We start from the raw sequence: 114426 nt of genomic DNA, 5'->3' as shown, positions 1-114426 counted from the left end.
GGGATACCATCGATCAACTTAATCAGGCGGCGCGCGTCTTCGTCACTGTCATTCACGCCGTGCAGCATCACATATTCAAAAGTAATGCGCTCGGAATTGGACACTTTGGGATAGCTGCGCAATGCCTCCAGCAGAACATCAATGTTCCAGCGTTTGTTGATCGGCACCAGTTTGTCACGCACCTCATCCGTGGTTGCGTGAAAACTGATCGCCAACTGGCACCCGATCTCTTGCGCGGTACGCGCGATCTCCGGCACGACGCCCGACGTGCTGAGCGTGATCCGGCGGCGGCTGAGTTGAATGCCTTCTGGATCCATGGCGATCTTCATCGCGTCGCGCACGTTCTCAAAATTGTAAAGCGGCTCACCCATGCCCATCAGGACGATATTGCTCAGCAATCGCGTTTCGTCTTTTGGCGCGCCGATTTCCGGCCATTCGTCCAGGTCGTCCCGCGCCATCATGACCTGACCGATGATCTCAGCAGCCGTGAGATTGCGCACCAGTTTCTGCGTGCCGGTGTGGCAGAACGAACAGGTCAACGTACATCCCACCTGACTGGACACACAAAGTGTGCCGCGGCCCTCTTCGGGAATGTAGACGACCTCTACCTCATGCCCGCCGGCGATGCGCACAAGGTACTTGCGAGTACCGTCGTCGCTCACCTGTTTCGAAACGACCTCCGGCACTTCAATCACGAAGCGTTCGCTGAGGTCTGTGCGAAGGCCCTTGGCCAGATTGGTCATGACATCAAAATCACGCACGCCCCATTGGTAAATCCATTGCCAGATCTGACCGACACGCATCTTTGCCTGCTTTTCAGGAACGCCCGCGTCAATCAGCGCCGCACGCATGGCATCACGCGTCAGCCCAACAAGGTTGAGCGGCCCCTCCGGCAATTTGCGCGGGATGGTGTGAACGTCTTGCGTAATCGGCGCAGAGGCAGACATGGCTGATCCTATCGTGGCGAAGAGGTGCCTCTATACAGAGCTTTGCGCCAGGATCAAAAGGAAAAGCCTGCCTCGACCTGTGACTATCCGGCGCAGCGTTTCTGGGCTTCTTCCAATGCAGCCGTAAATCCGCGCAGAGAAAATGTATCCTTCGTAGTCGTACCCCGGCTGGACAGACCCGTTACAGTGGCATCAGCACCTCGTTTCATCGCATCAACAATCTTGCTGTCCTCTGCGGTATTCTCTGGCCAGGCCCATTCTCCATCGGTGAACAATGCATAGTTGCTTCCACTGATGTCCAGATTCACCTTCGATCCGCTGGCAAACGGGTAGCCCCCCGTGAATGTCACTTGCGCGTTCGCACCAGAGCCCGGACGGTAAAACACCATCAGCAATATTTGACCACGGGTCGCCGCAACCACCCGCCCATCGCGCGTATTGACGGTCTTTGTCGGGACCGAAACACTCCAACATTCTTTGGGATTTGTGTCTTCGTAGACACTCCAATCGGTCTTTTCAGCCACCAGATTGGTACTCTGATCCTGCGCCTGTGCTGCCATGCCGATCAGCGCCAATGCTGAGACAAAACCAACAAAACCCTTATTAATTCGCATGTTTACAGCCTCCAGCCGTCCTTAACCTCAATGTCCCTGTGATCTGCCCGGCACGCCTTTTTCGACGCGCTCTCTTGCATGACCGGTCATTCTTCTCGACAAGTGGCACAGTAACGCAAAACCCGCGAGCCCCGAAAGGGCGATTAGCAGGTTTTTGCCAAATTCTTGAGGTTAAAAATGACACAAGCCGCCCCAATGGTCGAAATCTGGCGTGGGGACTTCCTCGAAAGCGCCCATTCCGGCCATGCTGTGGTCTGCAATGCGGCAGGAGAGATCGTGCATTCCTGGGGCAATCCGGAGGCAATTGTGTTCCCGCGCAGCTCCTCCAAGATGATCCAGGCGTTGCCGCTCATCACTTCAGGGGCCGCAGATCAAGCCGGGCTGACAACCAAACATCTGGCGCTTGCATGTGCGTCGCACAATGGTGCTGCAATCCACACGGATCGGGTCGGCACCTGGCTGGACACGCTTGGACTGGACGATGATGCATTGCGTTGCGGCCCCCAGCTTCCCGATGATTCCGATGCGCGCAACCAGCTCATCCGCGCGTATCAGGCCCCCTGCCAGATTCACAACAACTGCTCCGGCAAACACACAGGATTCCTGACCCTTGCCAAGCACATTGGCGCAACCGGGGATTACAATGACCCCGATCATGCGGTGCAAAAAGCCTGTCTGGAAGCATTTGAGGAAACCACCGGGGAAACCTCGCCGGGTTTTGGTATTGACGGATGTTCTGCGCCAAATCACGCTGCAACTTTGCGTGGTATTGCCCGCGCCATGGCGCATTTCGCTGCGGCGCCCGCCGGAAGTGCCGCTGCCCGATTGCACGAAGCCATGCGGCTGCATCCTGATCTTGTGGCCGGCGAAGGACGCGCTTGTACTGAATTGATGCGGGCCATGAACGGTCAGGTCGCCATCAAAACAGGGGCGGAGGCATTTTTTACCGCCATTTTGCCTGAACAGAAACTCGGCGTCGCCCTCAAGATCGTTGACGGTGCCACGCGCGCCTCTGAATGTGCAATCGCTGCCATACTGGTGAAATTGGGCGTGTTAGAGCCTGATCATCCAGCCACGCTCAAGCGCTTGGACGCGCCGATTACAAACCGTCGGGATATCCAAACCGGCTGGATCAGGGCCACCGCCGGCCTCATCTGATCACATCTGGTGAATTTCCGCGACCTCGATTGAACCTGTGCCATCCACGACCATTGGGCACCCTTTCGCCAAATCTGCCGCCGCATCAATGTCATCCGCCGTGACAACCGTATAACCGGAGATGGGATTTGCCCCGCCGCCATCCGTTACGCTATCGTTGGTTACCGTCTTGGACATGCCGACAGGATTTCCAGGATCAACAACCGCAGCACCCATGGTTTCAAACCACGCTTGCCAGGCGGCCATGGTCTTGGCGATTTCCTCTTCCCCTTCCGGCGTATGACCTCCGTGGTAGGCAAAAATGAAGTTTGGCATCTGCTGTCCTCCCATCCAGATAGGGTAACCATAGCACATTACTGGCCGGGCCGCGCCTGATCAGTCATTCACGAATTCGGCAGCGGTGTACCCCTGAAGAAAAAGCAGCGCTGTCAGATCGCCGTGGTTGATCCGCACATCGCATTGGGCGGCAACGGCGGGTTTGGCATGGAGCGCGACGCCGGTTCCCGCACGGCCCAGCATGCCCAGGTCATTTGCACCATCGCCCACCGCGATAACATCCCGTTCGGCCAGCCCCAATCGCCGCGTGATTTCTGACAAAGCGTCGATTTTTGCCTGTTTGCCCAGAATGGGTTCCCCGACTTCTCCGGTCAGAATGTCATTTCTGGCGATCAGTGAATTTGCCCGGTTCTCATCAAAACCCAGTTTTTGTGCAACGACGCTGGTAAAATCCGTGAAGCCACCCGACACCAGCGCCGCGTGAGCGCCATCCGCTTTCATGGTGCACAGGAGCACCCGCCCACCGGGCATGTAGGTGATCCGCTCCTCAAGCACCTTGGTAATTGTGGACACAGGCAACCCTTTCAACAGGCCCACGCGGGCACGCAAGGCGTCTTCAAAGTCCAGCTCGCCGTTCATGGCACGCGCCGTGATCTCCTTGACCTTAATGCCCACGCCTGCCTCATCGGCCAGTTCATCAATGCACTCCTGCTCGATCATGGTGCTGTCCATGTCCGCCAAAAGCATCTTCTTGCGGCGTCCTTCCATAGGCTGCACCACAAGATCAACGCCCTGTTGCTGAAGCTCAGCCCATATATCCCAGCGATTTCCCGGAATTTGCGCGATTGCGAATTCAGCTGCCTCGTCCGGGGCCAACCAGATGGCGTCCCCGCCGCCCCAGGCATTGCGCAGCGCGTCGACCAACGAGGGCTCAAGATTCCGGACCGCTGGCGCGACCAGCAAGGTGACAATGTACATGGGCAGTGTTTCCGATCGGCGATGCAGGTGTCGCAAAAAAGCGAATTTGCGGCGTTCTAGCGCCGTTTTTCCCGTTGCACCAGACCACAGACCGCCATAGACCCGTCCGTGGGACACCCTTCCCCAACGAAGGGCGCATATCTGGAAGGATAGCATCAATGGCTAACCAAAAACCGTCCGCGCGGCCGGCTAATCCGCATTTTTCTTCTGGCCCCTGTGCCAAACCCCCCACCCATAATCTGGCAAAACTGGCCTCCGCGCCTCTGGGACGCTCGCATCGCGCAGCCCCTGGCAAGGCAAAACTGCTGGAAGCGATCGAGACGACGCGCGACATCCTCGGCGTGCCCGACGATTACCGCATCGGGATCGTACCAGCCTCCGACACCGGCGCATTCGAAATGGCAATGTGGTCGCTGCTCGGGGAACGCCCGGCAGAGATGGTCGCCTGGGAAAGCTTTGGAGCGGGTTGGGTCACGGATGTGGCCAAGCAGCTGAAAATCGACCACACCGTGCACACCGCCAACTACGGCGAGATCGTCGATATGGCCGCGCTGAACTACGACAATGACGTCTGTTTCACTTGGAACGGCACAACCTCCGGCGTGCGCCTGCCGTCGGGCGATGTCATCCCATCGGATCGCAAGGGGCTAACTCTTTGCGATGCGACCTCTGCCGCATTTGCTGTCGATTTGCCTTGGGGCAAGCTCGATGTCACGACCTTCTCCTGGCAGAAGGTGCTGGGCGGCGAGGCGGCGCACGGCATGCTGATCCTGTCACCCCGCGCAGTGGAGCGGCTGGAAAATTACACGCCACCCTGGCCGATGCCAAAGATTTTTCGCCTGACAAAAGGCGACAAGCTGATCGAGGGCATCTTCAAAGGCGAGACGATCAACACGCCCTCAATGCTCTGTGTCGAAGACTACCTGCAATCGCTGGAATGGGCCAAATCCGTGGGCGGCTTGCCCGGCTTGATCGCACGGGCAGATGCCAATACAGCCGCCATAACGGCCTTTGTAGAGCAACATAACTGGATCAACTTCCTCGCAACCGATCCGGCGACACGGTCGAATACATCGGTCTGCCTGAAATTCGCCAGTGACGATGTGACCGATGGTGCCGCTTTTGCCAAAGCAGTGGCCAAGCGGCTGGCGGACGAAGGCGTTGCACTCGACATCGGCGCTTACCGCGATGCCCCGGCGGGCCTGCGCATCTGGTGCGGCGGCACGGTGGAGACCTCGGATATAGAGGCGATGCTGCCCTGGGTCGCATGGGCCTTCGAGGCCGAAATCGAAGCACAATTGGCGTCGGCATAACCTGCCGGCCTACCCCATCCTGACATACTAAAGTTTCAAGAAATGGAGCCCCAAATGGCCCCCAAAGTACTCATCTCCGACAAACTCTCGGAAGCCGCCGTGCAGATTTTCCGTGACCGCGGCATCGACGTGGATTTTCAGCCCGATGTTGGCAAGGACAAGGAAAAGCTCGCCGCCATCATTGGCAGCTATGACGGTCTCGCGATCCGATCCGCCACCAAGGTGACGGAGAAGATCATCGCAGCGGCGAGCAACCTCAAAGTCATCGGGCGCGCTGGAATCGGCACCGACAACATCGACAAGGAAGCAGCCTCTAAAAAGGGCATTATTGTCATGAACACGCCCTTCGGCAATATGATCACGACCGCCGAACACGCGATTGCAATGATGTTTGCAGTGGCCCGTCAGATACCCGAAGCCTCCGCCTCGACCCATGATGGTAAATGGGAAAAATCCAAATTCATGGGGGTTGAACTGACCGGCAAGACTTTGGGTGTCATCGGTGCTGGTAATATCGGAGGTATTGTCTGCGACCGGGCGCGAGCGCTCAAAATGAAGGTGCTGGCCTACGATCCCTTCCTCGGTGAGGAAAAAGCCAAGAAAATGGGCGTGGAGAAAGTTGATCTGGACGATCTTTTGGGCCGTGCGGACTTCATCACCTTACACGTGCCCTTCACCGACCAGACCGCTAATATCCTCAGCGCTGAGGCGATCGCCAAAACCAAGAAGGGAGTGCGGATCATCAACTGTGCACGCGGCGGGCTGGTTGACGAAGAGGCTTTGGCCGAGGCGCTGAAATCCGGCCATGTCGCGGGCGCAGCTTTCGATGTTTTCGCCAAGGAACCGGCCAATGAAAACGCGCTGTTCCATCTGCCCAATGTAGTTTGCACCCCGCATCTGGGCGCTGCCACGACCGAAGCGCAGGAAAATGTCGCGCTTCAGGTCGCCGAACAGATGTCTAACTATCTCTTGACCGGCGCTGTAGAAAATGCGCTCAACATGCCGTCTGTCACGGCTGAGGAAGCCCGCGTGATGGGGCCTTGGGTGAAATTGGCAGGCTATCTGGGGAGTTTCACAGGCCAGATGACCGACGAACCCATCAGGGCAATCAATATTCTGTATGACGGCGTTGTGGCGGACATGAACCTCGATGCACTCAATTGCGGCGTTATTGCGGGGATCATGAAAAAGGCCAACCCGGATGTGAATATGGTATCCGCACCCTTTATCGCCAAGGAACGCGGCATCCAGATATCAACAACCAATCAGGATAAGTCGGGCACATTCGACGGCTATATGAAGGTGACCGTCGTGACGGCCAAACGGGAACGCTCGATCGCGGGCACCGTCTTTTCCGATGGCAAACCGCGTTTCATCCAGATCAAGGGCATCAATATTGATGCGGAGGTCGGCGCGCATATGCTCTACACCACCAACAAGGACATGCCCGGGATCATCGGGACGCTGGGGCAAACACTGGGAGATGGTGGTGTGAACATCGCCAATTTTACATTGGGGCGCGCCGAGGCCGGCGGAGAGGCGATCGCCCTTCTTTACGTGGATGAAGCCGTGCCGGCGGAATCGCGTGCAAAGCTTGCCGAAACCGGGCTTTTCACGCAAATCAAACCACTTGCCTTTGATGTAGCCTAAAGCACTGTGCCGCAGGAATTGCGCCTGCGGCACGTCACCATCCACCTTTTGGAAAGCCAATTGAAATGACTGGACCAATTTACGCGATCGGGGACGTGCATGGCCAACTCGAAGAGTTGCACCGTGTGTTGGCTTTGATCGAGGCGGACGGCGGCGCGGACGCTCAAGTGGTCTTTGTGGGTGACTATGTGGATCGTGGGCCCGATAGCCGGGGTGTCGTGCAATTCCTGATGGATGCGCAGGTCGCAGGCCGGAACTGGATCATGCTCAAGGGCAATCACGACCGGTATCTGACGCGCTTTCTGGATCAGTCGATTGTTCACGATCCCGCCACCCGAGCCGATTTGTCGTGGTTCAACCCGCGCTTGGGCGGAGACAAGACGATGGCCTCGTACGGCGTACTTGCGGAGGAGGAAACACCTCTTGGCGAGATACATGCCGCGGCCATACAGGCGGTTCCGCAATCTCACCGGGACTTTCTGAATGAGCGCCCATTGATGCACATCACCGATGACCTGGTCTTTGTGCACGCGGGTATTCGACCCAAGGTGCCTTTGGAGGACCAGATTGAAGATGACCTGATCTGGATCAGGCAACCCTTTCTGGATTATCGCAAGGCCCATGATCGCCTTGTCGTGCATGGGCATACGGCGCTGGATCATCCCGAACACGCCGGAAACCGGGTCAATCTGGATGGCGGTGCCGGTTATTTTCGCCCGCTGCACGCCGCTGTCTTTGAAGGCACAGAATGTTGGTTGCTGTCAGCAAACGGGCGCATTCCGTTGCGGCCATAGAGCGGCGATAATCATCGCCCATCCCAACGCGCCCTGACTATAGTGGCTCAGATTGGCGTCCGATGTAAAAGTCAAAAGGTGCAGAAGATGCGTGGGACTAGGTGCGGTTTTGACGATCCATTGCACCGGAAGCCCGTCAAACAGAATCAGGTAGTAAAAATAGTAGATTTGCGGGGAAAGCCAGACAAAGAGCCAGAACGCAACAAGCGCCAACGCGCAGCGCCAAACCCAAGCGCGATGCCGTGCCAGCCGTCCTGCGCACCAGATCATCGCAACGGACAGAAACGCCGATACCGCAGCCAGCCCGATCTGCCCGGCCGTAGAGAGGGTGAAAAAGCTGTCCTGCCCGTACAGCGCCTCTACCCCGTCCAATCCAGAACAACCTTCCCGGATTGCCCCGATTTCATGGCCGCAAATCCGGCCTCGAAATCATCGACCCCAAACCGATGTGTGATCACGCGGCTGACGTCCAACCCGTTCTGCAACATGGCGATCATCTTGTACCAGGTCTCGAAGATCTCACGCCCGTAGACACCCTTGATCGTGATCGCCTTAAAGACGATGCGGCTCCAGTCCACGGGACTTTTGCCCGGCGGAATACCCAGCATCGCGATCCGCCCGCCCATGGTCATGGCATCCACCATTTGATCCAGCGCCCGCTGGTTTCCGGACATTTCCAGGCCCACGTCAAAGCCCTGTTTCATCTTGAGGTGCGAAATTGTCTCGGCCAGATCGGCTTCTGCGACATTGACCGGCACAACGTCAGTGACACGCGCGGCAAGGTCCAGACGGTCGGGGTTTATGTCCGTGATGACAACGTGTCGCGCACCCACGTGACGCGCCACCGCCGCCGCCATGATCCCGATGGGACCCGCGCCCGTGATCAAAACATCCTCGCCCACCAGATCGAAGCTGAGTGCTGTGTGCACCGCATTGCCCAGGGGATCAAGAATAGCCCCGATATCGTCGGAAATCTCATCCGGCAGCGGCACCACATTGAAGGCGGGCAGCTTGAGGTATTGCGCAAAGGCGCCCTGTTCATTGACACCGATACCGCGGGTGGCGGGATCGAGATGGAACTTGCCTGCGCGGCTCTGACGCGAGGTTTTCCCGATCAGATGCCCCTCGCCGGAGCATCGCTGACCAATCTCCAGATCACTCACGTTCCGGCCGACATCAACGATCTCGCCCGCAAACTCATGACCTGTGATCATGGGGACAGGCACGGTCGCTGACGCCCAGTCGTCCCAGTTCCAGATGTGAATGTCGGTGCCACAGATACCCGTCTTGTTGATCTTGATCAGCACGTCATCCGGACCGATTTCCGGGACGGGTGCATGGGTCATCCAAAGCCCCTCGCGCGGGTGCAGTTTGGACAGCGCTTTCATTTCGTTGGTCATCAGATTACTCCACAGGCTTTGCCCGCAACCTCAAAGGCACGCAAGGCGCGGTCCAGATCGTCACGGCTAAGTGCTGCATTCATTTGCGTGCGGATACGTGCCTGCCCCCGCGGCACAACGGGAAAGAAAAACCCTGACACAAACACCCCTTCTTCGAATAATCTGGCCGCCATGTCCTGCGCCAGTTGCGCCTCACCCAACATGACCGGAATGATCGGATGCTCACCGGGCAAGAGCGAAAACCCCAGCTTTTCCAGCCCCTCACGCCAATAGCGCGCATTCTCAAAGAGCCGCGTCCGTAAATCATCGCCCTGTTCCACAAGGTCCAGTGCTTTCAGCCCCGCAGCCACAATGGATGGCGGCAAGGAGTTGGAAAAAAGATAAGGCCGCGCGCGCTGGCGCAACAGATCAATGATGGGTTGCGGCCCGGCAATATAACCACCAATCGCCCCGCCCAGCGCTTTGCCGAGCGTGCCTGTCAGGATATCGACATCGACACCCGCGTGGGCTGGTGTCCCTTCACCTTTGGGGCCCATGAACCCGGTCGCATGGCAATCATCGACCATCACCATGGCATCATATTTCGCAGCGAGCTCGTTGATTTCTGGCAGCTTTGCCAGATAGCCGTCCATGCTAAAAACACCATCTGTCGCGATGAGAATGAACCGAGCACCATCTTCACGCGCCTGCCGCAGCTGACCTTCCAGATCATCCATATCGGAATTGGCATAACGGTATCTTTTGGCTTTACAGAGCCTGATACCATCAATGATTGATGCATGGTTGAGCGCATCCGAGACAACAGCATCCTCAGGGCCAAGGAGAGGCTCGAAGAGCCCGCCATTTGCATCGAAACACGCGGCAAAAAGAATGGACTCGTCCTTGCCGAGGAACCGGGCCAGTTTCTGTTCCAGTTCCCGGTGAATATCCTGCGTGCCACAAATGAACCGCACGGAGGCCATGCCAAATCCGCGTGGGTCCATCGCGCTCCTGGCGGCCTCGATCAGGTCAAGATGATCCGCCAATCCGAGGTAATTGTTGGCGCATAGATTAATGACCTCGCGCGGGCCGACGGAGATTTGCGCGCCTTGCGGAGAGGTAATCATGCGCTCGCGTTTCAACATCCCGTCGGCCTCGATCTGAGCGAGCGTTGCGGTGATGTGGTCGAGGTATTCCTGCGTCATGATAGCGACTCCCTTTCTCCGTTCCGTCTAACATAGTGGACAGAAATCCGAAATAGGGGATGTTCACAATAGCGGAAAAATTCCGTGATCCCGGAAATCAGGCGTCCTGAACCACCAAAAACGCGCGAACATCGCCCCCGTTGGCGGCAATTCGGTGAGGCACATCTGCTGCATATCGCGCGGTGTCGCCGGCCTGCAAAACGCTGTTCGCCTCCCCGCTCGTTACCGTCACCGACCCTTCTATCACCGTCAGATGTTCCCTTGCCCCACGGGTGTGCGGTTGGCTGTCGAGCGACCCCCCATTCGCAATGGTGATCTCGTAGACCTCATGTTTGCCGGCCTCTTCGGGGGGCGAGAGAATGCGAATACGACAACCAGACCCGAGATTATCAATGGTGGGCACGTCGGCTGCGCGCAGTGTTTCGATTTGCGGCGCAGAAGGCGCGCCATCCAGCAGACCGGCAAAATCGACCTGCAAAGCGCGCGTCAGATTCCAAAGCGTTGCAATCGTCGGGCTGCTTTCGCCGCGTTCAATCTGGCTGACCATAGATCGTGACACACCGGAAAGCCTGGCAACAGCGTCCAGAGACAACCCCTGCTCACGCCGCGCGTCTTTCAGGCGGGCGGGCAGCTGGTTCAGGATGGCATTATCGGATTCCGTCATGTCGGAGGTGTCGCCGATATCAAGGATTCTGTCAATTGAGCGATGCCCCCTGACGAAACGTCGCTGCTGACAATCACGCCAAGCCGTCCCATAGTCGCAAACAACGGAAAGGACATTCTCATGACCCAAGACATCGTAATTCTGGACGGCGCACGCACAGCAATCGGCACCTTTGGTGGCGCGCTGGCAGGAACCACGCCCATTGATTTGGGGGCCGTTGCGGGCAAGGCGGCGCTGGACAGAGCGGGCGTGGAGGGCGCGCAGATCGGGCATGTCGCCTTTGGTCACGTGATCAATACCGGACCGCGGGACATGTACCTTAGCCGAGTTGCGGCCATGCAGGCGAGTGTTCCGGACACGGTTCCTGCGATGAATGTCAATCGGCTCTGTGGCTCGGGCGTTCAGGCGATTGTGTCGGTGGTGCAGTCGCTGATGCTAGGGGACGCAGACTTCGGGCTCGCGGGGGGTGCCGAAAACATGTCCCGGTCGCCTTTCATCGTGCCGGACCAGCGTTGGGGGGCCAAGATGGGGGACATCCGCACGCTGGACATGATGCTGGGCGCCTTGAACTGCCCGTTTGGCACGGGGCACATGGGTGTGACGGCGGAAAACGTTGCCAAGGAAAATGACATCACCCGGCAAGAACAGGATGCATTTGCGCTGGAAAGCCAGAAACGTGCTGCAGCGGCCATCGACGCGGGGCACTTCGCAAGCCAGATCACACCGGTCGACGTGCGCGTCAGACGGGACACTGTGGCCTTTGAGCGCGACGAGCATCCCAAAGCGACCACAGCCGAGGCTTTGGCAGGGCTGCGCGCGGTATTTCAGAAAGACGGCAGCGTGACGGCCGGAAATGCCAGCGGGATCAATGATGGTGCTGCGGCGCTTGTCCTCGCGACGGCGGAGGCAGCAGAAAAGGCGGGCCTGAAACCAAAGGCGCGCGTATTGGGATATGCGCATGCCGGGGTGCGCCCGGAGGTTATGGGCATTGGTCCGGTGCCTGCAGTCCAGAACCTATTGGCCCGAACGGGGCTCAGCGCCGAAGATTTTGACGTGATCGAAAGCAATGAAGCCTTTGCCGCGCAAGCCCTCGCCGTCAGCAAATCGCTGGGATTTGACCCGGCCAAAGTGAACCCCAACGGCGGGGCCATCGCGCTGGGGCACCCGGTTGGCGCAACAGGTGCGATCATCACCGTCAAAGCGCTCTATGAGCTTGAGCGCATTCAGGGGTCAAAAGCGCTGATCACCATGTGCATCGGCGGCGGTCAGGGTATTGCTCTCGCGATTGAACGCATCTGATCAGAAAATCTGATCCATCAGGATTATGCTCGTGGTCACGCCCGCGCCGATGGACACGCCCAGAACAACGGCGAGAAAAATACGCTCGCCAAGACCCCGCCCGCGCGGGGCTTCATCCAGATTGCTTTGGCGGACAAGGGCAGCCTCGACCATCCCCGGCATCCGTGGTCCGAAACGGGCCACAACGCGCGCGGTTTTTGCCAGATCGGACAGCACCGCCTTGGGACCGATGGATTTGGAAATATAGTCACTGACGATGGGTTTGGCCACTTGCCAGATGTTGATCTGAGGGTTGAGCGACCGTGCGACGCCCTCGACAACCACCATCGTGCGCTGCAACAGAATAAGCTCAGTGCGGGTTTCCATGCCGAAGCGTTCTGTCACCTCGAAAAGGTAATTCAGCAAGCGCCCCATGGAAATATGCGTGGCATCCATGCCAAAGATCGGCTCACCCACAGCGCGCAAGGCCCGCGCAAATTCATCCACATCCTTGTCGGCGGGCACATAACCGGCCTCAAAATGCACTTCGGCCACGCGTTTGTAATCCTTGCGGATAAATCCAAACAGGATCTCCGCGTAGACGCGGCGCGTATATTCATCAATGTGCCCCATGATCCCGAAATCATAGGCGATCACGTTGCCATTCGGCGCGACCTTGAGGTTGCCCTGATGCATGTCCGCGTGGAAATACCCATCCCGCAGCGCATGATTGAGAAAAAGCTGCAAGACCCGTTCGCTGAGCAGCACGCGGTCGTGCCCGGCGGTATCAATTGCGTCATTGTCGCCCATCGGTGCGCCGTCCGCCCATTCCAGCGTCATCACGCGACGGGCGGAATATTCCCATTTGACCAGCGGCAGTTGGAAGCCTTCATCGTCCTTCGTGTTGGCGGCAAATTCCGAGGCCGCTGATGATTCCAGACGCAGATCAAGTTCGCCGCGTACCACACCGTCGAAATGCTCGATCACTTCCATCGGGCGCAACCGACGGGATCCGGGAGAGAAAATCTCAACCATGCTGGCGGCAAGGTAAAAAGCGTCGATGTCCTTGCGGAAGGCTTTTTCGATGTTCGGACGCAGGACCTTGACGGCGACCTCTTCACCCGTTGTCGCCAATGTTGCCTTGTGAACCTGCGCAATCGACGCGGCAGCAACGGGCTCACTGAAAGCAGAGAACATCTGATCCACCGGCAGGCCCAATTCCCGTTGTACCTCTGCCTTGGCTTCTTCGACCGAAAAGGGTGGCAGTTTGTCCTGCAGCACACGCAACTGAATAGCCAGTTCATCTCCAACAACATCCGGACGCGTCGAGAGGATTTGGCCAAACTTGATATACGCAGGCCCCAGTGCCGTCAGCGCGCGTGTGGCCGGCGGCATATTCGGATCGCCCTTATAGCCCAGCCATTTGAACGGCAGGCCCAGCGCACGGGCGACAAAACGCAAGGCAGGCGGCGCTTCAAAAGCGTCCAGTACAACCTGCATGGCGCCAGTGCGTTCCAGCGTCGCGCCAGTACGGATCAGCCGCCAGATGTTGTGAGGGCCGCGCACGTCAGAGTTTCCAGCCTGAATGAAGGCAGGCCACACCCATGGTCATATTGCGATACTTGGCGTTCTCGAACCCGGCATCACGCACCATCTGCAGAAATGTTTCCTGATCAGGGAAGTTGCGGATCGATTCCACCAGATATTGGTAGCTGTCACGGTCGTTTGCGATCATTTGACCCATGCGCGGGATCACGTTGAAACTATAAAGGTCATAGGCCTTCTGCATCATCGGATTGGGCAACTGACTGAACTCCAGCACCATCAGACGCCCGCCCGGACGCAGGACGCGAAACGCCTCTTTCAGGGCATCCTGCGGGCGCGTTACATTCCGAATGCCAAAACTGATGGTGTAGACGTCAAATGTATTGTCGTCGAAGGGCAAGGCCATCGCATCGCCGACCACCCAATCGAGACTGTCCTGCATCTGCTCGGCTTCGGCGCGCTGACGACCAGCGACAAGCATCGGTTCTGTCAGGTCCAGCACCGTTGCATGACCTGATCCCGCGCGTTTAAGGAAGCGGAAGGAAATATCGCCAGTACCCCCCGCCACATCCAGCAGCTTTTGCCCGACACGCGGCGCCAGCCAATCCATCATTGCGTCTTTCCACAGCCGGTGAATGCCGCCCGACATCACGTCATTCATGATGTCGTATTTGCTGGCCACGGAACTGAAGACGCCCTGAACGCGTTCGGCTTTTTCGCCTTCGGGAACGGTTTCAAACCCGAAATGGGTGGTTTTGTCGCTGTGATCAGTCATCGGCTCTTGTGGTCCTTGCGGTTCGGACTTTGTTATAGGGTTCTGGGTGCCATGCACAATGCGGCCCTTTGGCCACAGGGGTGAATATGCCGGAGCTACCAGAAGTCGAGACCGTAAAACGCGGCCTCACACCCGCCATGGAAGGGATCATCATTGCGAAAGCGGAGGTGAACCGGCCTGATCTGCGTTGGCCTTTTCCCCCGGACATGGCCGTCCGGTTGACCGGTCAGCGTGTTGAGCGGCTGCGCAGGCGGTCGAAATACATTCTCGCGGATCTCGGTTCCGGAGAAACGCTGCTGATCCATCTGGGGATGTCCGGGCGGATGCTGGTTTCGGGTGATCCCCTGGGGCAATTCGCCCACAATCATCCCGCGCCGCAAAAACACGACCATGTGGTGCTGCACATGGGGAATGGTGCGCGCATCACCTTCAATGATCCGCGCCGGTTCGGCGCAATGGACCTTCTGGAGACCGCAACAGCAGATGCGCACAAGCTTTTGGCCGTCCTTGGGCCCGAGCCCTTGGGCAATGATTTTCACGAGGCGCATCTGATCTCCGCCTTCAAAAACAAGCTGAGTCCCGTCAAATCGGCACTTCTCGACCAGCATATCATTGCCGGGTTGGGCAACATCTACGTTTGTGAAGCGCTTTTCCGGGCCAAAATCAAACCGACACAAAAAGCCGGAAAACTATCTAAACCTAAGGTTGCAAGTCTCGTTCCCATCATCCGAGACGTTCTGTCAGAGGCCATCGAGGCGGGGGGATCTTCCTTGCGGGATTTCCGCCAAGCTGATGGAGAACTTGGATATTTCCAGCATAACTTTGATGTATATGGCCGCGAAGGAGAACCCTGTCGCACCCCCAATTGCCCTGGCGTCATCAAGCGAATCGTTCAGTCCGGACGCTCATCTTTCTATTGCGCGCAATGTCAAAGATAGCTTGAACCCAGCAAACTGCGTGTTACAGACTCGAATTTCCTGACAACAACCGAGAGCTTCCTTAATGGCCTATGAAACGATCATCGTTGAAGTAGAGAACCATGTGGCCCAGATCACGCTGAACCGGCCAGATGCCCTGAATGCCCTGAATGACGAATTGATGAAGGAACTCGCGAATGCGCTGAGTGCGGCACAGGACAACGAAAAAATACGCTGCATCATCATCACAGGGTCGGAAAAAGCTTTCGCCGCAGGCGCGGATATCGCGATGATGAAGGACAAGAGCTTTGTCGAAGCCTTCTCGGGTGATTTGTTCACGCCGGAAACCGACCAGATCATGCGGGTGCGTAAACCGATCATCGCGGCTGTGTCCGGCTATGCCTTGGGTGGCGGGTGCGAACTGGCGATGATGTGCGATTTCATTATCTGCTCAGAAACCGCGAAATTCGGCCAGCCCGAGATCAATCTGGGCGTTGTTGCCGGGATCGGTGGCACGCAACGTCTCACGCGCATCATAGGCAAGTCCAAGGCCATGGACATGAACCTCACGGGCCGGTTCATGGACGCCGAAGAAGCTGAACGATCCGGTCTGGCATCTCGCGTGGTACCCTGCAAGAAACTGCTCGAAGAAGCCCACGGTGCCGCGCAAAAAATTGCAGAGAAATCCATGGTGTCGGTGATGGTGGTGAAAGAAGCCGTCAACCGTGCCTATGAGGTGCCCCTGCGTGAAGGGCTTTTGTTTGAACGCCGCATGTTCCATTCGCTCTTTGCCACCGAGGACCAATCCGAGGGCATGTCGGCCTTTCTGGAAAAACGCGAAGCACAGTTCCGCGACAAGTAGAGCGGCAAGCTGTGGTCGGATTCCGACTGCGCTGCACCCAGATGCCCGCATTCAACATTGATTTATGAAATTATCCCACATATTCATTCACCCTTAGGTTGATTGGATGGGGAAGCTGGTGGGCGGACAGATCGACAAAGAAAGCCTGACCTGGCGGGTGACACCTGACCTTCTGGGCATTCTGGATAAGACGGGTGTGTTTACGCATACCAACCCGGCGTGGTTCAAGACTCTGGGGCGGCTGCCGGAAGATATCGAAAGCAGGTTGTTTTTCGACTTCATTCACCCGGATGACATCCCCAAAGCCGAACAGGCATTTGTCGACATCCAAAACGGCATGCCCATCCTTCAATTCGAGAACAGATACCGACACAAGGATGGCAGCTATCGCTGGCTCTCCTGGAACGCAGTGCCTGAAGACGATTTGTTTTTCTGTAATGCCCGAGACATCACAACCAGCAAGGAGAACGAGGCGAGGCTCAAAACCAAGGACGACGAAGCACGTTTGCGCGAGCAGTTCATCGCCGTTCTGGGCCATGATCTGCGCACGCCCCTTGCCGCCGTCAGCGGCGCGATCTGGAGTGCGCTGCGACAGGAACAGACAGACAAATCCCGTAAGCTTCTGATGACCACGGAGGCATCGCTGAACCGAATGAGTGAGCTGATCTCGAACGTCATGGATTTTGCGCGGGCGCGACTGGGTGGAGATATCGGAATTGAGGTCAAGGAAATCGCAAGCCTTACACCGGTGCTGGAGCAAGTGGTGCAGGAAATACGGCTGTCTCATCCCGGCGTGATCCTTATAGAAGATTATCATTTTTCGGATCAGCTTGAATGCGATACCGACAGGATCGGCCAACTGTTCTCCAACCTTTTATCCAATGCCGTTTTTCACGGCGACCAGTATGAACCCATTCGCATCCGGGCATATGATGATGGTCAGGATTTTGTGCTGACCGTCACGAATTTCGGAAAGCAGATACCTGCACCGGCTCAGGAGAAGATGTTCGAACCGTTCTCCCGGGCGGAAGTACAAAAATCGCAAAACGGGCTGGGATTGGGGTTGTTCATCGCCAAACAGATTGCCCTGGAACACGGCGGAACACTGACTGCCAGTTCGGATGAAATCGAAACCACCTTCAGCCTCACTCTGCCTCGGCGCATGCACTGAGCTTCAGCAGGCGCAATGCGCATGCAAATTCCGGTTTGCATTTGCTGCGGTCTTCTTTATAGACCGCCCGATACATGCGCGTGCAGCCCGCTCAGGCTAGAATCACCTCAGGACGATATTGTCCGGTCAGGGTTTGGCGTCGCGCCTTTGAAATTGAGACAACAAACCCGAGAAGGTCATTCACGCATGGCAAATTCGCCCCAAGCTAAAAAGCGCGCACGTCAGAACGAAGCGCGTTTCCAAGTCAACAAAGCACGTCGTTCACGCATCCGCACCTACCTGCGCAAAGTCGAAGAGGCGATTGCGTCCGGCGACAAGGACGCCGCATCCGCTGCATTGAAAGCTGCGCAGCCGGAACTGATGCGCGGTGTGACAAAAGGTGTCTTCCACAAAAACACGGCAGCGCGTAAAGTTTCCCGCCTGTCTGCACGGGTTAAAGCTCTGGGTTGAGCCACCTTGTGATTCTACTCGAAAAAGGCGCCGCGAAATCGGCGCTTTTTTGCATTATTGAGACTCCTCTCCCCCCGGCCAGAGATTCTTTTTTGAAAATTCAGAGTCAAGAATGAAGTTCAGTTGCCGTGCCGCTCACGAACTTGCTACCAGTGTAGTGCGATTCATTTCGCCATGGGGGGACAGGCTCTGAAAGTTCAAGCCGCACTGCTGCGGTCATAAGAACATCAGGGACTGAGTGTTGCATAACATGCAATGCGTTCAGTCTGCGAACGTTGCCAATACAGCGTTTTGCCCTGTCAAAAAAAGTGCGGACGGTGTCGTCTGATTTGATGCGGAGCCTTGAGCGATCAGGGCGCTTGTCGGTCGGGCTTTGCCTAATCGTAGTCGAGCGGCAGTTAGCCATCTGTCTCCTTTTCGAAGGGACAGAGAAGCCACTTGTCGTCTGAAGATAAGAGGCGGCGCGGCCATCCAAAAATGGAGTTGCGTCTGAAATTGGAACGCTAGAGGGAAAACAGGTCAAACATGACTAAGGACAAATGGGGGCAGCTGAGGCAGCGGCTGCTGAAGACGGTAGGTCAAAACAACTATACTAACTGGATCGAACCAATTGAGTTTCGCGCAGCAGACGATGGGATCGCAACTTTTGATGTGCCCACGAACTTTCTCGGAAACTACGTCAATCAGAACTTCGCAGATTTGATTCTGCACGAATTGAAAACCGAAGACCCGACAGTGAAACGGTTGAAATTTGCGGTACCGGCGGTTGTCATGGCCGGTGAAGAGCCCGCAGAACCCGCACCCGTTGCCGCCCCCAAGGCAGCTCCAAAGCCTGCGTCTCGAAGCGCGCTTGCCACGGCGCCGCTCGACAAGCGTTTCACCTTTGACACCTTTGTGGTTGGCAAGCCGAACGAGCTGGCGCATGCGGCAGCGCGCCGTGTTGCCGAAGGCGGGCCAGTGACTTTCAATCCGCTGTTCCTCTATGGCGGTGTCGGCCTTGGCAAAACCCATTTGATGCACGCCATTGCCCATGAATTGCGTCAGCGTCGGCCTGATCTCAATGTTCTCTACCTCTCTGCCGAGCAGTTCATGTATCGGTTTGTCCAGGCTCTGCGTGATCGCAAGATGATGGATTTCAAGGAAATTTTCCGCTCGGTCGATGTTCTGATGGTCGATGACGTCCAGTTCATCGCCGGTAAGGACAGCACACAGGAGGAGTTTTTCCACACCTTCAACGCGCTCGTCGATCAGAACAAGCAGATCATCATCTCCGCCGACCGCGCACCGGGTGAAATCAAAGACCTCGAAGATCGGGTGAAATCACGCCTGCAATGCGGCCTTGTCGTCGACCTGCATCCAACCGACTATGAGCTGCGCCTCGGCATTCTGCAAAGCAAGGTGGAACAGCAGCGGATCAACTATCCCGGGCTGGAGCTTGAGGCAGGTGTTCTGGAGTTTCTCGCCCACCGCATCTCGACAAATGTGCGGGTACTGGAGGGCGCTTTGACCCGGCTCTTTGCCTTCGCCTCGCTTGTCGGCCGCGAGATCAACATGGAGCTGACGCAGGATTGTTTGTCAGACGTGTTGCGGGCCTCGGAGCGCAAGATCACGGTCGAAGAAATCCAGCGCAAGGTGTCGGACCATTACAACATCCGTCTGTCGGACATGATCGGACCCAAACGGTTGCGCTCCTACGCACGTCCGCGTCAGGTGGCAATGTATCTGTGCAAGAAGATGACGAGCCGATCACTGCCTGAAATCGGGCGTCGTTTCGGCGGACGCGATCACACCACGGTTATGCATGGTGTCAAACGCATCGAGGAACTGAAAACCCAGGACGGTCAGATCGCCGAAGATCTCGAACTGTTGCGCCGCGCGCTGGAAGAATAGTCACACTACCGACCTGTGGCCTCTCAATGGGGCCACAGGTCTTGACGCCTTGCCCGTATCCTAAGACAAACCAATAAAAGTCTTGTGAAGTCGGTGGAACCGGGTAATTTGCCTTTCCCGACTGGTGGGAAGGATAAAAACATCATGAAGATCAGCATCGAACGCGCAGCCCTGCTCAAAGCGGTGTCACAGGCCCAATCCGTTGTTGAGCGGCGCAACACAATTCCAATTCTCGCCAATGTGCTGATCGAGGCCGAAGGCAGCGATGTTTCCTTCCGGGCAACCGATCTCGACATTGAAGTTGTGGACAAGGCACCGGCTCAGGTGGAACGCGCAGGGGCCACTACCGTTGCGGCCACGACGCTGCACGAGATCGTCCGCAAGCTGCCAGATGGGGCCTTGGTCACGCTGACCGCCGATGGTGCAACCGGCCGATTGACGGTCGAGGCCGGTCGCTCGAACTTCTCGCTTGCGACACTGCCGAAAGAAGACTTCCCGGTCATGGCTTCGTCGGAATATGCGTCGAATTTCTCCGCCGCGGCCCCGGTGCTGCGCCGGTTGTTTGACAAATCGAAGTTCGCCATCTCTACCGAAGAGACACGCTATTACCTGAATGGTGTCTACATGCACGTCTCCGACGCGGAAGGCGGCCAGGTTCTGCGCTGCGTGGCGACGGATGGGCACCGGTTGGCGCGGATTGATGCGGATTTGCCCGAAGGTGCTGCGGATATGCCGGGTGTGATCGTGCCCCGTAAAACGGTTGGGGAGCTGCGCAAGCTGCTCGAAGATGATGAGATGAAAATCGCGGTTTCCGTATCCGAAACCAAGGTGCGTTTCGCCACGCCGGACATTACCCTGACGTCCAAAGTGATTGACGGCACTTTCCCCGACTACACGCGCGTCATCCCGCAAGGAAACACCCGTAAACTGGAAGTGGATGCCAGCGATTTTGCGCAGGCTGTGGACCGCGTCGCAACGGTGAGTTCCGAACGGTCCCGCGCGGTGAAACTGCAACTGGACGAAGACCGCCTCGTGCTCTCGGTCAACGCGCCGGACAGCGGTGCGGCGGAGGAAGAACTGGCCGTCGCATATGGGGATGAGCGGCTGGAAATTGGGTTTAACGCCAAATACTTGCTGGAAATCGCCAGCCAGGTGGATCGTGAAAACGCGGTTTTCATGTTCAACTCCTCAGGCGATCCGACGTTGATGCGCGAAGGCAATGATCAATCGGCTGTCTATGTGGTCATGCCGATGCGCGTGTGACCTGCCCCGCCGCGTAAAACTCTTATTCGCAAGGTGATGTCGTGACACTGGCGCTGACATCTCTCACCCTGTCGCATTTTCGATCCCACAAAATTGGGCGAATGACATTGGATGCGCGTCCTGTGGCTCTTTTTGGATCGAATGGCGCGGGAAAGACCAATGTACTTGAAGCGGTGTCGCTTTTCTCTCCCGGGCGCGGTCTGCGGCGGTCCAGCGCAGAAGACATGACGCGGCGACCCGAGGCATTGGGGTGGAAAGTTACCGGACTGCTACACTCCCTGCACCAGATGCATGAGATCGACATCTGGTCGGAGGAAGGGGCCGCACGCCAGATCAAGATTGACAGCAAAGCGGCCCCCCAAACGGCGCTTGGTCGCATTGCACGGGTTTTGTGGCTGATCCCGGCGATGGACAGGCTGTGGATTGAAGGCGCAGAAGGACGCAGGCGATTTCTCGACCGCATGACGCTGAGCTTTGAGCCTACCCACGCAGAGGCGTCGCTCACCTATGAACGCGCCATGCGGGAGCGTAACCGCCTGCTGAAGGACATGGTCCGCGATCCGGCCTGGTACGGCGCTTTGGAGAACCAGATGGCGCAGGCGGGAACCGCGATCAACACCAACCGTCTGAACGCGCTTGCGCAGCTCGCAGAGGCACAGAAAGGGGCCGCAACAGCGTTTCCGGCGGCGGATCTGACCCTCATTCATTCTGATGGGGATTTACCTGACACAGAGGATGATCTGCGGGCCGCACTTGCCGACAATCGGAACCGTGATCTGGCGGCTGGGCGCAGTCTCATCGGCCCGCATCGCGCTGATCTGACAGGCGTTTACAGCGCCAAGGATGTGCCCGCGAAAGACTGCTCCACAGGTGAGCAAAAAGCACTTCTGGTCTCCTTGATCCTGGCCAATGCCCGCGCCCTGACACGTGATTTCGGCGCGCCGCCCTTGCTGCTGCTGGACGAGGTTGCGGCCCATCTGGACGCAGACCGTCGCGCAGCACTTTATGATGAAATCGTTGCTCTCGGCGCGCAGGCCTGGATGACCGGCACAGGACCAGAGCTTTTCGACACACTGGATTCCCGCGCGCAATATGTCGAGGTTCGCGAACAGAATGGCATTTCGGAGATCGTTCAAAAGTCATGACCATCACATTGGCCGATCTCCTGTTATATTCCGGCGCGCTGGTCATCCTGTTTCTGACCCCCGGCCCGGTCTGGCTCGCCTTGATGGCACGGGCTTTGTCTGGCGGGTTTCAGGCCGCCTGGCCACTCGCACTGGGGGTCGCACTCGGCGATATCCTGTGGCCTCTGGTCGCGATCCTGGGCATCTCCTGGATTCTGTCGATCTTCGATGTGTTCATGACCATTCTGCGCTGGGTCGCCTGTGGCGTTTTCATAGGCATGGGCGCGCTGCTCATCAAACATGCACGGCAGGAAATCAGCACGGACAGTAGGCTCACCCGCCCGGGGCTCTGGCCCGGATTTATCGCAGGTATTGTCGCAATTCTGGGAAACCCCAAGGCCGTTTTGTTTTACATGGGTGTCCTGCCGGGCTTCTTTGACCTTCGCAACGTTTCTGCAATCGATATCTCTGCAATCATTGGCGTGTCGGTGGCGATACCAATGATCGGCAATCTCGTTCTGGCCGCTTGCGTCGGTCAGGTTCGCTCCATTGTGACCGCCCCCAGGACACTTGCCCGCATCAATATCACGTCGGGCTTGCTGCTGATTTTGGTCGGTGTGCTTATCCCCCTCATCTGACACAAAATATTGTGCCAATTGCGTGACATCCCGCGCCAAAAATCGTATAAAATCGCAAAAATACGAAGGTGTAGCGGCATGTCCGACAACGAGCAATCGCCAGAAGAATATGGCGCCAATTCCATCAAGGTTCTCAAAGGCTTAGAAGCAGTTCGAAAACGTCCGGGCATGTATATCGGGGACACGGATGATGGCTCCGGGCTGCACCATATGGTTTATGAGGTTGTCGACAACGGTATTGACGAGGCATTGGCCGGTCATGCGGACGCCGTCACCGTCACAATTCATGAGGATTCCTCTGTTTCAGTGAGCGACAACGGGCGTGGCATTCCAGTGGGCATCCATGAGGAAGAAGGTGTTTCTGCGGCCGAAGTGATCATGACGCAGCTGCATGCAGGGGGTAAGTTCGACAGCAATTCCTACAAGGTCTCCGGCGGTCTGCACGGTGTCGGCGTATCCGTTGTGAACGCGCTCAGCGATTGGCTTGAACTGCGCATCTGGCGCGAGGGCAAAGAGCACGTCGCACGGTTTGAAGGCGGTTTTACCACCAATCATCTTGAAGTCGTGGGGCCGACCGACCGAACGGGCACCGAAGTTCGTTTCATGGCTTCGACAGGGACATTCTCCAATGTCGAATACTCCTTTGAGACATTGGAAAAGCGGTTGCGGGAGCTGGCGTTCCTGAATTCCGGCGTCCGGATCATTCTGGTGGACGAGCGCCCGGCGGAACATCTGCGTTCGGAACTCTTTTACGATGGCGGCGTCAAGGAGTTCGTAAAATACCTCGATCGGCACAAATCTTCGGTCATGCCAGAACCGATTTTCATTACCGGTGAGCGGGATGACATCGGCGTCGAAGTGGCGATGTGGTGGAATGACAGCTACCACGAAAACGTCCTGCCCTTTACCAACAACATCCCTCAGCGCGACGGCGGCACACATATGGCCGGTTTCCGGGGCGCTTTGACCCGCACGATCAACAACTATGCGCAATCTTCCGGGATCGCCAAGAAGGAGAAGGTGTCGTTCACCGGAGACGACGCGCGCGAAGGGCTGACTTGCGTGCTGTCCGTAAAGGTCCCGGACCCAAAGTTTTCCAGCCAGACCAAAGACAAGCTTGTCTCCAGCGAAGTGCGCCCGGCCGTCGAAGGGTTGGTGAACGAGAAATTGGCCGAATGGTTTGAAGAAAACCCCAACGAGGCCCGAATTGTCGTGTCCAAGATCATTGAAGCTGCGCAGGCGCGGGAAGCCGCGCGCAAAGCCCGTGAATTGACGCGTCGGAAAACCGCCATGGATGTGAATTTTCTCGCGGGCAAGCTCAAGGACTGCTCAGAAAAAGACCCTGCCAAAACGGAAGTTTTCCTCGTGGAAGGCGACTCAGCCGGCGGGTCCGCGCAAACCGGTCGGGACCGTCAAACACAGGCGATCCTGCCGCTGAAGGGTAAAATCCTGAATGTGGAGAGAGCCAGGTTTGACCGGATGCTCGGCAGTCAGGAAATTGGCAATCTGGTCATGGCCCTTGGCACCGGCATTGGCCGCGATGAATTCAATATCGAGAAACTGCGCTACCACAAGATCGTCATCATGACGGACGCCGACGTGGACGGCGCGCACATTCGCACGCTGCTTCTGACATTTTTCTACAGGCAAATGCCGGAGTTGATCGAACAGGGGCATCTCTTTATTGCACAGCCACCGCTCTACAAGGTGTCTCGCGGGAAGTCTGAGGTTTACCTCAAGGATCAGGCCGCGATGGAGGAATATCTGATCAACCAGGGGATCGAAGGGGCCATGCTGAAGCAGGGCAATGGTGAGGAAATCACCGGGCAGGATTTGATGCGCGTCGTCGATCTGGCCCGACAGATGCGCCGTGTGTTGGACGCCTTTCCCACCCACTATCCACGTCACATATTGGAACAGGCTGCGATTGCCGGTGCTTTCGCGCCGGGCGTGGTTGATGCAGACCTGCAAGGAACCGCTGACAAGGTCGCAAACCGCCTGAACCTGATTGCCGCCGAATACGAACGTGGCTGGCAGGGGCGGATTACGCAGGATCATGGCATTCGGCTGGCGCGTATCCTGCGAGGTGTCGAAGAAGTGCGAACGCTGGATGGCCGTATCCTGCGGGGCGGTGAAGCCAAGCGCACTGGCACCTTCACACAGAGCCTGCAGGAGGTGTACAATCTGCCTGCAACCCTGATCCGCAAAGACCGTATGCAGTCTATTCTCGGGCCAATGGACCTGTTGGATGCGATCCTGCAAGAGGGTGAGAAAGGGCTGTCGTTGCAGCGCTACAAGGGCCTGGGTGAGATGAATCCAGATCAGCTATGGGAAACGACGCTGGACCCGGATGCACGCACACTTTTACAGGTGAAGGTGGATGACATGGCGGAAGCCGACGACCTCTTTACCAAGCTGATGGGCGATGTGGTCGAGCCTCGCCGGGAATTCATTCAGAAAAACGCCCTGAGTGTCGAGAATCTGGATTTCTAGATTATTCCTTTGAAATCAAGTTGATGAAACGCAAAGGAATAGATCTTAGTCGACCGCCGCGCGCCATGCTTCTGCGTAGCGCCGCATATTTTTGCTGTGTTTCAGCGTCTTCACACGTTTAACATCAAGAGCCCTCGTGGATTCTGAAAACAGCATAGCGGCGCCAATTGCCGTTCCGGTCTTTGCAGCGGCAGCATAGGTGTTTTGCCCCGTCGCTGCCGCAAGCATTTCCAGGAATAGTTGGTTTTCAGCAAATGGCCCTTCCACGAAATTGTCGCCACGGCCCCCAGAAATTTCCAAACATGTGGCCGTCATCATCGCCAGATACAATGCCAAGGCGGCCGCGCGGGTTGGCTCCCCAACAGCCGGTTCCACACCGACCCAGCGGGATTGCATGCCCTGATACGGGCCCGTGTCCGCTACAATTGCAGGCAACAGCATGATCTGATTTTCCAACACCTTGGTCAAAGCCGCGTCGGTCACCCCGGCAGGCTTGTCTCCTTGTCCGATGTCAAACTCTCGCCCACCCATGAACCTTACCGAGGGCACAGCGTGCCCAAACGCGTTGACATTTAACAATGCGTCCCGCTTGGGGTCCGGGCGGACATCAGTGCCCCCGATGCTCATGACGATCACCCAGGTCCCTGTTGAAACAACATTGAAGGGCGGGTGGTGCCGAAGAACATAGGGCAACAATGAAGCGTTGGAATCGTGAATTCCGCAAGCCACCGGAACCCCCGGCCTCAGGCCTGCAAATTGCGCGATATCCGGCAACACCGTGCCCAAAACATCACCGGGTTTTCGGACGGGCGCGAGTTTTTCCCGAATGCCAAGCCTGTCCACCAGTACAGACAAACGGCCCGACCGGGGTTTCCATAAATCCGTGTGACACCCCATGGAGGTCACATCGCTGGCGACAACGCCCGTCAGCCGGTGCCCCCAATATTGCGGGTAGGTCAGGATGCTGGCTGTTCGATCATGCAAACCAGCATCACGGGAAAACTGCCAATGCAATTGCGCGCCTACGTTCAATCCACCGGCAAGCCTGGGCGATCCGGTTTCTGCAAAAGCAGGGCGCAGAGCATCATATTCGGCGGCGCTCTCTTCGGGACCGTCGTGTTCGTAGTCGAGAATGGGAGTTGCCAACGACCCGTCTTCGGCGAGCAGTGCCGCACTGGCACCATGCGTCGTTACCGAAACCGCGTCGATCCCATGATCATCCTGCAACGTGGACAACGCCGACAGAATGAAACGCCAATGGCCTTCGGTATCAAAATGTGGATAGGGCGGGCCGGGTTTGACGATATTGGGCCGGGTGAGAACGGCCAGCTCCTCACGTTCCTCAAGATCGACAAGCGCCACTTTTACATTGGTTTTTCCAACATCAATGACCGCAATGTTGCGCGGCCCGGTCATGGCAAATGAAACAATCGCACGAGTGGCTGCGCAACCGGTTCATTATCCTCAGCAACCTCCATGATGTCGGACATATGCGCCCACCAGCGCTGCATGACCGGGTGGTTTGGCAATTCATCCATTGTGTGGTTCTGGCGCCGCGTCAGGACGCCAATCAGCAGATCGCTTTCCGGGTCGAGCCAGATATCGTAGTCGCTGATACCCGCGTCATGCAGCAGGTCGACCAACTCTGACCAGATCTCATCATGACGCCGCTTGTACTCTGCCTGCTTGCCAGGGTGCAGCCGCATGCGAAACACGTATCTTTCGCTCATGTTTTCCGCCTCTGCGACCATAGTCGCCACAATCTTGGTAAAGCGATGACCCCGATCAGCAACAGGCCAATGAAGATCGACATCACAATACCGGGCACATTCAAAAGGCCCAGTCCAAAGGTCACCAACCCCATCACGCAGGCCGCGATAACGACGCCGGGAATACTGCCCGATCCCCCCAGAATATTAACCCCGCCCAGAACCACCATTGTGACCACCTCAAGTTCCATTCCCGTGGCAATGGAGGGACGCGTGGACCCGAGCCGCGACGTCAGACAGACAGCGGCCACGCCTGACATCAGTCCGGTCAGCAGAAACAGAATGAACTTGATACGCTGTACCCTGATCCCGGAAAACATCGCTGCCGTGGGGTTGTTGCCAATGGCAAAAATCGCGCGCCCGAAATTCGTCTTGTGCAAGACAACGCCATATAAAAGCGCCAGAAGCGCAAAGAGCACCAATTCGAAACTGATGACCCAGAAAACGTATCCCTGCCCAAAATAGGCAAAAGAAGGTGGATATCCACGAAAGGCACCGTCACCCAGAATAATGTAGCTGATGCCGCGGAAAAGGCTCATGGTTCCGATTGTGACAACAATTGAGGGCAAGCCCAAAACCGTGACAAACACGGCATTGAAGGCCCCGCACAACAGCCCCACCAGCAAGCCGATCAGGACCAGTTCTGGTGTGCCGGCACCCCATTGCATCGCCAGTCCCATTGCAGTCGATGCAAGCGCAATGATCGAGGCAACCGATAAATCAATCTCGCCCGAGATGATCAGAAGCGCCATCGCAAAGGCAATCATGGCTTTTTCAGTGAAATTGAATGTGGCGTCCGACAGGTTCCAGGCATTCAGGAAATACGGCGACGCAAAAGAATTCAGCACAAAGATACCAACCGCGACCAGCAGCAGCAGCGTTTCCCAACTGCGCAGTAATTGAGCGCCGCGCCCGGTCAGCCGGTCGGGAATATGACGGTCTGCAAGGCTCATGTGGTGGTTTCCGCTTCGCGCAGGATGATGCGGCCCTTGGACCGGCTTGACTGGGCGTTCAAGACCACGGCGACCAGAATGGCACTACCGGAGATTGCCAACTGCCAGAACGGAGAAATGTTCACCACCGGCAGGGCGTTTTTGACGATACCCAAAAACACGGCGCCCAGAACCGCACCACCTACCGAGCCAATGCCGCCAGCGATGGAAATACCGCCGATGACACAGGCCGCCACGACTTCGAGCTCAAACCCCCCGGCGATATCCACGTAAGCCACCGCATAACGGGCGACCCAAAGGTATCCGGTCAGCCCTGCGAGCGCGCCCGAGATGACAAAAGCGGCGCATTGCGTCCGGCCCACATTGATACCTGCATAAACGGCTGCATGGGGGTTGCCGCCAACAGCAGAAAACGATCGCCCCAACGGCGTGCGGGACATCATCAAACCAATGATTGCGATACAAAAAAGGGCAATCCACGAAAGAACGGGCAACCCCAGAAAGACAGCACGCGGGAAACCGGTAAAGGCGGGGCTCATCTCATGGGCATTCACCCATTTGCCATCTGACAGCAGGAAAATGATACCTCGGAATATCGTCATCGTGCCTAGCGTGACCACGATGGGCGGTATTTCCAATTTCCACACCAGCACGCCATTGATCAAGCCCATGACTGCGCCAAGCGTGATCGCAATGGCAAGAATAAACGGCACGGGAAGTCCCGGAAAGGCTGTGTTCAACATGGCAACCGCCATACCTGTCAGCGCAAGATTAGCGGCCACCGACAAATCGATACAGCGGGTGAGAATGACGACCATCTGGCCTAAGGCCAGGATGATCAGCGGCGCCGTATCATTAAAGACATCACTCAGATTGGCAGGTGTGACAAACCCGGAAAAACGGCTGGCAATCAGGACCAGCATCAGCCCGATGGCCAATGATAAAACGCTCTCGCGCGATCTGATCCATCGTCCCGTCATGCGGCGGTTTCCACAATCCCGGAAGCATGGCGCACGAGTTCTTCCGGGGACAGATCGTCTCCCGAAAGTTCCGCCACGATGCGGCCCTCACGCATCACGATCACCCGGTCCGACATCCCGATAATCTCGGGAATTTCTGAGCTTACCATGATGATCGACAGGCCCTGGGCTGCCAGTTCGGACATGAATTCATGAACCGCTGCCTTGGATCCGATGTCGATCCCCTTGGTGGGTTCATCCAGAATGATCACCTGGGGCCGTGTTGCCAACCACTTGGCAATGACCACCTTCTGCTGATTCCCGCCTGACAGATTCCCAACCTCCTGATCCAATGAGGCGGCCCGCAGGTCCAGCCGTTGGGTGTATTCGCGCGCCAGTTCGAATTCTTTGGCCATATGCAAGAATCCGTTCCGGGAGGTGTTGCCCAGCGATGGCAACGTCACGTTTTGAAAGATCGGCAGACCGATGATGGCCCCTTGTTTGCCGCGGTCCTCGGGGACATAGACAATACCATTGGCGATGGCATCCGCCGGGGATCGGATGGATTTTTCGGCGCCATTGATCCTTGTCGTGCCATGGGATGGCCTGGTGATGCCAAAGAGGGATTGCATAAATTCCGACCGCCCCGCGCCAACCAGCCCGTAGAACCCAAGGATTTCGCCTTTACGCAGCTTAAACCCGATATCTGCAAATTCAGTTGGATGTGCATAGCCTGCGACTTCGAGCACGTCTTCCATGGGGTGCGGATCGCGTTTCGGGTAAATCTGATCCACGGCGCGTCCGACCATGAGCTGAACCAATTCCGCTTCCGTCACCTCCGAAATACGGCCCTCGCCCACAAGTTCGCCGTCGCGAAATGCGGTGTAGTTGTCCGCAATGTGGAAAATCTCATCAAATTTATGGCTGATGAACAAGATCGCTTTGCCCTGAGCTTTCAGTTGTTCGATCAGTACAAAAAGTTCGCGTATTTCCTTCTGGCTCAGGGCAGCCGTCGGTTCGTCCATGATCACGACCCGCGCGTCGATGGAGAGCGCGCGCGCAATGGCCACAAGATGTTTGCTCGCAATCCCGAGATCTCTGAGACGTGTAGACGGGTCGATCTGAGCACCGATTTCAGCCAAAAGCTCTGAAGCACGGCGATGGGTCTCGGCGCGGTCAATCAATCCCCATGAGGTGCGCGGTGCATGTCCCAGGAATATATTCTCCGCGACCGACAGCTCATCGAACAGAACTGTTTCCTGATGAATGGCCGTGATGCCGGCCCGGGTTGCATCGTGCGCCGTGGCAAATCTGGTGAGCTTGCCGCCAACCCGTATCACCCCGTCATCCGGTTTATAAATGCCGGTCAGAACCTTGACGGTCGTTGATTTCCCGGCACCGTTTTCACCAACAAGCGCCGTCACTTCACCCGGATAGAGGTTCAGCGTCACGTCAGATAATGCGCGAACACCGGGAAAGGTCTTTGTGATACCGTCCAGCGATACAACAGCGGCCCTGCTCATGAGAGTGCCCTTCAAGGATGCAAGAGTGGAAAGGGACATCGGCGCTTTGAATGGCACCGATGTCGCCAAGATCGCGCCGGATCAGAAGATAGATTTGAAGGCGTCGATGTTGCTCGCGTCATAGACGAAGGGGTCAGCCATGGCGCCTTCATTATTATCGTCGAGTTTCAGGCTGCCCATCCGGCCCATTGGGATTTCAGCACCCGGGGCGGCTTCGGCGCCATTCTTGCTGATTTCATACGCCAGCATCGCGGCGGAATACCCCAGATCGATCGGATTCCAGATGGCGAAAGACTGCGACGCACCACTTTCGATGGCACCCGCCATTTCGGATGGCAGACCAAGGCCGGTCACATTCACCTGACCCACTTTTCCCGCATCAACAACCGCCTGTGCCGCGGCCACGATCCCTACAGATGTGGGTGCAATGATCGCATCAAGGTCGGGATATGTCTGCATCAGCCCGGTTGCCTCGCGATACGATTTATCTGCAAGGTCATCCCCATAGACAGTAGATACGACATTGATGTTGGGATAATCGCCCATCACCTTGGTCATCTCGTCGATCCAGATGTTCTGGTTGGTCGAGGTTGTCGTCGCTGACAGAACAGCAACGTCACCGCCTTCGGGAAGGTGGTCTGCTGCAAGCTTGATGATCATGTTCCCGATCAAAGGATTGGACGACGGGTTCAGATGCAGCTGGCGACCCTCTGGTGCCACACCTGAATCCCAGCTGATCACAGTGATGCCGCGCTGCATCGCTTTCTTCAACGCCGGGACCAAAGCGTCAGCATCATTGGCGGACACGGCAATCGCATCGACATTCTGCGCGATCAGAGCGTTGATCACCTCGATCTGACCTTCAGCGGTTGTATCTGTCGGCCCGGTATAGATGATCTCGACATCTCCCAGCTCCGATGCCGCTTCCTCCGCGCCCTTGGCCGCCGCTTCGAAAAACCCGATCCCAAGCGCCTTGACGACCAGCGCAATTCTGACGTCTTCGGCTTGTGCCGCACCAGCCGCAAACGTGGCCACGGCTGCAACCGTCGTCAGTACTCTTTTCATGACACTCATATTGGTTCCTCCCTTGAGCGTTTCTTGATCGGTGGCCTAAGACGCCACCCCTTCTTTCTGAATTGCATTGGTGGTCGCGACGACCAGCTTGATATCTGCGGCATCCAGCATCGCGGCCGTGCGATCCGTAATACCGTCATCGGTGATGATCGTATCGATCTTTTCCAGGGGGCAAAGCACAAGGCTCGAACGGTTTTCGAACTTGGTGCTATCGACCAGCACGATCAGCTCATCTGCCTGACCAATCAGTTTTTGTTCCGCCTGGATCAACAGCGGATCCGCTTCCATAAGACCAAGTGGGCCGATGCCCTGCGCGCCCATGAACATCCGGCGCGCGCAGAAATTTCGGGTCACGTCATTGTCAAACGGCGACAGGATGATGTTTTGCTCGCGGTAGATAATGCCACCAGACAACAAGACGGTATTCTTGCTGTTTTTCAGGAGATGTTCTGCAATGGGAAACGAGTTGGTGAAAACCTGCAACCGCCGGGTCGCAAGCGGATGCACCATCTGGAATGTGGTCGTGCCGCCGTTGACGATAATTGCATCCCCATCCTCACAGATATCCACTGCGGCAGCGGCAATCGCCTGCTTTTGCGCGATGTTCATGGTTTCGTTGACCGAAAACGGCCGCCCGGCCAACCCCACAAAAGGCGCGGAGTTCAACGCCTCTGCCCCACCTCTGACGCGGCGAAGTTTTTTCTGCGCATCCAGCGTATTAATGTCACGCCTTACGGTCGCCTCTGACGCGCCGGTCAACGCACAAAGGTCCGGAACGGTCAGCACGGAACGGTCCTGAACCGCCGAGAGAATGACGCGATGTCGATCATTTTCGTGCATGGAATCCTCCGAACCTCATCACATCCTGCGTCGTGAGGGCATTTTTTGTCAATCATTTATTTTCACTAGCGCTCAATTTGATATACAGTATGACTGATATTGATTGTTTGTGATTGACATTTTGACACAGGCGCGCCAGCCTGTCGGGCAATGGATATCACCCGATGGAGAGTTTGATGCTCAGGACCACGCCCGCTGACAGCCTTGAAAACAAATGGGATGATGTTCGCGCTCAGCAGATGTCCGAAGCCGAGAAACTGCTCTATCGCTCCAACCTATTGGGTTCCGACAAAAGAATTACGAACTTCGGGGGCGGCAATACATCTGCCAAGGTCACCGAAACGGATCCACTTACCGGAGCTCTTGTGGATGTGCTTTGGGTCAAAGGCTCAGGCGGAGATGTCGGGTCGATCAAGATGGACGGGTTTTCCACGCTTTACATGGACAAGCTGAGTGCTCTGAAAGAGCTTTATCGCGGTGTGGACTACGAAGACGAAATGGTCGGCTATCTGCCGCATTGCACCTTCAATCTGAATCCAAGAGCCGCCAGCATAGATACGCCTTTGCATGCTTACGTTCCTGCAAAACATGTCGATCACATGCACCCCGATGCGATCATCGCAATTGCCGCCGCGAAGGATAGCAAGGCTTTGACCCGGAAGATATTCGGCGATCGCATTGGTTGGCTGCCCTGGAAAAAACCGGGTTTTGAGTTGGGGCTCTGGTTATCCGATTTCTGCGACCGCAATCCCGATGCGCAGGGTGTCGTGCTGGAAAGCCACGGCCTTTTTACCTGGGCCGATGATGCAAAAGACTGCTACGAACTCACCCTGAAAACCATCCAAACAGCCATGGATTGGTTTGCCGAAAATTCAGCTGGCTTGGCGGCTTTTGGTGGCGCGCTTCACACGGCGTTACCTGCCGAGGAGCGCGATCAGGTCGCCGCGCGCCTGATGCCCGTTATCCGAGGCATGATCTCCGGCCAGCAGCATATGGTCGGGCATTTTGAAGATACTGAAACAGTGCTGGAATTTGTAAACGCCAAAGACATGACCGCGCTGGCGGCGCTCGGCACGTCGTGTCCCGATCACTTCCTGCGGACCAAAATCCGTCCACTTGTTGTGGATTTCGACCCGTCAAATCCGAATCTGGAAAAGACGGTCAAAGGGCTCGAAGAGGCCGTAGCCGCTTACCGTCTGGACTACACCGCCTATTATGACCGGTGCAAACACAGCGACAGCCCGGCAATTCGGGATCCGAACCCGGTTGTCTATTTGGTCCCTGGTATTGGGATGATCACCTTCGCCAAGGACAAGGCCACGGCGCGTATCTCTGGCGAATTCTACATCAACGCCATCAATGTGATGCGGGGTGCGTCAACCGTATCGACCTATCAGGGTTTGCCGGAACAGGAAGCTTTCGACATAGAATATTGGGTGCTGGAAGAAGCCAAATTGCAGCGGATGCCGAAGCCAAAATCAATGGCAGGTCGTGTGGCACTTGTGACCGGTGGCGCAGGCGGGATCGGCGCTGCAACGGCGGAGAGATACCTGAAAGAAGGTGCCTGTGTCATGCTGGCGGATATCGACGAGGACGCATTGGCGGATACGGCTGAGCGCCTCGCCTCGCAATATTCGGCTGATGCCGTGCGCGCCGTGGCCATGAATGTGACCTACGAAGGCGCAGTTGCAGAGGCGTTTGCCCAAACAGCCCGGGAATTCGGCGGTTTGGATATACTGGTTTCAAATGCCGGAATTGCCAGTTCAGCTCCCATTGAGGAAACTTCGCTTGATCTGTGGAACAAGAACATGTCGATTCTCTCGACAGGGTATTTTCTGGTCAGTCGGGCAGCGTTCAAGATGATGAGCGCTCAAGGTCTGGGCGGCGCGCTGGTCTTTGTCGCATCGAAGAATGGTCTGGCGGCGTCGCCCAACGCATCGGCCTATTGCACCGCCAAAGCATCCGAAATTCATTTGGCGAGATGCCTAGCTCTTGAGGGTGCGCCAAAGGGTATTCGGGTCAACGTGGTCAATCCTGACGCCGTTTTGCAAGGGTCCAAGATCTGGTCGGGTGACTGGTTGAAAGAGCGTGCAGCGACTTATGGCAAGGACAAGGAAGGGCTTGAGGCCCACTATCGCGAGCGATCATTGCTAAAGCGATCCGTCTTTCCTCAGGATATTGCAGAAGCGGCCTATTTTCTGGCCTCTGATCTGTCTTCAAAGTCGACCGGCAACATCATCAACGTGGACGCCGGGAACGTTCAGGCTTTTACCCGTTGAGGAGCTGCAAATGATCCATCAGGACACCATCGAACAAAGCAACGACGCTTTGATACCCGAACTTCACGCCGACTACGACGGCTTGGGGGAACATCTGGACCGCCGCGGGATAGATATCGCCAGCATCAAGGAAAAGGTGGCAAACTATGGTGTGGCCATTCCCAGTTGGGGTGTCGGGTCAGGCGGGACGCGATTTGCCCGTTTTCCGGGCCCCGGGGAGCCACGTGACATATTCGACAAGCTTGATGATTGCGGGGTAATCCATCAGCTGGCGGGTGCGACCCCTTCGGTGTCTTTGCACATCCCATGGGATGAGAAACCGGCGTCGGATCTCAATTCGAAGGCTGAGGAAGTCAGATTGGTATTCGATGCCATGAATTCCAACACGTTCCAGGACCAGGAAGGCCAGGCGCACAGCTACAAATTTGGCTCACTGTCACACACCAACAAGGAAACCCGCACGCAGGCGATCGAGCATAACCTCGCTTGCATCGAACTTGGCCGTCAAATCGGTTCCAAAGCTCTGACGATCTGGGTGGGCGATGGATCGAACTTTCCCGGACAGGCGAATTTTACCCGCCAGTTTGAGCGATATCTGGACGCCACGCGGCAGGTCTATGCGGCGCTGCCATCAGACTGGACGCTGCTGACCGAACATAAAATGTTCGAACCTGCGTTTTACTCCACGGTCGTTCAAGACTGGGGAACAAACCTGCTCATTGCACAGCAACTGGGTCCAAAAGCCAAATGCCTCGTCGATCTGGGCCACCATGCCCCCAATGTGAACATCGAAATGATCGTCGCCAGACTGACCCAATTCGGCAAACTCGGGGGTTTTCACTTCAATGACAGCAAGTACGGTGATGATGATCTCGACACCGGCAGTATCGATCCCTACCGGTTGTTTTTAGTATTCAATGAGTTGGTTGAGGCGGCGTCCGATCCGGGTTTTGCACCAACGCATATGCTCGATCAAAGCCACAACGTGACAGATCCGATTGAAAGCCTGATGGTTTCGGCCATGGAGGTTCAGCGCGCATACGCCCAGGCGCTTCTGGTCGACCGAGGGGCCTTGGCATCCTATCAAGAGGACAATGACGCTTTGATGGCCACTTCAACGCTGAAGAACGGGTTTCGCACAGATGTGGAGCCGATTTTAGCCATGGCCCGGTTTGAGAAAGGCACTGCAATTGACCCTGTTGCGACCTACCGAGCTTCCGGCTACCGGGCGAAAGTCGCGGCGGAGCGTCCTGCTGCCGCCGGTACCGGCGGGGGGATTGTTTGATACTAAGCCGCCCAAAGCATCGCAAAAACGACTTATTAGAGACTAGTTTTCTGCCCAGTCGGGCATCGGTTCTTTGTTAAGAAACGCCTTGATGCCGGCTTCGGTATCCCGGGCCATCATGTTTTCGGCCATCGCCGCGCCGGCAAAAGCATAAGCCGCATCCAAACTCATTGTTGCCTGCTTGTAAAAGCCCTCCTTGCCGATCTTTACGGCGACGGGTGCCTTTGACACGATTTTGGCTGCCATCGCGCGGGTCGCTTCTGAGAGTTCGCTCTCTGGCACTGCCTGGTTGATCAAGCCCATCTCGACGGCGCGCGCAGCGGGTTGAAACTCCCCCAGAAGCAACATTTCCATCGCCATTTTACGCGACACACTGCGCGACAAAGCCACCATCGGTGTGGAACAGAAAAGGCCGATGTTCACCCCGGATGTCGCGAATGTTGCGGTATCTGCAGCAACCGCCAGATCGCAGGTCGCCACCAGTTGGCATCCTGCTGCTGTGGCAATGCCCTGCACCTGCGCGATGACCGGTTGCGGTAACTGCGTGATCGTCAACATCATGCGGGAGCAGGTCTCAAAGAGACTGTTGAAATAGGCTTGGCCACCATCAGCGTCGCGGCGCTGCGCTGTCATTTCCTTGAGATTATGACCGGCACAGAAATGCGACCCTGCGCCGCGAAGTATGACCACTTTGATGGATTTGTCGGTCGCGATTTCATCCAAGGTAGATTGCAGCGCTGCGAGCATGTCTTCCGACAATGCATTGAGCGACTTGGGATGATTCAACGTGACCGTGCCAATCCCATCGGATTTTTCCAGTAATACGGGCGCGTCAACGTGGTCCATAATCGATCCTTTTGAGCAGACACATTTGGAGCATCAAAACCGGAATTGATCAGATAGGCAATGTCGGGTCCCGGGATGGGTGATCATTTCCTATCGCAGTCTCCGGCCAGAGATTATGCGGGACCGGATCCTTGGTCCTGACCAAAAAGAGGCGTGCGATCTGACCATATGATCGATAGGCGTACCCTCCATTCCGTTCGAGAAAATCAGAACGTCGGGCCGCGTAGTAGGAATGCAATTTATACCAAGCCAGGCCCGGACAGGCATGGTGCACAGCGTGAAGGTTGTTTTTCAGGAACAGGAACGACAAAGGCCCGCGATCTTCGATGATGACACTGCGGCAACGTGCTTTCTCATGGGCTCGGTGCTCAAGGAAGGTCCGGATTTTCAGGATCGAGTGGCTGAGATAGGCGGATAACGCATAAAGCCAGAACGGCATCTCTGCCACGGACATCCACCAGAGCAGGACAGGAACCAACCCGGCGAGGTGAAAAAAATAGGCGTTGATGATGCTGCGATCGCCTTTGAGCATCGCCACTATGTCGAGCTTGTAAAAGGACAGCAATCCAATGACCGGCCCGATCATTACCCGCCCCAGGAGGGTGTTGTTCCATGTGTAGAGAACCCGCCGGGCAAGGCACCAGTTCGCCCAAACCGCTGGATCAACGAAATTGGTTTCCGGATCATCATACGGGTCTGTCAAAATCGGATCGTGATGGTGCGCCAGATGGGTGTCGCGAAACCGGTGATAGGGGATCGCCAGTCCAAGTGCCGGAAACACCAGCGCCGTGTTCAGGCGCGTATCCTTGAAAGGGTGGCCGTGCAGAACTTCGTGGCTGAAAGACGAATAAAGCGTTAGCGCCAATGTCAGTATCAGCCCGGCGAACCAGGGGCCCAAGACGTCATATTGCGCCGTTGCAAAAGCAAATCCTATGTAGCAAAGCGCTCCAACTATCAGCGTCGGCCATTCAACCAACCGAACCCGCATGGCTATAGTCGTCGCCAATTCGACCCATCCTTCTGGCATAATCACAGATTAATTTCCCCACATATATTCTTCGGGTCATCCGGAATTGGTGCAAGAGCGTGGATTTGTTATTCTTGTATTAAATATGCAGCGTTTAATGAATTATGTTGTGTATCCACAACAAAAGTGCACATTCGCAGTATGGATAAACGTGATCTTTCCACAAACTTCAAATCACGCCTGTCGCAGGTGCTCGCCTCCCATCCGGCTGGTAAAGGTCATTTCCTGAAGTCGGTAGGTATGGATCGCTCTGCGCTCAGCCAGTTTCTCAATCCCGATTCTGATCGCCTTCCAAGAGCGGAAATGCTGCGGCGCATAGCACAGGTTACCGGGGTTTCCGTGGATTGGTTGCTCTGTCTTGAGAACGCGCCCGAAGGGCGCCAGGAAGTTGCCGCAAGTGTACATATTGAAAAAGCCGTTCAGGCAGACGGCTCCACGCCCCTTGATCAATGGCGGAGGGAAGCTTCGGGCTTCAAACTGCGATATGTACCGTCGACATTGCCGGATATGGTAAGCCTGTCACCGGAAGCGGCAGACACAAACGCCGATGCGCGTGGTGGTGGCGTTGAGAATGTTCTGGAACGTATCTCGCTTGACGATCTGGACGTGGAGATCGCTATGCCCATTCAAACGCTGAAAGATCTGTCGGCGCGCACGGGGCTTTGGCGCGGAGCGGAGGCCCAGACATGTCGCGCACAGCTTGCGCACATGGCCCGCGTTTGCCGTGAGAACTACCCCGCTCTGCGGTTGCACCTTTACGATGGCACCGAGACCTTCTCTGCCCCATTTACCGTCTTTGGCAAACAGCGTGTGGCGCTCTATATCGGCGATGCGTATCTGATGGTCAGCAGCCCCGATCAGGTACGTGGATTTTCCCGACAGTTCGACCGGTTGGTGCGACGCGCGACCATTGGTTCTGACCGCGTTCACGAGGTTATCGAAGCGCTTGCAGATGCCGTGCGCGGTTAAATTTCCGCGAAAGACAGCGGGTCAACCTTCGACGTTCAGAAACGCCTGCATGCGATCCCTGATCTTTTCAGACCATGGCACGGGACGACCTGTTTTCATATGAACAGAGACCAGCACCGGTGTTGCGGTCATTCGCAACTGATCGCCGCAATGTGCCTCAATATGCAAATGCGCTGACGTACGGCCCAGCTTCTTGACAATCAACGTCCAGGTCAGGACATCTCCCATTTTGCTGGGGGCTGTAAACTCCGCACCGATAGAGACCGTCGGAACCCCATATCCGGACTCCAAATGCATCTGGGAAAAGGAATGCTGTAGCCCAACCTCATGCCATTCTTCGACGGTCTGATTGACCATCTCGAAATAGCGGGGATAGAAAACGATGCCAGCCGGGTCACAATGCTGGAACAACACTTTGATGGTATGCGCGAAAGTCTGAGCCATAGCCGTCACCCTGACGCATCAGGATCGCGCGTCAAGCCCTGCTAACGCTCCGACGCAAGGTCCGCCAGAATGGGGCAGTCCGGACGGTCATTACCTGCGCATGTCTCGATGAGATGAGACAGGGTGTCCCGCATCTGGCGCAGTTCGCTGAGCTTCTGATCAATCTCCGCCAGATGTTCCTGTGCGAGTTTCTTCACATCCGCGCTGGCACGCGATTTGTCGTTGTAAAGCCTCAGCAACCCGCGACAGGCATCGATACCGAACCCCAGGGATCGCGCTCTGCCCAAAAAGGCCAGTTTGTGAATGTCACTGTCGGAAAAGCTACGGTATCCGTTGCCGCTTCGGGCGGGTGCGATCAGACCGATGTCCTCGTAATACCGAATCGTCTTGACCGGCAGGCCCGTGCGTTTGGCCACATCAGAGATATTCATGCAATTCTCCTGTTCATCCGGCGCAACCGCAGCGCATTCGCAAGGACGAAAAGGCTCGATAACGCCATGGCCCCGGCAGCCAGTTGAGGCGACAACAGAATGCCAAACCCGGAATAGAGCGCCCCGGCAGCGACCGGGATAAGGACAACATTATATCCAAACGCCCAGAACAGATTTTGCCTGATATTGCGCATGGTCATTTTCGCCGCAGAAACCGCGGATGTGATACCCTGTAGGTTGCCGGACATCAAAACCACATCCGCCGCTTCGATCGCAATATCCGTTCCGGTGCCGATGGCGATGCCGACATCCGCATAGGCCAGCGCGGGCGCATCATTGATGCCATCTCCGACAAAAGCGATCTTTGCATCGGCTCCGCGCAATTGCGTCAGCGCATCAACTTTCTGGTTTGGCAGCACTTCGGCGACCACCTTGTTGATCCCGATCTGACGACCAACTGTTTCGGCAGTGGCCTTTCGGTCCCCGGTGATCATCGCAACCTCGATGCCTTGAGAAACAAGGCCCGAAATCAAGCGTTCCGCATCCGGTTTGATTTGATCGGACACGCTGATCATTGCGGCGACCTCGTCGTCTATCGCCGCAAAGAAAACCGTGTGGCCACGTTCTGACAGCGCGTCAGCCTGGTTTTGAAAGGCCGTAGTTTCCAAGCCGCGATCTTTCATCAACCGGTCTGAGCCGATCAGCACGAACTGACCGGAGACGACCCCTTCGATGCCCATACCGCTCAGCGCGGTGACGTCGCGACCGGGTAGCAGTTCCAGACCATGCCGGGTTGCGGCATCAACGATGGCTTTGGCGACGGGGTGTTCGGCGCGCGCCTCAAGACCGGCGATCAGACGCAAAACCTCGGTGCGATCATAGCCTTCGCTGACGGTGAGTTCAGACAGTTCTGGCTGACCAACTGTGAGCGTCCCTGTCTTGTCAAATGCGATCAGGTCAACCTCCGCCAAAGACTGAAGCGCATCCCCCTTGCGGAACAGCACCCCCATTTCAGCGGCACGTCCGGTCGCCACCATGATCGAGGTCGGCGTCGCGAGACCCATGGCGCAGGGACAGGCGATGATCAGCACCGCAACCCCGGCAACCAACGCATGTGACGCCACCGGCTCCGGACCCAGGATCATCCACAACAGGGCGGTCAGGGTCGCGATCGCCAATACGCCGGGCACAAACCAATGGGTGATGCGATCGACCAATGTCTGGATCGGAAGCTTCGCGCCCTGCGCTTCCTGCACCATCCGGATGATGCCGGCCAGAACCGTATCGGCCCCGGTTTGCCTTACCTTCAGTTTCAGGCTGCCCTGCCCGTTGACGGTTCCGCCGGTCACCAGACCCCCCGGCAGTTTTTCAACAGGCAACGGCTCGCCGGTGATCATGCTTTCATCAATATGACCCCGGCCTTCCGTGACGACCGCATCCACCGGGACGCGTTCGCCGGGTTTCAAAAGGACGATATCGCCGACTGACAGCGTTTCGATATCGACCGGAATAACACCTTCAGCAGTCTCTAAATTGGCGATTTTGGGCTGCAAATCCAGCAGGGACCTGATGGCCGCGCCGGTATGGCCCCTGGCGCGGGCTTCAAGCCAACGCCCGAGCAATATCAGGACGACAATGACCGCTGCCGCTTCAAAATAAACGGCCTGCGATTGTGCTGGCACAACATCCGGAAACAGCAGGACACAGAGTGAAAACAGATAGGCGGCGGCAGTGCCGATGGCGACAAGGCTGTTCATGTCGGGCGCATGTTTCAGCAGCGCCGATATGCCCAGCGCATAAAAGGCGCGGCCCGGACCAAAAAGAACAGCCGTCGTCAGGACAGCCTGCACCGCCCAGCTGGCCTGCACCCCGATGGTTTGGGCGATGAATTGATGGAAGGCAGGCACCATATGGCCACCCATTTCCAGCACCACAACCGGAAGCGCAAGAACAACAGCCAGCAAGGTGCGTCTGGCCAATGCATGTGCGCGGTCAGAGTGTCTGGCCTGTGGGTCTTCGAAATCCCGCGCGTTGATCACCTGTGCCGGATAGCCTGCCCGGGTCACTTCCTGCGCCAGAAATTCCGGCGTCAGGTGCGCACCGGCAATATCAACCGTGGCCTCTTCGGTCGCCAGGTTGACGGCAACGCGCTGCACGCCGCTAACAGCGGACAATATCCTGTCAACACGCCCGACGCAGGAGGCGCAGGACATCTTGTCGATGGAAAGTTTTATCGTATGTGACGCAGACACGGAAGGTCCCTCTTGAATGTTCAAGGAGGGATATAGGGGTTCCAGTTACTGGAAGGTCAAGACCCTAACTTGCCTTGATGTCTTCCGTCACCTTCGGGTCTGTCCCGCCGGCGCCTTCCGCGGGCAGCAACTCGGCATCTTCGATGGTTTCTTCATCCGGCAGGTCACCTGATACCGAACTGTCCGTGGGAGCACCGACAATCAGCGGCAACATCTGAACGCCCACGGGCATCGCGACCTCCGACATCGGGGGCCGCTTCCAGGCCAGGGTATCGAAACTCTCGCAATTCTCGCAGATGGGGGCCCAATCAGCGTGAATATGCTGGCAATTGTCGCAAATCCACTGCGGCCCGCGAGAAACCGAGATCGCGCGTGCCAGCCATCCGCGCACCACCGCGTCATCCGCCCCTTCGCCTCTTTCGATTGCCGCCATCAACGTGACCGATCGCGCGGTTGGGTCTTTTTCCACCAGATCGCCCAGCGCCCGCCGTGCCTGCGGGAAATCCTCATTTGCGATGTGCAGCTCTGCCAGCAACATCTTTGTTTCGGAATCCGTTGGATTGGCGCGGGTCAACACCGCAAATCGCTTTATCCGTTGCCCCGGGGTCTCTTCGGGCTCAATTGCGGCAAATGCAGCGGCAAGATCCGGGTGCGGGTGCGTTTCCCATGCCTTTTTCAGAAGCCGCGTGGCGAGGCGCGGCTTGTTCTTTTCGATATAACTTTGCGCCGCCATGACAGCAGCCGGGATCAGATCAGGCGAGAGTTTGTTGGCCTCAATCGCTTTTTCCTGTGTCTCAATCGTTGCATCACCGGCCATGATGTCCCGGGCTTCCGACAGGGCCAGAACCGCATCGCGCCGTCTGTGCACATCGCGTGGCAAATGCCCGTGTTTCAGCTTGGCGCTGAGCGTTTGCCGGGCGCCCGACCAATCTTCTTTCTGTGCTTGCAGGCGAAGCAAAACATCTTGTGTCTCTTCGTGCTTCGGTTTGAGCGCAAAGGCGCGCTCGGCCAATTGCAACGCTGTTTCGGTGTCCCCATCAGCCAATTTTTGCTTGAGAATGCCGCGAACACCAACAAATCGCGTGGCATCATTGGCGACGAGTTTCTTATAAGTCTCTTCCGCTTTGTGCTTGTCGCCCGCCAGTTCTGCGGCCTGCGCCGTCAACAGGTTGGTCAGGGCGGGTTTATTGAGGTATTTGTCAGCTTTGGCAGCCTTGGCCATCGCCAGCCGTCCTTCTCCGCTGGCCAGCGCCATCATCCCTTCGGACAGCGCCTCAAAACCCTTCCGTTCGCGATTGCGGTCAAAATAGCGCGACAGAGCAGTTTCATCCCCGTTGAGAAATTTCCATGTCGCCAACAGTAGCGACAGGAGCTTCAACATGATCCAGACCGCAACAACGAAAACAACAACGGCTATGACAGACTGGATCGGGCTAAAGGTGAATTCACTCCCCATGACGGTGATCTGCACGCCCCCCTGGCTTTCAAGCAGGTAACCTGCACCAAGGGCAAGCAGCGCCACTGCAGCAACGAACAGGACAATCTTTATAAGGGACCAGAGCATAACGTTTTCCTTAGTTCACTGTCAGACTGTCGGAGAGGGATTTCGTCGCGTCCCGAGCAGCCTTGCGCGCATTTGCACGATCAAGCCAACCCTGCATCGCGGCCTTCGCCGCATCCGGTAAAGCATCCATTTCGCGCAGAGCGGTATCCAGATCTTCCGCTTTCATGGCCGCCTCTGCGCGCGACAATATCGCATCCGGATCAGTCCCTTCACGCGGCGTCACCGACCGGACGCTCAATTGCCGACGAATAAAACCGCCGATCCCCTGCACTTCCGATTCCGGAACTTCCGCGCGGGCCGCTGCCAGCCCGGCCCGCGCCGCGTCAGGGAACCCTTCGCGCAACATGGACATTGTGGGCACCCCTTCGGCCGCCGCAGATCGCAAAACATCCGGAACATCAACCGGTGCCACTTCTTCCAGGGCACCCAAGGCAGGCTCGAAAGCGGTGCCACTGTCGACTGCCGTCTCCACTCGTGTAAGCGCTGCGCGTGCCAGAACACGTTCCGCCTCCGTCCGTGCACGCGCTTCATCTTCGCTCAGTTGCGTCTGCAAATCCGCAAGAGCGGACTGGAGGGCAGCAATCTCGCCACTATTGTCGACAACCGGTGCGCTGGGCTCGGGTTCGGGCCGGGACTCGATGGCCTCCAGCCGCGATGTCATTTGAAGCAATGCAGATTGAAGCGCATCAACCGAGGATATCAATTCTTCGTCGCGCTCAGGAACTGGTTCGGGCGTGGCAGCGATAACCGCTTCCAGACCATCAATCCGTTCTATCAGCGCGCTGTTTGCCTCCGCCAGGGCTTGCGTTTCTGCCTCGATTGGAGCGAGATCAACAGCTTGTCGCTGCATTGATGCTGGCAAAACACCATCAAGAACGTCCCCACGACCCGCAATGAATCCCAAAAGCGCGGCAATCACGCCACCAAAAATTGCTGGCCAGAAACTGGATGTGTTTTGCGCGGGGGCCGGAGGGGGTGCCGGGCGCTCCTCTGTCTGAGCTTCCTGGGCGCTTTCTTCATGTTCAAGCTCGGCATCGACCTCATCTTCTGGATCGCCGTCAGCGAGATCTTCCGCTTCCGCAAGACCCTCTTCGGGCGCGGCGTCCGGATCAAGTTCACCGTTTTCATGTTCAGCATCAGACGTTTCTGCTTCCGAAGCTTCCTCCTGGGCATCCAAACTCGACTCTGACTCTGGCGCAGCAGCCTGTTCATCGGCATCAGATTGCAGCTTTTCCACTGCCGTGCCCTCGTCAGAAACGTCTTTTTCGTCTTTAGCTTTCGCCACTCCCTACACCCTTTCGAATCTGCCCCCCGTAGGCACGCCCTAGAACCTTACCCGCGCCACCTCCACCTCTCAACCCAAGGTGATGCGCGCGACCATCTTTTCAATGGCCTGCCACATCTCGATTGCATCAGGGTTTTCCGCTGTTTCAGAACCCGCGATGTTCAATCCGGCAGCTTCAGCGCTCACAGATTCACTTAAGAAAACGGCATGGGGGCATGCGCTGGCGGGGCAAATCGCCGCAAAATGTGCTGCCGTTCGCGGCGAAAACAGGGGCACGACAACCTGATCCGATTTGCGCAACACGTCGTCTGCCTGGGCAGTCAGTGGCATGAGCTTTTGGTCATAGACCTTCACGCGGTCGACATTGAACCCAGCCGCGCCCAGTTTCTCTGCAACCTGTCCACGGGTGTGAACGCCAGATAAATGTACGAGCCGCTCTTCGGGCTTCAGATGCTCCAGAAATGAAATCAACCCACCCGCGTCCTCGCCTGCGCGCTGACTGATCCAGCCCGCCTGCGCCGCAGCGCGGGTTGTGGCGGCCCCAACACAATAGGCCTTCCGACCTGCACCAGCCGGGGCGAACTTCACACCATTCGCAGAGGTGAAGATCGCGTTATCCTCCTCGCCCAGGTTTACGGCCAGACCGGTTGCCGAAATCTCTATCAGCGGGGCGTGTATCACCTGAAAGCGCGGAAAGAGCCGCGGTGGGCAAAGCTCCAGGAATCGCTCATTTGACCCCGCAGGCCGGGTCAGTATCAAAGAGATAGGAGCGTGACCCATTAAAGACCCTTGGCATTGTTTGCGACCGCTTACGGTGTTACCTGCCTGCCCATATGCATGCAACGGGGCCTTCAGTGAGTAAGTCCGTCACAATTCTGGGATTGGAAAGCAGCTGTGACGACACAGCGGCGGCAATCCTGCACCGGGACGGGATGGGGCAGACCGCAATCCTGTCATCTGTCGTCAAGGGTCAAGCCAGCCTGCATGCAGATTTCGGAGGAGTCGTTCCTGAGATCGCTGCGCGGGCCCATGCAGAGATACTTGATCTCTGTGTCGAGGAAGCACTGGCCGAGGCGGAGACCTCGATCGCGCAGATAGACGCCATTGCCGTAACCTCCGGCCCCGGCCTCATTGGAGGCGTTGTGTCAGGTGTGATGTGTGCAAAGGGGCTTTCTGCCGCGACGGGTGCGCCCCTTTACGGGATAAATCACCTCGCAGGGCACGCGCTGACCCCCAGACTGACCGATGGCGTGCCCTACCCTTACCTTCTGCTTCTTGTTTCCGGTGGCCACTGTCAATTTCTGCTGGTACGCAGCGCGGATCAGTTTCAAAGGCTCGGCGGGACGATTGACGATGCGCCCGGCGAGGCATTTGACAAGGTCGCAAGGTTACTGGGATTGCCTCAACCCGGTGGACCCGCTGTCGAGAAGGCTGCGAAACTGGGCAACCATATGCGGTTCAACCTGCCGCGGCCGCTGCTGGACCGGACCGGTTGTGATATGTCCTTTTCGGGATTGAAAACAGCCGTATTGAGAACAAGAGACCGCATCATCGAAGAACATGGCGGCTTGCCAATCCAGCTACGCGCAGACCTTTGCGCAGGATTTCAGGCCGCAGTTGTTGATGTTCTGGCCGAAAAAACGCGGCGCGCATTTTCAGACTATCTGCAAGCGGAACCGTCGGCGCCGACCCTTTGCGTCGCTGGTGGCGTCGCCGCCAATCAGGCGATCCGAAATGCATTAGAGACTGTTTCTAGAGAGTTTGGGGCCGAATTCACTGCCCCGCCGCTTGCTCTTTGCACAGATAATGCCGCGATGATTGCCTATGCGGCTCTTGAGCAAATGCCCCTCAGACCGGCTGATGATTTTTCCCTTTCGGCGCGTCCCCGATGGCCGCTGGATAAATCAAGCCCGGCGATGTTGGGCGGCGGAAAGAAAGGGGCAAAAGCATGAGCATCGCGGTTTTGGGCTCAGGCGCATTCGGCACCGCCCTGGCGATCACAATGGGTCAGGTTGGCCCCACTTTGCTATGGGCACGCAACACAGACCATGTCGCGACCATGCAAAGCACCCGGGAAAACGCGCTCCGGCTTCCCGGCAAGGCATTTCCAATAGACCTGACAGTCACCGCCGACCTTGATCGCGCAGCTTCCGCTGAAATACTTCTGATCGCCGTCCCGATGCAGAAACTTCGTGCCTTTTTGCAAGACCACGCCACCGCCCTTGGCGGCAAGATGCTGGTTGCCTGCTGCAAAGGCATGGAGCTTGGCACCGGGTTGGGTCCACTCGACATCATTGATCAAGAAGTCCCCGATGCGGAAAAGGCTTTGTTGACGGGTCCAAGCTTCGCTGCGGATATTGCCGCCGGGATGCCGACCGGCCTGACCCTGGCCTGTGCAAATGACCAGCGTGGAAGGCTGTTGCAGGCATCACTGTCAACGCCGACGTTGCGCCTTTACCGCAGCCTCGATGAGATCGGCGCATCACTGGGCGGGGCGCTCAAAAACGTGATTGCGATCGCCTGCGGAACATCGATGGGCGCCGGGTTAGGCGAAAGTGCACGCGCGGCCCTGCTGACGCGCGGCTTTGCCGAGATGCAGCGACTTGCATTGCGCAAAGGCGCCCAGCCTGAAACGCTGGCAGGGCTCTCAGGGTTTGGCGATCTTGTCCTGACCTGCACATCTTCCCAGTCGCGCAATTACCGCCTTGGATTGTCCCTCGGCAAAGGAAATGCCTTTGATGCGTCAATCACAGTCGAAGGTGCCGCCACTGCCAAGGCCGCGAATCTGCAAGCGCAGGAGTTGGAGATCGATCTGCCCATCACCTCTGCGGTTGCGGGCCTGCTGGAAAAACGTTTGGATGTAACCGAGGCCATGTCAGGCCTCTTGTCCCGAAGTCTGAAGGAAGAATGACATGCTTGTTGCCCTGATTGCCCACGACAAACCGGGGGCCTTGCCCGTCAGGCAGGAAAACCGACCCGCTCATGTCGCCTATCTCAAATCCGGCGACGCGGTTCAGCAGGCCGGACCGCTGTTGGACGATGCCGGGGAAATGGCCGGATCATTGATCATTCTCGATGTGCCGGACATGACCGCCGCCGAGGCCTGGGTTGCAGGCGATCCATATGGCCAGGCTGGCCTCTTCGAGAGCGTTCAGCTGATCCCATGGAACAGGGTGATCGGGTGATGGCTTACTGGCTTTTCAAATCCGAACCCTCGACCTGGAGCTGGGACGATCAGGTCGCCAAAGGCGATGTCGGCGAAGAATGGGATGGCGTGCGAAACTACCAGGCCCGGAACTTCATGCGTCAAATGGCTGTGGGCGACCAAGGGTTTTTTTATCACTCGCAAAAAGAGCGTGCAGTCGTCGGAATTGTCGAAGTCATCGCGGAAGCGCATCCCGATAGCACAACCGATGATGAGCGTTGGGAATGCGTTGATATAAAAGCTATAAAACCGGTCGAACAGCCCGTCACGCTGGATGAGATCAAACAGGTCGAAGCCCTTTCAGAGATGGTTTTGGTTCGAAACTCCAGGCTCTCCGTGCAACCGGTTACAGAAGGTGAATGGCGCATCGTCTGTGGCATGGCGGGAATTTCGGGCTAGCGGCTTTTCGCAAGCGGTGGCAATCTGAGCCGATAAACGAGGGAGATTTCCATGGAATTTGTCAGTGTTGCAGTCGCGGGTGTCGCGGGGTTCATGTTCGGTGCGGTGTGGTATACTTTGCTCGCAGATCGCTGGATGGCGGCGTCTGGCGTGCCGTTGGACGAAAACGGGGTTCCGGCAAACCGATCCGATCCAATTCCCTATATCACCAGCCTGCTCGGCGCGATCCTGGTTGCTGGAATGATGCGGCATATCTTCGTACTGAGCGGCATCGATACTGTTGGAAAAGGTCTTCTCTCCGGTCTGGGCATTGGTTTGTTCTTGGTGAGCCCCTGGATCGCCACGTTCTACAGCTTTGGCGCGCGACCACGTAGCCTGATCCTGATCGACGGTGGGTACGCAACCTTTGGATGCACGGTTATCGGCATTGTTTTGACACTGTTTTAGGAAGTCTGTCTCTCTGAATCCGAGAAGGGTTCTGACACAGCGCCAGAACCCTTCTTCACCCCACGTGTTCTCGGTACCCACCACACGTGTTTGAATCTGGTCCTGGCCATACTGGCCGGATAAAGAGTTGATACTCTAGAACGAAAAAAATCTCAATTGTTCAATAGTTTAAATGCGCGACAAAAAAGAAACGCCTTCTTAAGAAAGAGGCGCTTCCAAAATACTTATTGGCCGGTTCAGCCGTAAACCGACTCTTTGCCGAAGTGTTTGGTCAGCATGTAGTAGACGACCGCGCGGTACTTGTTGCGTTCGGATTGGCCATAGGTTTCGATAACTTTGCTGATCCCCGCATCCAGTTCAGGACCGTCAGACAAACCCAGTTTCTTGATCAGAAAATTGTTTTTAACCGTATCAAGCTCGGCCGCCTGACTTGACGCAACGGTTGACGCATCCGCGTCATAGACCGCCGGACCACATCCGATGGTCACCTTTGTCAGCAGATCCATATCTGGCGTCATGCCGCATTTGTTTTTCAGATCATCTGCATATTGCGCGATCAAATCGTCTCTTTTTCCCACATTACTCTCCCAAAATTATTGCCGAGGAAATCTCAACCATCTGTCCCCTCTGCGGACATTGCGCAAAGACTAGTCAACAATCCGCTCGATCACAAAGGGAAATAATCCACGTAAATTCCCCTAGGATAATCGCCGCCGACTTCCGAAGGTGCCGAGAATGTTTATCAAAAGGAAAACACGATGGGACTTTGGAATTTTATCAAATCGGCGGGCGCGTCGCTTGTCGGCGGCGCAGAAGCCGGTGAGGCGCCGGCGAAAGAGATACTCGCCAAGGAAATCTCCGACATTGGTCTTGATACGAAAGGTGCTGAGATCAGCGTTGAGGGAGACAAGGTTACCGTCGCTGGCGGTGCCTTATCCGTTGAAGAGCGGGAGAAAATCATCCTGGCCGTTGGAAATGTCGAAGGGGTTGCAACCGTAGAGGCCGACACTGAAATCGAGCCGGTTTTTCACACGGTCGAGAAAGGTGACACTCTTTGGGCGATCTCGTCAAAGATGCTTGGAGACGGCAATCGCTACAATGAGGTTTTTGAGGCTAACAAGCCGATGCTAAGTCATCCTGACAAAATCTACCCCGGCCAAATGCTGCGTATTCCACAAGCATAAACGAAAAGAGGCCCGCAACACCTGATGCTGCGGGCCCCTTTTAGCGGTTAAATCAATAGCGGTAATGTTCAGGTTTGAAGGGCCCTTCCGGGGTCACGCCAATGTACGCGGCTTGTTCCGCGTCGAGTTGCGTCAGCTTCACGCCAATCCGGTCCAGATGAAGACGCGCTACTTTTTCATCCAGATGTTTCGGCAGGATATAGACGTCATTCTTGTACTGATCGCCCTTGGTCCAAAGCTCGATCTGCGCCAGCACCTGGTTGGTGAAAGATGCTGACATCACGAAGGAGGGGTGGCCTGTCGCGTTTCCGAGATTCAACAAACGGCCTTCCGACAACAGGATCAGACGATTGCCGTTTGGCAATTCGATCATGTCCACCTGCTCCTTGATGCTGGTCCACTTGTGGTTTTTGAGCGCTGCGACCTGAATTTCATTGTCGAAATGGCCGATATTGCCGACGATCGCCATGTCCTTCATCTCGCGCATGTGCTCGATGCGGATCACATCTTTGTTGCCGGTTGTGGTGATGAAGATGTCGGCGGACCCGACCACGTCTTCGAGCAGCACAACCTCGAAACCGTCCATGGCGGCCTGCAGCGCGCAGATCGGATCAACCTCGGTCACCTTGACGCGTGCACCCGCGCCCCGCAGTGACGCAGCAGAACCTTTGCCCACATCGCCATAGCCCATCACGACGGCAACCTTACCGGCCATCATTGTATCCGTCGCGCGGCGGATGCCATCGACCAACGATTCCTTGCAGCCGTATTTGTTGTCGAACTTCGACTTGGTGACGGAATCATTCACATTGATTGCAGGGAAGGGAAGCTGGCCCTGTTTGACGAGGTCATAGAGGCGGTGCACGCCGGTTGTGGTCTCCTCCGAAACACCCTTGATCTGATCACGCATCTTGGTGAACCAACCGGGGGTAGCCTCCATGCGTTTCTTGATCTGCGCCTTGATCACGGTCTCTTCTTCAGATGTCGGCACGGCGATCACATCCTCACCGGCCTCTGCGCGCGCGCCCAAAAGAATGTAAAGCGTAGCGTCCCCGCCATCATCGAGGATCATATTCGGCCCGTCCGGGAACATGAAGGATTTGTCGAGGTAGTCCCAATGCTCTTCCAGAGACTGACCTTTGATGGCAAATACTGGCGTGCCGCCTGCGGCAATTGCAGCGGCTGCATGGTCTTGAGTTGAGAAGATATTGCACGAAGCCCATCGCACATCAGCACCAAGCACCACCAGTGTCTCGATCAGGACAGCTGTCTGGATGGTCATATGCAGGGAGCCGACAATACGCGCGCCGGACAGCGGTTTGCTTTCGCCATATTCTTCGCGCAAAGCCATCAGCCCCGGCATTTCGGTTTCGGCAATATTGAGTTCCTTGCGCCCGTACTCGGCGAGCGAAATGTCTTTTACAATATAGTCATTGGCCATGGGTCGGGTTCCTATCCGTGCGATTTCCCGCGCAGATAGCACCACGAAAGCCATGATACAATCCGTCAGGTCAGATCATCCCCAACACATTCTGAAGGGCGGTATCAATTCGCCATCGCAAGAGCCTTCGCCAATCTAGCTGGCCGTGCCTTCGACAGGGGATATCTCGGAGCCTTCGAAGAAATCCGTACCCGCTGCAACAACGCAACTTACACCGTTGGGGTTGGTCAGTAGTACAGTAAACGTTCCGGTATCCGGCGAAGACCAGATTTCAACGATAGTCTGGGAAGTGCGGGTCGTTTGAAGCCCTCCGGCCGTAAAGTGCTCCGCGTATTTCGATTTCAGTTTCTCGATGACCGCCTCGCGAGGGCCGCAATTTGCCGCGGCCGCCGGCGGGGGGATGCCTGCCATTCCTATTGTCAGGCAGGCGACGATGAGATGCTTGACCATTGCAAGCTCCTTTCTGTTTCGCTTCTGACATCGGAGGAGGCGACCATATGGAAAAGGATGCGCCTTCCCCCATGGTATATATATCGTGATCACAGGGCTTGTTTACAAAGCACAGCCCGTCAATAACCTGTGGCAGCTTGTGATCAGATGCGCTTTAAGGTGCGCCTGAATTGTGGCGAAATCGTGGCAAGAACACCGGACTGTTACATTATGGCAACACCAAAACGCGCCTGGCAAAGAATGCTTTCAGGCCGGAGGCTCGACCTGCTGGACCCAACGCCTGTTGATGTCGAAATCGAAGATATTGCGCATGGCCTGGCGTTTGTGGCGCGCTGGAACGGCCAGACAAAAGGAGAGCACGCATATTCTGTTGCTGAGCATTCTCTCTTGGTAGAGACGCTTTTTGGCCGAATTTCACCCAAAGCACCCGCTAAATGGCGGTTGGCGGCGCTCTTGCACGATGCACCTGAGTATGTGATCGGTGACATGATTTCACCAGTCAAGGCCGCGGTTGGGCCCGGCTACGGTGCGTTGGATGATCGGTTGGCTGCGGCGGTCCACATCCGCTTTGGCCTGCCAGCCGCAATTCCCGTTCACATCAAGAAACAGATCAAAAAAGCCGACAAGATCAGCGCATGGATGGAAGCAACGCAGATCGCCGGTTTCTCCGAGATCGAGGCCAGCAAGTTTTTCGGCAAACCGGATACCTCGATCATCAACGACCTTTCCATCGTGCTGCGCACCCCTATCGAAACCAGAAACGCCTTTACCGAAAGACACGGCCAGTTGCTGGGGGAAATGCAATGATCAGAGTCCGGCGTGCTATAGCACTGGATGCAGGTTCAATGGCCAGATTGCTCAACGCGATTATCGAAAAAGGTGGAACGGCAGCGCTGACCCGCCCTGTCAACGCCAAGGACTTGACCGGATGGATGGCAAGCAATGCAGAGAGGTCCGCTTGGCATGTGGCCGTGGATGAGCAGGAGGCTGTTGTAGGATTTCAGTGGATATCGCCCCATCCGCAATTGCCACCTGAAGCCGTGGATGTGGCGACCTTCGTCCAGGTTGGCCAAACGGGCCTGGGAATCGGTTCGGCATTGTTCGATGCCTCGTCAAAGGCGGCTTGCGAGCTGGGATATGTCTGGATCAACGCCACCATTCGCGCGGACAACACTGGTGGTCTGACCTACTACCAAAGCAGGGGCTTTCGCGACTGGCATTTTGACGAAGGGATCAGGCTGGAGTCCGGCCAGATCGTCGACAAGATCAGCAAGCGCTATGATATCTGAAGTGCTTGCCTTCGGATTATCGCGGTGATCTTTTGGCCAAAATGCGCTGCAAGGTCCGACGGTGCATGTTCAGACGCCGCGCTGTTTCACTGACATTCCGGTCACATAGCTCGAACACGCGTTGGATATGTTCCCAACGAACCCGGTCAGCGCTCATCGGGTTTTCCGGGGGTGGCGGCAGATCATCGCCATTCGCCAGCAGAGCGTTGACGATGTCAGCAGCATCTGCGGGTTTGGAAAGGTAGTCTGTGGCGCCAATCTTGACCGCCGCAACAGCCGTCGCAATTGCGCCGTATCCGGTTAACACCACTACGCGCGCATCTGGCCGTTTCTCTCGCAGAATCTCCACGACATCGAGACCGTTGCCGTCTTCGAGCCGCAGATCGACAACCGCATAGGCCGGCGGCCGGGCGGTTGCAATCGCACTACCAGCGGCAACGGATTCAGCTGTTTCAACCGAAAATCCACGCTTTTCCATAGCCTTCGCCAGCCGGCGCAGAAAGGGCTCGTCATCATCGACCAGCAAGAGGCTTTTGTCTTCGCCCAAATTCAAGTCAGCTGCATCCTGCATTGATTGCCTTTCCTGTGCGCACGTCATGTGTGCCATGCTATATGTGTCAGCGCCAGTAATTCGTCAAATCGGCAGTTTGCGATTTGACCGCCTAACTGTTTTCCACAAAGCAGGCCACAGTGTCCGCCACATCCTGCGCCGTTGCTTCACGACGGAAAAATTCAACGAAGCCCGCTTCCGGCATGACTAGATAGCTGAACGTCGAATGATCTACGAGATAGTAGTCGTCATCGCCGTCGTGCGCTTTGTAATAGGTACGGTAGGCTTCGCTTGCGGCTTTGACCTGCTCAGGTGATCCGGTCAGCCCGATCATGCGCTCATGCAGGTTTTCCGCGAAATCTCCTACGACCTCCGGTGTGTCTCTTTTCGGATCGATGGAGATGAAGACAGGCGTGATAGAAATGTTCCGCTCGGCCAGAACATCGACGGCCTCGGCATTCCGGGCGGTGTCGATCGGGCAGACATCAGGGCAAAACGTGTAGCCGAAGTAGATCAGCGACGGCTCAGTGATGACATCCTTGTCCGTCACGGTCTGCCCCTGACCATTCACCAGCTCGAAAGGCCCGCCGATGGACCCGGCGCCACCGGCAATCTGGCTGGCACGGCATTGCGCAAAATCGTCACCGTCTTTCGGAGCCTGTGTGGCGTACCAGACGCCCCCAAGCAGACCAACAATAGCAACAGCGGATAGTGGGGCGATATAGCGCATGGGTGTCGCTTCTCCAAAAGTGCGTTAGGGTGTCTTTATCAAAAAGAAGTCCTAACGTCCTGCGACATCTATGCAACTCAACAAGCGGTGAGATTGATGCCTGACACCAACGTCAGACCCCTGAGCGGAGATACCCGCGCCAACTGGATCAGGCTGCGTACCATGATCCTTTTGCGGTGGTTTGCCATCGGCGGTCAATTAACCGCGATCACTGTGGCACAACGCTGGTACGGTTTGCAGCTGGAACTAGGTCTTTGCTATTTGGTCATCGGTGCCTCCGTCATCGCGAACCTCGTTGCGATTTTTGTCTTTCCCGAAAACAAGCGCCTCAGCGAAGTTGAGAACATGCTGATGGTCATGTTTGATCTGATACAACTCAGTTTCCTGCTGTTTCTGACAGGTGGTTTGCATAATCCCTTCGCGCTTTTGATGCTCGGGCCGGTCACCATATCTGCCGCCGTCCTGACACTGCGTTCCACCGTTCTTCTGGGAAGCACGGCGATCCTGATGGTATCGATGCTGTCGCATTTTCATCTGCCGCTAATGACCGAAGTAGGCATGATTCTTGAGATTCCCCAGTTGTTTGTGTTTGGGAACTGGATCGCGCTGATCATCGCAATCATCTTTATTAGTGCCTATTCTGTTCGCGTTACCTCCGAGATTCACTCGATGTCAGATGCTCTGGCCGCGACCCAGATGGCGCTCGCACGTGAGCAGAAACTTACTGACCTCGGCGGCGTCGTGGCCGCTGCGGCGCATGAGTTGGGCACACCGTTGGCTACCATAAAGCTCGCCAGTGGCGAGTTGTTCGAAGAGCTTACGGATCATCCGGACCTGCAAGAAGACGCGGCCCTGATCCGAGAACAGGCTGACAGATGCCGCGATATACTGCGGGATATGGGGCGTGCAGGCAAAGACGATTTGCATATGCACCAAGCCCCCCTAATGGCGGTCGTTGAAGAAGCCGCAGAACCCCATCTGGGACGCGGGAAGTCAGTACATTTTCAGCCGCTGGGCGACCCTGCTGCTCAGCCCAGCATCCTCAGGAAGCCTGAAGTGATCCATGGGCTACGTAATCTGATTCAGAACGCGGTCGATTTCGCAGCAGCCGACGTTTGGGTCGAAGCGAGCTGGACCGATGCCATGATCTCCCTGCGCATCATGGATGACGGACGCGGTTTTCCGCCATATCTTCTAGGCAGGATCGGTGATCCCTTCATGCGCCGCAGGCGTCCGGATTCCGAAAGGCGTTTGCGTCCTGGTTATGAAGGTATGGGCCTTGGGTTGTTCATTGCCAAAACACTTCTCGAACGGTCCGGTGCCGAATTGCAATTTGCCAATGGACGCGACCCGATAGGCACAGCGAAGGCGCCGAAAATGGATATGGGCGCCATCGTTGAAGTCACCTGGGCCCGTCAGAAAATAGATGCCCCAAGATCAGAGGCAGCGGTCGGTCTGGGTCGGAATCAACCGAACCTGGCCTAATATGAACTTTCGGGCCGTATCGTTAACGGCTCATTAACTATGCAGGCCGGATAGTGACCGGGTCGTCATTGGAGAAAGGGTCTTGGGCGCATGCCTTTCTGGGACGTTGCCGCCATCGCCACCGCCACCGGCCTCAGCACCCTTGCTGGTTTGGCCTGGATATCGCGTTCTCAAAAGTCACCCGATACCGCAACGTCAAAATCTCTTTCGGAACCGCCAGTTGACGGCATATTCTTCCTCTTCGACAATAGCGACCTGCATCACGCGTCCGATACGGCGCAACAACTCTACCGATTGATCCCGGGGCAAGACGACTGGCAGTCCTGGAGAGAGCGGATGCTCAACCGATTTCCATCCTTGCCGGAGCAACCTCCCCTCGAACAGCCCGGCACTCTGACCGTGCAAGCACGCCATGCGGAAGACACAGCAACGCTCAGTCTGACACAGAGGGGGCAGTTCACGCAGATTCACATGGATGACGACCGGATGGTCTCTGCGGCGCAATCACAAAAGATGCGCGTTTTGCATCAGGAACTGGCCGATCTGAGGCGCGCCAGCGATACGACGCCCCATGCGGTGTGGCAGGTCGATACGCAAGGCAAGGTCACTTGGCACAATGCCGCCTACGAAGACCTTTACAATCGCCTTCATCAGACTTCACCCGACGCCGACAAACCAGTTTTCGAGGTGAGTGACACACTAAACGAACAAACCGGTCGCCAAAGGGTCTCAACCCAATCCGGGCCTGAAGGCCGAAAAGATTGGTACGATGTGAACGCGGTCAGCGTCGGCGACATTACGATTTTCCACGCAGTTGACGTGAATGCCGTTGTGAAATCTGAGGTTGCCCAGCGCAATTTCGTGCAAACCCTGGCCAAGACCTTTGCGCAACTATCTATCGGTCTGGCGATCTTTGATCGCAACGGCCAACTGGCATTGTTTAACCCCGCGCTTATTGATCTGACCAATCTGCCCGCAGATTTCCTGAGCGGTCGGCCAACGTTGCTATCGTTCTTTGATCGCATGCGTGAAAACCGCCGTATGCCGGAACCAAAGAACTATCACTCCTGGCGTCAGGAAATTTCCGAGGTTATCGCGGCGGCGACGGATGGCCGGTATCAGGAAACCTGGACCCTGGAGACAGGTCAAACATACCGTGTGCGGGGACGCCCTCATCCGGATGGTGCCATTGCCTTTCTCATCGAAGATATCAGTGCCGAAGTCTCTCTGACACGCAACTTCAGAGCCGAATTGGAGCTGGGCCAGTCCTTGATGGACACTTTTGATGATGCGCTGGTGGTATTTTCATCAACCGGCGTTCTGACTTTCTGCAATGCTGCCTACCGGGAACTCTGGGGGTTGGATCCTGACAACTCTTTTGCCGATGTCACGATTGCTGACTCAGTGCAGGAATGGAAGCGCTTGTGTCAGCCTGGTGCACGCTGGGCAGCCTTGACAGATTTCGTTCTCGATTTTGGCGAACGCGCATCTTGGGACATGCCAACGGTGATGACGTCTGGGACGGCGTTCAATTGCACAATTTCGCGCATTGCCTCGGGTGCGACAGTGATCAGATTTGTTAAATCTGAGGCTGCCCGGCCAAAAATCAGAAAATCAAGATCGCGCTGAGTACGCTTCCCTCTTTGCAGCTCATTCTGCGGAGGATAAGCAGGCGCCATGATCTTGAGCCCTTACATTCAACAGCTGACCACCAGCGAGGTAACCGCTGAGGTTGCAGCACATCTGGCGCCTACCCTTAAAGCGGGCGATGTCCTGTTGCTTAATGGTGCGGTTGGTGCTGGCAAGACATTTTTTGCGCGCCACCTGATCCAATCAGTACTCATCGAAAAGGAAGATGTTCCTTCACCTACTTTCACACTTGTCCAGACCTATGAAACCGTAATCGGACCCATTTGGCATACGGACCTGTACCGCATCCAAAGCCTTGGTGAGATTGAAGAACTTGGGCTGATTGAGGCGTTCGAGGAGGCCGTCTGTCTGGTCGAGTGGCCAGATCGTCTGGGCCCACTGCGACCGGAGGCTGCGTTGGAATTATGGTTCTCTGAAGGTCAAAACGAAAACGAACGCGTACTCAAAACCGCTTGGCAAGACAGCCTATGGGACGCAAGAATGCAACAATGGAAATCATAACAACCCGTACGCAGTATGTGCATGACTTCCTGATGCGGGCAGGATGGGCAGAAGCGAGCAGGACACCTTTGGCCAGCGATGCGTCGAACCGCCGCTATAGTCGGCTGGTCAGGGGGGATGGCACCAGCGCGGTTCTGATGGATGCGCCTCCGACAAATGGCCAGAGCATTCTGCCTTTTGTCACCGTTGCTGCGCATCTGGCAGGCATTGGTCTGAGCGCGCCGCATATCATTGCGCAGGACGAACAATCGGGGTTCTTGCTCCTAGAAGACATGGGCGATGACCTATTCGCGCGTTTGCTGGCATCCAGGCAGGCGTCGGAAGAGACACTTTACAGCGCCGCCGTGGACGTCCTGACGCATCTGCACAAATCAAAACCACTGTCTGTGGCGCCCTATGACGCAGAATTCATGACGCCTTTGGCAGCCCTGGCATATGATTGGTATCAGTTCGGAGCGACGGGCCATGTTGATGAAGATGCAAAAGGTCAGTTCGCCGAAGCCTTCCACAAATTATTGAAACCATTGGACGCCCAGCAAGTCCTGATTCAAAGAGACTATCATGCGGAAAACCTCTTGTGGTTGCCGCAACGCGACGGCCCTGCAAGGGTTGGTTTGCTGGACTTTCAGGATGCCATGCTTGGTCATCCGGCCTATGATCTTGTATCGGTCCTGCAAGATGCGAGACGCGATGTCTCCAAGCGCATTGAGTATGAAATGGTCACACGGTTTCTGTCCCAGAACCAACATGATGCCGACGCGTTCAAGGCTGCCTATGCGATCTTGGGCACTCAGCGAAACATGCGTATCCTGGGCGGGTTTTCACGTCTTTGCCTGCGTGACGGCAAAGCCCAGTACATTGACCTGCTGCCGCGCGTCTGGAACCATGTGATGACAAATCTGAAGCACCCGGTTTTGGATGAAGTCGCGGGATTTATCGCCGGCTCCCTGCCGCCACCTACCCCTGAAATCCTGAAAACCTTGAGATCAAAATGTGCGACCTGCCGCGATCGGTAATGTTGTTTGCCGCAGGTTTCGGGACACGAATGAAGCCGTTGACGGATGATCTGCCGAAACCAATGATTGAGGTTGCGGGAAAACCTTTGGTGGACCATGCGCTTTCACTGGCATCGGCGGTGGCGCCGCAAATCATCGTTGCCAATCTTCATTACAAGCCGGAGCCGCTCGAACGCCACCTCACTGCAAGGGGGGTTCAGACGGTCCTGGAGACCCCCGACATTCTAGATACCGGCGGCGGGTTGCGCAACGCCCTGCCAGCACTGGGGCCGGCCCCTGTTTTTACCCTTAACACAGATGCGATCTGGAAGGGCCCCAACCCTCTGGACATGCTGCGAAATGCCTGGGAGCCTGCGCGTATGGATGCCCTGCTGATGTGCATCCCGGTTGCCAATACCCATGCATACAAAGGTCAGGGTGATTTTCAGATCAACGCTCAGGGACAGATCACACGGGGGCCCGGGCTCGTTTATGGGGGCGCGCAAATCATCAAGACAGGCCGATTGGCCGAGATCGACAAGGCCTGTTTTTCACTCAATGAGCTTTGGAACCTAATGCTGACCGACACACGCCTTTTTGGGCTGTGCTATCCCGGTCAGTGGTGTGACGTGGGCCATCCGGGGGGAATTTCCATTGCCGAAGCCCTGATCGACCATTCCGATGTTTGACACCTCTGCCAAGCCAAGGCTTTTCGGTATCGACCCCGGCGCAGATTTCCCAAAGACGCTGGTGAAAGGGTTGGTCGCGCGGCTGTCTGGCAAACCCCCCGAAGCCCTGGCGCGCGTCCAGCTCATCGTCAATACCCGACGCATGCAGCGGCGCCTGCGCAGTCTGTTTGAGGCGGGCCCCGCGACCTTGCTGCCGCGGATCGGGCTCATCACCGATCTGGACGCGCTGGATCCTGGTGTTTGGGTACCTCCGGCAACCTCATCCCTTCGGCGAAGGCTGGAATTGATTGCGCTGGTCTCGCGCTTGTTGTCCCAGGAAAAAGACCTCGCGCCACGATCATCGCTCTACGATCTGACCGACAGTCTTGCCGCACTCATGGATGAAATGCAGGGTGAAGGTGTGACCGCCCAGACCATCGCGGAGTTGGATGTGACCGATCAATCCGGTCATTGGCAACGCGCCCAGCAGTTTATCCGCATTGCCCAAAACTACATGGACAGCGCCGACACCCCACCCGATGCTGAGGCACGCCAGCGGTTGCTGATCAATGCGCTGGCGTGCAGATGGCAGACATCACCACCCACGGACCCTGTGATCATTGCAGGGTCGACCGGGTCACGCGGGACAACATTGTTGCTGATGCAGGCCGTCGCGAAACTGCCTCAAGGCGCGTTGGTCCTGCCGGGATTTGATTTCGAGATGCCAAATGCGGTCTGGGCGCATCTCGATGACGCGATGTTGGCACAGGACCACCCCCAGTATCGGTTTCAGAAACTCATGAATGATCTGGAGGTAGCGCGGAGAGATGTCGGCAGGTGGCACCCGTCGACGCCACCCTCTGCTGCACGGAACGCTCTTGTTTCCTTGTCCTTAAGGCCTGCGCCGGTGACCGATGCATGGCTTTCGGAAGGTAAAGATCTCAAACACCTTGAAGCTGCAACCGCGGCGATCACGATGCTGGAAGCCCCCAGCCCGCGTGAGGAGGCCCTCGTGATCGCGCTGCGCCTGCGACTGGCGGCAGAAAAGGGAGAAACAGCTGCGCTGATCACGCCAGACCGCATGCTGACGCGTCAGGTAACCGCTGCGCTGGATCAATGGGATATTCTGCCGGACGATTCCGCCGGGACACCGCTGCATTTGTCGCCGCCCGGCCGCTTTCTGCGTCATATCAGCAACCTGTTTGTCCGCAAACTGGACGCCGAAGCATTGCTGACGCTGCTCAAACACCCATTGACCCATAGCGGGATCAACCGCGGACAGCATGTGCTCAACACCCAGCGGCTGGAACTTGCAATCCGCAAGGATGGGCTGCCGTATCCGGACAGGGCAGGTATTCTGAAGCGGATGCAAAGGGCGGTGGCCGCTGCCGCCGATCAGGTGTTTGTCGATGAATGGGCGCATTGGGTTGGCACCTCGCTAACCGGTCATCTTTCGGGTCAACTGCGCCCCTTGTCGGACTGGGTCGCCGATCACATTGCGCTTGCAGAGACCGTGGCAGGCGGGCTCGGCGCCGAGGGTTCTGGCGAACTCTGGCTCAAAAAAGCTGGCCAGAAAGCCAATGCGCTCATGCTGGATCTTGTAAAACACGCCGACGCAGGGTCGGAAATCTCTGCCGCTGACTATCACGATCTGGCAAGCGCGCTTCTGGCGGGCGAAGAGGTCCGGGATCGGGATGCGCCCCATCCAAAAATCATGATCTGGGGCACGCTTGAGGCACGGGTAGAGGGTGCCGATCTGGTGATCCTCGCAGGCTTGAACGAAGGCACCTGGCCCGAAGCGCCGCCCCCGGACCCCTGGCTCAATCGCGCACTCAGGCATCAGGCGGGTTTGCTGCTTCCGGAACGGCGCATCGGTCTTTCTGCCCATGACTACCAACAGGCCATTGCTGCCAAGGAAGTCTGGTTGACCCGCGCAATACGATCAGATGATGCCGAAACCGTGGCATCCAGATGGGTCAACCGGTTGCGCAATCTGCTGGCCGGCCTGAAAGAGCAGGGCGGACAGGCAGCATTGGACCAGATGCTGGACCGCGGCAACATCTGGCTGGCGCGCGCCTCTGCCTTCGAGCGTGTCGAACGGGTTGACCCTGCCCATCGGCCGTCGCCAAAACCGCCCGTCAGCGCGCGGCCTCACGCGCTGTCCGTCACGGAAATCAAGCGGCTGATCCGCGATCCCTATGCGGTTTATGCCAAACATGTGCTCCGCCTGACAAAACTGGGCCCGTTGGTGCAAAGCCCTGATGCCCTGATGCGGGGCACCCTGGCACATGACATCATGGAGCGCTTCATCAGGGGCACGGTGGCTGATCCGACGCTTCTCACCACGCACCATTTGACCCATGTGGCACACGAAGTAATGGAGAGGGACGTTCCATGGCCTGCGGTTCGGGCCATGTGGCTGGCGCGGATCGAAAAGATCGCAAACTGGTTTGTGGCGCGTGAACGTGAGCGCAGAACGTTTTCACAACCGATCGCTTTCGAGAATCAGGCCAAGGGCAAACTGTCCTGGCCGGATTTGGGATTCACGCTGACAGCCCGCGCCGACCGGATTGACCAAACTGACACAGGCGACGTGCTGATTTACGACTACAAGACGGGCAAACCACCCAGCGGAAAGGAGCAGGCCGCATTTGACAAGCAATTGCTGATTGAGGCGGCAATGGTCGAGCAGGGCGCTTTTGAAACTCTTGGCGTTTGCCATGTCGCGCTGGCCGTTTTCATCGGGTTAGGCTCTAATCCTGTCGAAGTTGGCGCGCCCCTTGAAAAAGAACCACCGCGCGAGGTCCTTGAGAAACTGCACGCGCTTATTGCGAGCTATCTGTCGGCGGATCAGGGGTTCACGTCGCGGCGCATGATGCAGCAGGATCGCTTTGGCGGGGACTATGATCAACTGGCGCGTTTTGGCGAATGGGACGCAACCGACGATCCGCTGCCGGAGGATTTGTCATGACGACCCGGGACGCAGCCACACAAGCGCAGGTGCGGGCAGCCGATCCTGACACGTCCACCTGGCTGGCTGCAAATGCAGGTTCCGGGAAAACGCGCGTTCTGACAGATCGCGTGGCGCGCTTGCTGCTTGAGGGGGTCGAGCCACAACATATTTTGTGCCTCACCTACACCAAAGCGGCAGCCTCGGAGATGCAGAACCGGCTGTTCAGACGTCTTGGGGCGTGGTCAATGCTGCCCGATTTGAAATTGCAGAACTCACTCCAGGAGCTTGGCGTTTCAGGAGAAATCGACGAAGCCCGGTTGCGCGATGCAAGAACGCTCTTTGCCCGGGCAATCGAAACGCCCGGCGGGCTGAAAATCCAAACGATCCACTCCTTCTGCGCATCGCTATTACGTCGCTTTCCCCTCGAAGCTCAGGTCAGCCCCCAGTTTACGGAAATCGAAGACCGGGCCGCTGACCTGCTGCGTGCGGAAATCGTCGATCAGATGGCAGAAGGGCCTGATGCCTCCTTGATCACGGCGCTTGCCCGTCATTACGCCGGTGAAGATTTTGGCAAACTGACGCGGGCGGTGGTACAGAACCGAGAGGCGTTTTTACAAACGTTGAGTTGGCCCGCCATCCTGTCCCTCTTTGAGCAGCCCGTTGAATTAAAAGAAGAAAGCATCGCGCAAAGTGTTTTCCTTGGGGGGGAACGCACGCTGATCGACGCCATCAAACCGGCATTGCTGGCAAAAGGCGGAAACGATGCAAAAGCCGGCGAAAAGCTGACGGGTCTCGTCGATCTTTCCTATTCAGCGCTTCCCGTGCTCGAAGCGGTCTTTCTGACAGGCGCCACGGCCAAATCCCCTTTTTCAGCCAAAACGGGCAGTTTTCCGACCAAACCCACCCAGGCTGTGATCGAGCCGCATATGCCCGCGCTGAATGCCCTCATGCAGCGGGTGGAAACCGCTCGCGGGCAGCGTCTTGCTCTGGGGGCGGCTCGGAAAACACAAGCCCTGCATGAATTCGCCGCGCGCTTCCTGCCTCTATATGAAAATCAGAAATTACTACGCGGATGGTTGGATTTTGATGATCTGATCCTGAAAGCGCGGACCTTGCTGACCGACAGCGCGGTTGCGGCCTGGGTGCTTTTTCGGATCGACGGTGGGATCGATCACATTCTGGTCGACGAAGCGCAGGACACCAGCCCCGCCCAATGGGACGTGATCCGAAAGCTGGCAGCCGAATTTTCCAGCGGTGAGGGCGCGCGCAGAGACGTCAAACGCACACTCTTCGTCGTTGGGGACAAGAAACAGTCGATCTACTCATTCCAGGGCGCAGATCCACGCGAATTTGACCGTATGGAAAGGGAATTTCAGACAAAACTGGAAGCCGCTGATCACAGATTTCAGAGCGAGACACTGGCGTATTCATTCCGGTCAGCTTCCCCGATTTTGTCCCTTGTCGACAAAGCGTTCGACGAAAAAGAGCAGGCCGGGTTCGAAAAGACGGCTAGACATATCGCCTTCAAAAACGCACTGCCCGGACGTGTTGATCTTTGGCCTCTGATCGAGAAACAGGCCGATGAGGATGATCGGGTTTGGTACGATCCGCTGGACCGGCGCAGCGAAACGCACCATACGGTTTTGCTGGCGCAACAAATCGCGGGTCAGATCAAACAGATGATCAACACGCACCAGACCGTGCCGGTGGATGGGCCGGTGCCGGGTGAATTTGAAAAGCGGCCCGTCCGGCCCGGCGATTTTCTGATCCTCGTGCAGCGGCGATCTGATCTCTTTTCAGAAATCATCCGGGCCTGCAAAGCGCATGAGTTGCCCATCGCTGGCGCGGATCGGCTGAAGGTTGGGGGTGAACTGGCGGTGCGCGATCTCGCGGCCTTATTGTCTTTCCTGACGGTCTCGGAAGACAGTCTGTCGCTGGCTACGGCTTTGAAATCACCGCTTTTTGGATGGTCGGAACAGGAGCTCTTCGATCTCGCACATCGCCGGAGCGAAGATCACCTTTGGCAAGCGCTGCGGCACCGTACTGAAGATTTCCCGCAAACGCTTGCCGTTCTGAATGATTTGCGGGCAAATGTGGATTTTCTGCGCCCTTATGATCTGATCGAACGTGTTCTGACCCGGCACGGCGGACGACGGAGGCTTTTGGCACGTTTGGGAAGAGAGGCCGAGGACGGCATCAATGCGCTGCTATCTCAGGCACTTGCCTACGAGCGGACCGCAATCCCCAGCCTGACCGGATTTCTGGTCTGGATGGAAACCGACGATCTTGAGATCAAACGACAGATTGACAGCGCCTCCGACCAGATCAGGGTGATGACCGTGCATGGTGCCAAAGGTCTGGAAGCGCCGATCGTGATCCTGCCCGACACCGCCAGACGTGACATTCAGATCAAAGATGACATCGTCAAGATAGGGAATACCCCTGTCTGGAAGACGAGTGCATCAGAAATGCCCGATGCCATGGCGCAAAGCATCGAAACGATGAAAGCGGCACAGATCGAAGAGCGGTTGAGATTGCTATATGTGGCTCTAACAAGGGCAGAGAAGTGGCTGATCATTGCCGCCTGCGGCGAGCTATCCAAACAAAATGACAGTTGGTATCAAATTGTCGAGCAGGCTCTGGACGAATTGCCTGTCACGTCGATGCGTTTTCAGGGTTTCGACATCAAGAGATTTGCCTCCCCCGGTTGGGAGGATTTGCCCGATGCCGAAAATCTCCCGTCAAAATCAGCCGCCATCGAACTGGACCAAATTTTTCATCACAAAGCGCCCGCAGCACCTGCCATTCCGGAAACCCTATCGCCATCTGAGCTTGGCGGACCCAAGGCACTGCCTGGCGAGACCAGTCGCACCGAGGAGGAAGCGAAAGCCTACGGCACTTTGGTGCATAGATATTTGGAGTATTTGAGCGCGGCACCGTCAGCCGAATGGCGTGACGTTGCCGAACGATTACGCTCGGCAATTCCAGACGTTTCAGAGCACGACAAGGCGCTCGCAGAGGCAAGTGCAATTTTGCGAACAGAAAGCCTGAGTTTTCTATTTGCTCAAGGGTCGCTGGCCGAAGTGCCGATTACAGCGCAGCTGGGTGAGCGTACACTCTATGGTGTCATTGACCGGTTGGTCGTCTCGGATACCCGCATTCTTGCCGTGGATTTCAAATCCAACGAAACCATCCCAGACCATGCGGCGCTATGCCCTGACGGGATATTGCGTCAGATGGGCGCTTATGCCCATGCGCTGCAACAGATCTATCCCGAACATATCGTCGAAACCGCGATCCTCTGGACCAGAACCGGCGAACTCATGAGATTGCCGCACGATATCGTGACGAGATCATTACAATGCGCTCTACATCTTGACGTGGGCACCAACGCTACATAGGTTCGCCGTCCAAGCATAGCCTGTCAGGAGAGCATAATGGCCACCCTTGCTGTAACCGACGAAACATTTGACGCCGAAGTCAAAAACTCCGACATCCCCGTAGTTGTGGATTTCTGGGCGGAATGGTGTGGCCCCTGCAAGCAGATTGGCCCTTCTCTGGAAGAGCTTTCCGCCGAAATGGACGGGAAGGTCAAAATCGTCAAAGTCAATGTTGATGATAATCCGAATTCGCCAGCTCAGATGGGTGTTCGCGGCATTCCTGCGCTGTTTATTTTCAAAGACGGGCAGGTTGTGTCCAACATGGCGGGCGCAAAACCTAAAGCAGCACTGCAAAGCTGGATCGAAGAGTCGATCTAAACCGGTTCTGTCAGAATCTTCGAGGGCGCTCCTATCCGGGCGCCCTTATTTTATGGGCCAGCCAAACCTGCGCAACCGTACTGCTATTTTGTCTTCCACGTCCTTTCGGCCCAGGTTGATCGCGTGACGCTGCCAGAACCACCATACGTAGCGCGCCCATTCGGGTTTATGTCTTGCGATCTTCCTGAAGGCCGCGACGTCTCCTGGCGCTGCTCCCAGCGTGACATGATGGAAATCAGCCTTTGAAAACAGAATGCTCGGCTTGCCAAAAAAGAGCGCGTTGAAAGCCACGGCGGAATTCTGCGTAACCACATAATCGCAGGTGCGCAGCAGTTCTTTCATGGCACCAATGCGCACGGTCAGGCGATCATTTTGCGCATCCATCTTGTTCAGCGCTGTGAGGTCCTGGTCGGCATAGGTGATGTTCGGATTGAGCGCTGCAATGATGGGCCGTTCCGGTTCGGCAGCAAGACAGGCATTAAGCATATCCAGTTGCGTGGACATCTGGGGCGGAACAGGTGTGGTCAGCTGATCTTGCAGCGGGACATAGACGAACCCGTCTTTTGTCGTTCTGAGCGGCGCGTCACCAAACAGACGTTCACGCCAATACTGGTAAAACCTCGCAGCATCATTTTTGGGAACAGCGGTCGGGTCAAAATCAGCGAAAGCGACATCACGTCTCCAGCATTCCGGGGTCTGTTCAATTTGCCAGAAAGGCGCATGAAGGCAACGCCCGAAAACCAGGGCGTTTTTACCCAAAGGGCTGGCCCGGTCAGACATTGAATAGTCGGTGTCTAGGGGTGCGATCGGCGACACTTCCGCGTGTCGCAGGTAGTCCACCTCAAATCCCGAACGCAGCGCGACAGACGCGACTTTTGTCACGAAATTCTGCCGACCCATCAAAACTGCATTGTGCAATTTCGGCTCCAAATAGAACCGCAGCACTTTTCCCCCACCCATGCCCGCAGGCTAAGCGGATAAACGGATATGAACAAGGCCGCGCTCTTGTACCCTCATTTGGGTCAGGCCATATAGGCACCACGCATAAGGAGACCGAGATGGCACGCGAAGAATTCCCCGGCTGGCATGGAACAACAATCATCGGCGTCAAGAAAGATGATGAGGTGGTCATTGCAGGGGACGGTCAGGTCTCTCTTGGTCAGACGGTGATCAAGGGAACGGCGCGCAAGGTGCGGCGTTTGTCACCGGGCGGTTATGATGTGGTCGCGGGGTTTGCCGGATCGACGGCTGACGCGTTTACTTTGCTGGAGCGGCTGGAAGCCAAGCTCGAAGCAACACCCGGCCAACTGGCGCGCGCCAGTGTCGAGCTGGCCAAGGACTGGCGCACTGATAAATATCTGCAAAAGCTCGAAGCCATGCTCATTGTCTCTGATGGCGCGGATATCTTCGTGATTACGGGTGCGGGTGACGTGCTGGAACCTGAACACGACGTTGCCGCCATCGGCTCAGGCGGTAATTTCGCCCTTGCCGCAGCGCGGGGAATGATGGACAGCGACAGATCGGCGGAAGATGTGGCGCGGGACGCGATGGCGATCGCCGCGGATATCTGTGTCTACACAAACGGAAACCTGACGGTCGAGAAGATCACGGCATGATTGACAAGGACGATCTTCGGGCCTCTGTCAGCGCCGGGATCGTGACAGAGGCGCAAGCCGCGGCATTGACCAGCCTTGCGCACAGTCGCAGCGGTGCGCGTGAAAATCTGGCGCCCGGCGATGAGCCTTTTGAACTTTTCCGTGGGTTCAATGAGATTTTCATCGTTGTGGGTCTCGTCGTCCTGGCGGTTGGCTGGGTCGGGGTTGTGACATTTGGCATGACAAATGACCCGTTGAGCCTTCGCAATACGTTGATCTATTCCGGGATCATCGCGGCTGTCGTGCTTTGGGGATTGTCTGAATACTTCATTCGCAGACGCAGGATGGTGGCACCTGCAATCACCCTCTCGATCCTATTCGCCATCAATGCAGCCTACACCTGCGCAGGCGCTTTTTCTGAACTGTTCATGGTGGCCCAGGGTGACAACAGCAGCCTGCCGCTACCCTTCAGTCTCGCGACACTTGCCTTGTTGCTCTTCTGGTTTCGGTTTCGGGTGCCCTTTGCGCTGGCGCTGATAGCATTGGCTGCTTTCGGTATCGCCATCCTAATCGCTGGCAACAGCAGTGGATCGCCCGCATCAACCGAGGAGTTGTTCCTGCTGTCGGCAGGCGGCCCCTTTGCGTGGATCACCCTTGCTCTGGGGGTCGTCGTATTTGGCATCGCCATGGCATTTGACATGTCCGATCCGCACCGCGTCACTCGCCGTGCGGCCAATGGTTTCTGGCTTCATGTGGTTGCAGCGCCGGCCCTGGTCAACACCATTGCCCTGTCGCTTCTGGAACGCGATGCCGGTTGGTCGAATTCCGTTTTGCTGGCCGTCCTGGCGCTCTTTGCGCTCGTCGCCATCGTGATTGACCGCAGGTCGTTCCTGATCGCCGCAATCGGCTACACGGTCATCCTGGCCACCACAATTTTCGACGGCGAGGGTGCTGTTTACACGGTCCTTTTCCTGGGAATCGTATTGTTGTTTCTGGGCGCCCGTTGGGAACGGATCCGCGCGCGTCTTTTGGCATTGATGCCGGGTTTCATCCCGTTGCACCGCCTGCCACCCTCTCATCTGACAAAGGCTTAACATGACAGACCTGACCCCCCGCGAGATCGTCTCCGAACTCGACCGATTCATCATTGGGCAAAAGGATGCGAAACGGGCGGTGGCCGTGGCCTTGCGCAACCGCTGGCGCCGCAAGCAGCTATCTGATGATCTGCGTGATGAGGTTTATCCCAAGAATATCCTGATGATCGGACCCACCGGGGTCGGCAAGACCGAGATCAGTCGCCGGTTGGCCAAGCTGGCGCGCGCGCCTTTTTTGAAGGTTGAAGCTACAAAATTCACCGAAGTCGGTTATGTCGGTCGTGATGTCGAGCAGATCATCCGCGATCTTGTTGACAGCGCCATCGCCATGACCCGCGATCACATGCGCGAAGACGTCAAGGCCAACGCGCGCAACGCCGCCGAAGAACGGGTTATCGATGCCATCGCGGGCGAGGATGCCCGTGAAGGTACCCGCGACATGTTCCGAAAGAAACTGAAAGCCGGTGAGCTTGATGATGAAATGATCGACCTTGAGATCGCCGATACATCGAACCCGTTTCAGGCGATGGATATTCCCGGCCAACCGGGCGGCGGCATGGGTATGCTCAATCTGGGTGACATATTCGGCAAAGCGATGGGCGGACGCACGACACGCAAGCGTCTGTCGGTCGCGGAAAGCTACGAAGTGTTGATTGGTGAAGAAGCCGACAAACTGCTGGACGATGAAACCGTTACCAAGGCTGCGATAGAGGCGGTGGAGCAGAACGGGATCGTATTTCTGGATGAGATCGACAAGGTCTGTGCAAAATCTGACGCGCGCGGTGGCGATGTGAGCCGGGAAGGGGTGCAGCGTGACCTGCTGCCGCTGATCGAAGGAACAACGGTCAGCACCAAACACGGGCCGGTGAAGACCGACCATGTGCTGTTCATCGCCTCTGGCGCGTTCCACATTGCAAAGCCTTCTGATCTGCTGCCCGAACTTCAGGGCCGATTGCCGATCCGGGTGGAACTGCGCGCCCTGACAGAAGAGGATTTCGTTCGCATTCTGACGGAAACGGATAATGCCCTGACGCTGCAATACACCGCCCTGATGGGAACCGAGCAGGTCAAGGTCAGTTTCGAACAGGATGGGATTGCTGCCCTTGCCAAGATCGCAGCGGATGTGAATCAAACCGTTGAGAACATCGGTGCGCGCCGTCTCTACACCGTCATGGAACGCGTGTTCGAAGAACTTTCCTTCAATGCACCGGATCAGGCGGGCGATGAAGTGGTCGTGGATGCGAGCTTTGTCGAAAAGAACCTGGGCGAGCTGACCCGTTCCACCGATATCAGCCGCTATGTGCTCTAGCCAGTGACCCGTCGCTAGGGTAGGCAAGTCGCGAACGACCGCGGAGAGATCGACATGCGACTGGGCGCATTTGTCAAAACGAATGCGCCCTGGCTGGCAGCGGGTGGCCTGTTGACGTTTCTGTCGTCCTTCGGGCAAACGTTTTTCATCTCCATTTTCGCAGCGCAGGTTCAGGGTGAGTTCGCACTCAGCCACGGTGAATGGGGGTCCATCTATTCGTTGGGCACCATGGTCTCTGCCGCTGTTATGGTTTGGGCTGGCGGACTGACTGATCATTTCCGTGTGCGCACGCTTGGGACCGTGATCCTTCTGTTCCTATCCGGCGCTTGCCTGCTGATGGCAGCCAACCCCTTTGTCTGGGCACTGCCAATTGTCATCTTTGCGCTGCGTTTGACCGGGCAGGGCATGACAAGCCACATCGCCATCGTCGCGATGGCACGCTGGTTTGTCGCAACGCGCGGGCGGGCTCTCTCAATCGCAACCCTTGGGTATGCGGTCGGCGAATCCATCCTGCCGCTAGGTTTTGTCGCTTTGATGACCTTCGTGAATTGGCGTCTTTTGTGGGTCCTTGCCGCGATCATCGCCCTAGCGGCTATCCCTGCGGTGCTGCATTTGCTGCGCGAAGAGCGCACGCCACAGTCGATGTCGCAGGAAAATCAGAGCGTGGGTATGCACGGTCGCCACTGGACCCGCAGTCAGACGCTTCGACATCCGCTTTTCTGGTACATGGTACCAGCGATTCTGGGTCCTTCAGCTTTCAACACCGCGTTCTTCTTTCATCAGGTCCACTATGCGGCCCTCAAAGGGTGGACCCATCTGACATTCGTGGCACTCTTCCCGATCTACACCGTGCTCGGGATCGGCGCGATGCTGATATCAGGCTGGGCGTTGGATCGCTTCGGCACGCCGCGGCTCATCCCCTTTTATCAACTACCCATGGTTTTGGCCTTCGCCGTATTTTCCGTTGGCTCGTCGCTGTGGATGGCCGTGATCGGTTTGTTTTTCCTCGCGCTGACCTCGGGTGCAAATTCGACGCTGCCCAACGCATTCTGGGCAGAGTTTTACGGCACCAGGAATATCGGTTCCATCAAAGCAATGGCGGCAGCTGTCATGGTTTTGGGCTCCGCGATCGGGCCCGGTGTAACGGGCTTCCTGATCGACTTTGGCGTCGGATTGGAACGGCAGTATATTGGTGTTGCGATCTATTTTCTGATTGCCTCGGCAATCATGTTTTTTGGTGTCAGGCGGGCACGGCCTTCATTGGCCATTTAACGCTTGCGCCGAAGGTAAACGTAATATGCGCCGCCGCCGCCGTGGCTGACATGCGCTTCACTGACCTGCAAGACCGACGATGCCAGTGGTGGTGAGCTTAGCCACTGCGGCACCTGATGACGCAACACGCCAAATCTGACAGGGATTGGACCGCCTTCATCACGATTCTTGCCTTTTCCGGTAATCACCAGAACCAGCCGTTTCCCCGATCCATGCGCCCGTAACACAAATTTGATCAAAGCCGCATGCGCGCGGTCCAGCGTCATGCCATGCAAATCAATGCGGCCTTCGGGTTTCAATTTGCCACGTGTCATTTTCCCAAAGGTTTTCTGGTCCATCTGAACGGGCGATTTTTGCAGCTGATCCGGCAATGTGGGCTTCAGATCATAACCCGGTTTTCGCGCGACTGGCTTGGGCGGATAGGTTGTGACAAGCTTGCCCAGATCAACGGTCGGTTTGGATTTGGGCTTAGGGGCAGGCGCGTAAGCAGCGGGATCAAAAGTTTCCTGAAGATTCAGCCTTTCAGTTCTATCCGCCACCTTTTGCCAGAGCGCGATTTCGTCAGGCCCCAGTTTTCGACGCGTCACAAAGAACCCTCAGGCGCCATTGCATAAGCGCGTTGAATCGGCAGAAGGACGATCATGCGTCCGGGATCCTTCAACTTCCCCGCCGCCCGTCCGGCCTTGTCACCGGTACCAAAAAATATATCCGCCCGTTGCGCCCCCTTGATCGCCGATCCGGTATCCTGCGCAATCATCAGGCGTCGCATCGGTTTTTTACCATCCTTCTCGATCCAGACCGGCGCGCCTAGGGGCGTGAAGGTCGGGTCGACGGCGATTGTGCGCATCGGTGTGACCGACCGGTTCATGGCCCCCAACGGGCCTTTGTCCGAAGGGACTTCGCTGACCTCACGGAAAAATACGTAGGACGGATTATGATAGAGCAATTCTTGCCCGGCAGCGGGATTGCGCCGCACCCAGTTCTTGATGACATCGGCGCTGACCTGATGGGATTGATAGGTGCCCCGGCGAACAAGCTCGGCACCGATAGAGCGGTAAGGATGACCATTGGCACCCGCATAGCCCACCCGCAACTTGTCCCCATCGGGGAGATTTACACGACCAGACCCTTGAATTTGCAGAAAAAAGAGTTCGACAGGATCATCGACCCAGGCGATCTCCAAACCTCTGCCACTCAATTGGTTCCCATCCAGAATTTCCCGACGTGACAGCCACAAGTCGGTGGCCTTGGCTTCAGGTGGCATCGCATAGATCGGAAAACGGTAGCGCCCGGTCCTCTGTCGCGATCCGCTAAGTTCCGGTTCAAAGTAACCGGTAAACAACATGTCGGCACCGTCTTCGATCAATACGGGGCGAAAAAACAACTCAAAGAAACTGCGCGGATCGGGATCTGACGTTGCATAGGCACAAACGGCGCGCCAGTCCGGGTCAGGCATATCCTGGCAGGTGTTACGAAAGGTCTCAAAGGCGGCCGCATGATCATCCAGCGACCATCCTTCCAGATCATCGAAAGAGAGAACTTCGACACGCTGCTCAGCATTGACGGGGGGTGTCATTCCGATCATCCCCGCAATCAGAGCCGCCGCCAGGCCGGATTTCATGCGTCTGTGGAAACAAGCTGCCAATTTGGATCGTCCGACCCCATTGTGCGCGCGAAAGCCCATGTGTCTTTCTGGCGCTTGATCTCCGATGTGCTGCCTTCGATGATGTCACCTTCGCTGTTGCGTACAGCAGAGGTGAGTTCAGCAACGAACCGAATGGTCAATTCCGCCTCATTGGTGGCGTCATTGAAGGTCGCGTCCATCAGTTTAAGTTCACGCACGCCAATGAATGTAGCCTCGATGGTAAGCCCCTGATCTTCGCGCGCGGCGACACCATCGACAAAAGATTCGTATATGTCTTCTGCCAGGAAGGGCTGGATTTCCGACAATTCGCCAGTTTCATATCCCATCACGATCATCTCATAGGCACCGCGGGCACCGCCCAGAAAATCGGTGACGTTGAAAGACGGCTCCAGACGTTTCATCGAACTCAGCGCCTTGGCCGCATCCGAATCCTCCTCCACGTGATCGACGATATCAAGATCGGGGCCACCTTCGATCACCTCGAACTCCGGGCCGGTCCGTCGGCCCGGTTGTGGGTTCGCCATGGGCGGTTGCTCAAAACCATCCCTTGTCCCCAACACGTTCTTTAGTCGGAGAATCAAAAAAACAGCAATGCCAGCAAGCACCAGAAGCTGTATCAGGGGCGAATTCATATGTACCTCATGTCGGGTAAAACGTGGAAACCGGTGTATACTGCTCTTATGTAGGTGTCGGACTACGCCAAGTCCACTGTACGCTCCACGAAAGGAAGCATCAAAATGTGGCTATTTATCGCTTTTCTTGCGGTACCACTGATCGAAATCACCCTTTTTATTCAAATTGGTGGAGCGATCGGCCTTGGATGGACCCTGGTGACGGTCGTCGTTACGGCAATTGTGGGCACATGGCTGGTACGGAATCAAGGGATTCTTGCCCTCGGTCAGCTCAAATCGTCTTTCTCTGACCTGAAGGACCCGACAGAACCGCTGGTGCATGGTGCAATGATCCTTTTTTCCGGCGCTTTGTTGCTGACGCCCGGATTTTTTACGGATGCGGTGGGTTTTTTGCTGCTGATCCCCGCATTTCGCACTGCGGTCTTCAAGGCCATCCGGTCACGGATCAATGTTCAAACCTTCGACAGCAGAGGCCCGCGCCCCGGTCGCCCGACACCGGATGGTGATATTATTGATGGAGAGTATTCCGAGGTCTCGCCAAATTATGACAAGATCAAAAGGCCGTCAGGCTGGACGGACCATTGAGAACCCCAATCCAAACTGTTAAGGCTCGCCCGATTTATTATTCACTGTAGGAGTGACCCATGGCTGAAGCCGAAGCACAACAACAAGGACCGCAGATGCGCGTTCTTGGGCAATTCATTCGCGATATGTCTTTTGAGAACATCATGGCGCAAAAGGGCGCGCCTGCGGATGTGACCCCCGATGTGCAGGTTCAGGTGAACCTCGACGCCAAAAAGCGCAGCGCTGAAAACCAGTATGAAACATCCATCAAGCTGACCGTCACGTCCAAAGCCAAGGATGGCGACGCGACCTTGTTTGTTTTGGAGATCGATTACGCTGGCATCTTCCATGTGGACAATGTGCCCGAGGATCAGCTGCACCCGTTCCTGTTGATCGAATGCCCGCGGATGATTTTCCCGTTCCTGCGTCGGATCGTCAGCGACGTGACCCGCGATGGCGGTTTCCCACCGCTGAATCTGGAAAACATCGACTTCCTCTCGCTCTACCGCAATGAACTGGCGCGTAGACAGGCGGAAGAAGCCCCAAAAATGGACGCCTGATTTTTCAGGATTTCACCCACAAAGCGTCGTCGCCCAATTTCGCAACAAATTCAGCGTGGGCGGCGGCTTCTTCGTCGGTCAATCGAGATGGCAGCGGCGTTGGGCGCGGCCTGGCTATCCAGGCATCAGCGCCGTCAGCGGATCGGTCCTGCGCCGTCGTCGACAAACCAAAATCCGGCTGGCGCCCGCCGATCAGTTCCAGATAAACCTCTGCCAGAATTTCACTGTCCAGCAACGCGCCGTGCAGCGTTCGCGAAGAATTGTCGATATTGAATCGACGGCACAGCGCGTCAAGTGATGCCGGTGATCCCGGAAAGCGTTTGCGCGCAATCTCCAGTGTATCAATGGCCTGTTCCCATGGGATCTGGGGCAGGCCCATCCATTTCAGTTCGGCATTGAGAAATTTGATGTCAAAGGCCGCATTGTGGATCACGAGTTTTGCGTCGCCAATGAAATCCAGAAAGGCCTGTCCAACTTCGGCAAATTTCGGTTTATCCCGCAGAAAATCATCGCCCAACCCGTGTACCTGAAAAGCCTCTTCCGGCATGGACCGTTCGGGGTTGATATATTGGTGATAGGTTTTGCCCGTTGCCATATGACCCATCAGTTCAACAGCGCCGATTTCGACAATCCGGTCACCGGATTGCGGGTCAAAACCTGTGGTTTCTGTATCGAGGACAACTTCACGCATTGCGCAATTTCTTTCTGATTTGTTGAACAACATCCTGAACCTGCTTTCGCGCGTGTTCAACAGTGTCAGTTACGATGACATAGTCTGACAGGGCACATTTTTCGGCGTTTGGCATCTGTTTCGCCCGGATTCTCTGAAAAGCTTCTGATGACATTGTACCTCGTTCCAGGACGCGCCGTTCCTGAACATCTGACGGAACAGAAACGCACACCACCGCATCCATCATTTTTTCACCCCCGGTTTCGAACAGCAGCGGAATGTCCAGAACCGCGATATCAGCCGAAGCTTGCTGGAGGAATTCAGAACGATCCCGGGCGACCAAAGGGTGCACAATCGCTTCGATGTCTTTCAAAGTCTCTGGTTTTTGCGCAATGAGTTCCCGCAATAGTTCCCGCGATACTGCATTTTCCCGGATCACTTCGGGAAAGGCCGATTTCATCGGACCAACAGCAGCGCCACCAGCGGCATAAAGGCGATGCACCGCCGCATCCGCATCCCACAAAACGCAACCTTCTTCGACAAACATCCGGGCAGTTGTCGTCTTTCCCATGCCGATAGAGCCGGTAAGCCCAAGTTTGAACATCAATTGAGCACCGCATCGCGGGCTTCGGCATCCACCTCCGGACGTGGCCCAAACCAGCGTTCAAATCCCGGTACGGCCTGATGCAGTAACATCCCCAGACCGTCGACGGTAATACAGCCTTTCTGCTTCGCCGCTTCCAACAGGCGGGTCTTCAGGGGCGTATAAACGAGGTCCGTGACAACTGCGTCTTTTCTCAAGCCATCCAATGGGACACGCATCTCCGGTTTTCCGACCATCCCGAGGGAGGATGTATTCACCACAAGACTTGCTTCTTCCAACATGTTGCCAGCTTGCACCCAGTCAATCACGGTCACACGATTTCCAAAATCAGACTGCAGTTTTTCCGCACGAATACGGGTTCTGTTGGAAAGCAGAATTTCCGGAACGCCTGCTTCAAGAAGAGACGCGATGACCGCCCGGGACGCGCCGCCCGCACCCAGCACGGCAGCGGCACCCTGCGCCGGTCTCCATCCTGGTGCACCGGCCCGAAGATTTTCAAGAAATCCGTAACCATCTGTATTATCAGCATGAATTCGGCCATCTTTGCGAAAAATCAAGGTATTGGCGGCACCAATCAGGGTGGCCCGATCCGTGACGAGATCCGCAATCTCCAACACGGCCTCCTTGTGAGGAATGGTAATGTTCACGCCAACAAAGCCAGCTTTCGGCAGAGTTATCAGAACATCCCGCAAATCTCGCGCAGAGACGTCCATGGGAACATAAAACCCCCTGACCCCATATTTGTTCAGCCAGTGGCGTTGCAACTGTGGTGATTTGGAATGTGAAATCGGTGACCCGATGACCCCAGCCAATGGTACCTTTGATGGCGATTTGGCCTCTGTCATTTTTCTATGTCCCCCCGCAGCGTCAGAAAGGATAGCAGTTCCAACAAGGGCAAGCCAAGGACATTGAAATAGTCTCCTTCAACGCGCGAAAAGAGACGAACGCCTTCTTCTTCAAGTTTGTAAGCCCCGACCGCATGGCGAATACTGTCCCAGTTTCGCGCAATATATCCATCGATATAACCATCCGAAATCTCACGCATTCGCAACCTGACCGTGCCGATGTGGCGCCAGATTGGCTTGCCTGCTTCACAGAGAACAGCGGCCGACAATAACATATGCTTGTCGTTTCTCATCTTGCGCAACTGGTCTGCGGCATCCACTTTTGACCGTGGTTTTGTCAGGATTTCTCCTTTGAAATCCAATACCTGATCACAACCCAATACAAGTGCCTCAGGGTGTTTTTCGCTTATCTTTCGGGCTTTTAGCTCCGCAAGAGCATCGGCTATGTTACGTGGTGGTTGGTTCTCTGCCAGCATGGCGTCGCGCACCATATCCTCATCAACACGCGCTGGCACAATTGAAAAATCAACCGCGGCCTGGCGCAGCATATGTGCTCTGATCTCGGAGCCGGAAGCCAATATCAAGGACTGGGTCATGTGGATAAGCCTGTGTGCGGCATTAAGATATTCTTAATATGTTCTTCTGAGCAAAAGACCGAGATGACGCAAGAGGATCAATATTCCGGGATAACAATCGTTACCGCAATATTAATGCCAGTGCTGAAAAGAATAACCGATTGTCTGTGTGTAAGTTGTTTCTATGCAATTACCCACAGGGTTATACTCTATATCCAAACCCAGTTATGAATATAACATACTGATATTAATATATATAATTATATTTTCTACTATATTGAGGTAACGCAGGAAAACTTGTTCCTACGGGTATAAGACGACGGATAAATCCTTAATCCACAACGGAACGATCCTCTACATAATCATCATCCTTTTATCTTTCTTTATTAATTAATATGAGGGGCGAACGGATCGGAGAACTTGATGTCGGACTTTCTTTCCATCGCATATCCCTGGATCAAGTCATTTCATATCATGTCTGTGATCGCCTGGATGGCCGGATTGTTTTATCTGCCCCGGTTGTTTGTCTATCACGTAGAGCAGGTTGGACAAACCGGCGAAACGCAGGCTCTTTTCCAAACCATGGAACTGAAGCTGCTCCGGGTGATTATGAATCCGGCGATGATTGCCACATGGGTATTTGGTCTTTGTCTGGTTTTTACACCGGGCATCGTGGATTGGTCAGAAATCTGGCCGTGGACGAAGGCGATTGGTGTTCTAGCAATGACAAGCTTTCATCATTGGCTGGGTCGCCGTCGCAAGGATTTCGTGAACGGTACAAATGATCTGACCGGTCGGCAGTTCCGGATGATGAACGAGGTCCCGACTTTTCTGATGGTGCTTATTGTCTTGTCGGTGGTGGTGCGATTCTGATTGAATTGACTCAAGAGTGATTGCCCCCTATATCCGACCCACCATCCCGTCCGGGAATGGCGCAGACCAACATAATCTAAATTACTTCAGTCGATGACGCGCTCTCGGCTGAGTACAGGTATTTTCATGACATCTGACGTGACTGAAACAAAATCCGCCCCCGAAACGCTGGAAACGCTGAATCTCGCCGACTTGAAGCGAAAGAGCCCAAAAGACCTTTTGTCGATGGCCGAAGATTTGGAGATCGAGAACGCCTCGACCATGCGAAAAGGCGAGATGATGTTTCAGATTCTGCGCGAACGTGCAGATGAAGGATGGGAAATCTCCGGAGATGGTGTTCTTGAAGTTCTTCAGGATGGTTTTGGATTTCTGCGTTCCCCGGAAGCCAACTATCTGCCAGGCCCGGACGATATTTACGTATCGCCAGAGATGATCCGTAAATACTCCTTGCGGACGGGCGATACCATCGAAGGGGTTATCAAGGCACCGGACGACAATGAGCGGTATTTTGGTCTCTTGGATGTGACGCAGATCAATTTTGAAGATCCGGAAAAAGCACGCCACAAGGTGGCTTTTGAGAATCTCACACCACTTTATCCCGATGAACGTCTGACCATGGAAACCGATGATCCGACCGTCAAAGACCGGTCATCGCGCATCATTGATCTGGTAGCGCCCATTGGTAAGGGCCAGCGGTCACTGATCGTTGCGCCGCCGCGGACGGGTAAGACAGTTCTGCTGCAAAATATCGCCAATTCGATCGAACGAAATCATCCCGAATGCTACCTGATCGTTTTACTGATTGATGAGCGCCCGGAAGAAGTGACCGATATGCAGAGGTCGGTAAAAGGCGAGGTGGTTTCCTCGACCTTTGACGAGCCAGCGACCCGGCACGTGGCAGTTTCCGATATGGTTATTGAGAAAGCCAAACGGTTGGTCGAGCACAAACGTGACGTCGTGATCCTGCTCGACTCGATCACGCGACTGGGCCGCGCCTTCAACACTGTCGTGCCGTCCTCAGGTAAGGTTCTGACGGGTGGTGTGGACGCAAACGCCTTGCAACGTCCCAAACGATTCTTCGGCGCGGCGCGGAATATCGAAGAAGGGGGGTCTCTGACCATCATCGCAACTGCGTTGATCGACACCGGAAGCCGGATGGATGAAGTCATCTTCGAGGAATTCAAAGGGACTGGTAACTCTGAGATCGTGCTGGATCGCAAAATTGCTGACAAGCGCGTATTCCCGGCAATGGACATCCTGAAGTCTGGCACCCGGAAAGAAGATTTGCTTGTCGACAAGATTGATTTGCAGAAAACCTTTGTGTTGCGACGTATTCTGAACCCGATGGGCACGACCGATGCGATTGAATTCCTGATCTCCAAGCTCAAACAAACCAAGACAAATTCAGATTTCTTCGATTCTATGAATACGTAACTTATTGTTTAAAAACAGTGAGTTAGTGATATGAATACGATCTTTGCTCTGGCGACAGCGCAGGGCCGCGCAGGCGTCTCGGTCATCCGAATCTCGGGGAGCGAGGCTTGGGGGGCGGCCAGTCGGGTTTGTGGTAATCTGCCCGCAGCTCGAACATCCGGAACCCGGGTTTTACGATCTTCAAGCGGTGACGTTTTGGATCATGCATTGGTTTTACCTTTTCAAAAGCCAAACAGCTTTACCGGTGAAGATGTCGTTGAGTTCCATGTTCACGGCAGCATTTCGGTCGTCCAAGGTCTTTTGAGAGAGCTTTCCCTTGATGATGATCTTCGGCTGGCTGAACCCGGTGAATTCACCCGACGCGCGTTGGAAAATGGCAAGTTGGATGTATCTCAGGTTGAAGGCCTTTCCGATCTGATTGATTCAGAAACGGAGGCGCAACGAAAACAAGCCATGCGGGTTTTTTCGGGTGCGCTGGGGGACAAGGTCGAGCATTGGCGGAGAAGCTTGATACGCGCGGCAGCTTTGATGGAAGCAACAATTGACTTTGCAGATGAAGATGTTCCCGTCGATGTTGGACCGGAAGTCTTCGATTTATTAGAACAGGTTGGTCGGGATTTAACCGCAGAAATCGAGGGGTCTTACGTTGCTGAACGTATCAGGTCTGGATTCGAAGTCGCCTTGGTGGGGCTGCCGAACGCAGGCAAATCCACGCTGTTGAATCGGTTGGCAGGCAGAGAAGCTGCGATCACTTCAGAGATCGCCGGAACGACTCGCGACGTCATTGAGGTTCGGATGGACCTGGGTGGATTGCCAGTTACTTTTCTGGATACAGCCGGTCTTAGAGTAAGCGATGACAAGATAGAGGCAATTGGCGTGTCGCGCGCTGTCGACCGGGCGCGGGCGGCCGATTTACGGGTCTTTTTGACAGATGGTGACACGCCTCTTTTGTTGGAGCCGCTTGAGAATGATATCGTTCTGCAATCGAAAGCTGACCTTTTGTCGAGTTCCAATGCTGGCATTTCGGGCAAAACCGGGCAGGGCGTAGATCAGCTGATTTCCTTGATCCAAAGAAAGCTGACGCAGAAATCAGCCGCGGCGGGTCTGGCAACGCACGAACGGCATCGCATGGCCATGACGCGCTCGCTGCAGGGCTTGAAAGACGCCAAACGTCTCGTTGTTCAAGGTCCGGATGTCTATGATATAGCATCCGAAGAACTGCGAGATGCGATTCGATCTCTGGAAACCCTGGTGGGTCGGATAGATGTCGAAAGCCTGCTCGATGAGATTTTTGCGTCTTTTTGCATTGGAAAATAAATGGAGTGTTTCACGTGAAACATTTTGACGTCATCGTTGTTGGAGGAGGCCATGCCGGCACCGAGGCCGCGCATGTGTCGGCCCGGATGGGCGCGCGAACAGCATTGGTGACGATGTCCGAGGATGGGATTGGTGTCATGTCTTGCAATCCGGCCATTGGTGGTTTGGGTAAGGGGCATTTGGTACGCGAAATTGATGCGCTTGACGGCATTATGGGCCGTGCAGCTGACAAAGCTGGAATTCAGTTCAGATTGCTGAACCGCCGAAAAGGACCAGCGGTTCAAGGGCCTCGTGCTCAGGCAGATCGCGAAATTTATCGATCAGAAATACTCAAACAAGTAAAAACTCAGGAAAACCTTGAAATCATCGTAGGCGAAGTTACTGATTTTTTGATGGATAATGATTGCGTAGGCGGTGTGGTGCTTCAGGATGGCGTCGAGATTAAGTCCAGCAATGTCGTTCTAACCACAGGGACATTTCTGCGTGGCGTTATTCATATTGGCGATGTGTCGCATTCCGGTGGTAGGATGGGGGACAAGGCTTCCGTTAAACTGGCTCAAAGAATTGACTCTTTTGACCTGACTTTAGGGCGACTAAAGACCGGTACGCCGCCGCGTTTGGATGCCCGTACAATCAGTTGGGATGCTCTTGAAAGTCAACCTGGTGATGACGACCCGACATTTTTTTCATTTCTCTCAAATGATGTTGCGGCGCGCCAGATTTCCTGTGGCATTACGCATACAAATGAAAGAACCCACGAAATTATTCGGGATAATCTATCGCGATCCGCGATGTATGGTGGTCACATCGATGGTGTTGGGCCGCGGTACTGCCCTTCGATTGAAGACAAGATTGTCAGATTTTCGGATAAGGACTCTCATCAAATTTTTCTTGAACCCGAGGGGCTTACTACAAACACGGTTTACCCAAATGGCATTTCGACCTCACTGCCAGAGCGTATTCAAGAGGAATACGTACATTCAATCAAAGGTCTGGAGACAGCGAAGATTTTACAGCCGGGTTACGCGATCGAATATGACTATGTGGATCCCAGAGCATTGAATTCAGATCTAAGCTTGCCGTCGGTGCCAGGTCTGTACCTTGCCGGCCAGATCAATGGGACGACTGGATACGAAGAGGCTGGTGCTCAAGGCCTAGTCGCTGGATTGAGTGCTGCTCTGAGTGCCCAGGGTAGGGATTCCATTCGGCTTTCGAGATCCGAAAGTTACATTGGGGTGATGATTGATGATTTGACTACACGTGGTGTGAGCGAACCATATCGAATGTTTACATCAAGAGCGGAGTTTCGGTTGTCTTTGCGCGCGGACAACGCTGACCAGCGCCTAACGCCAATTGGGGCTGATTTGGGTTGTGTCGGCGAGGCTCGCAGAAAGAAATTTGAGATCAAGGCGGAAAAGCTCGACGTCGCTCGTGCGATTCTGGAGAAGGAATCATTTACACCATCCCAGGCCAAAGGCGTTGGAATAAAAATAAATCAAGACGGAACGCGCCGAAGCGCTATGCAGCTGCTCGCTTTTCCCGACGTGTCTTTTGCTGAGATCGACCAGTTGAACCAGCACTTCTCGGATATCGAACCTGAGATTAAAAAACAAATGGAGCGTGAGGCCCTGTATGCCAACTACATCGAGCGTCAAAAGCGTGACATCATTCTTTTGAAGAAGGATGAGGGACAAGCCATTCCGGTTGAATTTGATTATGATGCTATCGCTGGCCTGTCCAATGAATTGAAGTCCAAATTGGTCAAGGTGCGCCCCTCGACATTGGCCCAAGTATCACGCATCGATGGAATGACACCGGCAGCCTTGACGTTAATACTTGCAAAACTTCGGCAGAAAAAGAGAAAGCAACTGGCTTGATGAGTTTTGACATTGATGTTTCACGTGAAACATTCACAAGGCTTCAAGCATACCATGATTTGCTAACCAAGTGGAATCCGACGATAAATTTGGTTTCGAAGACAAGCGTTGATGTGCTTTGGGATCGACACATTTGGGATTCGGCCCAGATTTGTCAGATTGCAGGTCATGGCGATGCTTGGGCTGATATTGGCAGCGGCGGTGGCTTGCCTGGTTTGGTTGTGGCAATTCTCGCACTGGAAATGCAACCCAGTCGGGTTGTGATCCTGGTGGAAAGTGATGCAAGAAAGGCCACCTTCCTGCGGACCGTCATTCGCGAACTCGGATTGTCATCGAAGGTTGTTGCGTCGCGTGTTGAGGCAATTGACCCATTGAATGCCGACATTCTTTCAGCGCGCGCCTTGGCCGATTTAAACAACCTTCTGGGATATGCTTACCGCCACCTGAAAGCGGATGGTCACGCCATTTTCCTCAAGGGCGCATCTTGGGAAAAAGAGGTCGAAGAAGCACGTCGGTCGTGGTCTTTTGATGTTGTAGCGCATAAAAGTAAAACCAACGACGACTCCGCCGTGCTTGAGGTTAAGGATATCAAACGTGCCTGACTTTTCCCGCCCAGATGGCCCAAAAATTATAGCGGTGGCAAATCAGAAAGGTGGCGTTGGAAAGACCACGACGACGATTAATTTGGCGGCTGCATTGGCTGAAGCAGGCAAGCGCGTGCTGGTTGTAGATTTGGATCCGCAAGGAAATGCGTCGACGGGGTTGGGTATCGATGTAGAAGATCGAGAATTCACGACTTATGAGCTCCTTTTGGAAGATATCGATCTGAAAACGGTTGTTCTGCCGACAGTGACGCCAGGGTTGATGATTGTTCCGGCGACAGTTGATCTGAGCTCGGCGGATATAGAGCTGATTTCAAATGAGAAGCGCAGCTTCTTGTTGCATGATGCACTACGTCAGACCGCGATGGATGATTTTCAGTTGGATTACATCCTGATAGATTGTCCGCCTTCCCTGAATCTGTTGACGGTTAATGCGATGATCGCGTCGCATTCTGTGCTGGTGCCGCTTCAGAGCGAATTCTTCGCCTTGGAAGGTCTGTCACAACTCATGTTGACCATTCGTGAAGTCAGACAAAGTGGAAATAAAGACCTGCGGATCGAAGGTATTGTGTTGACCATGTATGACCGACGCAACAACTTGTCTTTACAGGTGGAGCAGGACGCGCGCGATAATCTTGGGGAGCTGGTTTTTGAAACCCGTATTCCAAGGAACGTTCGGGTCAGCGAGGCGCCATCATTTGCGATGCCGGTCTTGACCTATGACACCGCCTCAAAAGGGGCCCAGGCATATCGGCTGCTGGCGCGTGAAGTATTGAGCAGAAACAGTGTAAAGGCTGCATAGGGGGCAAAAATGGCAGGTGGGGTTGATCGCAAACGTGGATTAGGCAGGGGCTTATCCGCTTTGATGGCTGATGTTGCGGAGACAGAAAAGACTGCGAGCGCGGGGCTGTCTGCGACAGAGCGCTTGATCCCCATCGAACAAATTACCCCCAATCCCGAACAGCCGCGTAAACGATTTGCTGAAGGCGATCTGGATGATCTGGCGTCATCCATTCGGGAAAAAGGTGTTATTCAGCCGCTGATCGTGCGTGCAATTGCAGGTGACCGGTACGAGATTGTAGCCGGTGAGCGGCGTTGGCGCGCGGCCCAAATGGCAAAGCTGCATGATCTTCCTGTCATCGTTCGATCCTTTTCCGACGTTGAAGTGCTCGAAGTTGCGATTATCGAGAATATTCAACGGGCGGACCTCAATCCCATCGAAGAGGCCGCAGGCTATCGCCAGTTGATGGACCGGTTTGGTCACACGCAGGAAAAAATGGCCGAAGCGTTGGGTAAGAGCAGAAGCCACATCGCAAATCTTTTACGGCTGTTGAATTTGCCGGATACTGTGCTTGAGCTCGTCCGGAAAGGAGAGCTGAGCGCTGGCCATGCGCGAACGCTGGTCACGTCGCAAGATCCTTTGAGGCTCGCTCAGCAGATTATCAAAGGGGGGTTATCGGTACGGGCGGCAGAGGCTTTGCTCAAGAAAGAGCAAGATTCCGACGCCGGTGGTACGTCTGGAAAAAATCCTGCCGGCTCTGGATCCGACCAGAAAGATGCCGACACCAAGGCCCTTGAGGGCGATTTGTCCGCCACATTGGGAATGAAGGTGAACCTCAATCACAAGCCGGGGCAGGAGGCAGGGCAAATGACTGTGCACTATAAGTCTTTGGAAGAGCTTGATGAATTGTGTCGGATACTGAGCGGTTCCTAGCATTCCAGCAATTTGGACACCACGGCATTTAAAACTGTAAACCCTTGTTTTGAAACGATTAATCTCTCATCTTTCTGGTGAATCATACCGAGTTCGACCAATTCTTCGATCTTGCTGGTCGGTAGTGCCGTGCCGGACAGTTTTTCATACCGCTCAGGATCAATACCCTCTTTGAGGCGGAGACCCATCAGCAGAAATTCGACAGATTGATCTGATATAGTCAGCGGCGCGCGCGGTTTCTCGGCAGCATTGGTCGCTACGGAATGCAGCCAACGGGCCGGGTTGGAAAAACACTCGGTTGCCCACCGCTGCCCGTTTCTCGTGATCCGACCATGGGCGCCGGGTCCGATCCCCACATAGTCGCCGTACCGCCAGTAGATCAGGTTATGCCTCGATTGTGCACCGTCACGGGCATGATTGGAAACCTCATAGGCGGGCATGCCATGAGCGTCGCAAATGTCCTGCGTCAGCTCAAAGAGGTCCGCACCAAGGTCGTCATCAGGCAGGTCTTTCAGTTTACCCGCATTATACCGGTCACCGAAGGCGGTGCCTTGTTCAATGGTCAGCTGATAAAGCGACAAGTGGTCAACAGCCATGGAGAGAGCCTGCTTCAGTTCGTCCTCCCAGTGCTTTAGCGATTGACCCTGGCGAGCATAGATCAGGTCAAAACTGACGCGCTCAAAGGTGCTGCGGGCAATATCAAATGCCTTCATGGCTTCATCGGCGCTGTGCAACCTACCAAGGCGGCGCAAATCCGTATCGTTCAACGCCTGAATGCCCATGGAGATGCGATTGATCCCACCTTCCCGAAAATCCCGGAACTTATGCGCTTCGACAGAGCTTGGGTTGGCCTCCAGTGTGATTTCCAGATCGTTCGCACAAGGCCACAAGGTCCGGATTCTTTCGATGATGCGTGCGACCGTATCCGGGGCCATCAGGCTTGGTGTGCCCCCGCCGAAGAAAACCGACCTGAGTACGCGTCCCGGTGTTTCCCTGGCCGCGCGCGCCACTTCCGTCAGGTATGCTTCGCACCAGGCCGATTGATCGATTTCGCGGGACACATGGCTGTTGAAATCGCAGTAGGGGCATTTCGCCTCACAGAACGGCCAATGAAGATACAGACCGAAACCACCATTTTCCCAATCTTCAGCCAAAACACCCTGCGATCAGTTTTGTGAAGGCATCCGCACGATGGCTGATCCGGTTTTTCTCCGCCGGGTCCATTTCCGCAAAAGTGATGTCATACCCGTCGGGTTGAAACATGGGGTCATAGCCGTGGCCGGCCTCCCCGCGAATGGGCCAGACCAGCGAGCCGTTCACCTTGCCTTCGAACACTTCATCATGCCCATCAGGCCAGGCCAAAACGAAAGTGGCGCGGAAACGGGCGCGCCGAGGATGGGCTGCCTGTTTTTCCTCAAGCAGCGAATGCGTCTTGGTCATCGCCATAATGAAATCGCGACCAGCGGGCGTTTCAGCCCAATCCGCAGTGTAAACGCCGGGCTGATCATCCAGCGCTTCGACTTCGATACCGGAATCATCCGCCAGCGCTGGTAATCCAGTAGCCAAAACAGCGGCGCGTGCCTTGATACGGGCGTTACCGACAAATGTTGTTTCTGTTTCCTCGGGTTCCGACAAGCCCATTTCAGCGGCCCCAACAACCTCGACGCCATAGGGTTCAAACAGCTGGCGCATTTCGTCCAGTTTGCCCGCGTTATGGGTCGCGACCAGAATGCGTTTACCGTCGAACTTGCGTGTCATGCAGCGGCAGCTTTTTGGGCTTCGGCCAATTCCGAGACGCCTTTTTCGGCGAGGTCCACCAAGGCGTCCATTTGAGTCCGGGAGAATACCGAACCTTCGGCGCTCATCTGGACTTCGATCAGCTTATGTGAGCCGGTCATGATAAAATTCCCGTCAACACCGGCTTCTGAGTCTTCGGGATAATCAAGATCCAGCACGGGTTGACCAGCATAGATGCCACAACTGATGGCGGCAACGGGATCAACCATGGGGTCGCTTATCACATCGCCCGCTTTCATCAGCTTGTTAACAGCAAGTCGCAGCGCAACCCAACCGCCTGTGATCGAGGCGCAGCGTGTGCCGCCGTCCGCCTGCAAGACATCACAGTCTACAGTGATCTGGCGCTCGCCCAAGGCCACCCGATCAACGCCCGCGCGCAGGGCGCGACCAATAAGTCTTTGAATTTCAACGGTTCTTCCACCTTGCTTGCCAGCGGCCGCTTCGCGGCGCATGCGCGTGTTGGTGGCACGTGGCAGCATGCCGTATTCGGCTGTGACCCAGCCAAGACCCGATCCTTTGATGAAAGGCGGCACGCGGTCCTCGATTGTGGCTGTGCACAACACATGGGTATCACCCATCTTGATCAGGGCGGACCCTTCGGCGTGTTTGGTGAAACCTGTCTCAATCACCACAGAACGCATTTCATCTAAAGCTCGACCTGAAGGGCGCATGACATATCCTTTGCTTGATACCCCCCGATACCGCTCTGAGCCCAAGGGATGCAACCCCGATTGAATTCTCGCCCCCTTATGCTTTTATGCGCAGGCAGGTAGGATACCGATATGAATGATGTGCCGAAAATTCTTGGGGAGATGAATGAGCGTTCGCGCGAAGTCTTCCGCCGCGTGGTGGAGGGGTATCTTGAGGACGGCACGCCTGTTGGATCGCGTACGCTGACGCGGGATTTCAGTGAGAAGGTGAGCGCCGCGACGATCCGCAATGTAATGCAGGATCTTGAATACCTTGGTCTGCTCGACAGCCCCCATGTCAGTGCCGGACGGATACCCACGCAACTGGGGTTGCGCATGTTCGTTGACGGCTTGCTGGAAATTGGCAACCCGGATGAAACAGACCGCGAGAAAATCGACGCGACGCTCGGCTCGAACGAGCAGGATGTCAGTGGCCTGCTGGATCGTGTCGGATCCGCGTTGTCGGGCGTGACGCATGGCGCATCCCTTGTTCTGACGCCGAAGCGCGAAGCGCCCATCAAGCACATTGAGTTCGTCTCTCTGTCTCATGACCGTGCGCTTGTCGTTCTGGTCTTTGCCGATGGCCACGTGGAAAACCGGCTTTTCACACCACCCGCCGGACAGACACCGAGCTCGATGCGCGAGGCGGCCAATTTCCTCAACGCGCTGATCGAAGGTAAGACGCTCGGCGAAGTTCAAAACACGGTTCAAATCGAGATTCGGAACCGCCGTCAGGAAATTGATTCGCTGGCGCAGGATCTGGTCGAAAGCGGGCTTGCTGTTTGGGAAGGTGAGGGCGATCAGATCGAACGGTTGATTGTCAGGGGGCGGTCGAATCTCCTGAGCGAAGATGGCGAGACCGAAGATTTGGAGCGCATCAGACGCCTGTTTGATGACCTTGAACGCAAACGTGATATCGCAGAATTCCTCGAACTTGCTGAAGAAGGCGACGGTGTGCGCATTTTTATTGGTTCTGAGAACAAACTTTTTTCACTTTCGGGTTCCTCTCTGGTGGTTTCCCCATATATGAACGCTGATCGAAAGATCATTGGCGCGGTTGGTGTCATTGGTCCGACGAGACTGAATTATGGACGCATTGTGCCGATTGTGAATTACACGGCACAGCTGGTCGGAAAGCTGATTTCGGACCGGAGCTAGAGGTGAACTATGGCAGAGCCCAAGAACGAAGAGTTTCTGGACGATATCGAAGATGCGGAAGCCGAAGCTTTTGCGGAAGCGATGGAAGAAATTGACGACGAAGCGCTGGAGCTGGACCAGTTGCGCGCTGAACGTGATGAGTTGCGTGATCGCTTCATGCGTGCATTGGCAGATGCGGAAAACGCGCGCAAACGGTCTGACCGTGACCGCCGTGAGGCCGAAAACTATGGCGGCTCCAAACTGTCGCGGGACATGTTGCCGGTTTATGACAACATGAAACGCGCGTTGGAAACCATCACGGATGAACAGAAGGAGACCAACAGCGCGTTGATCGAAGGCATTCAGCTGACGATGCGCGAGCTTCTGAGCGTTTTCAAGAAGCATGGGATTGAGATCATTGCGCCTGAGGTGGGTGACCGGTTCGACCCGCAGCACCATCAGGCGATGTTCGAAGCACCCGTTCCGGGCACGAAAGCGGGCGATATCATTCAGGTCGCAGCCGAAGGCTTCATGCTGCACGATCGTTTGCTGCGTCCGGCACAAGTTGGCGTATCTTCAACGCCTGTTGGCTGAGGGTTTCATCAGCACTGAAACCAAAGGAAGGCCGTCAGGATTTGGCGGCCTCTTTCAATTTATAGAGCATCTCCAGCGCTTCTCGCGGCGTGAGCTCGTCTGGGTGGATATCAGTCAGCGCGTCCTCGACGGCTGAGGATTTTGATTTGGGGGGTGGTGACGTGGCGACTGCGGAAAACAACGGCAAATCGTCAATCAGCGTTTTCTGGGTTGCGCCGCCTTCGCGTTCCCCTTTTTCCAGGGCGTCGAGAACCACGCGGGCACGTGCGATCACGGCTGACGGCAAACCGGCCAGCTGCGCCACCTGAACACCGTAAGACCGATCCGCCGCCCCTTTGTGCACTTCATGCAGGAAGATGACCTCGCCCTCCCACTCCTTCACCGCGACCGTTGCGTTTTCGACCCCATCCAATTTACCGGCCAGTGCGGTCATCTCATGATAATGCGTGGCAAACAGGGCACGGCTACGGTTGGCATCATGCAGGTGTTCCAACGTGGCCCAGGCAATGGACAACCCATCATAAGTGGCCGTGCCGCGGCCGATTTCGTCCAGAATGACCAAAGCCCGTTCATCGGCCTGATTGAGGATTGCTGCTGTTTCGACCATTTCAACCATGAAAGTGGATCGTCCCCGTGCCAGATCATCTGACGCACCAACGCGGCTGAAAACCTGACTGACCAACCCGATATGGGCGGTCTCGGCGGGCACAAAACTGCCCATTTGCGCCAGTATCGCGATAATCGCATTCTGACGCAGAAACGTGGACTTCCCGGCCATGTTGGGACCGGTCAGAAGCCAGACCTTGGCGGCTTTGCCATTGGCGCTCAGATCGCAGTCGTTTGCGATAAAGGGCTCATTTGTTCCGGATTTGAGTGCGTTTTCAACGACCGGATGGCGCCCTTTGGTGATGTCGAAGGCGCGGCTTTCATCGACTTTTGGAGCGCTCCAGTTTTCCAATACTGCAAGCTCTGCCAGAGCGGTGCTCAGGTCTATTTCTGCAAGCCCGCTCGCGGCCTCATTGATATCCGCAGCCCTGTCCAAGACGGATGTGCGGAGCTCTTCGAAGTGACGTTTTTCAATTTCCAGCGCGCGCGCACCGGCGTTGAGGATTTTGGTTTCCATTTCTGAAAGTTCTACCGTGGTGAAGCGCACTTGATTGGCTGTTGTCTGACGGTGGATGAAGGTCTCCGAAAGGGGCGGCGACAGCATCTTATCCGCGTGCGTCGCAGGTGTTTCGATGAAATATCCCAAAACATTGTTGTGCTTGATCTTCAGGGACGAAATCCCCGTATTAGAGACGAAATCTGCCTGCATCTGAGCGATCACGCCACGGCCTTCGTCACGCAGTTTACGAGCTTCGTCCAAGTCCACATCGTGACCGGGGGCGATGAAGCCGCCGTCGCGCGTCAGCAGCGGTGGTTCAGCGACTAAGGCTGCATCCAGAAGGTCGATCAAAGCGCGATTGCCTAGCATACGTTGTCGAGCGTCACCCAGGAGCGATGGCAAATCGCTGCCCGCCAGCGCCTCACTTATGGATTCAGCTTCAGAAAGACCGTTTCGAAGTGCTGCAAGATCGCGTGGCCCCCCCCGATCAAGTGACAACCGCGATAACGCACGATCAAGATCCGGGACCTTGCGCAGATGCTCACGCAGTTTTTGCCGCAATTCCATTTCATGCGCTGCGAAACCCACTGCTTTCAGTCTTGCGTGCACGACGGACAACATCCGCGACGGGCTGGACAGGCGACGTTCCAGCAGTCTGGCACCCCCTGCGGTCACGGTCTTGTCAATAACGGCGAGAAGCGATCCTGCCCGACCACCTGAAAGCGCTTGCGTCAGTTCAAGGTTGCGCCGGGTGGCGGCGTCTATTTGAACGGTTCGGTTTTCCGCCTCTTTCTGCGGTTGGCGCAAAAGCGGCAATTTGCCTTTCTGAGTTATCTCCAGATATTGGATGATGGCACCCATGGCGGCAATTTCGGCACGTGAAAACGCGCCATAGGCTTCCAGCGTTTCGACCTCAAAAAGATCGCAAAGGCGCTTTTCGCCACCGGTGCTGTCAAACGCCGATCGTGCAATTCCGGTCAGTGCGATGCCAAAGTCTTCGACAACGTCACGCAATTCAGCTTCTTTGCTTTCAGAAACAATGAGTTCCGATGGTGCCAGGCGGGCGAGCTCTGGACCCAAACGCACAGCCGTCAAGGGCATCACATGGAAAGCACCAGTGGAGATATCGACCCATGCCAGGGCCTGCGCATCGCGCACTTCCGCAAATGCCGTGAGATAATTGTGCCTGCGCGCTTCCAAAAGGGCTTCTTCGGTCAGTGTGCCCGGTGTCACCAGGCGCACGACATCGCGTTTCACAACGGATTTGGATCCGCGCTTTTTCGCCTCAGCGGGACTTTCCATCTGCTCGCAAACCGCGACACGGAAACCTTTGCGGATCAGCGTCAACAGATAGCCTTCGGCGGCATGCACCGGAACGCCGCACATGGGAATATCGGCACCGTCATGTTTGCCGCGTTTGGTTAGAGCGATGTCGAGCGCCTGCGCCGCAGCGACCGCATCATCAAAGAACATCTCGTAGAAATCGCCCATGCGGTAAAACAGCAAAGCGTCCGAATAGTCGGCTTTCAATTCGAGATATTGCGCCATCATTGGCGTGACGGTCATGTGGTGCCCCCCGGCGGTTTGCGCTGACCTTACAAACGGCGCGCGGGAGGTAAAAGCCTCAAATGCTGTCTGCTTGAGGCGACGCGCGTGCTGGGCTAGAGGTTGTGCGCCCGGATCATCAACAAAGGCCCATTTCCATGTCAAAAACCCGCGTGACACCCGAAGAGGCCCTGGCCTTCCACCTCGAACCGACGCCCGGAAAATTCGAGATCACGGCAACAGTACCGATGACGACACAGCGGGATCTGAGCCTGGCCTATTCGCCCGGTGTGGCAGTGCCTTGTGAAGCAATTTCGGCGAACCCGGAAACGGCCTATGATTATACCAACAAGGGCAATCTGGTGGCTGTCATCTCCAACGGTACGGCGGTTCTTGGGTTGGGCAATCTGGGTGCGCTGGCCTCCAAACCTGTGATGGAAGGCAAGGCGGTGCTGTTCAAGCGTTTTGCCGATGTGAACAGCATCGACGTAGAGCTTGATACCGAAGACACGGACGCCTTCATCAATGCGGTCAAACTGATGGGGCCGACGTTTGGGGGTATCAATCTCGAGGACATCAAGGCGCCGGAATGTTTCATCATTGAGCAGCGTCTCAAGGAAGAGATGGATATCCCGGTTTTCCATGATGATCAGCACGGTACGGCGGTGATTTGTGCTGCGGGGTTGCTGAACGCGCTCTATATCTCCGGCAAGAAAATTGAAGATGTGCGCATTGTTCTGAATGGGGCAGGTGCTGCTGGTATCGCCTGTCTGGAACTACTCAAGGCGATGGGTGCGCGGCATCAAAACTGCATCATGTGCGACACGAAAGGTGTGATTTATCAAGGCCGTACAGAAGGCATGAACCAGTGGAAATCAGCGCATGCGGTCGCCACGGAGTTGCGCACGCTGGATGAGGCAATGAAAGGGGCTGACGTTTTTCTGGGTGTGTCGGTCAAAGGTGCCGTCACGCAGGATATGGTGACAAGCATGGCAGAAAACCCGGTGATTTTCGCCATGGCGAACCCGGACCCGGAAATCACGCCGGAGGACGCGCATGAAGTGCGCGCCGATGCGATCGTTGCCACAGGTCGAAGCGACTATCCAAATCAGGTCAACAATGTGCTTGGTTTTCCATATCTGTTCCGCGGTGCTTTGGACATCAATGCACGTGCGATCAACGATGAAATGAAAATTGCCTGCGCGCATGCCCTTGCCAATCTCGCGCGTGAGGATGTGCCGGATGAAGTGGCCTTGGCTTACGGCAAAAACCTGACGTTCGGGCGGGATTACATCATTCCCACGCCATTTGATCCAAGGCTGATTCACCGTATTCCGCCAGCGGTGGCCTTGGCGGGCATGAACACCGGCGCTGCCCGCCGTCCGATCATTGACATGGAAGCCTATGAGCTATCCCTGAAATCGCGCATGGACCCGACCGCAAGCATTCTACGGGGCATCAACGCGCGTGCGCGTGCCAATCAGGCGCGTATGATTTTTGCCGAAGGTGACGACCCGAGGGTCTTGCGTGCGGCTGTGATGTATCAGCGCGCCGGTCTTGGCAAAGCCCTGGTTGTTGGTCGTCCGGAGGATGTGAAATCCAAACTTAATGCGGCGGGTTTGGCAGATGCAGATCGCGAAATTGAGATCGTGAATGCGGCCAATACGCTCCATTTAGAGACGTATAAGACGTTCCTTTATGAGCGTTTGCATCGTCGCGGATTTGATGCGCAAGACATTCACCGACTGGCCGCGCGCGACCGGCATGTATTCTCCGCCCTGATGTTGCAGCATGGGCATGGCGATGGTCTGGTCACGGGCGCGACACGGAAATCAGCGCATGTACTGGACCGCATCAATCACGTGTTCGACGCGGATAAGGCGAGTGGAGCGGCGGGGATCACCGCACTTTTGCACAAAGGCCGGATCATATTCATTGCCGATACGCTTGTGCACGAATGGCCGGATGAAGAAGACCTTGCCAATATTGCCGAGCGGGCTGCGACTGTAGCGCAGAACATGGGGCTTGAACCCCGTGTGGCTTTTGTCAGTTTTTCGACCTTCGGGTATCCCGTTTCGGAACGCGCGGAAAAAATGTACCTCGCGCCGCAGGTTCTGGATGCGCGCGGTGTCAGCTTTGAATACGAGGGCGAGATGACCGTGGATGTGGCCCTAAACGCCAGGGCACAGGCTGCCTATCCGTTCTCGCGCCTGACCGGGCCAGCGAATATCCTTGTTGTGCCGGCCCGCCATTCTGCAAGTATTTCTGTGAAACTGATGCAGGAAATGGCGGGGGCGACAGTGATTGGTCCTATTCTCGCGGGCGTTAACGGATCCATTCAGATGTGTTCGACCGTCTCGACGGCGAACGATATTCTGAACATGGCTGTTCTGGCCGCTTGCAAGGTCGGGTAGTTCAGCTTCCGGCAAAAGGTGCTGCACTGCCCCAAAGCTCTTTGACACGCGCGTCTCTGCCGCAGGCTTTTCGGTAGGCTTTATAGGCAGATGCCTGCCGTTTCGGACCAAATCGTGTGAGCACTAAGGAATTTCCTTTGTAGTAATCCTGGTGGTAAGCGTCCGCCGGATAGAATTCCGATGCGCCCAGAACCGGGGTCACAATGGGCTGACCAAGATCTGCGGCGGCTTTGGCTTTGGCGGCTTTGGCGATCTTCTGTTGTCGGGGTGTTTCCGCAAAAATCGCCGTTCTGTAGCTGTCTCCCCGGTCGCAGAACTGGCCACCCGCATCTGTCGGGTCAACGGAACGGAAAAACAGATCAAGCAACGTGCGACGATCCACAATCGACGGATCAAATGTAATTTGCACCACCTCGTAGTGACCCGTGCCGCCCGCTGTGACTTGCTTGTAGGTTGGGTTCTTCACCGATCCACCCGCGAAACCCGATACAGCCTCTTTGACGCCCTTGACCTTCTCGAAATCCGCCTCGACACACCAGAAACAGCCACCTGCAACGGTCAGTGTTTCAAGTTCGGCCGCCTGCGCCGTGCGCGCCTGAGCCATAAAACCGAAGGCGATCATCCCGACCAGAGCCACTGATTTCAACGTATTGAGGTTAAACATACCGCATCTCCTTTCAGCGCAGTCTGTCCGGGCCGCGCGGCTAGAACAATTCACGAGCCTGCGATCTCACGTGCTGGTGAAGTTAGTTTACGGCTTGGCATTTCCGATGACCGTTTTTAACGTGAATTGAAACATCAAGGGGCGCGCGCGATGAATGTTGAAACAAAGACCTGCCGCCGAGGGCAATATTGATGCGGATTGCGATGTGGTCTGGCCCGCGCAACCTATCGACGGCGATGATGTATAGTTTCGGCGCGCGCAAAGATTTTTCGGTCATGGATGAGCCATTCTACGCGGCATATCTTGCGAAATCAGGCGCTGACCATCCAATGCGCGACGATGTTCTGAATAGTCAGCCTACCGACCCGACCGACGTCGCCGCGCAATGTGCTGCACGGGTCGCCACGCCCCATCTCTATATGAAACATATGCCTCATCATATGTTGGAAGGCTTTCCGCTGGAGTGGGCGCAAGACTGCGTGAATGTGCATTTGATCCGCCATCCGGCCCGGGTCATCGCCAGCTATGCGGCGAAACGCGAAGCGCCGACGCTGGAGGACATCGGCTTTGTCCAGCAACATGCACTCTATGAGAAACTGGGCGGTATCGTGATCGACAGCACGGATATCCGTGCGCGCCCCGAACATATGCTGCGGGCTTTGTGTGACGCGATTGATCTCCCCTTTGATCCCGCGATGCTCAGCTGGCCCGCCGGGCCGCGTGCTGAGGATGGTATCTGGGCTGCGCATTGGTACGGCGCCGTGCATCAGAGTACCGGATTCGCGGGCGCGGAGGGTGAAACACCGGTGCTGACAAGTTGTCAAAATCCCTTACTTGAGATGGCTCTGCCGATCTACAAGAGCCTTCTCTCCGAAGCGATTTGACCCAAACAGTCCTTGTACTAAGACACTTTATGTAGCGGAGTATGACACCGAAGTAACAAAATGTCGTCAAAAAGACTCGACTTCTATCCGATTCGCTGGAATCATAAAGGGCGTCAGCAGTTGGAGCTGCCGACGCCCAACGCCGCTTAGGGCGCAGTGCTTTATACACACTAGGATTCTCCTAGAAAGCTTTGCTCTCGTCAAGAAAAATGCGGCCTGAAAAGCGAACTTGCGCGAAAGCGCTGGTTCGCGTCGAGCAAATCTATCTAGAAGGAAATTCTGATGTACTTCATTCTTTACAAGGATAGCGCCGGATATTGGCGCTGGACGCTCAAAGCCTCAAACCATGAGCCAATTGCAGTTTCTTCCGAAAGTTATGTGCGGAAAACTGATGCACAGCATGGCATTAATCTGACAAAGGGCGCATACAATGCGCCTGTGTATGAGCGAGAGGCTGCTTGAGAAAAAGTAGGGTTGGTATTTTATCTACCCTACTATTTCAACCGACGATCTCGCGCGGCCAGCAGTTTCAGGCGCAGCGCATTCAATTGGATGAACCCGGCGGCGTCTTTCTGGTCGTAGGCGCCGGCGTCGTCTTCAAATGTCACATGTGCCTCAGAGTAGAGACTGTGGTCTGACCAGCGTCCCACCGTGCGCACGTGACCTTTGTAAAGTTTCAGGCGCACGGTGCCGGTGACATGGGTTTGTGAGGCATCAATGGCAGCTTGCAACATCGTGCGTTCGGGCGAGAACCAAAACCCGTTGTAGATGAGTTCCGCATAACGTGGCATCAGCTCATCCTTGAGGTGCATGGCCCCGCGGTCGAGCGTGATGGATTCGATGGCACGATGCGCTTCCAGCAACAGCGTCCCGCCCGGCGTCTCGTAGATGCCGCGTGATTTCATCCCAACAAAACGGCCCTCAACCAGATCGAGACGGCCGCAGCCGTGCTTGCCACCCAACTCATTCAATCTGGTCAGGATCGTGGCGGGGGACATGGCAACGCCATCGATGCTGACCGCATCGCCTTTTTCGAATCCGACCTCGATGTATTCAGGCGTCTCCGGCGCGTCTTCTGGGTTTACCGTGCGTTGATAGACATAGTCGGGTGCATCCACGGCCGGGTCTTCCAGCACTTTACCCTCGGAGGAGGTGTGCAACAGGTTGGCGTCGACGCTGAAGGGCGCTTCGCCGCGTTTGTCCTTGGCAATAGGAATCTGGTTCTTTTCGGCAAAATCCAGCAGTTTGGTCCGGCTACTGAGATCCCATTCCCGCCAGGGCGCGATCACCTTGATATCAGGGTTCAAGGCATAGGCGGCCAATTCGAAACGGACCTGATCGTTGCCCTTGCCGGTCGCGCCATGCGCTACCGCGTCCGCGCCTGTTTCCTCGGCAATCTCGACCAGACGTTTGGAAATCAGTGGTCGTGCAATGGATGTTCCCAACAGATATAGGCCCTCGTAGACCGCGTTGGCACGAAACATTGGGAACACGAAGTCACGCACGAATTCTTCGCGCACATCTTCAACATAAATCTGCTTGGCACCCATTTGCTCGGCTTTTTTGCGCGCAGGCTCCAGTTCTTCGCCCTGGCCCAAATCCGCTGTGAAGGTCACCACTTCACAGCCATATTCGGTTTGCAGCCATTTCAGGATGATCGATGTATCGAGACCGCCGGAATAGGCGAGCACAACTTTTTTGGGCGCAGACATTGAATTTTCCTTCGTCACTTTGCCCGCAGCCGATAACGGGTTTTGCTGAGCGCAGCAAGGTTGAACCGCGTTGACCCACACGCCCGGCGGGCCTACTGATCAATCTTACAAAACCCCCAAGGAGCGGGCACATGACATCCACCGCCTTTGCCGAGGCAGCACGGGCCGCCGAGCAGGAAATGCGCGCCGTTTTTCCTGCAACGCCCTTGATGCGGAACGATCATTTGTCCGAGCGCTTTGGTGCCGAGGTCTGGCTGAAACGCGAAGACCTAAGCCCCGTGCGGTCCTACAAATTACGTGGCGCATTCAACGCCATGCGCAAGCAAATTCCCGGGCAGGATCTCTTTGTATGTGCAAGTGCCGGTAATCATGCTCAGGGCGTTGCTTTCATGTGTCGGCATTTCGGTGTGCATGGTGTTGTTTTTATGCCTGTTACGACGCCACAGCAGAAAATTCTGAAAACAAAGATGTTTGGCGGTGAGCAGGTCGAAATACGCCTTGTTGGAGACTATTTTGACAAGACGCTCTCTGCCGCGCAGGCGTTTTGTGAGGAAGCGGGCGGTCATTTTCTGTCGCCCTTTGATGATGAAGACGTGATCGAGGGGCAGGCCTCTGTCGCTGTTGAAATTGAAGCGCAACTGCGCCGCACCCCGGATCACATCGTTTTACCAGTTGGCGGCGGCGGCCTGTCGTCAGGTGTGCGCAGTTTTTTTGGCGAAAACTGCCGTTATACATTTGTGGAACCCACCGGCGCACAAAGCCTGGGCAAGGCGCTTGAAGACGGCGCGCCGGTAGATGTCTCGCCGATCAATAGTTTTGTCGATGGTGCAGCGGTTGCGAAAATTGGCGAACGGACTTTTGCGCGGTTAAAGACCGTTGCTACAGATAGCGTGCTGCATCTGTCGGAGGATCGCATTTGTACGACCATCGTTGAGATGTTGAACGTCGAGGGTATCGTTCTGGAGCCCGCAGGTGCCATGGCAATTGAAGCGCTTTCTGATCTGGCCGATCAAATCAAAGGGAAAACTGTGGTTTGTGTCGCCTCTGGCGGAAACTTCGACTTTGAACGTTTGCCCGAGGTCAAAGAGCGCGCGCAACGGTATTCGGGCGTGAAGAAGTACTTCATCCTGCGTATGCCGCAACGACCTGGTGCGCTCAAGGAGTTCCTCAACATCCTTGGCCCTGATGATGACATTGCCCGGTTCGAATATCTGAAGAAATCCGCCCGCAATTTTGGTTCCGTGTTGATTGGTATCGAAACGACCCGCCCGGAGAATTTTCAACGGTTCCTTGGTGAGCTCGATAAGGCCGGTTTCACCTATACCGACATCACCAACGACGAGACTTTGGCGCAATTTGTCATCTGAGGTAGAGGTATGGATTTCTCTGGAAAGGTGGTTGCCATCACCGGAGGCGCAAGTGGCATCGGAGCAGCGCTGGCGGCAGGTTTTCTGGGTAAGGGTGCCAAAGTTGCGGTTCTCGATCTAGGTCCAGAGCGGGTTGAAGAAACCGCAAATCACCTTCGATGCGCGGGATATTGTTGTGATGTCACGCGGGAGCCGCAACTCACCGAAACGATCCGTGAGATATCGAGAAATCTTGGGAGTATTGACATTTTCGTCTCTAACGCAGGGAGTTTTGCGTCACAACCAGATCATGCTGCGTCGGCGACAAATGAGGTTTGGGCACAAAATTGGTCTTTGCATGTGATGGCCCATGTCTATGCGGCGCGGGCTCTGCTGCCGGAAATGATCGCGCGGCGATCTGGGCACTTTGTAAACATCACTTCCGCGGCAGGGTTGCTCAATCAAATCGGTGATGCCGCTTACTCAGCGACAAAACATGCTGCCGTCAGCTTTGCCGAATCTCTCGCAATTACCCATCGGTCAGATGGGATTGGGGTTTCCGTCGTCTGCCCGCAATATGTTGCGACCCCGCTCATTGGTTTGAACGCTTCAGATGCCGTCAATCATGAAAGCCTTCTTACCGCGGAACAGGTTGCTGGCGATATTCTTGATGGCGTTGCAGATGGTAGGTTCCTCATTCTGCCGCATCCACAGGTCGCCGAATACGCACGATCACGAGCAAGGAATCACGAGCAGTGGATCAAGGGGATGGTGCGGCTGAGGTCCAGAATGGAGGGCGAAATGGGCACATCTGACATAAGGGATTTCTACAAGCTGCTCTAACCTGCGAGCTTGGTGCTCATCTCGCTCAGAAAGATCACACGCGAATTTTCGTAGCTGGCCAGGATTTCTGGAATGTCCACAACAGCGCCCGGGTCGTTTGCAACGGCGCTTTCGCCGTTTTGGCAAAGACCGGAGAACTGACGGAATCCCAAGCTGAGCGCGCTACCTTTCAAAAAGTGCAAGCGTTCTTCGAGGTCGTTATGTGTTTCTTGAGCTTTTAACTCAGCAATCGCCGCATCTACTTCTTCCAAAAACAGCTCGACAACTTCGTCGAAGTCTTCTGCGCCCACCTCTTCCCGAAGTGTGGTTACTCTTTCCCAATCGATCATGGCAAACTCCACCAATTTGAAGGGCATTATGGGCCCAGAATCCTAACGGATCGTTTGTCGCGGGCAGATTTGTTGAACGCATTCGAATTTTCACCTGCTCTTAAGCATTCTGAGGGTAGAGCGGAGAGAGGAATGAATTGAGCATTTTATGTCTAAGCAATTGGCAATAGCGGACACGGAAGTGTTGCCCGAAGAACTGGCTGCGCCCAAGCTCGTGCTGGTCGTAGACGACAGCCGATTGCAACGGAAAATCCTGACCAGCACCCTGTCTCGCTGGGGCTACGAGGTCATGGAGGCAGACAGCGGCGAGGCCGCGATGGCGGCATGTGCTGTGCGTCGGCCCGAATTGGTCCTGAGCGACTGGATGATGCCTGGCATGTCCGGGATCGAGTTTTGCAAGGCTTTTCGCGAACTTTCCGGAGAGGATTACAGCTATTTCATCCTGCTCACCTCAAAGAGCGAAAAGAACGATGTCGCTGAAGGGCTGGACGCTGGTGCTGATGACTTCCTGACCAAGCCGGTGGATGGCAATGAATTGCGCGCGAGGATGATGGCGGGCGAGCGCATTCTAGAAATGCAGCGCGAACTTACGCTGCAAAACCGAGTGATTACCGATACACTTGCCGAGCTGCAACGCGTGTACGATTCCCTCGACAATGATCTCGTGGAGGCCAAGCAACTGCAGCAATCGCTAGTGCGAGAGCGGCACAAGCATTTTGAAGGAGGCGATCTTTCGCTTCTTTTGCGCTCAAGCGGCCATGTTGGCGGTGATTTGGTTGGGTTTTATCCCGCCGCCGCCGGGCATTTGGGACTATTTGCAATCGACGTGTCCGGTCATGGCATCAGTTCCGCTCTGATGACGGCAAGATTGGCGGGATATTTGTCAGCCAGCGCGCTGGACCAGAATGTCGCGTTGGAAAAACTGCCAGACGGCACCTATCAGTCCCGGCCGCCAGCAGAAGCCATTGAAACGCTGAACGAGATGGTGCTCGAAGAAATGGAGACAGAGCATTATTTCACCCTGATGCTGGCTGACATCGACATGGAAACCGGCAAAGTGGTGATTGGACAGGCCGGCCATCCGCACCCTGTCATTCAGCGAAAGTGTGGCACGCTTGTGCAGGAAGGGACGGGCGGTTTTCCGGTTGGTTTGATGTCCGGGGTCACATTTAGCCAATTCGAGATGCACTTGAACGCAGGTGATCGGTTGATCATCCTGTCCGATGGCGTCACGGAATGCCCCGGTGCAGATACCGAGATGCTGGAGGAGGAGGGACTGGAGACTATGTTGCGAAATCTGCACGACGCTAGTGGCCTGGCGTTTTTCGAGTCGCTCATCTGGTCGCTAAGTGAATTCGCGGGGGCGTCGGAATTTCCGGATGATGTGTCGGGCCTGCTGTTCGAATATCGTGGCGGCGCTCAGAAAAAGTAACGCGACAGAAACAACCGGTCACCGTCATTGCCCAGTGATTCAGCCGCCCTGTCAGGCGTCATCCAAAGAGACTGATGGTCAGCTTCGATTGGGGGTGCCACCTGATAAATCGGTCTTGCCACAAAGACATGACAGATCTTTTCCGCCCAGATGTCGTATTCAGGCATGAACACAAACCGCTTGAAGACCCCGAGCTTTCGAGGTTTCGCAATGCGCCAACCGGTCTCCTCCATCACCTCCCGGTGCAAGGCACGAATGGAACTTTCACCCTTGTCGATGCCGCCGCCCGGCAACTGTATGTCCGCCCGTTCGCCCAGTTGAACTGTCAGAAGGACGCCACCGTTCAACGGCAAAACCGCATAGGCTCCTGGGCGCGTTACATAGCGTCGATCTGCGCGTGGCGCATGGCCGACACGTATCATCATTCTGGCTTGCCCTCTTTTCATCGTACGCAAGACGTTTATATGGGGCCGGTATGCCAACCGATTGGCGATAAGGAAACCCCAATGACACTTGGACACCAGATCGCGTGGGACGATACGGTCCTGCCATTTCAACTTGATGCCAGCAATATCCGCGGCCGTGTCGCGCGGCTCGACGGAGCGCTGAATGGCATCTTGAAACAGCATGATTATCCGCCGCAAGTCGAAGCACTGGTTGCGGAGATGGCTTTGCTGACCGCATTGATCGGGCAGACAATCAAGCTGCGTTGGAAATTGCAGCTGCAGGTCCAGTCCAAAGGGGCGGTCCGGATGATTGCCACCGATTACTACGGCCCTGAAAAGCAAGGTGGTGCTGCGCGAATCAGAGCCTATGCAAGTTATGATGCGGATCGGCTGACCGATGCAGCCCCCTTTGATCAGGTGGGTGAGGGGTATTTCGCCATCATGATCGATCAGGGTAAAGGCATGACCCCATATCAGGGTATTACGCCACTTGACGGTAAATCGCTGGCCGCCTGTGCAGAAACCTATTTTGCCCAATCTGAGCAGCTCCCGACCCGGTTTTCCCTGAGCTTTGGACAATCTACAGAACCGGGCGTTGCCGAGCATTGGCGTGCCGGAGGTGTGATGTTGCAACATATGCCCAAGGCATCGCCCTTTGTGGCTGATGGCGACGGCAAAGGCGAAACGCTCTCGGCGTCTGATTTGGTTCAGGATGACGAAGCAGAGAACTGGAGCCGCGCGAACATCCTGCTGGATACGGTGGACGAGATTGAACTGATTGGTCCGACATTGGCGCCAAACGATCTGTTGCTGCGTCTGTTCCACGAAGAACAGCCACGTGTGTTCGATGCGCAGACCGTCCGGTTTGGCTGCACGTGTTCCGAAGACCGGGTGCGCCAAAGCCTCTCGATTTATTCTGCCAAGGATATCGAGAAAATGACCACAGACGCAGGTCGTGTCACCGCAGATTGTCAGTTCTGTGGCGCGCATTATGACCTTGATCCGATAACTGTTGGATTTGAGGCTGAGACGGGCGGCGATGACGCTTGATCTGGCACAGATAGGGGCGGCTCTGGCACGATCGGGCCGTCCGTCTTCTGATTTCGATCTGAACCCGGAAACTGTTCTGCCCGCTGGTCGCAAGCTGCGTCCGGCTGGCGTTCTTGCACCCATCACACAGCAAAACGGCGGCTTGCATCTTCTTCTGACTAAACGGTCCTCCGCCCTGAAACACCACCCGGGTCAGATCGCGTTCCCGGGGGGCAAGCAGGACGCGGGAGATGTGAACGTCACAGCGGCAGCCCTGCGCGAGGCGCGCGAAGAGATTGGCTTGCCCACTGAACAGGTGGATGTGCTGGGCACCTTGCCCGCCCATGAAACCGTCACCGGATTTATGGTGACGCCGGTGATTGGATTGGTCAAAGGCGATTTTGAGATTAGCCCTGAGCCCGGGGAGGTCGATGAGGTTTTTGCGGTACCACTGGCGCATGTGCTGAACGCGGACAACTATCTGATCCAGTCGCGGCGCTGGCGGGGGCAGATGCGGTCCTATTTTGTGGTGCCCTATGGCCCCTATTACATCTGGGGCGCAACTGCGCGTATGTTGCGGGCATGGACCGACCAGATATCACGGTAATCCCACCTGAAACCGGGTGGTTGAACGCCGCCGCGACACAGGATGTGTGCCGGGCCATTTCCGCACAGGGTGCGCAGGTCTATTTCGTCGGTGGATGTGTCCGAGACGCGATTTTGGGCGTGCCGGGTGCGGACGTCGACATGGCGACCGATGCAACGCCGCAAGATGTCATGAAACTGGCACAGGCGGCGGGTCTGAAAGCGGTGCCAACCGGGATCGATCATGGCACCATAACGGTTGTCTCAGACGGAATGGGCTATGAGGTAACGACCTTCCGGCGTGACGTGGAAACCGATGGCCGCCACGCTGTGATCTCGTTTTCCAGCGACATTTCAGAAGACGCAAGACGGCGGGACTTTACCCTGAACGCGCTTTACGCCACACCAGGCGGGGGCATCGTCGATCCGCTGGGCGGGCTGTCCGATTGTCTGGCGCGCCGGATCAGGTTCATCGAAGACGCAAACGCGCGCATTCGCGAAGACTATCTGCGCGCATTACGGTTTTTCAGATTTCATGCGTGGTATGCCGATCCGAATGGCGGATTTGAGGCTGAGGCGCTGGATGCCATCGCAAGAAATGCCGCCGGGGTAGAGGGCCTCTCTGCTGAACGGATCGGGGCCGAAGTGTGCAAGCTTCTGGGGGCTCCCGATCCTGTTGCGGCGGTTGCGGCCATGCAACAGACCGGTGTTTCGCAGCGTGTTCTTCCGGGAAGCGACATCACGTTTCTGGGGCCGGTTGTGCACAATCAACAGGCACTGGATTTACCGTCGGACTGGCGGATCCGTCTGGTGGCGCTTGGGGGTCTGGATGCAGCAGACCGCCTTCGGCTCAGTCGAGGACATGCAAAGTTTCTGAGCGAATTGCGAGCCGTGTCCGGCAATATGATGCCGATCCATGAGATTGCCTACCGCAATGGCTATGATGTGGCGGTGGGTGCAATGCTGCTGCGTTCTGCCATGGCCAACCAACCGGTTGATAAGGCAGCGCTAAACCCAATAGAGGTTGCATCAAACGCATTGTTCCCGGTCAAGGCTAAGGACTTGATGCCTGGGCTTTCAGGTAAGGCGCTGGGTGACCGATTAAAGTACCTCGAACAGCGCTGGATTGCTGCTGAGTTCCGACTGACACGTGAAGAGTTGATGACATTGAAATGAACCGGTCGACAAATCACCGGTTCTTTTGTAAGACCTTCCTCATGAAGTCGGAGGATTGCAAAATGTTTCGTGGGATCTGGTTCAGCTGAAGCTGACGTAACCACCACGCTCTGAAAGGCTCTGCACTGCAGCGCCTGATCATTTTGTATTTTTTCTCTTAAGGCCCTCCTGTCATGTTCCGCTTCTTTGAACGTCTTGTTGACCCCTATACCCCCTATGTCGATACCGATCATCCGCCGCAAAGGTTGTGGCCGTTCCTGTGGGAGTACTCACAGCCTTTCAAGAAGGTTTTCTTGTGGGCTGGCATCATGTCGGTTCTCGTTGCCGCGATTGAGGTTGCGCTGATCTTCTACATGGGCCGCGTCGTAGATTTGCTGAAAGGCGATCCAGCGGCTTTTTGGGATGCATACGGCATGGAGCTGACCCTTGCGGCGCTGTTCATCCTGCTCATACGTCCACTGCTTCAGGCCGTTGACGTGGCTTTGCTGAACAACGCGATCTTGCCCAATTTTGGCACGTTGATCCGGTGGCGGGCGCACCGCCAGGTTTTGCGCCAGTCAGTCGGGTGGTTTGAGAATGATTTCGCCGGTCGGGTTGCGAACCGGATCATGCAGACACCACCGGCTGCCGGTGAAGTGGTTTTCCAGGTTTTCGACGCGATCTCCTTCTCGCTGGCCTATCTGATCGGCGCTGCGATCTTGTTGTCGAGCTCCGATCCGCGTTTGCTGATCCCGCTTGTCGTTTGGTTCATGCTTTATGGTCTGCTTCTGAAATGGACGGTGAAACGTGTCGGGCCCGCGTCTCAGGCAGCATCGAATGCGCGTTCTTTGGTGACGGGCCGTGTCGTGGATGCCTACACCAATATCCATTCTGTCAAGATGTTTGCGCATCACGAACAAGAGCTGGAATATGCCAGAGAAGCAATCGAGGAAACCCGCGCGACCTTCCAGAAAGAGATGCGGATTTTCACCGTGATGGACGTCACGTTGGTCACATTGAACGGTCTTCTGATCATCGGTGTTGTCGGCTGGGCAGTGCTTTTATGGTCGCAGGGGGCGGCGAGTGTTGGTGTGGTCGCGGCGGCGACAGCGCTGACCTTGCGTCTGAATGCGATGACGGGCTGGATCATGTGGGCGCTGACCACTTTTTTCCGCGAGTTGGGCGTTGTTGCCGAAGGGATGGAGACCATCGCGCAACCCATCGCTTTGGCGGATTCCAAAACGGCCAAGCCCTTGCAATTGTCTGATGGAACGATTGAGATCAGCCGCTTGTCGCATCACTATGGGCGCGAGTCCGGCGGGCTGGACGGCATTGATCTGACCATCCGGCGGGGCGAAAAGATTGGTCTTGTGGGCCGCTCTGGTGCCGGAAAATCGACACTGGTCAAGCTTTTGCTGCGGTTTTACGATCCCGAAAGTGGTCAGATCCTGATCGACGGTCAGGATATCACGCAGGTGACACAGGACAGCTTGCGCCTGTCCATCGGCATGGTTCAGCAGGACAGTTCCCTGCTGCACAGGTCTGTGCGCGACAACATCCTTTACGGGCGTGTCGATGCCAGCGAGGATGAAATGATTGCGGCTGCCAGACAGGCGCAGGCGCATGAGTTTATCCTCGATCTGGAAGACCCGGAAGGGCGCAGGGGGTATGACGCTCAGGTGGGTGAACGCGGTGTCAAGCTGTCCGGCGGGCAACGTCAGCGGGTGACCCTGGCGCGGGTGATCCTGAAGGATGCGCCGATCCTGCTGCTCGACGAGGCGACCAGTGCGCTCGACAGTGAGGTGGAGGCAGCCATTCAGGACACGCTTTACGGCATGATGGAAGGCAAGACCGTGATCGCTATCGCCCACCGTCTGTCAACCATCGCGCAGATGGACCGGATTCTGGTGCTCGATCAGGGGCGAATTGTCGAAGACGGCAGCCATGACGCGCTTTTGGCGCAGGGCGGGCTATATGCAGAATTCTGGGCCCGGCAGTCGGGCGGATTTCTGGCCATAGAGGGGGCAGCGTGAAAATTTCAGATTGGATCGACGCCTTCCGCCCGGCCGAAGGGCCACCGCCTGAAACGCTGGGTGCGTTCATGCGGTGGTGCCTCAGCGGGTCGTGGCCGGCATTGTGTCTGGCGGCGTTTTTGTCGGCATCAGCGGGTGCGTTGGAGGCGGGCACCGCCCTTATCCTCGGGCTTGTCATTGATGCGACCGCCAATCATGGACCAGAGCAGTTTTTTCAGGGCGGCAATGTCGCGGTTCTAATGGGCGCAATTGCCTTTTTCCTCCTGGCGCGTCCGTTACTTTTTGGCCTCTCTGCTTCGGCCAATGCGATCATCGTCGGCCCCAATGTGAACCCGCTGGTTCTGTCGCGCCTGCACCGGTGGACATTGGGTCAGACGGTGGGGTTTTTTGATGACGATTTCGCCGGTCGGATCGCGCAAAAGCAGATGCAGGCGGCGCGGGCTGTCACGGATGTGGTGGTCGAGGTCATCAATGTGGTCGCCTTTGCGCTGGCGTCTCTGGCGGGTTCGGTTCTGCTTCTTCTGGCCATTGACTGGCGCGTGGCGCTGGGGTTTGCGGTCTGGCTCATTGTCTACTTCGCAATGATCAACTGGTTCCTGCCGCGGATTCGCATGCGTTCCGCCGGGCGTGCGGGGGCGCGGGCGATGGTGTCCGGTCAGGTCGTGGACACGATCACCAACATTAAGACGGTCAAGCTTTTTGCCCATGCCGATCATGAGGACCGCGCGGCCCTTGGTGCGATGCAGAGCTTTCGCGAAAAGGCCTTGGCGTTCGGATATCTTGCCGCTGGTTTCCGCTTTGCCCTGATGACGCTTGCGGGGAGCCTGCCGGTGCTTTTGCTGGGCGGCACGATCCTGCTGTGGCAATCCGGGCAGGCCAGTCAGGGCGACATCGTGGCCGCTGGTGCCGTGGCCATTCGCATCGCGCAGATGACAGGCTGGGTCAGTTTTACCCTGATGGCGATCTATTCCAATATTGGCGAGATCGAGGACGGCATCCGGACCCTCACGCCGCGCAACCGTGTTGAAAACGACCCCCATGCAACGGACCTCAAAGTGCCAGACGGGCAGATTGTGTTGCGCAATCTCGGGTTTGCCTACGGGCGCGACAAGGGTGGCGTGCGCGGTATCAACCTGACCATCGCGCCCGGTGAAAAACTCGGGATTGTCGGGGCGTCCGGCGTCGGGAAATCGACCCTCGTGGCACTTTTGCTGAGGCTTTACGATTCCGAAGAAGGTGAGATCGAAATCGACGGTCAGAACATCACGCGCGTCACCCAGGAAAGTTTGCGCAGCAATATCGGCATGGTCACTCAGGAAACCGCGATGTTCAACCGCTCTGCCCGTGACAATATCCTTTACGGGCGTCCCGATGCCACCGAAGAGGATGTCATTGCTGCCGCACAAAAAGCTGAAGCCCATGATTTCATTCTGGAACTTGTCGATCACAAGGGTCGCACCGGGTATGATGCGCATTTGGGCGAACGTGGGGTTAAGCTTTCCGGCGGGCAGCGCCAACGTATTGCTCTGGCGCGCGCCATTCTCAAAGATGCACCCATTTTGGTACTGGACGAGGCGACCAGCGCGCTCGACAGCGAAGTCGAGGCGGCAATTCAGTCGGCGCTGGAACGGGTCATGCAGGGTAAAACCGTTCTGGCCATCGCGCACCGTTTGTCGACACTGACGGAAATGGACCGGATCATTGTCATGGACGACGGGCAGATCGTTGAAAACGGCAGCCACGAGACGCTGTTGGCACAAAACGGCCTCTACGCGCAGTATTGGCAGCGTCAGTCTGGTGGTTTCATCCGAACCCAAGCCGCGGAATAGGGGCTTTTGTGCGGATGCATCCTGCCCTATGGCAAATCCCATGACAGAAGTATTGATCAAGCGACTTGGATTGCAGGGTGACGGTGTCGCGGACGGGCCGATTTACGTGCCGCTGACGCTGCCCGGCGAGCGAGTTGAAGGTACGTTGGATGGCGCGCAGCTTACCGATGTCAAAATTCTGCAACCGTCGTCGCGTCGCATCGCACCACCTTGCCGCCATTTCAAATCCTGTGGTGGGTGTCAGCTGCAACACGCTGATGATGATTTTGTCGCCGACTGGAAAGTGGGCGTGGTACGCCGCGCGCTCGAAACATATGGATTAGAGACTGTTTTTCGCGCTGTCGAGACATCTCCGTCAAATTCACGCAGGCGCGCTGGTTTCGCCGCCCGCCGCACGAAAAAAGGTGCGATGGTCGGGTTCCATGGGCGCGCATCGGATACAATCGTCGCCATTCCCGACTGTCAGCTTCTTGATCCGGAAGTGATGAAAGGCATCAGTATTGCGGAACAGCTTGCGCTTGTCGGGGCCAGCCGCAAGGCCAGCCTGTCGGTGCTGGTCACGGCGACGCAGGCGGGTCTGGATGTGTCCGTAACGGGCGGTAAACCCTTGGACGGTCCGTTGCGGCAACAGTTGGCGATGGTGTGCGATCAGCTTGGTCTGGCGAGGCTTTCATGGGAAGAGGAGGTTGTCGCGATGCGCGCGCCACCTGTGCACAGGTTCGATGGCATCGACATCTCGCCACCACCCGGCGCTTTTTTACAAGCGACAGCGCATGGTGAGGCCGTTTTGACCAGAAGTGTTCTGGAAATCACCGAAGGGGCCAGGCGGGTTGTTGATCTCTTTGCCGGTTGTGGCACGTTTTCACTGCCGCTAGCCCGCCAAGCAGAAGTGCACGCGGTGGAAGGATCAGCGCAGATGATCGCCGCGCTGGATCACGGGTGGCGCAATGCCGACGGTCTGAAACCCGTCACATCCGAAGTGCGCGATCTGTTCCGCCGTCCATTGATGCCCGATGAGTTGCAAAAGGCCCAGGCCGTCATTCTGGACCCGCCGCGTGCGGGTGCAGACGCGCAGGTTGCAGAGCTGGCCAAAGTGCCGCCACCGCGCCTTGCCTATGTCTCTTGCAATCCGGTTACCTTCGCGCGGGATGCGCAGGCGTTGGTCAAATCCGGGTATCATCTCGATTGGATTCAGGTTGTCGATCAATTTCGCTGGTCTGCTCATGTAGAGCTTGCCGCCAGCTTCACGGCGTCCCATATCCGCTGAAATCTTTGAGGAGAGGCGCATGACATTGAGGCAAAGACTGGATATCTGGTTGGATCAACCCTGGGTGATCAACCTCGTGATGACCATCATCGTGTTGAATGCCATCCTGCTTGGCATGGAAACCTCTCCGGAAATCATGTCTCGGGTTGGATCGCTGATCACGGCACTGGACACAGCCTGTCTTGTCTTCTTCATCATCGAAATCCTTTTGAAAATCTTCGCGCGCGGAGGCCGGTTTTTCCGAAATGGCTGGAACCTTTTTGATGTGGTGATTGTCGGCGCTGCCCTGGTACCGGGGTCGCAAACCATGTCGGTGCTGCGCGCCTTGCGAATCCTGCGGGTCTTGCGGGTCATTTCTGTCGCACCCCGGTTGCGCCGCGTGGTTGAGGGCTTCATCACGGCACTGCCGGGCATGGCCAGCGTATTCCTTTTGATGGCGATTATTTTCTACATCGGTGCCGTGATATCGACCAAGCTCTTTGCGGCGAGTTTTCCGCAATGGTTCGGATCATTGCCGCAAAGCGGATATACGCTCTTTCAGATCATGACGCTGGAAAGCTGGTCGATGGGAATCGTGCGCCCGGTGATGGAAATATATCCCTACGCCTGGGCGTTTTTCGTGCCTTTCATTATGATCACGACCTTTGCCGTGGTGAACCTTCTTGTCGGTTTGATCGTCAACTCGATGCAGGATGCGCATCAGGAAGAAGCGGGTGCCGTGACCGACGCTTACCGGGATGAAGTTCTGCAAAGACTGATCGCGATCGAAAAAAGGCTGGATGAAAAATCACGGCCCTGACAAATTTGTGAGGTTGTTTAACCAAATAACCATGATAATCGTGTCAAAAGAGCAGAATGTCGCAAAGACAAACAGGACAGCAGAAAATGCGTCGCAGAGATTTGATAATAAGCACCGCAGCCGTCGTTGCGTTGGGGGGCTGTGCAGGCAGCTCAAAGTTTCGTCGTTACGATGGGCCGGAAGTGACTTTTGTTGTTGTGAACAAGGGCGCTCGTCGGATGCATTTGCTGCATCACGATACCTTGCTAAAGAGCTATGACATCAATCTCGGGTTTGCGCCCGTCGGACATAAGCAGTTCGAAGGAGATGGGCGCACGCCAGAAGGTGTTTACCGCATTGACCGACGCAATCCGAACTCGAACTACCATCTTTCTCTGGGCATTTCTTATCCCAACGTGAATGATGTTGCGCTGGCCAAGGCTATGGGCAAAAGCGCTGGTGGCGATATCTTTATCCACGGTCAGAAAAACCCGTTCCGCAAAGATGACAAGGATTGGACCTGGGGATGTATCTCGGTCACCAATGATGAGATGGAAGACATCTATGCCATGGTGCGCGACGGAACACTGATCTCTTTGAGCGCGTGAGTGTCAGACCGGCCCTGTCGCGAGGCGATTGCTACCGGTAACTAATGTCCACCAGATTTTCCCGTTGTTCTCCTGATGCCAGGCAAACCCCATCTGGGTTGCATCCGGCGAGAGAATCACGCGGCGGGTGTCAGGCTGCTCCATCCAGGCGCCAAGCGTCTCCAATTCGGTTTCATATGTCTCTGATATGTTTTCCCCGACCAGCGCGCCAGAGTAGCCCACTCGCCTGATCCTGTCGATTGGGGACGAACCATCGGATCCAAAATGCCAGGGGCGGTTCTGAATCGACATATCGCGGGAGTGTGTGGCCGCTGCAGCATTGAGAGTCGCATCCAGCTCAAGAGGCGGCTGCCCGGATGCGCTGCGCAGCGCATTAATCGAATCAAGCATGCGGAACTGGATTTTACCCGTATCAGATTTCTTGATCCGATAGAGATTTGGCGCACCTGAGCCGTCATTGATTGCAGGCCCAGGGCCGCAAGCAGCCAGTGTTAAGCTCAAAACAACCAAAATCGAAAACAGCCGGACCATTTTGTCCTCCTTAAACGTTGCTACATCGCATATATTGCAATGCGACGTATTTCAAACGCGCATCGGCGCGAGGCCGCCAGATGACAAGTGTTTGATTTGCGACTGCGGCATTCGCGCAATAAAATGTGCTTTAACGTGATAAAATGTGTTTATGGAGGCATCCAGTGTCTGACAAACGTTTTCAAGTCCCGAGTCGTCGAGCCTTTCTGGCTGGTAGTGCGGCAATGTTGGCGACGCCGGCGATCGCACAGGACGCATCATCTGTGAATTCGGCCGCGACGACACAAGGTGAGCGCGATCTGACCGAAGTGGTGCGTCGCAACATCTCCAGCTTCCGGACATTGGATTGGCAGCCATACTTCTCCAACTTGCGAAAAGGAGCGATCCTGGTCGATATTGACAGCCGCGCGCTGCACTATTGGGCGGAAGACGAAAGCTTCTACAAACTCTATCCTTCGAGCGTCCCCTTGACCGAAGAGTTGACACGACGCGGCCGAACGTCGGTGACCCGTAAAGTTGAAGGGCCGAGTTGGCGCCCGACGCCTTCCATGCTGAAACGGAATCCGGAATGGCCGGAGTACATCGGCCCCGGTCCGGACAATCCATTGGGAACGCACGCTCTTTATCTGAGCTGGACTTACTACCGGATTCACGGCACCCACGATACGCGTAAAATCGGGCGTCAATCCTCGAATGGCTGCATCGGGCTTTACAACGAGCATATCGCAGAACTCTTCGCATTGGCGAAAGTTGGCACACAAGTGTTGCTTATTTGACGACATTAACTTTGATTTGCGAAACGATCCGGGAATCCAGTTTGCAAAGGCTGATCTATGGTGCTTTACAAACAACTACGAGGAAAGTCTTGGGTGCGTACCGCTACAATGCGTGGTGCGCCATTTCTGGAGGTTATGATATGAAAAAACTCGTTCTCGCCGCTGCACTGACAGCCGCCGCATCGACAGCATACGCAGGTTCGCTTGCTGAGCCCGTCGTTGAAGCACCTGTTATTGTTGAAGAAACAGAAAGCTCGTCCACTGGCGTTCTGTTGCCAATCATTCTGTTGATTATCGCTGCTGCAGCTATTTCCTAATAGCATCCGCAGAGCTAAATACAAAAAGGCGGCGCATTGCGCCGCCTTTTTACATTTGAAACTATTGAACTTTGATACCTAGCCCAACCATCCGCGCAGGTTGTCATCAATGACATTTGACAGAGCTTCAACATGCGCGTCATCGTCGTTCAGGCATGGAATGTAGGTGAAGATTTCACCGCCCGCCTCTTCAAAGCTTTCCTTGATCTCTTCATTGATCTCTTCCAGCGTCTCGATGCAGTCAGCGGAAAAGGCGGGCGCACAGACAGCAATGTTCTTCTTGCCGGCCTCAGCCAATCGCGCAACTTCTTCGACGGTGTAGGGTTGCAGCCATTCCTCGGGCCCAAACCTGGATTGGAACGTCGTGGTGATTTCGGTATCTTCCCACCCCAAACGCTCCTTTAACAGCCGCGTCGTCTTCTGACATTGGCAATGATAGGGATCTCCCTCCATCAAGTATCTGATAGGGACCCCGTGGTAGGAACAGACCAGAATATCGGGCTTCTTCTGTAGGCCTGCATAGGCGCGCTCTATCGACTGAGCCAGCGCATCAATGTAATCCGCGCGATCGAAATAGGGTTCGACCGTTCGGGTCACAGGCTGCCATTTCTCATACGTGAGTGCTCGGAAAAACTCGTCGTTTGCAGTCGCTGAAGTTGCGCCCGCATAATGCGGATAGAGGGGGAAAAACAATATCTTACGGCATCCTGCCGCTGTCATCTCCGCCACCTTTGACCGCGTTGACGGATTGCCATAACGCATGCAGAAATCGACCATAACGTTCTTGCCGTGCCGCTTGCGCATCTCGGC

112 protein-coding genes (2 of these 112 running past the window's edge) are annotated in these 114426 nt (G+C 55.9%); 64 read left to right on the top strand and 48 right to left on the bottom strand.

The window, feature by feature from the left end; translation table 11 throughout:
• Both rlmN and ACOTTU_RS09800 read right to left on the bottom strand, forming a co-directional pair.
• Positions 1 to 947 carry the 5' portion of a 23S rRNA (adenine(2503)-C(2))-methyltransferase RlmN gene (gene rlmN / locus ACOTTU_RS09805; protein WP_425657702.1) on the bottom strand. It extends 238 nt beyond the left edge of the window, so 947 of the gene's 1185 nt are visible here — the first part of the coding sequence; its start codon is at positions 945 to 947; its stop codon lies off the left edge, out of view.
• A gap of 83 nt (positions 948 to 1030) precedes the next feature.
• Positions 1031 to 1561, bottom strand: a complete 531-nt coding sequence (locus tag ACOTTU_RS09800; RefSeq protein WP_298916405.1) for an invasion associated locus B family protein — start codon at positions 1559 to 1561, stop codon at positions 1031 to 1033.
• Between the two features lie 177 nt (positions 1562 to 1738).
• Here ACOTTU_RS09800 and ACOTTU_RS09795 point away from each other — a divergent pair, with 177 nt between their 5' ends.
• A complete protein-coding gene (locus ACOTTU_RS09795) occupies positions 1739 to 2719 on the top strand; it encodes an asparaginase (protein ID WP_425657700.1) in 981 nt (326 codons plus the stop codon).
• Here ACOTTU_RS09795 and ACOTTU_RS09790 read toward each other — a convergent pair whose 3' ends face one another.
• Together ACOTTU_RS09790 and serB are read right to left on the bottom strand one after the other, a co-directional pair.
• On the bottom strand, positions 2720 to 3034 hold the full coding sequence (locus ACOTTU_RS09790; RefSeq protein WP_425657698.1) for a hypothetical protein: 315 nt from the start codon (positions 3032 to 3034) through the stop codon (positions 2720 to 2722). It lies immediately after the preceding gene.
• 60 nt (positions 3035 to 3094) lie between these two features.
• Complete coding sequence (gene serB, locus ACOTTU_RS09785; protein ID WP_425657696.1) at positions 3095 to 3973, bottom strand: phosphoserine phosphatase SerB; 879 nt, start codon at positions 3971 to 3973, stop codon at positions 3095 to 3097.
• Between the two features lie 158 nt (positions 3974 to 4131).
• On the opposite strand from serB, the gene ACOTTU_RS09780 reads away from it, so the two are divergent.
• The 3 genes from ACOTTU_RS09780 (at position 4132) to ACOTTU_RS09770 (ending at position 7730) form a co-directional block, all read left to right on the top strand.
• Complete coding sequence (locus tag ACOTTU_RS09780) at positions 4132 to 5286, top strand: phosphoserine transaminase (protein WP_425657694.1); 1155 nt, start codon at positions 4132 to 4134, stop codon at positions 5284 to 5286.
• Between the two features lie 54 nt (positions 5287 to 5340).
• The gene (serA, locus tag ACOTTU_RS09775) at positions 5341 to 6936 is read left to right on the top strand and encodes a phosphoglycerate dehydrogenase (RefSeq protein ID WP_425657692.1); all 1596 of its coding nucleotides are present in this window, start codon (positions 5341 to 5343) and stop codon (positions 6934 to 6936) included.
• Between the two features lie 65 nt (positions 6937 to 7001).
• Positions 7002 to 7730, top strand: coding sequence for a metallophosphoesterase family protein (locus tag ACOTTU_RS09770; RefSeq protein WP_425657690.1), 729 nt, complete (start codon positions 7002 to 7004; stop codon positions 7728 to 7730).
• On the opposite strand, the gene ACOTTU_RS09765 is transcribed toward ACOTTU_RS09770, so the two are convergent.
• The 4 genes from ACOTTU_RS09765 to ACOTTU_RS09750 form a co-directional block, all read right to left on the bottom strand.
• Complete coding sequence (locus ACOTTU_RS09765; protein WP_425657688.1) at positions 7698 to 8102, bottom strand: hypothetical protein; 405 nt, start codon at positions 8100 to 8102, stop codon at positions 7698 to 7700. The two genes, ACOTTU_RS09770 and ACOTTU_RS09765, sit on opposite strands and share 33 nt — an antisense overlap.
• Complete coding sequence (gene tdh, locus ACOTTU_RS09760; protein WP_425657686.1) at positions 8090 to 9130, bottom strand: L-threonine 3-dehydrogenase; 1041 nt, start codon at positions 9128 to 9130, stop codon at positions 8090 to 8092. The genes ACOTTU_RS09765 and tdh overlap by 13 nt, the downstream gene beginning before the upstream one ends.
• Positions 9130 to 10314 carry a glycine C-acetyltransferase gene (locus ACOTTU_RS09755; protein ID WP_425657684.1) on the bottom strand — a complete coding sequence of 395 codons (1185 nt, stop codon included), beginning with the start codon at positions 10312 to 10314 and terminating at the stop codon, positions 9130 to 9132. Before ACOTTU_RS09755 ends, tdh begins: the two co-directional genes overlap by 1 nt.
• A gap of 97 nt (positions 10315 to 10411) precedes the next feature.
• On the bottom strand, positions 10412 to 10978 hold the full coding sequence (locus tag ACOTTU_RS09750) for a helix-turn-helix domain-containing protein (RefSeq protein ID WP_425657682.1): 567 nt from the start codon (positions 10976 to 10978) through the stop codon (positions 10412 to 10414).
• Positions 10979 to 11098: 120 nt separating this feature from the next.
• Here ACOTTU_RS09750 and ACOTTU_RS09745 point away from each other — a divergent pair, with 120 nt between their 5' ends.
• The gene (locus ACOTTU_RS09745; protein WP_425657680.1) at positions 11099 to 12277 is read left to right on the top strand and encodes an acetyl-CoA C-acyltransferase family protein; all 1179 of its coding nucleotides are present in this window, start codon (positions 11099 to 11101) and stop codon (positions 12275 to 12277) included.
• Here the strand turns inward: ACOTTU_RS09745 and ubiB are convergent, their stop codons facing one another.
• Positions 12278 to 13822: a 2-polyprenylphenol 6-hydroxylase gene (ubiB, locus tag ACOTTU_RS09740; RefSeq protein WP_425657678.1), complete on the bottom strand. Its 1545-nt coding sequence runs from the start codon at positions 13820 to 13822 to the stop codon at positions 12278 to 12280.
• 1 nt (position 13823) lies between these two features.
• Positions 13824 to 14576 (bottom strand): bifunctional demethylmenaquinone methyltransferase/2-methoxy-6-polyprenyl-1,4-benzoquinol methylase UbiE, encoded by a 753-nt coding sequence (ubiE, locus tag ACOTTU_RS09735; protein ID WP_425657676.1) that lies wholly within the window; start codon positions 14574 to 14576, stop codon positions 13824 to 13826.
• An 86-nt stretch (positions 14577 to 14662) separates the two neighbouring features.
• Between ubiE and mutM the strand changes: the two genes are divergently transcribed.
• The 9 genes from mutM to gyrB all read left to right on the top strand — a co-directional run bounded on the left by mutM (position 14663) and on the right by gyrB (position 25384).
• Positions 14663 to 15514 carry a bifunctional DNA-formamidopyrimidine glycosylase/DNA-(apurinic or apyrimidinic site) lyase gene (gene mutM / locus ACOTTU_RS09730; RefSeq protein WP_425657674.1) on the top strand — a complete coding sequence of 284 codons (852 nt, stop codon included), beginning with the start codon at positions 14663 to 14665 and terminating at the stop codon, positions 15512 to 15514.
• A gap of 64 nt (positions 15515 to 15578) precedes the next feature.
• Positions 15579 to 16355 (top strand): enoyl-CoA hydratase, encoded by a 777-nt coding sequence (locus tag ACOTTU_RS09725; protein WP_425657672.1) that lies wholly within the window; start codon positions 15579 to 15581, stop codon positions 16353 to 16355.
• Positions 16356 to 16461: 106 nt separating this feature from the next.
• The gene (locus ACOTTU_RS09720) at positions 16462 to 17526 is read left to right on the top strand and encodes a PAS domain-containing sensor histidine kinase (protein WP_425657670.1); all 1065 of its coding nucleotides are present in this window, start codon (positions 16462 to 16464) and stop codon (positions 17524 to 17526) included.
• A gap of 186 nt (positions 17527 to 17712) precedes the next feature.
• Positions 17713 to 17976 (top strand): 30S ribosomal protein S20, encoded by a 264-nt coding sequence (gene rpsT / locus ACOTTU_RS09715; RefSeq protein ID WP_298916350.1) that lies wholly within the window; start codon positions 17713 to 17715, stop codon positions 17974 to 17976.
• Between the two features lie 525 nt (positions 17977 to 18501).
• Positions 18502 to 19866, top strand: a complete 1365-nt coding sequence (dnaA, locus tag ACOTTU_RS09710; RefSeq protein WP_298916348.1) for a chromosomal replication initiator protein DnaA — start codon at positions 18502 to 18504, stop codon at positions 19864 to 19866.
• Positions 19867 to 20010: 144 nt separating this feature from the next.
• On the top strand, positions 20011 to 21129 hold the full coding sequence (gene dnaN, locus ACOTTU_RS09705) for a DNA polymerase III subunit beta (RefSeq protein WP_298916345.1): 1119 nt from the start codon (positions 20011 to 20013) through the stop codon (positions 21127 to 21129).
• Positions 21130 to 21170: 41 nt separating this feature from the next.
• Positions 21171 to 22274: a DNA replication/repair protein RecF gene (gene recF, locus ACOTTU_RS09700; protein WP_425657667.1), complete on the top strand. Its 1104-nt coding sequence runs from the start codon at positions 21171 to 21173 to the stop codon at positions 22272 to 22274.
• The gene (locus ACOTTU_RS09695) at positions 22271 to 22891 is read left to right on the top strand and encodes a LysE family translocator (RefSeq protein WP_298916335.1); all 621 of its coding nucleotides are present in this window, start codon (positions 22271 to 22273) and stop codon (positions 22889 to 22891) included. The genes recF and ACOTTU_RS09695 overlap by 4 nt, the downstream gene beginning before the upstream one ends.
• Positions 22892 to 22969: 78 nt before the next feature.
• Positions 22970 to 25384 carry a DNA topoisomerase (ATP-hydrolyzing) subunit B gene (gene gyrB, locus ACOTTU_RS09690; RefSeq protein WP_425657664.1) on the top strand — a complete coding sequence of 805 codons (2415 nt, stop codon included), beginning with the start codon at positions 22970 to 22972 and terminating at the stop codon, positions 25382 to 25384.
• Positions 25385 to 25429: 45 nt separating this feature from the next.
• Here gyrB and ACOTTU_RS09685 read toward each other — a convergent pair whose 3' ends face one another.
• The 7 genes from ACOTTU_RS09685 to ACOTTU_RS09655 all read right to left on the bottom strand — a co-directional run bounded on the left by ACOTTU_RS09685 (position 25430) and on the right by ACOTTU_RS09655 (position 32502).
• Complete coding sequence (locus ACOTTU_RS09685) at positions 25430 to 26800, bottom strand: FGGY-family carbohydrate kinase (protein ID WP_425657662.1); 1371 nt, start codon at positions 26798 to 26800, stop codon at positions 25430 to 25432.
• Positions 26797 to 27114: an L-rhamnose mutarotase gene (locus tag ACOTTU_RS09680; protein ID WP_425657660.1), complete on the bottom strand. Its 318-nt coding sequence runs from the start codon at positions 27112 to 27114 to the stop codon at positions 26797 to 26799. The genes ACOTTU_RS09685 and ACOTTU_RS09680 overlap by 4 nt, the downstream gene beginning before the upstream one ends.
• Entirely contained in the window at positions 27111 to 28106 is a 996-nt protein-coding gene (locus tag ACOTTU_RS09675) for an ABC transporter permease (protein WP_425657659.1), read from the bottom strand. The genes ACOTTU_RS09680 and ACOTTU_RS09675 overlap by 4 nt, the downstream gene beginning before the upstream one ends.
• Positions 28103 to 29086: an ABC transporter permease gene (locus ACOTTU_RS09670; protein WP_425657657.1), complete on the bottom strand. Its 984-nt coding sequence runs from the start codon at positions 29084 to 29086 to the stop codon at positions 28103 to 28105. Before ACOTTU_RS09670 ends, ACOTTU_RS09675 begins: the two co-directional genes overlap by 4 nt.
• The gene (locus ACOTTU_RS09665) at positions 29083 to 30588 is read right to left on the bottom strand and encodes a sugar ABC transporter ATP-binding protein (protein WP_425657655.1); all 1506 of its coding nucleotides are present in this window, start codon (positions 30586 to 30588) and stop codon (positions 29083 to 29085) included. The genes ACOTTU_RS09670 and ACOTTU_RS09665 overlap by 4 nt, the downstream gene beginning before the upstream one ends.
• An 81-nt stretch (positions 30589 to 30669) precedes the next feature.
• Positions 30670 to 31662 (bottom strand): rhamnose ABC transporter substrate-binding protein, encoded by a 993-nt coding sequence (gene rhaS / locus ACOTTU_RS09660; RefSeq protein ID WP_425657653.1) that lies wholly within the window; start codon positions 31660 to 31662, stop codon positions 30670 to 30672.
• A gap of 36 nt (positions 31663 to 31698) precedes the next feature.
• Positions 31699 to 32502, bottom strand: coding sequence for a DeoR/GlpR family DNA-binding transcription regulator (locus ACOTTU_RS09655; protein WP_298916311.1), 804 nt, complete (start codon positions 32500 to 32502; stop codon positions 31699 to 31701).
• 176 nt (positions 32503 to 32678) lie between these two features.
• Between ACOTTU_RS09655 and ACOTTU_RS09650 the strand changes: the two genes are divergently transcribed.
• Together ACOTTU_RS09650 and rhaI are read left to right on the top strand one after the other, a co-directional pair.
• Positions 32679 to 34781 (top strand): bifunctional rhamnulose-1-phosphate aldolase/short-chain dehydrogenase, encoded by a 2103-nt coding sequence (locus ACOTTU_RS09650; protein WP_425657651.1) that lies wholly within the window; start codon positions 32679 to 32681, stop codon positions 34779 to 34781.
• 10 nt (positions 34782 to 34791) lie between these two features.
• Complete coding sequence (gene rhaI, locus ACOTTU_RS09645; RefSeq protein ID WP_425657650.1) at positions 34792 to 36066, top strand: L-rhamnose catabolism isomerase; 1275 nt, start codon at positions 34792 to 34794, stop codon at positions 36064 to 36066.
• A gap of 42 nt (positions 36067 to 36108) precedes the next feature.
• On the opposite strand, the gene ACOTTU_RS09640 is transcribed toward rhaI, so the two are convergent.
• On the bottom strand, positions 36109 to 36912 hold the full coding sequence (locus tag ACOTTU_RS09640) for an enoyl-CoA hydratase (protein WP_425657648.1): 804 nt from the start codon (positions 36910 to 36912) through the stop codon (positions 36109 to 36111).
• A 49-nt stretch (positions 36913 to 36961) separates the two neighbouring features.
• The gene (locus tag ACOTTU_RS09635) at positions 36962 to 37918 is read right to left on the bottom strand and encodes a fatty acid desaturase (protein ID WP_425657646.1); all 957 of its coding nucleotides are present in this window, start codon (positions 37916 to 37918) and stop codon (positions 36962 to 36964) included.
• Between the two features lie 162 nt (positions 37919 to 38080).
• Here ACOTTU_RS09635 and ACOTTU_RS09630 point away from each other — a divergent pair, with 162 nt between their 5' ends.
• Complete coding sequence (locus ACOTTU_RS09630; RefSeq protein WP_425657644.1) at positions 38081 to 38908, top strand: transcriptional regulator; 828 nt, start codon at positions 38081 to 38083, stop codon at positions 38906 to 38908.
• Between the two features lie 21 nt (positions 38909 to 38929).
• Here ACOTTU_RS09630 and ACOTTU_RS09625 read toward each other — a convergent pair whose 3' ends face one another.
• The 6 genes from ACOTTU_RS09625 to ACOTTU_RS09600 all read right to left on the bottom strand — a co-directional run bounded on the left by ACOTTU_RS09625 (position 38930) and on the right by ACOTTU_RS09600 (position 45664).
• Positions 38930 to 39352 carry an acyl-CoA thioesterase gene (locus ACOTTU_RS09625; protein ID WP_425657643.1) on the bottom strand — a complete coding sequence of 141 codons (423 nt, stop codon included), beginning with the start codon at positions 39350 to 39352 and terminating at the stop codon, positions 38930 to 38932.
• Positions 39353 to 39393: 41 nt separating this feature from the next.
• On the bottom strand, positions 39394 to 39783 hold the full coding sequence (cueR, locus tag ACOTTU_RS09620; protein WP_425657641.1) for a Cu(I)-responsive transcriptional regulator: 390 nt from the start codon (positions 39781 to 39783) through the stop codon (positions 39394 to 39396).
• Positions 39780 to 42035, bottom strand: a complete 2256-nt coding sequence (locus ACOTTU_RS09615) for a heavy metal translocating P-type ATPase (RefSeq protein ID WP_425657640.1) — start codon at positions 42033 to 42035, stop codon at positions 39780 to 39782. The genes cueR and ACOTTU_RS09615 overlap by 4 nt, the downstream gene beginning before the upstream one ends.
• Positions 42036 to 42099: 64 nt before the next feature.
• Positions 42100 to 43599 (bottom strand): heme biosynthesis protein HemY, encoded by a 1500-nt coding sequence (locus ACOTTU_RS09610; protein ID WP_425657639.1) that lies wholly within the window; start codon positions 43597 to 43599, stop codon positions 42100 to 42102.
• 10 nt (positions 43600 to 43609) lie between these two features.
• Entirely contained in the window at positions 43610 to 44884 is a 1275-nt protein-coding gene (locus ACOTTU_RS09605) for a mitofilin family membrane protein (protein WP_425657637.1), read from the bottom strand.
• 69 nt (positions 44885 to 44953) lie between these two features.
• Positions 44954 to 45664: a uroporphyrinogen-III synthase gene (locus ACOTTU_RS09600; RefSeq protein WP_425657636.1), complete on the bottom strand. Its 711-nt coding sequence runs from the start codon at positions 45662 to 45664 to the stop codon at positions 44954 to 44956.
• 74 nt (positions 45665 to 45738) lie between these two features.
• Between ACOTTU_RS09600 and tsaD the strand changes: the two genes are divergently transcribed.
• Genes tsaD through ACOTTU_RS09575 form a run of 5 tightly spaced genes read left to right on the top strand, consistent with a single transcriptional unit; the run spans position 45739 to position 48935 of the window.
• Positions 45739 to 46836, top strand: a complete 1098-nt coding sequence (gene tsaD, locus ACOTTU_RS09595) for a tRNA (adenosine(37)-N6)-threonylcarbamoyltransferase complex transferase subunit TsaD (protein WP_425657634.1) — start codon at positions 45739 to 45741, stop codon at positions 46834 to 46836.
• On the top strand, positions 46833 to 47795 hold the full coding sequence (locus tag ACOTTU_RS09590) for an NAD(P)H-dependent glycerol-3-phosphate dehydrogenase (RefSeq protein WP_425657633.1): 963 nt from the start codon (positions 46833 to 46835) through the stop codon (positions 47793 to 47795). Before tsaD ends, ACOTTU_RS09590 begins: the two co-directional genes overlap by 4 nt.
• Before the next feature lies 1 nt (position 47796).
• A complete protein-coding gene (locus ACOTTU_RS09585; RefSeq protein ID WP_298916268.1) occupies positions 47797 to 48069 on the top strand; it encodes a YciI family protein in 273 nt (90 codons plus the stop codon).
• Positions 48069 to 48488, top strand: coding sequence for an EVE domain-containing protein (locus ACOTTU_RS09580; RefSeq protein ID WP_425657631.1), 420 nt, complete (start codon positions 48069 to 48071; stop codon positions 48486 to 48488). Before ACOTTU_RS09585 ends, ACOTTU_RS09580 begins: the two co-directional genes overlap by 1 nt.
• 51 nt (positions 48489 to 48539) lie before the next feature.
• A complete protein-coding gene (locus ACOTTU_RS09575; RefSeq protein ID WP_298916263.1) occupies positions 48540 to 48935 on the top strand; it encodes a DUF1761 domain-containing protein in 396 nt (131 codons plus the stop codon).
• A 236-nt stretch (positions 48936 to 49171) separates the two neighbouring features.
• Here ACOTTU_RS09575 and ACOTTU_RS09570 read toward each other — a convergent pair whose 3' ends face one another.
• The gene (locus ACOTTU_RS09570; RefSeq protein ID WP_298916261.1) at positions 49172 to 49513 is read right to left on the bottom strand and encodes a DUF2853 family protein; all 342 of its coding nucleotides are present in this window, start codon (positions 49511 to 49513) and stop codon (positions 49172 to 49174) included.
• A gap of 180 nt (positions 49514 to 49693) precedes the next feature.
• Between ACOTTU_RS09570 and lysM the strand changes: the two genes are divergently transcribed.
• On the top strand, positions 49694 to 50119 hold the full coding sequence (lysM, locus tag ACOTTU_RS09565; RefSeq protein ID WP_425657629.1) for a peptidoglycan-binding protein LysM: 426 nt from the start codon (positions 49694 to 49696) through the stop codon (positions 50117 to 50119).
• A gap of 52 nt (positions 50120 to 50171) precedes the next feature.
• Here lysM and ahcY read toward each other — a convergent pair whose 3' ends face one another.
• The gene (ahcY, locus tag ACOTTU_RS09560; protein WP_298916256.1) at positions 50172 to 51560 is read right to left on the bottom strand and encodes an adenosylhomocysteinase; all 1389 of its coding nucleotides are present in this window, start codon (positions 51558 to 51560) and stop codon (positions 50172 to 50174) included.
• Positions 51561 to 51695: 135 nt separating this feature from the next.
• Entirely contained in the window at positions 51696 to 52010 is a 315-nt protein-coding gene (locus ACOTTU_RS09555; RefSeq protein WP_425657628.1) for a hypothetical protein, read from the bottom strand.
• 210 nt (positions 52011 to 52220) lie between these two features.
• Here ACOTTU_RS09555 and ACOTTU_RS09550 point away from each other — a divergent pair, with 210 nt between their 5' ends.
• Positions 52221 to 52817, top strand: coding sequence for an HD family hydrolase (locus ACOTTU_RS09550; RefSeq protein WP_298916251.1), 597 nt, complete (start codon positions 52221 to 52223; stop codon positions 52815 to 52817).
• Positions 52814 to 53299, top strand: a complete 486-nt coding sequence (locus tag ACOTTU_RS09545; RefSeq protein ID WP_425657626.1) for a GNAT family N-acetyltransferase — start codon at positions 52814 to 52816, stop codon at positions 53297 to 53299. Before ACOTTU_RS09550 ends, ACOTTU_RS09545 begins: the two co-directional genes overlap by 4 nt.
• 16 nt (positions 53300 to 53315) lie before the next feature.
• On the opposite strand, the gene ACOTTU_RS09540 is transcribed toward ACOTTU_RS09545, so the two are convergent.
• Together ACOTTU_RS09540 and ACOTTU_RS09535 are read right to left on the bottom strand one after the other, a co-directional pair.
• A complete protein-coding gene (locus ACOTTU_RS09540; RefSeq protein ID WP_298916245.1) occupies positions 53316 to 53870 on the bottom strand; it encodes an ActR/PrrA/RegA family redox response regulator transcription factor in 555 nt (184 codons plus the stop codon).
• 91 nt (positions 53871 to 53961) lie between these two features.
• A complete protein-coding gene (locus tag ACOTTU_RS09535) occupies positions 53962 to 54579 on the bottom strand; it encodes an SCO family protein (protein WP_425657624.1) in 618 nt (205 codons plus the stop codon).
• 96 nt (positions 54580 to 54675) lie between these two features.
• Between ACOTTU_RS09535 and regB the strand changes: the two genes are divergently transcribed.
• The 8 genes from regB (at position 54676) to trxA (ending at position 66589) form a co-directional block, all read left to right on the top strand.
• Complete coding sequence (gene regB, locus ACOTTU_RS09530; protein ID WP_425657622.1) at positions 54676 to 56064, top strand: sensor histidine kinase RegB; 1389 nt, start codon at positions 54676 to 54678, stop codon at positions 56062 to 56064.
• A gap of 90 nt (positions 56065 to 56154) precedes the next feature.
• Positions 56155 to 57693 carry a PAS domain-containing protein gene (locus ACOTTU_RS09525; RefSeq protein ID WP_298916236.1) on the top strand — a complete coding sequence of 513 codons (1539 nt, stop codon included), beginning with the start codon at positions 56155 to 56157 and terminating at the stop codon, positions 57691 to 57693.
• Positions 57694 to 57741: 48 nt separating this feature from the next.
• Positions 57742 to 58215, top strand: coding sequence for a tRNA (adenosine(37)-N6)-threonylcarbamoyltransferase complex ATPase subunit type 1 TsaE (gene tsaE, locus ACOTTU_RS09520; RefSeq protein ID WP_425657620.1), 474 nt, complete (start codon positions 57742 to 57744; stop codon positions 58213 to 58215).
• Positions 58203 to 59231 carry an aminoglycoside phosphotransferase family protein gene (locus tag ACOTTU_RS09515; protein WP_425657618.1) on the top strand — a complete coding sequence of 343 codons (1029 nt, stop codon included), beginning with the start codon at positions 58203 to 58205 and terminating at the stop codon, positions 59229 to 59231. The genes tsaE and ACOTTU_RS09515 overlap by 13 nt, the downstream gene beginning before the upstream one ends.
• Positions 59207 to 59899, top strand: coding sequence for a nucleotidyltransferase family protein (locus ACOTTU_RS09510; RefSeq protein WP_425657616.1), 693 nt, complete (start codon positions 59207 to 59209; stop codon positions 59897 to 59899). The genes ACOTTU_RS09515 and ACOTTU_RS09510 overlap by 25 nt, the downstream gene beginning before the upstream one ends.
• Positions 59892 to 62849 carry a double-strand break repair protein AddB gene (addB, locus tag ACOTTU_RS09505; protein WP_425657614.1) on the top strand — a complete coding sequence of 986 codons (2958 nt, stop codon included), beginning with the start codon at positions 59892 to 59894 and terminating at the stop codon, positions 62847 to 62849. The genes ACOTTU_RS09510 and addB overlap by 8 nt, the downstream gene beginning before the upstream one ends.
• Positions 62846 to 66232 carry a double-strand break repair helicase AddA gene (gene addA / locus ACOTTU_RS09500; protein ID WP_425657612.1) on the top strand — a complete coding sequence of 1129 codons (3387 nt, stop codon included), beginning with the start codon at positions 62846 to 62848 and terminating at the stop codon, positions 66230 to 66232. The genes addB and addA overlap by 4 nt, the downstream gene beginning before the upstream one ends.
• Positions 66233 to 66268: 36 nt before the next feature.
• A complete protein-coding gene (trxA, locus tag ACOTTU_RS09495; protein ID WP_219498601.1) occupies positions 66269 to 66589 on the top strand; it encodes a thioredoxin in 321 nt (106 codons plus the stop codon).
• 45 nt (positions 66590 to 66634) lie between these two features.
• On the opposite strand, the gene ACOTTU_RS09490 is transcribed toward trxA, so the two are convergent.
• Positions 66635 to 67471 carry a hypothetical protein gene (locus ACOTTU_RS09490; RefSeq protein ID WP_425657611.1) on the bottom strand — a complete coding sequence of 279 codons (837 nt, stop codon included), beginning with the start codon at positions 67469 to 67471 and terminating at the stop codon, positions 66635 to 66637.
• Between the two features lie 176 nt (positions 67472 to 67647).
• Between ACOTTU_RS09490 and hslV the strand changes: the two genes are divergently transcribed.
• Genes hslV through ACOTTU_RS09470 form a run of 4 tightly spaced genes read left to right on the top strand, consistent with a single transcriptional unit; the run spans position 67648 to position 71859 of the window.
• Positions 67648 to 68205: an ATP-dependent protease subunit HslV gene (gene hslV, locus ACOTTU_RS09485; RefSeq protein WP_425657609.1), complete on the top strand. Its 558-nt coding sequence runs from the start codon at positions 67648 to 67650 to the stop codon at positions 68203 to 68205.
• The gene (locus ACOTTU_RS09480; protein WP_425657607.1) at positions 68202 to 69278 is read left to right on the top strand and encodes a hypothetical protein; all 1077 of its coding nucleotides are present in this window, start codon (positions 68202 to 68204) and stop codon (positions 69276 to 69278) included. Before hslV ends, ACOTTU_RS09480 begins: the two co-directional genes overlap by 4 nt.
• A 1-nt stretch (position 69279) precedes the next feature.
• Positions 69280 to 70587: an ATP-dependent protease ATPase subunit HslU gene (hslU, locus tag ACOTTU_RS09475; protein WP_298916204.1), complete on the top strand. Its 1308-nt coding sequence runs from the start codon at positions 69280 to 69282 to the stop codon at positions 70585 to 70587.
• A 54-nt stretch (positions 70588 to 70641) separates the two neighbouring features.
• A complete protein-coding gene (locus ACOTTU_RS09470; protein ID WP_425657605.1) occupies positions 70642 to 71859 on the top strand; it encodes an MFS transporter in 1218 nt (405 codons plus the stop codon).
• On the opposite strand, the gene ACOTTU_RS09465 is transcribed toward ACOTTU_RS09470, so the two are convergent.
• Genes ACOTTU_RS09465 through ACOTTU_RS09455 form a run of 3 tightly spaced genes read right to left on the bottom strand, consistent with a single transcriptional unit; the run spans position 71856 to position 74136 of the window.
• Positions 71856 to 72446, bottom strand: a complete 591-nt coding sequence (locus ACOTTU_RS09465) for a Smr/MutS family protein (RefSeq protein ID WP_425657603.1) — start codon at positions 72444 to 72446, stop codon at positions 71856 to 71858. The two genes, ACOTTU_RS09470 and ACOTTU_RS09465, sit on opposite strands and share 4 nt — an antisense overlap.
• Complete coding sequence (gene mltA, locus ACOTTU_RS09460) at positions 72443 to 73480, bottom strand: murein transglycosylase A (RefSeq protein ID WP_425657601.1); 1038 nt, start codon at positions 73478 to 73480, stop codon at positions 72443 to 72445. The genes ACOTTU_RS09465 and mltA overlap by 4 nt, the downstream gene beginning before the upstream one ends.
• Positions 73477 to 74136: a Tim44/TimA family putative adaptor protein gene (locus ACOTTU_RS09455; RefSeq protein WP_298916192.1), complete on the bottom strand. Its 660-nt coding sequence runs from the start codon at positions 74134 to 74136 to the stop codon at positions 73477 to 73479. The genes mltA and ACOTTU_RS09455 overlap by 4 nt, the downstream gene beginning before the upstream one ends.
• Positions 74137 to 74241: 105 nt before the next feature.
• Between ACOTTU_RS09455 and ACOTTU_RS09450 the strand changes: the two genes are divergently transcribed.
• Together ACOTTU_RS09450 and secB are read left to right on the top strand one after the other, a co-directional pair.
• Positions 74242 to 74721 carry an FxsA family protein gene (locus ACOTTU_RS09450; RefSeq protein WP_425657599.1) on the top strand — a complete coding sequence of 160 codons (480 nt, stop codon included), beginning with the start codon at positions 74242 to 74244 and terminating at the stop codon, positions 74719 to 74721.
• Between the two features lie 59 nt (positions 74722 to 74780).
• Positions 74781 to 75260: a protein-export chaperone SecB gene (gene secB / locus ACOTTU_RS09445; RefSeq protein ID WP_298916187.1), complete on the top strand. Its 480-nt coding sequence runs from the start codon at positions 74781 to 74783 to the stop codon at positions 75258 to 75260.
• 4 nt (positions 75261 to 75264) lie between these two features.
• Here the strand turns inward: secB and dnaQ are convergent, their stop codons facing one another.
• Genes dnaQ through ACOTTU_RS09425 form a run of 4 tightly spaced genes read right to left on the bottom strand, consistent with a single transcriptional unit; the run spans position 75265 to position 77975 of the window.
• Positions 75265 to 75951, bottom strand: a complete 687-nt coding sequence (gene dnaQ, locus ACOTTU_RS09440; RefSeq protein ID WP_425657597.1) for a DNA polymerase III subunit epsilon — start codon at positions 75949 to 75951, stop codon at positions 75265 to 75267.
• Positions 75944 to 76537, bottom strand: a complete 594-nt coding sequence (gene coaE, locus ACOTTU_RS09435; RefSeq protein WP_425657595.1) for a dephospho-CoA kinase — start codon at positions 76535 to 76537, stop codon at positions 75944 to 75946. Before coaE ends, dnaQ begins: the two co-directional genes overlap by 8 nt.
• Complete coding sequence (locus ACOTTU_RS09430; RefSeq protein ID WP_425657593.1) at positions 76534 to 77379, bottom strand: shikimate dehydrogenase; 846 nt, start codon at positions 77377 to 77379, stop codon at positions 76534 to 76536. The genes coaE and ACOTTU_RS09430 overlap by 4 nt, the downstream gene beginning before the upstream one ends.
• Entirely contained in the window at positions 77376 to 77975 is a 600-nt protein-coding gene (locus ACOTTU_RS09425) for a Maf family protein (protein WP_425657591.1), read from the bottom strand. Before ACOTTU_RS09425 ends, ACOTTU_RS09430 begins: the two co-directional genes overlap by 4 nt.
• 402 nt (positions 77976 to 78377) lie before the next feature.
• On the opposite strand from ACOTTU_RS09425, the gene hemJ reads away from it, so the two are divergent.
• The 7 genes from hemJ (at position 78378) to ACOTTU_RS09390 (ending at position 85771) form a co-directional block, all read left to right on the top strand.
• On the top strand, positions 78378 to 78827 hold the full coding sequence (hemJ, locus tag ACOTTU_RS09420; RefSeq protein WP_425657590.1) for a protoporphyrinogen oxidase HemJ: 450 nt from the start codon (positions 78378 to 78380) through the stop codon (positions 78825 to 78827).
• Between the two features lie 126 nt (positions 78828 to 78953).
• Entirely contained in the window at positions 78954 to 80261 is a 1308-nt protein-coding gene (gene rho, locus ACOTTU_RS09415) for a transcription termination factor Rho (protein WP_298916169.1), read from the top strand.
• Positions 80262 to 80291: 30 nt separating this feature from the next.
• Complete coding sequence (mnmE, locus tag ACOTTU_RS09410) at positions 80292 to 81578, top strand: tRNA uridine-5-carboxymethylaminomethyl(34) synthesis GTPase MnmE (protein WP_425657588.1); 1287 nt, start codon at positions 80292 to 80294, stop codon at positions 81576 to 81578.
• Positions 81579 to 81592: 14 nt separating this feature from the next.
• The gene (mnmG, locus tag ACOTTU_RS09405; RefSeq protein WP_425657586.1) at positions 81593 to 83455 is read left to right on the top strand and encodes a tRNA uridine-5-carboxymethylaminomethyl(34) synthesis enzyme MnmG; all 1863 of its coding nucleotides are present in this window, start codon (positions 81593 to 81595) and stop codon (positions 83453 to 83455) included.
• Positions 83455 to 84057, top strand: coding sequence for a 16S rRNA (guanine(527)-N(7))-methyltransferase RsmG (gene rsmG / locus ACOTTU_RS09400; protein WP_425657584.1), 603 nt, complete (start codon positions 83455 to 83457; stop codon positions 84055 to 84057). Before mnmG ends, rsmG begins: the two co-directional genes overlap by 1 nt.
• Positions 84050 to 84859, top strand: coding sequence for a ParA family protein (locus ACOTTU_RS09395; RefSeq protein ID WP_298916157.1), 810 nt, complete (start codon positions 84050 to 84052; stop codon positions 84857 to 84859). Before rsmG ends, ACOTTU_RS09395 begins: the two co-directional genes overlap by 8 nt.
• Positions 84860 to 84922: 63 nt before the next feature.
• Positions 84923 to 85771 carry a ParB/RepB/Spo0J family partition protein gene (locus ACOTTU_RS09390; protein ID WP_425657582.1) on the top strand — a complete coding sequence of 283 codons (849 nt, stop codon included), beginning with the start codon at positions 84923 to 84925 and terminating at the stop codon, positions 85769 to 85771.
• On the opposite strand, the gene hemW is transcribed toward ACOTTU_RS09390, so the two are convergent.
• From hemW to rph, 3 genes are read right to left on the bottom strand one after another with little or no spacing between them, the layout of a single operon-like run.
• Positions 85768 to 86925: a radical SAM family heme chaperone HemW gene (gene hemW, locus ACOTTU_RS09385; RefSeq protein ID WP_425657580.1), complete on the bottom strand. Its 1158-nt coding sequence runs from the start codon at positions 86923 to 86925 to the stop codon at positions 85768 to 85770. The genes ACOTTU_RS09390 and hemW overlap by 4 nt on opposite strands.
• Positions 86918 to 87529, bottom strand: a complete 612-nt coding sequence (gene rdgB / locus ACOTTU_RS09380) for an RdgB/HAM1 family non-canonical purine NTP pyrophosphatase (RefSeq protein ID WP_425657578.1) — start codon at positions 87527 to 87529, stop codon at positions 86918 to 86920. Before rdgB ends, hemW begins: the two co-directional genes overlap by 8 nt.
• On the bottom strand, positions 87526 to 88239 hold the full coding sequence (gene rph / locus ACOTTU_RS09375; RefSeq protein ID WP_425657576.1) for a ribonuclease PH: 714 nt from the start codon (positions 88237 to 88239) through the stop codon (positions 87526 to 87528). The genes rdgB and rph overlap by 4 nt, the downstream gene beginning before the upstream one ends.
• A 111-nt stretch (positions 88240 to 88350) precedes the next feature.
• Here rph and hrcA point away from each other — a divergent pair, with 111 nt between their 5' ends.
• Both hrcA and ACOTTU_RS09365 read left to right on the top strand, forming a co-directional pair.
• Entirely contained in the window at positions 88351 to 89415 is a 1065-nt protein-coding gene (hrcA, locus tag ACOTTU_RS09370) for a heat-inducible transcriptional repressor HrcA (RefSeq protein WP_298916142.1), read from the top strand.
• 9 nt (positions 89416 to 89424) lie between these two features.
• Complete coding sequence (locus ACOTTU_RS09365) at positions 89425 to 89988, top strand: nucleotide exchange factor GrpE (RefSeq protein ID WP_425657574.1); 564 nt, start codon at positions 89425 to 89427, stop codon at positions 89986 to 89988.
• 34 nt (positions 89989 to 90022) lie between these two features.
• Here ACOTTU_RS09365 and mutS read toward each other — a convergent pair whose 3' ends face one another.
• Positions 90023 to 92659 carry a DNA mismatch repair protein MutS gene (gene mutS / locus ACOTTU_RS09360; protein WP_425657572.1) on the bottom strand — a complete coding sequence of 879 codons (2637 nt, stop codon included), beginning with the start codon at positions 92657 to 92659 and terminating at the stop codon, positions 90023 to 90025.
• A gap of 137 nt (positions 92660 to 92796) precedes the next feature.
• Between mutS and ACOTTU_RS09355 the strand changes: the two genes are divergently transcribed.
• The gene (locus ACOTTU_RS09355; protein WP_425657570.1) at positions 92797 to 95052 is read left to right on the top strand and encodes an NADP-dependent malic enzyme; all 2256 of its coding nucleotides are present in this window, start codon (positions 92797 to 92799) and stop codon (positions 95050 to 95052) included.
• A gap of 1 nt (position 95053) precedes the next feature.
• Here the strand turns inward: ACOTTU_RS09355 and msrA are convergent, their stop codons facing one another.
• Positions 95054 to 95716 (bottom strand): peptide-methionine (S)-S-oxide reductase MsrA, encoded by a 663-nt coding sequence (gene msrA / locus ACOTTU_RS09350; RefSeq protein ID WP_425657568.1) that lies wholly within the window; start codon positions 95714 to 95716, stop codon positions 95054 to 95056.
• A gap of 191 nt (positions 95717 to 95907) precedes the next feature.
• On the opposite strand from msrA, the gene ACOTTU_RS09345 reads away from it, so the two are divergent.
• Positions 95908 to 96600 (top strand): HAD family hydrolase, encoded by a 693-nt coding sequence (locus ACOTTU_RS09345; protein WP_425657566.1) that lies wholly within the window; start codon positions 95908 to 95910, stop codon positions 96598 to 96600.
• Between the two features lie 282 nt (positions 96601 to 96882).
• Complete coding sequence (locus ACOTTU_RS09340) at positions 96883 to 97062, top strand: YegP family protein (RefSeq protein WP_425657564.1); 180 nt, start codon at positions 96883 to 96885, stop codon at positions 97060 to 97062.
• A 32-nt stretch (positions 97063 to 97094) separates the two neighbouring features.
• On the opposite strand, the gene ACOTTU_RS09335 is transcribed toward ACOTTU_RS09340, so the two are convergent.
• Complete coding sequence (locus tag ACOTTU_RS09335) at positions 97095 to 98312, bottom strand: argininosuccinate synthase (RefSeq protein WP_425657562.1); 1218 nt, start codon at positions 98310 to 98312, stop codon at positions 97095 to 97097.
• Positions 98313 to 98443: 131 nt separating this feature from the next.
• Between ACOTTU_RS09335 and ilvA the strand changes: the two genes are divergently transcribed.
• Together ilvA and ACOTTU_RS09325 are read left to right on the top strand one after the other, a co-directional pair.
• The gene (gene ilvA / locus ACOTTU_RS09330) at positions 98444 to 99679 is read left to right on the top strand and encodes a threonine ammonia-lyase IlvA (protein WP_425657560.1); all 1236 of its coding nucleotides are present in this window, start codon (positions 98444 to 98446) and stop codon (positions 99677 to 99679) included.
• Positions 99680 to 99688: 9 nt separating this feature from the next.
• A complete protein-coding gene (locus ACOTTU_RS09325; RefSeq protein ID WP_425657558.1) occupies positions 99689 to 100501 on the top strand; it encodes an SDR family NAD(P)-dependent oxidoreductase in 813 nt (270 codons plus the stop codon).
• On the opposite strand, the gene ACOTTU_RS09320 is transcribed toward ACOTTU_RS09325, so the two are convergent.
• Entirely contained in the window at positions 100498 to 100830 is a 333-nt protein-coding gene (locus ACOTTU_RS09320) for an Hpt domain-containing protein (RefSeq protein ID WP_425657556.1), read from the bottom strand. The two genes, ACOTTU_RS09325 and ACOTTU_RS09320, sit on opposite strands and share 4 nt — an antisense overlap.
• Positions 100831 to 100978: 148 nt before the next feature.
• Here ACOTTU_RS09320 and ACOTTU_RS09315 point away from each other — a divergent pair, with 148 nt between their 5' ends.
• Positions 100979 to 102262, top strand: coding sequence for a PP2C family protein-serine/threonine phosphatase (locus ACOTTU_RS09315; protein WP_425657555.1), 1284 nt, complete (start codon positions 100979 to 100981; stop codon positions 102260 to 102262).
• On the opposite strand, the gene ACOTTU_RS09310 is transcribed toward ACOTTU_RS09315, so the two are convergent.
• Positions 102250 to 102687, bottom strand: coding sequence for an NUDIX hydrolase (locus tag ACOTTU_RS09310; protein WP_425657553.1), 438 nt, complete (start codon positions 102685 to 102687; stop codon positions 102250 to 102252). The genes ACOTTU_RS09315 and ACOTTU_RS09310 overlap by 13 nt on opposite strands.
• An 81-nt stretch (positions 102688 to 102768) precedes the next feature.
• Here ACOTTU_RS09310 and ACOTTU_RS09305 point away from each other — a divergent pair, with 81 nt between their 5' ends.
• The 8 genes from ACOTTU_RS09305 to ACOTTU_RS09270 all read left to right on the top strand — a co-directional run bounded on the left by ACOTTU_RS09305 (position 102769) and on the right by ACOTTU_RS09270 (position 111992).
• Positions 102769 to 103758, top strand: coding sequence for an Hsp33 family molecular chaperone HslO (locus ACOTTU_RS09305; RefSeq protein ID WP_425657551.1), 990 nt, complete (start codon positions 102769 to 102771; stop codon positions 103756 to 103758).
• Positions 103748 to 104344 carry a CoA pyrophosphatase gene (locus ACOTTU_RS09300; protein ID WP_425657549.1) on the top strand — a complete coding sequence of 199 codons (597 nt, stop codon included), beginning with the start codon at positions 103748 to 103750 and terminating at the stop codon, positions 104342 to 104344. The genes ACOTTU_RS09305 and ACOTTU_RS09300 overlap by 11 nt, the downstream gene beginning before the upstream one ends.
• Positions 104320 to 105498 carry a CCA tRNA nucleotidyltransferase gene (locus ACOTTU_RS09295; protein WP_425657547.1) on the top strand — a complete coding sequence of 393 codons (1179 nt, stop codon included), beginning with the start codon at positions 104320 to 104322 and terminating at the stop codon, positions 105496 to 105498. Before ACOTTU_RS09300 ends, ACOTTU_RS09295 begins: the two co-directional genes overlap by 25 nt.
• Positions 105499 to 105671: 173 nt before the next feature.
• Complete coding sequence (locus tag ACOTTU_RS09290; protein ID WP_298916097.1) at positions 105672 to 107510, top strand: ABC transporter ATP-binding protein; 1839 nt, start codon at positions 105672 to 105674, stop codon at positions 107508 to 107510.
• On the top strand, positions 107507 to 109339 hold the full coding sequence (locus tag ACOTTU_RS09285) for an ABC transporter ATP-binding protein (protein ID WP_425657544.1): 1833 nt from the start codon (positions 107507 to 107509) through the stop codon (positions 109337 to 109339). The genes ACOTTU_RS09290 and ACOTTU_RS09285 overlap by 4 nt, the downstream gene beginning before the upstream one ends.
• A gap of 40 nt (positions 109340 to 109379) precedes the next feature.
• The gene (locus tag ACOTTU_RS09280) at positions 109380 to 110606 is read left to right on the top strand and encodes a class I SAM-dependent RNA methyltransferase (RefSeq protein ID WP_425657543.1); all 1227 of its coding nucleotides are present in this window, start codon (positions 109380 to 109382) and stop codon (positions 110604 to 110606) included.
• A gap of 19 nt (positions 110607 to 110625) precedes the next feature.
• A complete protein-coding gene (locus tag ACOTTU_RS09275; protein WP_298916089.1) occupies positions 110626 to 111405 on the top strand; it encodes an ion transporter in 780 nt (259 codons plus the stop codon).
• 86 nt (positions 111406 to 111491) lie between these two features.
• The gene (locus ACOTTU_RS09270; protein ID WP_425657540.1) at positions 111492 to 111992 is read left to right on the top strand and encodes a L,D-transpeptidase family protein; all 501 of its coding nucleotides are present in this window, start codon (positions 111492 to 111494) and stop codon (positions 111990 to 111992) included.
• 3 nt (positions 111993 to 111995) lie between these two features.
• Here the strand turns inward: ACOTTU_RS09270 and ACOTTU_RS09265 are convergent, their stop codons facing one another.
• A complete protein-coding gene (locus tag ACOTTU_RS09265; RefSeq protein WP_298916081.1) occupies positions 111996 to 112523 on the bottom strand; it encodes a CAP domain-containing protein in 528 nt (175 codons plus the stop codon).
• Between the two features lie 224 nt (positions 112524 to 112747).
• On the opposite strand from ACOTTU_RS09265, the gene ACOTTU_RS09260 reads away from it, so the two are divergent.
• The gene (locus ACOTTU_RS09260; RefSeq protein ID WP_425657538.1) at positions 112748 to 113299 is read left to right on the top strand and encodes a L,D-transpeptidase; all 552 of its coding nucleotides are present in this window, start codon (positions 112748 to 112750) and stop codon (positions 113297 to 113299) included.
• 140 nt (positions 113300 to 113439) lie between these two features.
• Positions 113440 to 113616, top strand: a complete 177-nt coding sequence (locus tag ACOTTU_RS09255) for a hypothetical protein (RefSeq protein WP_298916076.1) — start codon at positions 113440 to 113442, stop codon at positions 113614 to 113616.
• A gap of 78 nt (positions 113617 to 113694) precedes the next feature.
• On the opposite strand, the gene hemH is transcribed toward ACOTTU_RS09255, so the two are convergent.
• Positions 113695 to 114426, bottom strand: partial view of a ferrochelatase gene (gene hemH, locus ACOTTU_RS09250; protein ID WP_425657536.1) — the 3' portion only. Its footprint extends 339 nt past the window's final position; 732 of the gene's 1071 nt are visible here — the last part of the coding sequence; its start codon lies beyond the right edge, outside the window; it ends in the stop codon at positions 113695 to 113697.

The sequence above is a fragment of the Roseobacter sp. EG26 genome (genome assembly GCF_049830555.1).
Classification (GTDB): Bacteria; Pseudomonadota; Alphaproteobacteria; order Rhodobacterales; family Rhodobacteraceae; genus Roseobacter.
Note: the sequence above shows the minus strand (reverse complement) of the source record. Positions and strands in the feature narration are given on the sequence as shown.

Coding starts and splice junctions, on each gene's coding strand:
- ACOTTU_RS09800 (WP_298916405.1), bottom strand. CDS start 1,561: ATGCGAATTAATAAGGGTTTTGTTGGTTTTGTCTCAGCATTGGCGCTG.
- ACOTTU_RS09795 (WP_425657700.1), top strand. CDS start 1,739: ATGACACAAGCCGCCCCAATGGTCGAAATCTGGCGTGGGGACTTCCTC.
- ACOTTU_RS09790 (WP_425657698.1), bottom strand. CDS start 3,034: ATGCCAAACTTCATTTTTGCCTACCACGGAGGTCATACGCCGGAAGGG.
- serB (WP_425657696.1), bottom strand. CDS start 3,973: ATGTACATTGTCACCTTGCTGGTCGCGCCAGCGGTCCGGAATCTTGAG.
- ACOTTU_RS09780 (WP_425657694.1), top strand. CDS start 4,132: ATGGCTAACCAAAAACCGTCCGCGCGGCCGGCTAATCCGCATTTTTCT.
- serA (WP_425657692.1), top strand. CDS start 5,341: ATGGCCCCCAAAGTACTCATCTCCGACAAACTCTCGGAAGCCGCCGTG.
- ACOTTU_RS09770 (WP_425657690.1), top strand. CDS start 7,002: ATGACTGGACCAATTTACGCGATCGGGGACGTGCATGGCCAACTCGAA.
- tdh (WP_425657686.1), bottom strand. CDS start 9,130: ATGACCAACGAAATGAAAGCGCTGTCCAAACTGCACCCGCGCGAGGGG.
- ACOTTU_RS09755 (WP_425657684.1), bottom strand. CDS start 10,314: ATGACGCAGGAATACCTCGACCACATCACCGCAACGCTCGCTCAGATC.
- ACOTTU_RS09750 (WP_425657682.1), bottom strand. CDS start 10,978: ATGACGGAATCCGATAATGCCATCCTGAACCAGCTGCCCGCCCGCCTG.
- ACOTTU_RS09745 (WP_425657680.1), top strand. CDS start 11,099: ATGACCCAAGACATCGTAATTCTGGACGGCGCACGCACAGCAATCGGC.
- ubiE (WP_425657676.1), bottom strand. CDS start 14,576: ATGACTGATCACAGCGACAAAACCACCCATTTCGGGTTTGAAACCGTT.
- mutM (WP_425657674.1), top strand. CDS start 14,663: ATGCCGGAGCTACCAGAAGTCGAGACCGTAAAACGCGGCCTCACACCC.
- ACOTTU_RS09725 (WP_425657672.1), top strand. CDS start 15,579: ATGGCCTATGAAACGATCATCGTTGAAGTAGAGAACCATGTGGCCCAG.
- ACOTTU_RS09720 (WP_425657670.1), top strand. CDS start 16,462: ATGGGGAAGCTGGTGGGCGGACAGATCGACAAAGAAAGCCTGACCTGG.
- rpsT (WP_298916350.1), top strand. CDS start 17,713: ATGGCAAATTCGCCCCAAGCTAAAAAGCGCGCACGTCAGAACGAAGCG.
- dnaA (WP_298916348.1), top strand. CDS start 18,502: ATGACTAAGGACAAATGGGGGCAGCTGAGGCAGCGGCTGCTGAAGACG.
- dnaN (WP_298916345.1), top strand. CDS start 20,011: ATGAAGATCAGCATCGAACGCGCAGCCCTGCTCAAAGCGGTGTCACAG.
- ACOTTU_RS09695 (WP_298916335.1), top strand. CDS start 22,271: ATGACCATCACATTGGCCGATCTCCTGTTATATTCCGGCGCGCTGGTC.
- gyrB (WP_425657664.1), top strand. CDS start 22,970: ATGTCCGACAACGAGCAATCGCCAGAAGAATATGGCGCCAATTCCATC.
- ACOTTU_RS09685 (WP_425657662.1), bottom strand. CDS start 26,800: ATGACCGGGCCGCGCAACATTGCGGTCATTGATGTTGGAAAAACCAAT.
- ACOTTU_RS09680 (WP_425657660.1), bottom strand. CDS start 27,114: ATGAGCGAAAGATACGTGTTTCGCATGCGGCTGCACCCTGGCAAGCAG.
- ACOTTU_RS09675 (WP_425657659.1), bottom strand. CDS start 28,106: ATGAGCCTTGCAGACCGTCATATTCCCGACCGGCTGACCGGGCGCGGC.
- ACOTTU_RS09670 (WP_425657657.1), bottom strand. CDS start 29,086: ATGACGGGACGATGGATCAGATCGCGCGAGAGCGTTTTATCATTGGCC.
- ACOTTU_RS09665 (WP_425657655.1), bottom strand. CDS start 30,588: ATGAGCAGGGCCGCTGTTGTATCGCTGGACGGTATCACAAAGACCTTT.
- rhaS (WP_425657653.1), bottom strand. CDS start 31,662: ATGAGTGTCATGAAAAGAGTACTGACGACGGTTGCAGCCGTGGCCACG.
- ACOTTU_RS09655 (WP_298916311.1), bottom strand. CDS start 32,502: ATGCACGAAAATGATCGACATCGCGTCATTCTCTCGGCGGTTCAGGAC.
- ACOTTU_RS09650 (WP_425657651.1), top strand. CDS start 32,679: ATGCTCAGGACCACGCCCGCTGACAGCCTTGAAAACAAATGGGATGAT.
- rhaI (WP_425657650.1), top strand. CDS start 34,792: ATGATCCATCAGGACACCATCGAACAAAGCAACGACGCTTTGATACCC.
- ACOTTU_RS09640 (WP_425657648.1), bottom strand. CDS start 36,912: ATGGACCACGTTGACGCGCCCGTATTACTGGAAAAATCCGATGGGATT.
- ACOTTU_RS09630 (WP_425657644.1), top strand. CDS start 38,081: ATGGATAAACGTGATCTTTCCACAAACTTCAAATCACGCCTGTCGCAG.
- ACOTTU_RS09625 (WP_425657643.1), bottom strand. CDS start 39,352: ATGGCTCAGACTTTCGCGCATACCATCAAAGTGTTGTTCCAGCATTGT.
- cueR (WP_425657641.1), bottom strand. CDS start 39,783: ATGAATATCTCTGATGTGGCCAAACGCACGGGCCTGCCGGTCAAGACG.
- ACOTTU_RS09610 (WP_425657639.1), bottom strand. CDS start 43,599: ATGCTCTGGTCCCTTATAAAGATTGTCCTGTTCGTTGCTGCAGTGGCG.
- ACOTTU_RS09600 (WP_425657636.1), bottom strand. CDS start 45,664: ATGGGTCACGCTCCTATCTCTTTGATACTGACCCGGCCTGCGGGGTCA.
- ACOTTU_RS09590 (WP_425657633.1), top strand. CDS start 46,833: ATGAGCATCGCGGTTTTGGGCTCAGGCGCATTCGGCACCGCCCTGGCG.
- ACOTTU_RS09585 (WP_298916268.1), top strand. CDS start 47,797: ATGCTTGTTGCCCTGATTGCCCACGACAAACCGGGGGCCTTGCCCGTC.
- ACOTTU_RS09580 (WP_425657631.1), top strand. CDS start 48,069: ATGGCTTACTGGCTTTTCAAATCCGAACCCTCGACCTGGAGCTGGGAC.
- ACOTTU_RS09575 (WP_298916263.1), top strand. CDS start 48,540: ATGGAATTTGTCAGTGTTGCAGTCGCGGGTGTCGCGGGGTTCATGTTC.
- lysM (WP_425657629.1), top strand. CDS start 49,694: ATGGGACTTTGGAATTTTATCAAATCGGCGGGCGCGTCGCTTGTCGGC.
- ahcY (WP_298916256.1), bottom strand. CDS start 51,560: ATGGCCAATGACTATATTGTAAAAGACATTTCGCTCGCCGAGTACGGG.
- ACOTTU_RS09555 (WP_425657628.1), bottom strand. CDS start 52,010: ATGGTCAAGCATCTCATCGTCGCCTGCCTGACAATAGGAATGGCAGGC.
- ACOTTU_RS09550 (WP_298916251.1), top strand. CDS start 52,221: ATGGCAACACCAAAACGCGCCTGGCAAAGAATGCTTTCAGGCCGGAGG.
- ACOTTU_RS09545 (WP_425657626.1), top strand. CDS start 52,814: ATGATCAGAGTCCGGCGTGCTATAGCACTGGATGCAGGTTCAATGGCC.
- ACOTTU_RS09540 (WP_298916245.1), bottom strand. CDS start 53,870: ATGCAGGATGCAGCTGACTTGAATTTGGGCGAAGACAAAAGCCTCTTG.
- ACOTTU_RS09535 (WP_425657624.1), bottom strand. CDS start 54,579: ATGCGCTATATCGCCCCACTATCCGCTGTTGCTATTGTTGGTCTGCTT.
- regB (WP_425657622.1), top strand. CDS start 54,676: ATGCCTGACACCAACGTCAGACCCCTGAGCGGAGATACCCGCGCCAAC.
- ACOTTU_RS09525 (WP_298916236.1), top strand. CDS start 56,155: ATGCCTTTCTGGGACGTTGCCGCCATCGCCACCGCCACCGGCCTCAGC.
- tsaE (WP_425657620.1), top strand. CDS start 57,742: ATGATCTTGAGCCCTTACATTCAACAGCTGACCACCAGCGAGGTAACC.
- ACOTTU_RS09515 (WP_425657618.1), top strand. CDS start 58,203: ATGGAAATCATAACAACCCGTACGCAGTATGTGCATGACTTCCTGATG.
- ACOTTU_RS09510 (WP_425657616.1), top strand. CDS start 59,207: ATGTGCGACCTGCCGCGATCGGTAATGTTGTTTGCCGCAGGTTTCGGG.
- addB (WP_425657614.1), top strand. CDS start 59,892: ATGTTTGACACCTCTGCCAAGCCAAGGCTTTTCGGTATCGACCCCGGC.
- addA (WP_425657612.1), top strand. CDS start 62,846: ATGACGACCCGGGACGCAGCCACACAAGCGCAGGTGCGGGCAGCCGAT.
- trxA (WP_219498601.1), top strand. CDS start 66,269: ATGGCCACCCTTGCTGTAACCGACGAAACATTTGACGCCGAAGTCAAA.
- hslV (WP_425657609.1), top strand. CDS start 67,648: ATGGCACGCGAAGAATTCCCCGGCTGGCATGGAACAACAATCATCGGC.
- ACOTTU_RS09480 (WP_425657607.1), top strand. CDS start 68,202: ATGATTGACAAGGACGATCTTCGGGCCTCTGTCAGCGCCGGGATCGTG.
- hslU (WP_298916204.1), top strand. CDS start 69,280: ATGACAGACCTGACCCCCCGCGAGATCGTCTCCGAACTCGACCGATTC.
- ACOTTU_RS09470 (WP_425657605.1), top strand. CDS start 70,642: ATGCGACTGGGCGCATTTGTCAAAACGAATGCGCCCTGGCTGGCAGCG.
- mltA (WP_425657601.1), bottom strand. CDS start 73,480: ATGAAATCCGGCCTGGCGGCGGCTCTGATTGCGGGGATGATCGGAATG.
- ACOTTU_RS09455 (WP_298916192.1), bottom strand. CDS start 74,136: ATGAATTCGCCCCTGATACAGCTTCTGGTGCTTGCTGGCATTGCTGTT.
- ACOTTU_RS09450 (WP_425657599.1), top strand. CDS start 74,242: ATGTGGCTATTTATCGCTTTTCTTGCGGTACCACTGATCGAAATCACC.
- secB (WP_298916187.1), top strand. CDS start 74,781: ATGGCTGAAGCCGAAGCACAACAACAAGGACCGCAGATGCGCGTTCTT.
- dnaQ (WP_425657597.1), bottom strand. CDS start 75,951: ATGCGTGAAGTTGTCCTCGATACAGAAACCACAGGTTTTGACCCGCAA.
- ACOTTU_RS09430 (WP_425657593.1), bottom strand. CDS start 77,379: ATGACAGAGGCCAAATCGCCATCAAAGGTACCATTGGCTGGGGTCATC.
- ACOTTU_RS09425 (WP_425657591.1), bottom strand. CDS start 77,975: ATGACCCAGTCCTTGATATTGGCTTCCGGCTCCGAGATCAGAGCACAT.
- hemJ (WP_425657590.1), top strand. CDS start 78,378: ATGTCGGACTTTCTTTCCATCGCATATCCCTGGATCAAGTCATTTCAT.
- rho (WP_298916169.1), top strand. CDS start 78,954: ATGACATCTGACGTGACTGAAACAAAATCCGCCCCCGAAACGCTGGAA.
- mnmE (WP_425657588.1), top strand. CDS start 80,292: ATGAATACGATCTTTGCTCTGGCGACAGCGCAGGGCCGCGCAGGCGTC.
- rsmG (WP_425657584.1), top strand. CDS start 83,455: ATGAGTTTTGACATTGATGTTTCACGTGAAACATTCACAAGGCTTCAA.
- ACOTTU_RS09390 (WP_425657582.1), top strand. CDS start 84,923: ATGGCTGATGTTGCGGAGACAGAAAAGACTGCGAGCGCGGGGCTGTCT.
- rdgB (WP_425657578.1), bottom strand. CDS start 87,529: ATGACACGCAAGTTCGACGGTAAACGCATTCTGGTCGCGACCCATAAC.
- rph (WP_425657576.1), bottom strand. CDS start 88,239: ATGCGCCCTTCAGGTCGAGCTTTAGATGAAATGCGTTCTGTGGTGATT.
- hrcA (WP_298916142.1), top strand. CDS start 88,351: ATGAATGATGTGCCGAAAATTCTTGGGGAGATGAATGAGCGTTCGCGC.
- ACOTTU_RS09365 (WP_425657574.1), top strand. CDS start 89,425: ATGGCAGAGCCCAAGAACGAAGAGTTTCTGGACGATATCGAAGATGCG.
- mutS (WP_425657572.1), bottom strand. CDS start 92,659: ATGACCGTCACGCCAATGATGGCGCAATATCTCGAATTGAAAGCCGAC.
- ACOTTU_RS09355 (WP_425657570.1), top strand. CDS start 92,797: ATGTCAAAAACCCGCGTGACACCCGAAGAGGCCCTGGCCTTCCACCTC.
- msrA (WP_425657568.1), bottom strand. CDS start 95,716: ATGTTTAACCTCAATACGTTGAAATCAGTGGCTCTGGTCGGGATGATC.
- ACOTTU_RS09345 (WP_425657566.1), top strand. CDS start 95,908: ATGCGGATTGCGATGTGGTCTGGCCCGCGCAACCTATCGACGGCGATG.
- ACOTTU_RS09340 (WP_425657564.1), top strand. CDS start 96,883: ATGTACTTCATTCTTTACAAGGATAGCGCCGGATATTGGCGCTGGACG.
- ACOTTU_RS09335 (WP_425657562.1), bottom strand. CDS start 98,312: ATGTCTGCGCCCAAAAAAGTTGTGCTCGCCTATTCCGGCGGTCTCGAT.
- ilvA (WP_425657560.1), top strand. CDS start 98,444: ATGACATCCACCGCCTTTGCCGAGGCAGCACGGGCCGCCGAGCAGGAA.
- ACOTTU_RS09325 (WP_425657558.1), top strand. CDS start 99,689: ATGGATTTCTCTGGAAAGGTGGTTGCCATCACCGGAGGCGCAAGTGGC.
- ACOTTU_RS09320 (WP_425657556.1), bottom strand. CDS start 100,830: ATGATCGATTGGGAAAGAGTAACCACACTTCGGGAAGAGGTGGGCGCA.
- ACOTTU_RS09315 (WP_425657555.1), top strand. CDS start 100,979: ATGTCTAAGCAATTGGCAATAGCGGACACGGAAGTGTTGCCCGAAGAA.
- ACOTTU_RS09310 (WP_425657553.1), bottom strand. CDS start 102,687: ATGATGATACGTGTCGGCCATGCGCCACGCGCAGATCGACGCTATGTA.
- ACOTTU_RS09305 (WP_425657551.1), top strand. CDS start 102,769: ATGACACTTGGACACCAGATCGCGTGGGACGATACGGTCCTGCCATTT.
- ACOTTU_RS09300 (WP_425657549.1), top strand. CDS start 103,748: ATGACGCTTGATCTGGCACAGATAGGGGCGGCTCTGGCACGATCGGGC.
- ACOTTU_RS09295 (WP_425657547.1), top strand. CDS start 104,320: ATGGACCGACCAGATATCACGGTAATCCCACCTGAAACCGGGTGGTTG.
- ACOTTU_RS09290 (WP_298916097.1), top strand. CDS start 105,672: ATGTTCCGCTTCTTTGAACGTCTTGTTGACCCCTATACCCCCTATGTC.
- ACOTTU_RS09280 (WP_425657543.1), top strand. CDS start 109,380: ATGACAGAAGTATTGATCAAGCGACTTGGATTGCAGGGTGACGGTGTC.
- ACOTTU_RS09275 (WP_298916089.1), top strand. CDS start 110,626: ATGACATTGAGGCAAAGACTGGATATCTGGTTGGATCAACCCTGGGTG.
- ACOTTU_RS09270 (WP_425657540.1), top strand. CDS start 111,492: ATGCGTCGCAGAGATTTGATAATAAGCACCGCAGCCGTCGTTGCGTTG.
- ACOTTU_RS09265 (WP_298916081.1), bottom strand. CDS start 112,523: ATGGTCCGGCTGTTTTCGATTTTGGTTGTTTTGAGCTTAACACTGGCT.
- ACOTTU_RS09260 (WP_425657538.1), top strand. CDS start 112,748: ATGTTGGCGACGCCGGCGATCGCACAGGACGCATCATCTGTGAATTCG.
- ACOTTU_RS09255 (WP_298916076.1), top strand. CDS start 113,440: ATGAAAAAACTCGTTCTCGCCGCTGCACTGACAGCCGCCGCATCGACA.